92 protein-coding genes, 6 tRNA genes and 4 pseudogenes (2 of these 102 cut by a window edge) are annotated in these 115,343 nt (G+C 59.0%); 49 read left to right on the top strand and 53 right to left on the bottom strand.

The window, feature by feature from the left end:
• Positions 1-1,515, bottom strand: partial view of an acyltransferase family protein gene (locus tag B9A31_RS09215; RefSeq protein ID WP_084296897.1) — the 5' portion only. The gene continues 456 nt to the left of window position 1, outside the view; the window shows 1,515 of its 1,971 coding nt (coding positions 1-1,515); it begins with the start codon at positions 1,513-1,515; its stop codon lies beyond the left edge, outside the window.
• Between the two features lie 154 nt (positions 1,516-1,669).
• On the opposite strand from B9A31_RS09215, the pseudogene B9A31_RS27720 reads away from it, so the two are divergent.
• Positions 1,670-1,993 (top strand): annotated as a pseudogene (locus tag B9A31_RS27720) (transposase); the annotation flags it as partial.
• Between the two features lie 348 nt (positions 1,994-2,341).
• Here the strand turns inward: B9A31_RS27720 and B9A31_RS09205 are convergent.
• From B9A31_RS09205 to wecB, 10 genes are all read right to left on the bottom strand, one after another.
• Entirely contained in the window at positions 2,342-3,421 is a 1,080-nt protein-coding gene (locus tag B9A31_RS09205; RefSeq protein ID WP_080587345.1) for a DUF6270 domain-containing protein, read from the bottom strand.
• A 742-nt stretch (positions 3,422-4,163) separates the two neighbouring features.
• On the bottom strand, positions 4,164-5,369 hold the full coding sequence (locus tag B9A31_RS09200) for an acyltransferase family protein (RefSeq protein WP_019096954.1): 1,206 nt from the start codon (positions 5,367-5,369) through the stop codon (positions 4,164-4,166).
• A gap of 122 nt (positions 5,370-5,491) precedes the next feature.
• Entirely contained in the window at positions 5,492-6,733 is a 1,242-nt protein-coding gene (locus tag B9A31_RS09195; RefSeq protein ID WP_025754744.1) for a glycosyltransferase family 4 protein, read from the bottom strand.
• Positions 6,730-7,977: a glycosyltransferase family 4 protein gene (locus B9A31_RS09190; RefSeq protein WP_019096953.1), complete on the bottom strand. Its 1,248-nt coding sequence runs from the start codon at positions 7,975-7,977 to the stop codon at positions 6,730-6,732. Before B9A31_RS09190 ends, B9A31_RS09195 begins: the two co-directional genes overlap by 4 nt.
• Positions 7,974-9,713, bottom strand: a complete 1,740-nt coding sequence (locus tag B9A31_RS09185) for a hypothetical protein (protein ID WP_027609491.1) — start codon at positions 9,711-9,713, stop codon at positions 7,974-7,976. The genes B9A31_RS09190 and B9A31_RS09185 overlap by 4 nt, the downstream gene beginning before the upstream one ends.
• A 43-nt stretch (positions 9,714-9,756) precedes the next feature.
• Positions 9,757-10,203, bottom strand: a complete 447-nt coding sequence (locus B9A31_RS09180; RefSeq protein WP_141099590.1) for a hypothetical protein — start codon at positions 10,201-10,203, stop codon at positions 9,757-9,759.
• Positions 10,204-10,224: 21 nt separating this feature from the next.
• Complete coding sequence (locus B9A31_RS09175) at positions 10,225-11,922, bottom strand: DUF6270 domain-containing protein (protein ID WP_019096950.1); 1,698 nt, start codon at positions 11,920-11,922, stop codon at positions 10,225-10,227.
• 7 nt (positions 11,923-11,929) lie between these two features.
• Positions 11,930-18,088 (bottom strand): glycosyltransferase, encoded by a 6,159-nt coding sequence (locus B9A31_RS09170; RefSeq protein WP_084296896.1) that lies wholly within the window; start codon positions 18,086-18,088, stop codon positions 11,930-11,932.
• Positions 18,089-18,101: 13 nt separating this feature from the next.
• Positions 18,102-19,364 (bottom strand): UDP-N-acetyl-D-mannosamine dehydrogenase, encoded by a 1,263-nt coding sequence (wecC, locus tag B9A31_RS09165; RefSeq protein ID WP_019096948.1) that lies wholly within the window; start codon positions 19,362-19,364, stop codon positions 18,102-18,104.
• On the bottom strand, positions 19,361-20,503 hold the full coding sequence (gene wecB / locus B9A31_RS09160; protein ID WP_025754747.1) for a non-hydrolyzing UDP-N-acetylglucosamine 2-epimerase: 1,143 nt from the start codon (positions 20,501-20,503) through the stop codon (positions 19,361-19,363). The genes wecC and wecB overlap by 4 nt, the downstream gene beginning before the upstream one ends.
• Positions 20,504-21,191: 688 nt before the next feature.
• Between wecB and B9A31_RS09155 the strand changes: the two genes are divergently transcribed.
• Complete coding sequence (locus B9A31_RS09155; protein ID WP_025754748.1) at positions 21,192-21,527, top strand: ComEA family DNA-binding protein; 336 nt, start codon at positions 21,192-21,194, stop codon at positions 21,525-21,527.
• A gap of 223 nt (positions 21,528-21,750) precedes the next feature.
• Here the strand turns inward: B9A31_RS09155 and B9A31_RS09150 are convergent, their stop codons facing one another.
• Positions 21,751-21,918 (bottom strand): DUF2897 family protein, encoded by a 168-nt coding sequence (locus B9A31_RS09150; protein WP_003252762.1) that lies wholly within the window; start codon positions 21,916-21,918, stop codon positions 21,751-21,753.
• A gap of 180 nt (positions 21,919-22,098) precedes the next feature.
• On the opposite strand from B9A31_RS09150, the gene pyrF reads away from it, so the two are divergent.
• Positions 22,099-22,800 (top strand): orotidine-5'-phosphate decarboxylase, encoded by a 702-nt coding sequence (gene pyrF, locus B9A31_RS09145; RefSeq protein WP_019096946.1) that lies wholly within the window; start codon positions 22,099-22,101, stop codon positions 22,798-22,800.
• 93 nt (positions 22,801-22,893) lie between these two features.
• Here pyrF and B9A31_RS09140 read toward each other — a convergent pair whose 3' ends face one another.
• Together B9A31_RS09140 and B9A31_RS09135 are read right to left on the bottom strand one after the other, a co-directional pair.
• Positions 22,894-23,919 (bottom strand): acyltransferase, encoded by a 1,026-nt coding sequence (locus tag B9A31_RS09140; protein WP_081717269.1) that lies wholly within the window; start codon positions 23,917-23,919, stop codon positions 22,894-22,896.
• A 165-nt stretch (positions 23,920-24,084) separates the two neighbouring features.
• Positions 24,085-25,086 carry an NADP-dependent oxidoreductase gene (locus tag B9A31_RS09135; protein WP_019096945.1) on the bottom strand — a complete coding sequence of 334 codons (1,002 nt, stop codon included), beginning with the start codon at positions 25,084-25,086 and terminating at the stop codon, positions 24,085-24,087.
• Positions 25,087-25,262: 176 nt separating this feature from the next.
• Between B9A31_RS09135 and B9A31_RS09130 the strand changes: the two genes are divergently transcribed.
• The 3 genes and pseudogenes from B9A31_RS09130 (at position 25,263) to B9A31_RS27710 (ending at position 28,218) form a co-directional block, all read left to right on the top strand.
• Complete coding sequence (locus tag B9A31_RS09130) at positions 25,263-26,024, top strand: SDR family oxidoreductase (RefSeq protein ID WP_016715057.1); 762 nt, start codon at positions 25,263-25,265, stop codon at positions 26,022-26,024.
• Between the two features lie 253 nt (positions 26,025-26,277).
• A pseudogene (locus B9A31_RS27715) lies at positions 26,278-27,309 on the top strand (methyl-accepting chemotaxis protein); the annotation flags it as partial.
• A 27-nt stretch (positions 27,310-27,336) separates the two neighbouring features.
• Positions 27,337-28,218, top strand: coding sequence for a methyl-accepting chemotaxis protein (locus tag B9A31_RS27710; protein WP_371257726.1), 882 nt, complete (start codon positions 27,337-27,339; stop codon positions 28,216-28,218).
• An 83-nt stretch (positions 28,219-28,301) separates the two neighbouring features.
• On the opposite strand, the gene B9A31_RS09120 is transcribed toward B9A31_RS27710, so the two are convergent.
• Positions 28,302-29,492 carry a benzoate/H(+) symporter BenE family transporter gene (locus B9A31_RS09120; RefSeq protein WP_016715059.1) on the bottom strand — a complete coding sequence of 397 codons (1,191 nt, stop codon included), beginning with the start codon at positions 29,490-29,492 and terminating at the stop codon, positions 28,302-28,304.
• A 145-nt stretch (positions 29,493-29,637) separates the two neighbouring features.
• Between B9A31_RS09120 and B9A31_RS09115 the strand changes: the two genes are divergently transcribed.
• Positions 29,638-30,240: a glutathione S-transferase family protein gene (locus B9A31_RS09115; RefSeq protein WP_016715060.1), complete on the top strand. Its 603-nt coding sequence runs from the start codon at positions 29,638-29,640 to the stop codon at positions 30,238-30,240.
• Between the two features lie 69 nt (positions 30,241-30,309).
• Here the strand turns inward: B9A31_RS09115 and B9A31_RS09110 are convergent, their stop codons facing one another.
• The 5 genes from B9A31_RS09110 to B9A31_RS09090 all read right to left on the bottom strand — a co-directional run bounded on the left by B9A31_RS09110 (position 30,310) and on the right by B9A31_RS09090 (position 32,975).
• A complete protein-coding gene (locus B9A31_RS09110) occupies positions 30,310-30,681 on the bottom strand; it encodes a glutaredoxin family protein (protein ID WP_027615882.1) in 372 nt (123 codons plus the stop codon).
• Between the two features lie 59 nt (positions 30,682-30,740).
• A complete protein-coding gene (gene folE, locus B9A31_RS09105) occupies positions 30,741-31,286 on the bottom strand; it encodes a GTP cyclohydrolase I FolE (protein ID WP_012271077.1) in 546 nt (181 codons plus the stop codon).
• A gap of 70 nt (positions 31,287-31,356) precedes the next feature.
• The gene (locus tag B9A31_RS09100; protein WP_016715062.1) at positions 31,357-31,917 is read right to left on the bottom strand and encodes a Smr/MutS family protein; all 561 of its coding nucleotides are present in this window, start codon (positions 31,915-31,917) and stop codon (positions 31,357-31,359) included.
• A gap of 60 nt (positions 31,918-31,977) precedes the next feature.
• A complete protein-coding gene (locus tag B9A31_RS09095; RefSeq protein WP_016715063.1) occupies positions 31,978-32,298 on the bottom strand; it encodes a hypothetical protein in 321 nt (106 codons plus the stop codon).
• Positions 32,299-32,384: 86 nt separating this feature from the next.
• On the bottom strand, positions 32,385-32,975 hold the full coding sequence (locus tag B9A31_RS09090; protein WP_016715064.1) for a cysteine hydrolase family protein: 591 nt from the start codon (positions 32,973-32,975) through the stop codon (positions 32,385-32,387).
• A 180-nt stretch (positions 32,976-33,155) separates the two neighbouring features.
• On the opposite strand from B9A31_RS09090, the gene prmB reads away from it, so the two are divergent.
• Positions 33,156-34,064 carry a 50S ribosomal protein L3 N(5)-glutamine methyltransferase gene (prmB, locus tag B9A31_RS09085; RefSeq protein ID WP_016715065.1) on the top strand — a complete coding sequence of 303 codons (909 nt, stop codon included), beginning with the start codon at positions 33,156-33,158 and terminating at the stop codon, positions 34,062-34,064.
• A gap of 49 nt (positions 34,065-34,113) precedes the next feature.
• Here the strand turns inward: prmB and B9A31_RS09080 are convergent, their stop codons facing one another.
• Positions 34,114-34,896: a hypothetical protein gene (locus B9A31_RS09080; protein ID WP_019096942.1), complete on the bottom strand. Its 783-nt coding sequence runs from the start codon at positions 34,894-34,896 to the stop codon at positions 34,114-34,116.
• 65 nt (positions 34,897-34,961) lie between these two features.
• Positions 34,962-35,924, bottom strand: a complete 963-nt coding sequence (locus B9A31_RS09075; RefSeq protein WP_016715067.1) for an alpha/beta hydrolase — start codon at positions 35,922-35,924, stop codon at positions 34,962-34,964.
• A gap of 175 nt (positions 35,925-36,099) precedes the next feature.
• Here B9A31_RS09075 and aroC point away from each other — a divergent pair, with 175 nt between their 5' ends.
• From aroC to B9A31_RS09060, 3 genes are all read left to right on the top strand, one after another.
• Positions 36,100-37,191, top strand: a complete 1,092-nt coding sequence (gene aroC, locus B9A31_RS09070; RefSeq protein ID WP_016715068.1) for a chorismate synthase — start codon at positions 36,100-36,102, stop codon at positions 37,189-37,191.
• Between the two features lie 75 nt (positions 37,192-37,266).
• Positions 37,267-38,421: an MFS transporter gene (locus B9A31_RS09065; RefSeq protein WP_027609492.1), complete on the top strand. Its 1,155-nt coding sequence runs from the start codon at positions 37,267-37,269 to the stop codon at positions 38,419-38,421.
• The gene (locus B9A31_RS09060) at positions 38,421-38,957 is read left to right on the top strand and encodes an oxidase (protein WP_027609493.1); all 537 of its coding nucleotides are present in this window, start codon (positions 38,421-38,423) and stop codon (positions 38,955-38,957) included. The genes B9A31_RS09065 and B9A31_RS09060 overlap by 1 nt, the downstream gene beginning before the upstream one ends.
• 60 nt (positions 38,958-39,017) lie before the next feature.
• Here the strand turns inward: B9A31_RS09060 and B9A31_RS09055 are convergent, their stop codons facing one another.
• On the bottom strand, positions 39,018-39,290 hold the full coding sequence (locus tag B9A31_RS09055; RefSeq protein WP_016715071.1) for a DUF3509 domain-containing protein: 273 nt from the start codon (positions 39,288-39,290) through the stop codon (positions 39,018-39,020).
• A 265-nt stretch (positions 39,291-39,555) separates the two neighbouring features.
• On the opposite strand from B9A31_RS09055, the gene B9A31_RS09045 reads away from it, so the two are divergent.
• Positions 39,556-40,080 (top strand): ankyrin repeat domain-containing protein, encoded by a 525-nt coding sequence (locus tag B9A31_RS09045; protein ID WP_027609494.1) that lies wholly within the window; start codon positions 39,556-39,558, stop codon positions 40,078-40,080.
• Positions 40,081-40,140: 60 nt separating this feature from the next.
• A complete protein-coding gene (locus tag B9A31_RS09040) occupies positions 40,141-40,671 on the top strand; it encodes a hypothetical protein (RefSeq protein WP_027609495.1) in 531 nt (176 codons plus the stop codon).
• Positions 40,672-40,733: 62 nt separating this feature from the next.
• Here B9A31_RS09040 and B9A31_RS09035 read toward each other — a convergent pair whose 3' ends face one another.
• On the bottom strand, positions 40,734-41,672 hold the full coding sequence (locus B9A31_RS09035; protein ID WP_019096936.1) for a ZIP family metal transporter: 939 nt from the start codon (positions 41,670-41,672) through the stop codon (positions 40,734-40,736).
• A 126-nt stretch (positions 41,673-41,798) separates the two neighbouring features.
• Between B9A31_RS09035 and B9A31_RS09030 the strand changes: the two genes are divergently transcribed.
• From B9A31_RS09030 to B9A31_RS09015, 4 genes are all read left to right on the top strand, one after another.
• Entirely contained in the window at positions 41,799-41,990 is a 192-nt protein-coding gene (locus tag B9A31_RS09030; protein ID WP_012271091.1) for a PLDc N-terminal domain-containing protein, read from the top strand.
• A gap of 141 nt (positions 41,991-42,131) precedes the next feature.
• The gene (locus tag B9A31_RS09025; RefSeq protein ID WP_025754754.1) at positions 42,132-44,189 is read left to right on the top strand and encodes an LTA synthase family protein; all 2,058 of its coding nucleotides are present in this window, start codon (positions 42,132-42,134) and stop codon (positions 44,187-44,189) included.
• A gap of 141 nt (positions 44,190-44,330) precedes the next feature.
• Entirely contained in the window at positions 44,331-44,567 is a 237-nt protein-coding gene (locus tag B9A31_RS09020; protein WP_016715076.1) for a hypothetical protein, read from the top strand.
• Positions 44,568-44,746: 179 nt separating this feature from the next.
• Positions 44,747-45,079, top strand: a complete 333-nt coding sequence (locus tag B9A31_RS09015) for a ribonuclease E inhibitor RraB (protein WP_016715077.1) — start codon at positions 44,747-44,749, stop codon at positions 45,077-45,079.
• A gap of 54 nt (positions 45,080-45,133) precedes the next feature.
• On the opposite strand, the gene B9A31_RS09010 is transcribed toward B9A31_RS09015, so the two are convergent.
• Positions 45,134-45,934, bottom strand: coding sequence for a cytochrome c (locus tag B9A31_RS09010; RefSeq protein ID WP_084296894.1), 801 nt, complete (start codon positions 45,932-45,934; stop codon positions 45,134-45,136).
• 528 nt (positions 45,935-46,462) lie between these two features.
• Between B9A31_RS09010 and B9A31_RS09005 the strand changes: the two genes are divergently transcribed.
• Positions 46,463-47,194: an amidotransferase gene (locus B9A31_RS09005; RefSeq protein ID WP_019096934.1), complete on the top strand. Its 732-nt coding sequence runs from the start codon at positions 46,463-46,465 to the stop codon at positions 47,192-47,194.
• A gap of 33 nt (positions 47,195-47,227) precedes the next feature.
• On the opposite strand, the gene B9A31_RS09000 is transcribed toward B9A31_RS09005, so the two are convergent.
• The 3 genes from B9A31_RS09000 to B9A31_RS08990 all read right to left on the bottom strand — a co-directional run bounded on the left by B9A31_RS09000 (position 47,228) and on the right by B9A31_RS08990 (position 49,753).
• Positions 47,228-48,199 (bottom strand): magnesium and cobalt transport protein CorA, encoded by a 972-nt coding sequence (locus tag B9A31_RS09000; RefSeq protein ID WP_016715080.1) that lies wholly within the window; start codon positions 48,197-48,199, stop codon positions 47,228-47,230.
• 69 nt (positions 48,200-48,268) lie between these two features.
• Positions 48,269-48,982 (bottom strand): lysophospholipid acyltransferase family protein, encoded by a 714-nt coding sequence (locus B9A31_RS08995; protein WP_025754755.1) that lies wholly within the window; start codon positions 48,980-48,982, stop codon positions 48,269-48,271.
• An 81-nt stretch (positions 48,983-49,063) separates the two neighbouring features.
• On the bottom strand, positions 49,064-49,753 hold the full coding sequence (locus B9A31_RS08990) for a crotonase/enoyl-CoA hydratase family protein (RefSeq protein WP_019096932.1): 690 nt from the start codon (positions 49,751-49,753) through the stop codon (positions 49,064-49,066).
• Positions 49,754-49,951: 198 nt separating this feature from the next.
• On the opposite strand from B9A31_RS08990, the gene B9A31_RS08985 reads away from it, so the two are divergent.
• Positions 49,952-50,041, top strand: a tRNA-Ser gene (locus B9A31_RS08985).
• A 93-nt stretch (positions 50,042-50,134) separates the two neighbouring features.
• On the opposite strand, the gene B9A31_RS08980 is transcribed toward B9A31_RS08985, so the two are convergent.
• The 3 genes from B9A31_RS08980 to B9A31_RS08970 form a co-directional block, all read right to left on the bottom strand.
• Entirely contained in the window at positions 50,135-52,267 is a 2,133-nt protein-coding gene (locus tag B9A31_RS08980) for a TonB-dependent siderophore receptor (RefSeq protein ID WP_084296893.1), read from the bottom strand.
• Positions 52,268-52,343: 76 nt separating this feature from the next.
• The gene (locus B9A31_RS08975; protein ID WP_084296892.1) at positions 52,344-52,724 is read right to left on the bottom strand and encodes a hypothetical protein; all 381 of its coding nucleotides are present in this window, start codon (positions 52,722-52,724) and stop codon (positions 52,344-52,346) included.
• A gap of 116 nt (positions 52,725-52,840) precedes the next feature.
• Positions 52,841-54,010: an MFS transporter gene (locus tag B9A31_RS08970; RefSeq protein WP_025754758.1), complete on the bottom strand. Its 1,170-nt coding sequence runs from the start codon at positions 54,008-54,010 to the stop codon at positions 52,841-52,843.
• A gap of 106 nt (positions 54,011-54,116) precedes the next feature.
• Between B9A31_RS08970 and B9A31_RS08965 the strand changes: the two genes are divergently transcribed.
• Positions 54,117-55,001: a LysR family transcriptional regulator gene (locus tag B9A31_RS08965; protein ID WP_084296891.1), complete on the top strand. Its 885-nt coding sequence runs from the start codon at positions 54,117-54,119 to the stop codon at positions 54,999-55,001.
• A gap of 41 nt (positions 55,002-55,042) precedes the next feature.
• On the opposite strand, the gene B9A31_RS08960 is transcribed toward B9A31_RS08965, so the two are convergent.
• A complete protein-coding gene (locus B9A31_RS08960; protein ID WP_016715087.1) occupies positions 55,043-55,792 on the bottom strand; it encodes a 3-oxoacyl-ACP reductase family protein in 750 nt (249 codons plus the stop codon).
• Positions 55,793-55,910: 118 nt separating this feature from the next.
• On the opposite strand from B9A31_RS08960, the gene B9A31_RS08955 reads away from it, so the two are divergent.
• A complete protein-coding gene (locus B9A31_RS08955; RefSeq protein WP_019098183.1) occupies positions 55,911-56,849 on the top strand; it encodes a LysR family transcriptional regulator in 939 nt (312 codons plus the stop codon).
• 8 nt (positions 56,850-56,857) lie between these two features.
• On the opposite strand, the gene B9A31_RS08950 is transcribed toward B9A31_RS08955, so the two are convergent.
• Both B9A31_RS08950 and B9A31_RS08945 read right to left on the bottom strand, forming a co-directional pair.
• A complete protein-coding gene (locus B9A31_RS08950; protein ID WP_084296890.1) occupies positions 56,858-57,328 on the bottom strand; it encodes a GreA/GreB family elongation factor in 471 nt (156 codons plus the stop codon).
• Between the two features lie 2 nt (positions 57,329-57,330).
• A complete protein-coding gene (locus tag B9A31_RS08945) occupies positions 57,331-57,729 on the bottom strand; it encodes a hypothetical protein (RefSeq protein WP_025754760.1) in 399 nt (132 codons plus the stop codon).
• 130 nt (positions 57,730-57,859) lie between these two features.
• On the opposite strand from B9A31_RS08945, the gene earP reads away from it, so the two are divergent.
• Together earP and efp are read left to right on the top strand one after the other, a co-directional pair.
• Positions 57,860-58,987, top strand: a complete 1,128-nt coding sequence (gene earP, locus B9A31_RS08940) for an elongation factor P maturation arginine rhamnosyltransferase EarP (protein ID WP_019098185.1) — start codon at positions 57,860-57,862, stop codon at positions 58,985-58,987.
• 48 nt (positions 58,988-59,035) lie between these two features.
• Positions 59,036-59,605: an elongation factor P gene (gene efp / locus B9A31_RS08935; RefSeq protein ID WP_012271109.1), complete on the top strand. Its 570-nt coding sequence runs from the start codon at positions 59,036-59,038 to the stop codon at positions 59,603-59,605.
• 57 nt (positions 59,606-59,662) lie between these two features.
• Here the strand turns inward: efp and B9A31_RS08930 are convergent, their stop codons facing one another.
• From B9A31_RS08930 to B9A31_RS08920, 3 genes are all read right to left on the bottom strand, one after another.
• A complete protein-coding gene (locus B9A31_RS08930; RefSeq protein ID WP_012271110.1) occupies positions 59,663-60,091 on the bottom strand; it encodes an organic hydroperoxide resistance protein in 429 nt (142 codons plus the stop codon).
• Positions 60,092-60,232: 141 nt separating this feature from the next.
• Entirely contained in the window at positions 60,233-60,688 is a 456-nt protein-coding gene (locus B9A31_RS08925) for a MarR family winged helix-turn-helix transcriptional regulator (protein WP_016715092.1), read from the bottom strand.
• A 57-nt stretch (positions 60,689-60,745) separates the two neighbouring features.
• Positions 60,746-61,699 (bottom strand): LysR family transcriptional regulator, encoded by a 954-nt coding sequence (locus B9A31_RS08920; RefSeq protein WP_027615875.1) that lies wholly within the window; start codon positions 61,697-61,699, stop codon positions 60,746-60,748.
• Between the two features lie 113 nt (positions 61,700-61,812).
• Here B9A31_RS08920 and B9A31_RS08915 point away from each other — a divergent pair, with 113 nt between their 5' ends.
• Positions 61,813-62,562 carry a sulfite exporter TauE/SafE family protein gene (locus tag B9A31_RS08915; protein WP_025754763.1) on the top strand — a complete coding sequence of 250 codons (750 nt, stop codon included), beginning with the start codon at positions 61,813-61,815 and terminating at the stop codon, positions 62,560-62,562.
• A 28-nt stretch (positions 62,563-62,590) separates the two neighbouring features.
• On the opposite strand, the gene B9A31_RS08910 is transcribed toward B9A31_RS08915, so the two are convergent.
• Positions 62,591-63,442: a LysR substrate-binding domain-containing protein gene (locus B9A31_RS08910; RefSeq protein WP_025754764.1), complete on the bottom strand. Its 852-nt coding sequence runs from the start codon at positions 63,440-63,442 to the stop codon at positions 62,591-62,593.
• Positions 63,443-63,539: 97 nt separating this feature from the next.
• Between B9A31_RS08910 and B9A31_RS08905 the strand changes: the two genes are divergently transcribed.
• Positions 63,540-63,758 (top strand): DUF1127 domain-containing protein, encoded by a 219-nt coding sequence (locus B9A31_RS08905; RefSeq protein WP_019099444.1) that lies wholly within the window; start codon positions 63,540-63,542, stop codon positions 63,756-63,758.
• Positions 63,759-63,869: 111 nt separating this feature from the next.
• Here B9A31_RS08905 and B9A31_RS08900 read toward each other — a convergent pair whose 3' ends face one another.
• Positions 63,870-65,216, bottom strand: coding sequence for a class II 3-deoxy-7-phosphoheptulonate synthase (locus B9A31_RS08900; protein WP_016715096.1), 1,347 nt, complete (start codon positions 65,214-65,216; stop codon positions 63,870-63,872).
• A gap of 116 nt (positions 65,217-65,332) precedes the next feature.
• On the opposite strand from B9A31_RS08900, the gene B9A31_RS08895 reads away from it, so the two are divergent.
• Positions 65,333-66,088 carry a spermidine synthase gene (locus B9A31_RS08895; protein ID WP_019099443.1) on the top strand — a complete coding sequence of 252 codons (756 nt, stop codon included), beginning with the start codon at positions 65,333-65,335 and terminating at the stop codon, positions 66,086-66,088.
• A gap of 321 nt (positions 66,089-66,409) precedes the next feature.
• Positions 66,410-68,123, top strand: a pseudogene (locus B9A31_RS08890) (DEAD/DEAH box helicase).
• 90 nt (positions 68,124-68,213) lie between these two features.
• On the opposite strand, the gene B9A31_RS08885 reads toward B9A31_RS08890, so the two are convergent.
• A complete protein-coding gene (locus B9A31_RS08885; RefSeq protein WP_084296889.1) occupies positions 68,214-68,981 on the bottom strand; it encodes a DODA-type extradiol aromatic ring-opening family dioxygenase in 768 nt (255 codons plus the stop codon).
• Between the two features lie 110 nt (positions 68,982-69,091).
• Here B9A31_RS08885 and B9A31_RS08880 point away from each other — a divergent pair, with 110 nt between their 5' ends.
• Positions 69,092-69,742: a thiopurine S-methyltransferase gene (locus tag B9A31_RS08880; protein WP_019099441.1), complete on the top strand. Its 651-nt coding sequence runs from the start codon at positions 69,092-69,094 to the stop codon at positions 69,740-69,742.
• Between the two features lie 53 nt (positions 69,743-69,795).
• On the opposite strand, the gene htpX is transcribed toward B9A31_RS08880, so the two are convergent.
• Both htpX and B9A31_RS08870 read right to left on the bottom strand, forming a co-directional pair.
• Positions 69,796-70,683 (bottom strand): protease HtpX, encoded by an 888-nt coding sequence (gene htpX / locus B9A31_RS08875; RefSeq protein ID WP_016715101.1) that lies wholly within the window; start codon positions 70,681-70,683, stop codon positions 69,796-69,798.
• Between the two features lie 290 nt (positions 70,684-70,973).
• Positions 70,974-72,185: a pyridoxal phosphate-dependent aminotransferase gene (locus B9A31_RS08870; protein ID WP_084296888.1), complete on the bottom strand. Its 1,212-nt coding sequence runs from the start codon at positions 72,183-72,185 to the stop codon at positions 70,974-70,976.
• Between the two features lie 167 nt (positions 72,186-72,352).
• On the opposite strand from B9A31_RS08870, the gene msrB reads away from it, so the two are divergent.
• Together msrB and B9A31_RS08860 are read left to right on the top strand one after the other, a co-directional pair.
• Complete coding sequence (msrB, locus tag B9A31_RS08865) at positions 72,353-72,748, top strand: peptide-methionine (R)-S-oxide reductase MsrB (RefSeq protein ID WP_016715103.1); 396 nt, start codon at positions 72,353-72,355, stop codon at positions 72,746-72,748.
• Positions 72,749-72,761: 13 nt separating this feature from the next.
• A complete protein-coding gene (locus B9A31_RS08860; RefSeq protein WP_019099439.1) occupies positions 72,762-73,250 on the top strand; it encodes a glutathione peroxidase in 489 nt (162 codons plus the stop codon).
• Here B9A31_RS08860 and B9A31_RS08855 read toward each other — a convergent pair.
• Positions 73,240-75,597: a hybrid sensor histidine kinase/response regulator gene (locus tag B9A31_RS08855; protein WP_025754766.1), complete on the bottom strand. Its 2,358-nt coding sequence runs from the start codon at positions 75,595-75,597 to the stop codon at positions 73,240-73,242. The genes B9A31_RS08860 and B9A31_RS08855 overlap by 11 nt on opposite strands.
• Positions 75,598-75,673: 76 nt before the next feature.
• Here B9A31_RS08855 and B9A31_RS08850 point away from each other — a divergent pair, with 76 nt between their 5' ends.
• Positions 75,674-76,561, top strand: coding sequence for an ATP-binding protein (locus tag B9A31_RS08850; protein WP_084296887.1), 888 nt, complete (start codon positions 75,674-75,676; stop codon positions 76,559-76,561).
• Entirely contained in the window at positions 76,562-77,044 is a 483-nt protein-coding gene (locus B9A31_RS08845; protein ID WP_084296886.1) for a GAF domain-containing protein, read from the top strand.
• Positions 77,045-77,180: 136 nt separating this feature from the next.
• Here the strand turns inward: B9A31_RS08845 and B9A31_RS08840 are convergent, their stop codons facing one another.
• Positions 77,181-77,948 carry a hypothetical protein gene (locus B9A31_RS08840; protein WP_019099435.1) on the bottom strand — a complete coding sequence of 256 codons (768 nt, stop codon included), beginning with the start codon at positions 77,946-77,948 and terminating at the stop codon, positions 77,181-77,183.
• Positions 77,949-78,237: 289 nt separating this feature from the next.
• Here B9A31_RS08840 and B9A31_RS08835 point away from each other — a divergent pair.
• The 5 genes from B9A31_RS08835 (at position 78,238) to B9A31_RS08815 (ending at position 78,801) form a co-directional block, all read left to right on the top strand.
• Positions 78,238-78,313 (top strand) — tRNA-Glu (locus tag B9A31_RS08835).
• Positions 78,314-78,317: 4 nt separating this feature from the next.
• Positions 78,318-78,393: transfer RNA gene (locus B9A31_RS08830), tRNA-Gly, on the top strand.
• A 91-nt stretch (positions 78,394-78,484) separates the two neighbouring features.
• Positions 78,485-78,560, top strand: a tRNA-Glu gene (locus B9A31_RS08825).
• Positions 78,561-78,563: 3 nt separating this feature from the next.
• Positions 78,564-78,639, top strand: a tRNA-Gly gene (locus B9A31_RS08820).
• 86 nt (positions 78,640-78,725) lie between these two features.
• Positions 78,726-78,801: transfer RNA gene (locus tag B9A31_RS08815), tRNA-Gly, on the top strand.
• Positions 78,802-78,908: 107 nt separating this feature from the next.
• On the opposite strand, the gene B9A31_RS08810 is transcribed toward B9A31_RS08815, so the two are convergent.
• The 4 genes from B9A31_RS08810 to B9A31_RS08795 all read right to left on the bottom strand — a co-directional run bounded on the left by B9A31_RS08810 (position 78,909) and on the right by B9A31_RS08795 (position 88,357).
• Positions 78,909-79,982, bottom strand: a complete 1,074-nt coding sequence (locus B9A31_RS08810) for a fimbrial protein (RefSeq protein ID WP_019099434.1) — start codon at positions 79,980-79,982, stop codon at positions 78,909-78,911.
• Complete coding sequence (locus B9A31_RS08805) at positions 79,979-82,399, bottom strand: fimbria/pilus outer membrane usher protein (protein ID WP_019099433.1); 2,421 nt, start codon at positions 82,397-82,399, stop codon at positions 79,979-79,981. Before B9A31_RS08805 ends, B9A31_RS08810 begins: the two co-directional genes overlap by 4 nt.
• A 373-nt stretch (positions 82,400-82,772) precedes the next feature.
• Positions 82,773-87,899 carry an RHS repeat domain-containing protein gene (locus B9A31_RS08800; protein ID WP_084296885.1) on the bottom strand — a complete coding sequence of 1,709 codons (5,127 nt, stop codon included), beginning with the start codon at positions 87,897-87,899 and terminating at the stop codon, positions 82,773-82,775.
• 11 nt (positions 87,900-87,910) lie between these two features.
• Positions 87,911-88,357, bottom strand: coding sequence for a hypothetical protein (locus B9A31_RS08795; protein ID WP_141099588.1), 447 nt, complete (start codon positions 88,355-88,357; stop codon positions 87,911-87,913).
• Between the two features lie 260 nt (positions 88,358-88,617).
• Between B9A31_RS08795 and B9A31_RS08790 the strand changes: the two genes are divergently transcribed.
• The 7 genes from B9A31_RS08790 to B9A31_RS08755 all read left to right on the top strand — a co-directional run bounded on the left by B9A31_RS08790 (position 88,618) and on the right by B9A31_RS08755 (position 105,669).
• A complete protein-coding gene (locus tag B9A31_RS08790; protein ID WP_020424256.1) occupies positions 88,618-90,405 on the top strand; it encodes a hypothetical protein in 1,788 nt (595 codons plus the stop codon).
• 91 nt (positions 90,406-90,496) lie between these two features.
• Positions 90,497-92,953, top strand: a complete 2,457-nt coding sequence (locus tag B9A31_RS08785; RefSeq protein WP_020424255.1) for a hypothetical protein — start codon at positions 90,497-90,499, stop codon at positions 92,951-92,953.
• A gap of 2 nt (positions 92,954-92,955) precedes the next feature.
• A complete protein-coding gene (locus B9A31_RS08780; RefSeq protein ID WP_019099430.1) occupies positions 92,956-95,778 on the top strand; it encodes a hypothetical protein in 2,823 nt (940 codons plus the stop codon).
• 35 nt (positions 95,779-95,813) lie between these two features.
• Entirely contained in the window at positions 95,814-99,521 is a 3,708-nt protein-coding gene (locus B9A31_RS08775) for an RHS repeat domain-containing protein (protein WP_027615870.1), read from the top strand.
• 173 nt (positions 99,522-99,694) lie between these two features.
• Positions 99,695-101,734: a hypothetical protein gene (locus B9A31_RS08765; protein WP_141099587.1), complete on the top strand. Its 2,040-nt coding sequence runs from the start codon at positions 99,695-99,697 to the stop codon at positions 101,732-101,734.
• A 179-nt stretch (positions 101,735-101,913) separates the two neighbouring features.
• Positions 101,914-104,103, top strand: coding sequence for an autotransporter outer membrane beta-barrel domain-containing protein (locus B9A31_RS08760; protein WP_084296884.1), 2,190 nt, complete (start codon positions 101,914-101,916; stop codon positions 104,101-104,103).
• 48 nt (positions 104,104-104,151) lie between these two features.
• Positions 104,152-105,669 (top strand): hypothetical protein, encoded by a 1,518-nt coding sequence (locus B9A31_RS08755; RefSeq protein ID WP_019099424.1) that lies wholly within the window; start codon positions 104,152-104,154, stop codon positions 105,667-105,669.
• An 8-nt stretch (positions 105,670-105,677) separates the two neighbouring features.
• Here the strand turns inward: B9A31_RS08755 and B9A31_RS08750 are convergent, their stop codons facing one another.
• The 3 genes from B9A31_RS08750 to B9A31_RS08740 all read right to left on the bottom strand — a co-directional run bounded on the left by B9A31_RS08750 (position 105,678) and on the right by B9A31_RS08740 (position 107,604).
• Positions 105,678-106,406 carry a fimbrial biogenesis chaperone gene (locus B9A31_RS08750; RefSeq protein WP_019099423.1) on the bottom strand — a complete coding sequence of 243 codons (729 nt, stop codon included), beginning with the start codon at positions 106,404-106,406 and terminating at the stop codon, positions 105,678-105,680.
• A gap of 62 nt (positions 106,407-106,468) precedes the next feature.
• Positions 106,469-107,008: a fimbrial protein gene (locus tag B9A31_RS08745; RefSeq protein WP_019099422.1), complete on the bottom strand. Its 540-nt coding sequence runs from the start codon at positions 107,006-107,008 to the stop codon at positions 106,469-106,471.
• Between the two features lie 173 nt (positions 107,009-107,181).
• A complete protein-coding gene (locus tag B9A31_RS08740) occupies positions 107,182-107,604 on the bottom strand; it encodes a PA2817 family protein (protein ID WP_080587391.1) in 423 nt (140 codons plus the stop codon).
• Between the two features lie 142 nt (positions 107,605-107,746).
• Here B9A31_RS08740 and B9A31_RS08735 point away from each other — a divergent pair, with 142 nt between their 5' ends.
• A complete protein-coding gene (locus tag B9A31_RS08735) occupies positions 107,747-109,261 on the top strand; it encodes a hypothetical protein (protein ID WP_141099586.1) in 1,515 nt (504 codons plus the stop codon).
• 65 nt (positions 109,262-109,326) lie between these two features.
• Here the strand turns inward: B9A31_RS08735 and B9A31_RS08730 are convergent, their stop codons facing one another.
• The gene (locus B9A31_RS08730; RefSeq protein ID WP_084296883.1) at positions 109,327-111,774 is read right to left on the bottom strand and encodes an acyl-CoA dehydrogenase; all 2,448 of its coding nucleotides are present in this window, start codon (positions 111,772-111,774) and stop codon (positions 109,327-109,329) included.
• A 218-nt stretch (positions 111,775-111,992) separates the two neighbouring features.
• Between B9A31_RS08730 and B9A31_RS08725 the strand changes: the two genes are divergently transcribed.
• The 3 genes from B9A31_RS08725 (at position 111,993) to B9A31_RS08715 (ending at position 114,458) form a co-directional block, all read left to right on the top strand.
• Positions 111,993-112,616, top strand: a complete 624-nt coding sequence (locus B9A31_RS08725) for a glutathione S-transferase (protein ID WP_019098551.1) — start codon at positions 111,993-111,995, stop codon at positions 112,614-112,616.
• A gap of 133 nt (positions 112,617-112,749) precedes the next feature.
• The gene (locus tag B9A31_RS08720) at positions 112,750-113,682 is read left to right on the top strand and encodes an ABC transporter ATP-binding protein (RefSeq protein ID WP_016715124.1); all 933 of its coding nucleotides are present in this window, start codon (positions 112,750-112,752) and stop codon (positions 113,680-113,682) included.
• Positions 113,679-114,458, top strand: coding sequence for an ABC transporter permease (locus B9A31_RS08715; RefSeq protein WP_019098550.1), 780 nt, complete (start codon positions 113,679-113,681; stop codon positions 114,456-114,458). The genes B9A31_RS08720 and B9A31_RS08715 overlap by 4 nt, the downstream gene beginning before the upstream one ends.
• 9 nt (positions 114,459-114,467) lie before the next feature.
• Here B9A31_RS08715 and B9A31_RS08710 read toward each other — a convergent pair.
• Positions 114,468-114,974: pseudogene (locus B9A31_RS08710) on the bottom strand (DUF2062 domain-containing protein); the annotation flags it as partial.
• A gap of 142 nt (positions 114,975-115,116) precedes the next feature.
• On the opposite strand from B9A31_RS08710, the gene B9A31_RS08705 reads away from it, so the two are divergent.
• On the top strand, positions 115,117-115,343 hold the beginning of the coding sequence (locus B9A31_RS08705) for a DNA internalization-related competence protein ComEC/Rec2 (RefSeq protein WP_084296882.1). Its footprint extends 1,987 nt past the window's final position; the window shows 227 of its 2,214 coding nt (coding positions 1-227); the start codon lies at positions 115,117-115,119; the stop codon falls past the right edge of the window.

Below are 115,343 nucleotides of genomic sequence, written 5' to 3'. Positions count from 1 at the left end.
CCAAGCTGCGCCAATGATTACGGTACGATAGTTCTTCGATTCAGCGAAGGCTCTGTCATTGAATTCCTGACAGGATTGCTGCTGTGCTGGTGGTACCAGTCCTTTTAGTTCACGAACTGGTGGGCAGGAAGAGTGCGAGATATTACGCACGGTGAAGTGAGTATTCTCTGCCACCACCTTCATATAGCCCACGTAGTGAGCAGCGTTGGAATCGCCCCACAGCAACGTTTCTGCCGCCTGCGACTTATCACCGATCAGGCATCGTTCCTGGGTCCACAGCTTGGGGTCATTCTTGAACATCTGGCAGTTGAACGGGAATTTGCTCGCTGCCTTGGTATTGAAGTCGTGCTGATTCAACTGGGTGAGGTAGGCTTTCCCGGACGCGGAAGGCCAGACCCCTTTGTTCTGAACGAGTACGTAGCTAATAGCCACAACCGCCAGGCTCGTTGCGAAGATCGGGGTTGCCTTGGTAATCAGCCAGCGAGGCGAATATGAACGGAAAGGCGTTTCGATCAGGCGGTACGAGAGCTCGGTTAAAGTCCACATGAGCAGGGCACATGCGATGCCTCCTTCGAGGGTTGGCTCTCCGTAGGCATAGCGATAGAACGCCAGCACTGGCCAGTGCCAAAGGTAGAGTGAGAACGAGCGAAAGCCAATCGCCCGAGCGATGGGTTGCGCCAAAATTTTGGTAAGTCGACCAGTTTGGTTGGATCCACCAAGAATCAAAAGCGCCGCGCCTACCGATGGGATGATGGAGCGGATGCCAGGGAACCCACCTTTCTCATCGAGTACAGCGAGAGCACCGCCGATTAAGACCAAGCCTGCAACGCCTGCAGCATTCGCCGCTACAGCACTGACACGGCGAGAGTCCAGCCACAGGAACAGCAATGCGCCGATCAGCAATTCACCCGCACGGGACGGCAGCATGTAGTAGGCGAACGACGGGTCGCGGGTTACGTAGTATTCACTTACTGCGAATGAGGTAATGGCGATGATCACTGCAGTGGCCGTAAGCAGACGTTTGCCGCCCAGCTTCATGGCGATGATCATCAGGGCTGGCCAGATCATGTAGAACTGTTCTTCTACACCCAGCGACCACATGTGCAGCAGAGGCACGGTCTCAGAGGATGGCGCGAAATAGCTGGTATCCAGGAATAGCCAGAAGTATACGTTTGCAGCCGAAAGAGCCGCCGCGATCGCGGAACCCGATAGGTCTTTGACGTCTGCCGGCATGAGTAGTATCGACCCTGCCAGCAGGGTCACTGCTGTCACGAAAATCGCAGCAGGGAGGATCCGTCGGACGCGGCGACCATAGAAGTCAGCAAATGAGAAGCTGGCACCTTTGCCATAGATGATTCCAGTAATCAGGAATCCTGAGATGACAAAGAACACGTCGACACCGACAAAACCGCCGGGTAGCCACTGCTTGTTGAAGTGGAAGATTGTAACGGCCAAAACGGCCAGGGCCCTCAGTCCGTCTATGTCTGGACGATAGGCCAATTGCTTGCCATGCATTTGCTAAATCCCTAGAACCTCTCGAAAGGGGGCGATGATACCGTTTTGCCTTGTTCTTAGCCTAGAGAAACTCCGATCAAGTCGTACAGGTTGGCCGACCTGTGCTGAAATACTCCCACTCGACCACCTCCAGCTAGCCCCACCCAGAACTCAGATGAGTTTTTCCGATTCCGGGTACACTGGTATGAGCAAGAAAAGCTGCCGTGAGCGTTTCATCGCGGGGATGGAGCGGTCGTTTCGTGGAGCGGATTGGCGTTGATTGGGCTAAGGCAGGTGGCAGTCGTAAACCCTATCCATCGAAACTATGTTGCGCATCCATCGACTGCATAGCTGGTTTTCGCTGAGCAATCCGGTCATGGAGGAAGCGCCGTACGAGATCATCTCGATACGCCAGCTTGCGCGACGCTCAGCGCCACAATCCCCAAAATACACGACGATCATGAAATTCCGGCACCCGCTGGAGAAATACCAGCTGGCGTTCATGGCACTGCCGCGAACGTGGCCGATGTGATGGAAGTCTCTCAACTGTTGCATGGTTAAGAAAACACAGTGCGCTTTACAAGGCACGGCGCAAGATCGAAAAACTCAGGTACGGGCAAAGTTCGAGCACCTGCTTAGGGTGATCAAGCGTCAGTTCGATTATGTAAAACCCGCTTTCGCCCTGGTTCTCAAACCCGTCAGCGGCTGAAAGTCGAACTGTTCTGGGGCAGGAGGCTAGTCATTACCGGTTGTCGGTTCACTGGATCGGTGTTCGCATAATGTGTCGCTGGTTAGAGTTCAGTTTTGAACGCTGAAATTTTATGCCGTCCATTCGACTATTGCTCGCTTAGAAACTCAACGGCCTCACGGTACATTTGCAAGAAGCTTTTTCACCTAAAGCGTCCTGATAGAAAGCCATTACGGTCAACTCTCCAGGTGTTTCAGGAATAGGGAAGCGAGCATCTGGCAAGCCTTCATACCAACGAACGTCATGTCGTTCGCCATTGACTAGTAGGTAAAATGCGAATTCGCCACTCTCGTGTATTCTTCCATCTACTACCAATGAGCAGTGCGCAAAAATACCACTCTCAGACTTACATGCGGCGACGGTAATAGTTGCACCTTCAGAGATAAGCAGCGATTTCTTCGGTGTGGAGTCTTCGCGTAGTAAACCCTTGGTGCTGTGTCCAGGTTCTATGGAGTCCAATTGTGCGAGAGCTGCTTTATAATATTGCTCGCTATAGTGGAAAGGGGAGGCGCCCCAGCGGTGATGTTCATCTGATGTTAAGAGTTGTACTGGGAAATGTAGGAACTGATGTTTGGAGAGTTTCTTTTCCAGTTCCTTGTACATCCAGTCCAGCTCTTGGTTGGCCTTCTCAACCGTAGCTAAAGAAACTGGAAAAATCGTATCGCTTGAATTTTCAAAGCGTGAAGCCCAATAGACTTTATTGACAATCAGGCGGTCAAGTTTATTATGGAGCTCCAGGACTGAAAGAAATTTGTGCATCCCTTCAACCCACAGAGCTCGCCGCTCAGATGACCCTGGTTTGATTAATTTGAAACCATGGACGCTGCTGTCGGTCAGTAAGCCGCTCTCGGCTAATTCACTAGAATTTGTAATAATTTGCCCTGACGGTAGAGCTACAAGATCAAACCTTTCATCGATTAGATCGATCAGTATTATGTCGGCGTTCTGAAATACGTCTGGCTGTGTAAGAATTTGTTTGGAGAAATCGCATGCAACCATTCGCCGCCTGAACGCAGAAGGTATACGGTTAAGTGCGTCTTCATTTTCGTATGGGGCACTGCTTAGCGAAGCCATTGAAGATCTTGCAAAGTAATCCGTTAACTTAAATGTTCGGCTGTTCTCTAGGTTGAATATGTCTCTAGATACACAACTGCCGTAAATAGTTAAGTTCTTGGTCACTATCTTCTTCAGCCTTTTTATTCTTGCTTCACATAAATGGGTGTGGGTCCTGTTCCCTCAGGCCTTCAGTTCGCTCCGCGCCCGCTGTGGAGGAAAGCTTGGCAGTATCCAAGGTGTCGAATAGCGGCAGCGGAATCCCATTATCCATAGAAGGCATAGGAATGCAACGCAGGTCCTGCGATCAGCTACCCATTTTTCTGCGCAGACATCCAGCTGCAATGAGTATTGGATCCAATGCTGGATGATTTGAACCAATTTGTATCGAAATTGTCGCTTTTTGCAATATTGATCCGGGATCGATCGTCTGATCGAGGTGTGAGTCTGCGCAAAAATGTGAGGTTCATCACATTAAAGGCGGCTGTGGTGCGAGACCCGCTTGAAGCACTATATGGAGCAGTAAGACAAGGTAGATTGTTTCAGTGCTTTAGTGTGTTAAGTAGAAGGTTGCGACTGGTGGTGGGGCTAATTTACTGTCGTTAATTTTCGATTTTTATGGAGATAAAGGTCGGGTATTTGTTAGTTTGTGTCGATAAGTTCCCTCAAGTTTATCTGGTGCTTTCAAAGAGCCATGTGCGTGGATGCGCCACGTACTGTGCGCCTGTTCGCAGCCGTCCTCTGCGGAGGATTACGAGCGCCCCTGCCGTGGAACAGTACACTCAATTACAGATCTAAGCGCTCCGTAACCTGCTAGTCAGGTGGGGTTCATGGAGCGCTTAAAATACACTTGCCTTCACCGTCGGATTTAGGCTTGCGCTGGGTGCTGTTGATCGGCTTCCTTTTTTAGGGATTTAGATTTGCTATCCAGTAAAAGAGAGGAGAGCTTATTTGCTAAAGTAATAGCAGGTAAGTCAATTTTCAAATGGAAGAAATAGGAGGCGATAAGGGTCAGGGCTATTGTTGTGCTCAATGTCAATATCATGGCAGAAAAATTCATGCCGAAATGCTTGGTGAAAAACTGAGCGACAACAACCAGGATGAAGGTGTGCAGCAGGTAGAGAGAGAATGAGAGCTTACCGAGCCACTTCATAGGCGTGCAGTCCAAAACTGCGAATGCGCGTTGTGCGTTCAATACGCTGAGTAGAATGATCAAGCCTCCGAATGCAGGCATAATCAACAGCCATGAAGGCTGATAGCCTGTAACGCTGGACAGCGAACGAGTCATATTGCTGAGCAATGCATAAGAAGCGCTTGCAGAGTGAAAACCCGCCAAGTACAGCCCAACGAGCAGGCCGATCAAACAGGTCGCAGTTCTCATGCGGCTGGTTTTTTCCTCACTGAATCGGAATGTGATTAGCATTGAACCGAGGAAAAATAGCGACGTATACATGGCCGTTTTGTTCGTTGACGCAGAAAGTGCTAGGAACGCTGCGATGCAAAAAATACGGTATACAAAGGAGTTTCCGCCAAAGAGTGCGACTGCTGCAAAGATGGCGAAGGACCCAATGAGTTCTATCTGGATGGTCCAGAGTACATAGTTGTAGCGGCTGTCCCCTAAAGCTAATGCGCCATAAGTAGCGTCGCGAATAGCACCGTCCCATGTTGCGTTGAACAGATAGGGTGTTGAAAGTACTGGAGACGGACTGACATCCGGAGCCTCGTAAACGCCAAGCTTCATCAGGGTGCATCCGATAAGCACAGACGCGGCGACCGGTACGCCTAGGCGGATATAGCGTTTAATTGAGGCTTTGCGAATAGAGCCAAGCACATCGACGTGCCGTGAAATGCTATAGGTAAGCACCAGGCCGCTTAAAATAAAAAACATTGATACAGAGAAGCCGCCGCGGTAGAAGAAAGAGAATGGGCTGTCAAACCATTCGATTCCGTCTAGTGGGCGGCCGTTAGTCCGTAGACCCAAGTGCATCGCCGGGTAGTACCAGAACAGCGCATGAGAAAAAATCACTATCACGGCGGCAATGCCGCGAATCCCATCCAGCTTGGACAGACTCATTTTATGAAGTCCGCTTATCATTTTCTTATATCAATCCTGTGGTTATGCTCAGGTAGCGATCAGTTTGGATGCCTTGGGGACGAAATCAAAGGTGATACCCTTTTGTTGGCGTCTGCCAGAAGTCAGTGACTCTCGGGCAACGTACTCAGGCTTCGGCGTGATGAGCGGGCAAGGTATTTTGGGGAAATTTGCAGGATATCCTGCGCCATTTTCTTCTTGATAGAACGGCGTGAGAATTGTTGCACAAATTCAAGGCGGGATGTCTTCTGAATCTCCAACCGCTGGAATGCCTGAATGGCCGCCTCGATATCGCATGGCGGGAACAATGCTACGTTCTTGATTCGTTTCTGCGCGAATCGGCCAGCGTAGCCTGACAAACCACCCCAGATTGGCTTGTCAGTCGCGGCATACTCGAAAAGCTTGGAGGGTAATACCCGGCGAAATGCCTTGAGGTTGTTTAGATGTAGAAATAGAACATCAGCTTGGTAATAAATACGCAGCAACTGATCGCGCCTCATCGGTGGCGATATGCGCACGTTTTCCACCTTGGCATGCTCTAGTGATTCTTTCAAGGCTTCTAGGGCACTGCCGGCGCCTATCAGATGAAATTCAACTTTATCGGCCAAACGTTTGGCCAACTCTGGAAGAATCTGATGGAGCCCTTGCCCTGTACCTATATTTCCGGCGTAGACCACCTGCAACCGCTGTGTGCGCCTTTGAGGAACTGGCAGCTGGGGAGCCTGCGAGTGCTCTATGAATAAATCATCAACGCCATTGGTATAAAGCGTGAACTCACGTCCAGGATAGCGGGTCGTAAAGTAGGGTAAGAAGCCTGGAGAAATCAGGTTGACCTTGGTCGCTTGATTGACAGTCCATCGTTCTATTGGAGAAAAGATTGATGCCGCCAACTGGCCCCAGCGTGAAGGTAATAGTTCGCGCAAAGTGTCGACCAAGATATCGCGAATGTCGAGATAGAGCCCACAACCGTTGCGTTTTGCGATCAGCGCACCCAGAGAAGCTGTCATCAGCCTTGATGATGTAGCAAAAACAAGGTCATACTTTTTTTTGCGGGTAATCTTAAGGGCATTCAACGCGAAGCTGGCGAATGCCTGCGCTTGGTCCCTGATACCACTGCGATGTGCAGGCACATCAATCCGTCTGATTGTCAGCAATGGCAACCGCTCAATGCTTACCGCGTTTGCAGTGAAAGAGTGGTAGCGGTTCGGTTGAGTGGTAACAAGCTCAATTTCCACTTGGTCGCCAAGTTCGGAACGAAGTGCATTGACAAGCGCTTCGGCACGGAATGAACCTGCAGAAAGGTCCGGTGGATAGTAAAAACTCAGCAGGAGGATCCGCGTCGTCATGATCTTGCCTGCGATGAGTGCGGTGCAGAAGAGAGAACCTGTTGGTACAAATCTAGCAGCCGCGACTCCTGCTGCTCCCAGTTCAATGTGACAGCAGTCGAGCTTGCATTTTGCGCATAAGCCTCACGCAAGTTGGCATCCGAGACCAAAACGTTAAGGGCATGTGCAAGGCTTGTTGGGTCATCAGATGGAACAAGTAGACCTACATCATGTCTGCGCACGATCCGGCGGATTTCCGGGAAATCTGTTGCCACCACAGGCAAGCCGGCAATTATATATTCGAACAATTTATTCGAGTCTGTGGTGTAGTGGTTAAGGCACGTATTCTCGATAGGTTGTACACCGATATCTGCGGAAGCCGTATAGCTCGGGAGTTCTGACAGCGGGACCGTCGGTATGATGCGCACTCGGTCTTGTAGCTCAAGTTCTTCAATAAGTTGGTTCAGATTGTGGGCAAGGCGGCCCCCCCCGATGAGCACGAAATAGGCATCTGGTACCTTTGCAGTGGTACGAATAAGCTTCTCGAGCCCACGACCTTGTTGCAGACCTCCTTGGTAAATAACGATGGGCCATTGCTCAGTAAGCCCAAGTTCCTCACGAATCCTGTTTGTGGGGGCGCAGCGTGTTAACCGTGGCCGGTTCTGTAATACTGTCGGGCGTGTGACGTGATATGCCCTGGCAAAATACTTGGCGCGAGCATCCGTAGTAGTGATAGTGCCATCTGCCGCCGGCATCAGTCTTTTCTCAACCATACCCACCAACCGGCGGAAGCTATCGTAACCTTCTCGGCTGGTGCTGATTTCATGTGCGTCATAGACCAAGCGAGCGCGGCTGATGCGAGAAGCCAACCAAGCAGTTGGTAGTGTGTTTACGTCGTGAGAGTGCACCACACTTGCGCCATAGCGGACCATGTGCACGAGCAGGGCTGTGTGAGTCCAGGCACGTGCGATGAGACGCAACACTTGATGCTTGATACCCAGTTTGCCAATAGGTCCCTGATTTTTACCGGCTTGAGGGGGCAACGTGGAAGTAATTTTGCGTTTACGCAATCGCCATAGCGGGCTGCGCGCCACACGAAAGACTTCAACTCCGTCTTCGAGGCGCTCTTGCTGCGGTGTGATACCAGGCGTGTGCAAGGCAAAAACACGGACTTGATATCCTGCATGTTGTAATGTCTGGGCCTCTTTGAGCACTCGGGCGTCATTAAGGAACTCATTCCAGACGATCATTGCGATTTTCTTCATTGAGTGGACTCCTGCCTGAGAACTGGTGATTTTTGTGCCTCAGTTGCGGCAAGAATTTCATCCAGCAACCTAAGTGCAGCTGGATAATCCTTTCTTAGCAGGAATCTTTCAAAGGTGTACATGAGCGCGGACAGTAAGATGTCGTGGGTAGTTGTATTTAATAACGTCGGGCGGTTGCTGCGCGCGATTTCGATTGCCTTGAAAAGGCGCTCTTTCTCAATGACGGGCCAGTTACTTCCTACCGCCTCGATCCGCCAACTGCTCCAGTGACTAAGGTGGTATTGCTTTGAGGCGGAGATAAGTAACGCCTCTGAAGTGATGTCCAGCGACACGATTTGCCGAGGTAGGGCGCTGAGCCTTTTGATAATGAGTTCGAAAGAGTCGAGAAGACGCTCTACCTTTTCTGCATCCTCTGGTGTCGAGCATACGAAACGCAGAGGTTCTATCATCCCCCTCTCTAGCCGTTGCTCCAAGTAGGGACGGGAACGGCTGAAGCGCGATATCAATTCGCTGGCTGGTTCGCAGCAGAGAAGCGCCTCGTTGATTGCAACAACACCATCGCCAATCTGTCGACGGATCAGCTTCTTGTGGCCATCCAGTCGGAAGAGGTGGCAATCGATCCCCTGCAGTACGTAATGTCCTAGCCACTCAATGGATGGCAAGCGCGACTGGTGCTCAAAGAGCAAGCGCTCCTGCACGGCCAAAGTGGTGATGTTATTGCCGAACAGCTTGGCCAAATATTCTTGAGGTTCGTCGTGGTTCAGGACCGTAATGTGAAATGCGTAGACATCAACTGCATCAATTTGGTGCCAGCTGATCTCCATGCCATTGTGGGTGTCGATACCCGCTTGGTCCATTAGCTTTTCTATCCAGGCTTCTCGGCTGGATGGGCTTAGCATACATTCGAGTTGATGATTATTCTGCCGTTGTTCGAGTAATGGCTGGGATTGGAAGAACATGGCATTGATCTGACGATGTTGCATACGAAGACTAATTATGTCCTGCACCATGCTGGTCAAGCGTTGTAAGGCCTGGCGCATGACGAGTACCGCAATGACTGCATGAAATATACGTTGGTGCGGGAAATATAGAAAGTCGGCAACCAGACAGAAAAAACTCAGCAGAAAACCAGTGGCTGACAACGCATTCAGGATGTTCCCGTGATTTTGCTGGAATTGCACTCGAATGTGAGGGCTGAAGTTATAAGCCGTTACACATAGGAGCGTAGCCAGAATCGTGTATCCAAGCACGATAGCGAGCAGTTTTGGATAAATTATCAGGAGAACAACAGCGCTAATGGCGAAGAAGAGAGCGGCTGCCATGGCTCGAGTAAATTTCGAGTATGCGTAAGCCGCGATCTTCTCCTGATTTTCAATAATGTTTAATTTGGCGCTACGTAATAGGAGCGTTCGCGCACCTTGACGGCAGCAGTAGGCGATTAGCAATTCGCTGAGCAGGTAGAGCACATAGCACGCCGCTGCTGCCACACTAAGTGACACGATCAGGTGATTTTTTTTCAATGCCTGAAAGGCGCTGGGGAAGTAATTCGGTATTTTTTCGGAGCCTAATAAGATGATCACCTTAAGAGGCAGGAAAAAGGCGAGCAGAAGAAAAATCTGACTCGCCAGGGTTGTGACCTGCACAGTAATAGTCGTGAAGGGCACAACCCGAAGCAGCTTGATGCCTATCGAGAGGCACCAGCCTAGCGTCGACTTAATATGCTGCTGAAGCTTCATCGGCGGATGATTCGTTCAATGGATTTAATCGACGCTTGCTGGGTCATTTTTCTTGCCAGTAAAGAGTTGCGATGGTAACAGTGTTTTTATCGTTGTTGACGGTGGTGTAAATTCCGCCAATTACAGGAAGATCTTTCTTGTAGTACTGAACTTTGAATTGGTTGCTGTCGTTGCTGATTACCTTGCGGGTGAAACCCGCATTTTGCAACTGCATGTACACGTCGTTTTCGGCCAGCTTATCCGCGGAAGCGTAGCTGTACTCATGCATGCTCAGTTTTCCTGCGCTATTGGGCTTTGCGTAGGATTTCATGTGCTCTGCACTCAGCAGCAGGATCGAGCCGTCAGCAAGATTCAGTTCAGCTTTCGGCTGTGCAGGTTGTACTGCCTCTGCTGCCTGATTGTCAGTTTTTTGGGATTCAGCCGCTTGCTGATCACAACCGGATATTGCGATAGCGAACAGGGAGAGCAAAGCAGCGGTTTTGATTTTCATGTTTTCCATTATTCCTTTGGATCAACTCATGATTCGTGCAAGCAATTGTTTGGCAACAGTTTTGTAGTAAGTGCTGTCATAATGGTAGGGGCAGAAAGCCCACTTGTGGTCACCGCCTGCGACCAGCCCGGCTTCCAGGCCGCCGATCTGTTCGACAGCGGTTGCCGAGTCTTCAAGCGTGGCGAGCATAGGGTCGATGACAGAGTTGTTCAACTCGATCAGCTTCTCAAACTCACTACCTTTGAAACTTTCAAGGCTTGAGTCCTTTTTGTATTGCTCCGCCCATACTGCTCGGTGAACGAAGATATTCGGGCAAATATTAGAGACTCGCTCCAGGAACGCAGGCAATGCCCACTCTCGCAGTTGTTTTACCTCCGGACTCCAAGGGCGCTTGATCTCATGAGGGATGCTTTTGCGTTCCAGCGCTTTGAGCAGTGGTCCGCTGGCAGACATGAGAGAGCTCTGGTGTTGAACAATCCCAATTCGCTCATCAATGAAATCAATGATCACGATATCAGGACGGGACTGTTCGAGAAGCTGCCAATGCAGCTTGTGCTGGTCCCAGTGAGAGCGCTTGCCTTCAAATGAGCTTGCGTCTATGCCAAGCTTTGGATCGAAGCAAGGCGGGGCCATCCAGGAAACGACGGATGAACGAGCCATATAGAAACAGATTTCGAATGCTTCAAGCGTGCTCTTTTGAAACTCGAACAAATCCCGAGTTACACAGGAACCCAAGATGGCTACTCGGATTTTTTCTTTGAGTGGCCCCGCTGGATTTGGACGAACAGCCGTGCGTTCGAGTTTTGCTTTGCGCGTTATCAGGGCGTTCAGGCATTCACTGGGTTGATCAGTGCCCTTGTTGAGCTCGATTTTGATCTGGTTGCGCACATTGCCAAGCTTTTCAAGATACTTATGCGGCATACCTATCGGCGATTGTTTGAGGAGCGAGGACAGGAAGTCCAAGCGCTGCTGGCTCAAACCGAATGCGCGCAGTTGTGATTCTTTCAAACCTTTGGTTTTGCTTGTGTCGCCGAGAATTCGTGCGCGTGCACCGAAGAAATACGAGTCACTCAAAGGATGCTTGGTGTAGGTGTAAAGCGGTTGCTTTGATTTCAGCAGGATGTGTTTGGCGTTAATCTCCTGCTTTCTCAGCGTCTCCACCACCAAATGGTGGGCATACTGAGTGATGCTCCGGCTCTTGGTTCCGCGAGTCTTGTCAACGAGGGTCAACGCCAAGGCCAGCGTGTCATAGGTGACGGGACGGTAGCAGTCATCAGACGGCAGGAACTCCAGGCCGTTGTGCAGAGAAATCAGCAACATCTCTTCAGCATGCTCGTTTGATCGTGCGTGCTGCTGAATCGTGTCGATTACTTCCTCATGAATGCAATCGTCATCATCAATTCTCGACGTGAGGACGATATCCTCGCGCGTTTGTGCCAAGAGCTTGGTCACCTCTTTGCTGGTCAGCGAATAGTCGCTTACTTTCTGTGTCTTGGCGTTCAGGCCGGATGCGGTGATTGCCGCCTCCAGGCGTGCCTGGTGCAGGATAGGGAGAGCTTCGTCGATGAAGATCGTCCACTCAAAGTCTCTGTTGCGCTGGTTGGCGAGGGATGGGAAGACCGTATTGGTGAAAATTTCCAGCCGATACGACAACCACAGCTCATCCTTGATTCCGATGCCAAAGTTGGTGAAAACGTAATGTTTCAAAGACTTGCTCATATCTACTTCAAACGTCTCGGAATGTGTTCAGTTCAAGGGTGGCCATCTTCTTCCAGTCGCTTTGGCCGCGCACGCGTTCTGCAGCTTGGCGGGACAGGGTGGAGAACAGCGCTTGATCCAAGTACATGCGTTCAAGGGCCTCGGCCAGTTGTACGGCGCTTTCCGGTTCGACGACAAAACCACTTTCCTTGTCCACGAATTCCGGAATCGCCGCCACACCGGTTGTGACAGGGACAAGCCCGGAGGCCATGGCTTCGTCTCGCGATACGCCTTGGGTATCCATACGGCTCGGGCACAGGAATACTCCGTGCTCCTTGTGCAGCGCGGCGATCTCCCCGTGGTTGAGGAAGCGGCGCTCGATGTGCACGTTTGAGTAAGAACGCAGCGGTGCGAGAGTATCCTCAAACAATGGCCCGTCGCCCACGATTCGGAACGTCATGTCCTTGAACCATGGCTTTTCGGCCAAAAGTTCAATGGCTTTGACAGTCAGATCATTCGCGTATGTTCGCGAGGTGTACGGGCGGATAGATAATACCTTTTTTCGCTGTTCTGCTGCTTTCTGAACGTAGCTGAAATTTTCGGTATTGATGGGGTTGTGGATAATCTCGTACTGGCCTTCTGGCAGGCGGAAGCCAAGGTCTTCCATGACTTCTTCTGCAAAATAGCGGGAAACAAAAACCAGCTTCAGGTTCTTGTGCATCGGCTGCAGTATGGCACGCCAGAAACTCATGCGTTTGTCGCTGGCGAGCTTGCCCAACTGCAGTTGTTCGTCGGTGTTGAAATTGTACTCGCGGCGCCACCATGGTTGGATCTCTGCACCATGTACCCATACAGTGATTTGGGTGGTATTCAGGTACGAGCGCAGTACATTCCACATATTCTCGTCCAGGAAATGAACGAGAATTGACTTGTAGCGGTTTTTCTCAAGCATTTTTGCCAAGGTAGAGCGGCAACCCGTAACCACATCAATGTTCTGGAACTCGTGGTAGCTGACGGTCTCATTGTCGCGCAGGCGGAAGACATCTACTTCAACGCCTTGCTGCTTATACGCTGACACTCGGCTATGCACAAACTTGTTGCGATACAGGTCTGCATAAGCCGGGTAATGGTTGGTCAGCAGCAAATGCTCGCCGCGCCCCATCATTTCGGAAGGTTGCAAGTTGCGATGGCCAAGGACTAGCGCCCTCAACTCTGTGCTACCCGATGCATAGGCGCGAAGGCCAAAACGAACATACGCTGCTTCTGGTGGTACTTCGGCTGTCTGGTTGCGGTTGGCATGTTGCATGACATGGCTGATCCGCTGTTTTTCAGCGTCGAGGAACAGCACTACCAGTTGCAAGTTGAGGCCAGGGGTGCTGTCGAGGAACAGTTTGAGTTTACCGTCAACGCAACCGAGCTCTTCCAGGCTGGACTCCTGCTTCGAGTAGATGTACTCGTGCTTACCGTCTGCCAGCTTGGAGTACACGCGCCAGTTATCGCCATCAACCGAGAGTTCAAGGAACTTGTTGTGGGCTACGCCAAACATTTCGGCCAAGCCTCGGCCACTGATCTCAGGAGCATCGCGGCTAGCTTTCAGTGGCTCAATGGACTGCGCTCGCGCCTGCAGCTGATCGATGGTCATACCGAGGTTAAGCACGAGGTCGTTGACCTTGGCGCTGATGCTTTCATGCTGTGCAGCGCCGTTCTCGCAATAGTTGAACGGATCAATTGCCAAGCCTTGGGCATGGGGGTATTGCAGTGACGGCAGATTCTTCAGCCAGCTGCGCAGCGGCTGTTCAGCAACAATTTCGGTAGCAACCAGCGAACGGCGGGCGCTCAGAGTCTGGATCGGGCGGTAGGCCTGTTCGCTCGACAGCAGTTCGGCATTTTGGCCCTTGCAGGTGAAGTGGGCTGCTTTACCGACTACCTGGGCACGGCTGTAGCGGGTTGCCAGTGCCAGGTCGAGCAGGTAGTTCGGGCCATAGTAGTCGCCGGGCATAAAGGCGGCTACCCAAGGTGTATTGCCAACCAGTTCACCCAGCGAGGTTTTTTTCAGTTGTGCTGGTTTGAGTACCAGGATGCGTGGGTCATCGCTGACGATGCTGCTCTGGTAGGCATCGCTGATGATGACCATGCGCACCTGGCTGTAGGTCTGGCGGTTCAGGTGGGCGCGCAGCGTGTCGAACTGCTCGCGGTCCTGGGCTTCACCGATCACCACGATTTCCGGCAGGCGCTGGGCTTTCGCAGTACCGGTCACCTTGCTCAGCACGTACTCCAGACGCTGGGTGTAGGTGTGCTCTTGCATCACTTTACGCAGGGCTGCGAGCTTGAGCTTGTCACTGTTGAGCGGGTCTTCGGCTAGCAGTTGGAGGCGGCGCAGCATTTCTTCGCCATTGTCGGTGGTGACTACCAGGTCGCCGAACAACAGGCGTACACCTCGGGAGAAGTTGCTGACGGTGATGGTGTTGCAGCCCAGCAGCTCGAACACTCGACGTGCGAACATCGATTGCGACTGCTTGATCGAGTTCAGGTTGATCGCGTAGCGATAGCCTTTGTAAGCCGTGTCGATTTTTTCGAAGGGCAGAGTGCCAACGATGTACGGCTGGTATTCCTCGGGGAACTGGTAGTTGGCGTCGTTCTTACCGAAGTTGCGGTCGAAAATTTCCAGCGGACGGAACTTAGGCAGTTCGCATACGAAGTTGCCCAGGTCGCGGGTACGCTCTGGGTAGCGGGCGTAGTAGGCGCCGGCGAAGCAGAATGCGTCTTTGCGCTCGTACAGCTCGATCGGGTTGTGCAGCGCTGGCTGGCAGGCGAACGGCAGCAAGTAGACGCGGTCGTGACCGAGCGCACCTTTATAGCGGTGAATGCAGTCGATGTCAGTGGTGAACACGTGGTCGAACTGCTTTGCAGTGGTCAGGAAGGTTTCGAAGTGAACCGGGTCTTCCTTGTTCCAGAATACCGTCGGTACCTTGTTCTGACGGCACCAGGCCAGGATGTCTTGCAGCTCTTGCCCGTTGTGGCCAACTTTGCTGCCCCACAGATCGTCCTTGCCGCGCCACGCGGATTCGATGAACAGCAGTTCTGGGCCAAAACCTTCGATTTCCGCTTTCCAGTTGGTTGGAGTGAGCGGCATCAAGTCACATTCGTAGCGATAGGAGCCGAAGGTAAACTCATCCATTACGCACGCCACTTTCAGGCGGCTGACGGGTTGATCGGCCTGCCGCAGCAGGGTGGTGCGGCTCTGCTCGCTGGTCGGAAGGGCCACCGGCAGCTTCAGGTAGTTCTCGTCCTGTACGGCAGGTGCTGGCAGCAGCGCCTTGTGTGGTTCGCTGGCCAGCAGCTTCTGCTCGTTATGCTGGCGTTGCTGGCTGGCTTTTCGGTACAGGCGTAGCAGGCGCACTGGTAGCTTGACCAAGCCGCCCAGTGAAGTGGCGCTGTTCTTTATCTGGTAACCAAGTTGATAGGTCATGCTTGCACGGGTTTTGACCAAGCGCTGCTCTGCCAGGTGGCGCTGGGTATTGGCACGCCCGAGGTTTTCATTGAGCTCGTCGATCTTACGCTGCTGTGCGGCACTGCGTTCAAGCAATTGATTGAGGCTGGCCTTTAGCTGTGGGATTTGTTCGCCGGTCAGTGTGCGGTACTTCATGTTTGCCGCACCCAAGCCTGCCTTGGACGAGTTGAGCTCGGTTTCAAGTTGCTGGCGCAGACCTTGCCATTCTTTATTGGTGGCAGCGAGGCTGGCTTCGGCTGCCTGACGGCTGGCGCTTTCAAGCACCAGTTGCTCTTCCAGCATCTCTTTGGCTTGATTGAGTGACGCAATGCTTTCTTCGAGGGCCGCCCGCGCTTCTTCAGATTCAGTATTGGCAATGGTCAGCTTGTGCAGCTGGTCTTCCAATTGGCAGCGTTGTTCAACCAAGGCATTGATTGAGTTTACCTGGGCAGCATGTTCACGCTGGCTTTGAGCCTGAGCGTCATTCATCCGCTGCAATTCAGCTTCCAGTTCAGCTTGCCGATTTTGCAGCACAACGACCGTCTCGGCTTGAGCTGTATAGGCCTGCTCGCTTTGACGCTGCATCTCGTTCATGGCTTGCCGCTGCTTGGTCAACTCAGCATCCAGTTCAGCTTGACGTGCCTTCAACAGGGCAATGGTCTCTGCTTGAGCAGCGTCGGCCCGTTGGGTTTGGGCCTGCAATTCGTTCATATACTCCAACTCGCTTTCAAGTTCGGCTTCCAGTTCCGCTTGGCGCAGGCGCAGCGTGGTAATCGTGTTCTCTTTCTCAGCAATATCCTGCTTGCTTTGGGACTGTAGGCGGGTCGTTACCTCAATCTGGTCTTGCAACTTGATACCCATCGTCTCTAACTGTTCGCGCAATCCTGCGATGGTTTCGAGGTGGGTAGCGTTGGCTTGGTCAGATTGGGCCTGAAGCTTGCTCGTTACCTGCAAGTGGCGCTCAAGGTCGGATTCCAGTGCCGCTTGGCGCAGGCGCAGCGTGGTAATCGTTTGCTCTTTCTCAGCAATATCCTGCTTGCTTTGGGACTGCAGGTGGGTCGTTGCCTCAATCTGGTCTTGTAACTCGATACCCATCGTCGCCAACTGTTCGCGCAATCCTGCGATGGTTTCGAGGTGGGTAGCGTTGGCTTGGTCAGTTTGGGCCTGAAGCTTGCTCGTTACCTGCAAATGGCGCTCAAGGTCCGATTCCAGTGCCGCTTTCTGGGCCTGCAACTCCGCGAAGTTCTGCAGAGCGGTCGCTTCTGCGCGTTGAGCCTGAGCTTGATGGTCGCTCATTGCCTGCACCCTGCTCACCAGTTCGGCCTGCAATGCCGCCCGCTGTGCATGTAACGCGGTGATCGCGTCGATATGCTCGGCGTTTTTCTGCTGTGCATCGATCAGTAGTTCAGTAGCTTGTTGGTGTTGGCTTTCCTGTTCGGCTATCAGTGCGGCTTGATGGGCTCGCAAGTCGGTGATGGTGGCGATATGGCTATCGGTTACTTCCTGTGCTTGGGACAGCTGGGCGGCTAAGGTCTTGAGCTGTTCTTCCTGCGCCAGTTGTTTCTCTTTGGAGCCACGCAACTCGTCGGTTGCCTTAATCAACTGCATTTCCACTTCGGCGTGCTGGTTCTGCAGCTGATCGAGTCGTTGCTCTGAGTCTGCGAGGCTTTGTGCGTAAGCCTCCCTAGACGCCGCGAATTGCTGTTCCAGTAGGCCATATTGCTCAGTCGCTACACGCTCCTTTTCGTTGGCTTCCGTCAGCTGCTGCGTGATCTCATCCAGCTCCTGGACATGCTGCGCGTTGGCTTCAAGAAGTCCGCGGTTGGATTCTTGCAGCATCGCGATATCCGCGTCGCACGCCTGCAACCGCTTGGAAAGCGCTTCAACTTTTTGGGCTTCTGGCTTGAGCAGGGTGATTTGCTCAGTTGCACTGCGGTACTTTTTGTTCGCCTCTTCCAGGCGCTTGCCAATTGCGCCAAGATTTTCGCGCAGGGCGCGCTCAATAGCTTCAAAGGCCTTTTCCAGCTCACGCACACGCTCGACAGTCAGTGACTCGATGACCCCCGGCTTATGTGACTCGTTTTTCACAGCAACAATACCCAGCCATTTACCGAGCATCTTGATTTCGATGATCTGCAAATGCTCGGCCAGCAGCCGGAACGGTTCCATCAGGTAGAACGTGTGCTTGTGGTCAATGAAGTCATTGACCCCGAACGGTACGGTGATCACCAGCCGGCCACCCTGCTTGAGCAGGTCGTAGGCCTTTTCGACGAACAGCTCCGGGCGTACCAGGTGTTCGAGCACTTCGCTGATGACAACGGTGTCCGGTTCAACCTCGAGCGTATCCAGCGCGAGGAAGTCTGAATTGATATACGTGACGTTTTGCTGGATGTGGGCAGGCTCCGCAGACAGGTAACCCTTGGCCTCTTCGATGGCCTGCGGGCTGGTGTCCACACCGGTGACCTGGCAACCCTCACGTGCCAGTAGCAGGGGCACGATGCCCTGCGAGCAGCCCACATCCAGGATCCGACGCCCTTTGACCTGGGCGCAGATCCAGTGGATGCGGGACTGCGTTTCGCGCATGAACTGATCCCCCAGCTTGCCGTAATAGGCTTCCATCACGCGATCATGAATATCGGCCAAAGGTGAAGGCAGCTCTGTGGTCACGGTAGGTTTCTCAAGCGTGGGGTTGTTCATGCGGTTGGGTCCATCAGGCCTGGGTAACGCCAGCTGCGTCGATCACAAAGGCCGCGTCGCGTACGTTGAAGGTGCCGCGGAATTCGCGGTGCTTCACCAGCAGCACGTGGATGTCGGCGCTGTCCTGGGCAAAGTCGAATTCCACGTGCTCGTGGCGCGCCAGGCGCTGCGGCAGGGCTTCGATGTTTGGCTCGACCAGCTGCAGGGTGGCTTCCAGCTCGTTACCCAGGCGCTCGGCGATGCTCAGGGCCGGGCTTTCGCGCAGGTCGTCGATGTCGGCCTTGAAGGCCAGGCCGTAGCAGGCGATTTTCACTTGCTGGGCCGACTTGCCCGGGTTTTTGATCAGGAAGTTGGCCAGGGCCATCTTGACCTTGTCGATCACCCACTCAGGTTTGCTGTCGTTGACCACACGGGCAGTGCGGATCAGGCGAGCCTGCTCTGGGGTCTGGCTGACGATGAACCATGGGTCTACCGCGATGCAGTGGCCGCCAACACCCGGGCCAGGCTGCAGAATGTTGACGCGTGGGTGGTGGTTGGCCAGGCGAATCAACTCCCACACGTCGATGTCCAGCTTGTCGCAGATGATCGACAGCTCGTTGGCGAAGGCAATGTTCACGTCACGGAAGCTGTTTTCGGTCAGCTTGCACATTTCGGCAGTGCGGGCATTGGTGACGATGCACTCGCCTTCAACGAAGGTACGGTACAGGCGTACAGCCGCTTCCGAGCACTTCTTGGTCATGCCGCCGATGATGCGGTCGTTTTCTACCAGCTCGCGCAGCACGTGGCCTGGCAGTACGCGCTCAGGGCAGTGGGCAATGCGGATGTCGGAGGCTTCGCCGTGGGTTTGCGGGAAGCTCAGGTCCGGGCGGGCTTGTGCCAGCCAGAAGGCCATCTGCTCGGTGGCACCGACCGGGGAGGTGGACTCCAGGATGACCAGGTCGCCTTTTTTCAGCACGGGCGCGATGGCCTTGCTGGCGGACTCGATGTAGCTCAGGTCCGGCTGGTGGTCATCCATGAACGGGGTCGGCACGGCGATCAGGAAGGCGTCGGCAGCTTCTGGCACGGTGGAGGCGCGCAGGTAGCCTTCGGTTACGGCAGCGTGAACCACCATGTCCAGCTCAGGCTCGACGATGTGGATTTCGCCACGGTTGATGGTGTCGACCGCGTGCTGGTTCACATCGATACCGATCACGTGCTTTTTGCGGGCGGCGAAAACGGCGGCGGTTGGCAGGCCGATGTAGCCCAGGCCTACGACGGAAATCTTGTTGAAGCTCATGCTGCGTCCTTGGAGTTAGAGAATGCGGAAAGTGCGTCGAGGATTCGCGCGCACGCTTTTCCATCGCCGTAGGGGTTGTGGGCGAAGCTCATCTCGCGGTAGGTCGCATCGTCGGTGAGCAGTTTTGCCAGGTTCTCGGTGATCGATTCCACATCCGTACCCACCAGCTTGACGGTGCCGGCAGCCACGGCTTCCGGGCGCTCGGTGGTGTCACGCATGACCAGTACCGGCTTGCCCAGGGCAGGGGCTTCTTCCTGGATGCCGCCGGAGTCGGTGAGGATCAGGTACGAGCGGGTCATCAGGTAGACGAACGGCAGGTAGTCCAGCGGTTCGATCAGGTGGATGTTGTTGACGTCGGCCAGCAGGCGGTTCACCGGTTCGCGCACGTTCGGGTTGAGGTGCACCGGGTAGACGATATCCACGTCAGGGAATTGACGCGCGGTGTCTACCAGCGCCTGGCAGATGCGCTCGAAGCCGCCACCAAAGTTTTCGCGGCGGTGGCCCGTGACCAGCACCATGCGGCGTTCAGGGTTCAGGAAGCTGAACTGGGCTTCGAACTGGTTTTTCAGGGCCGGGCTTTCCAGCTTGCGGACGACTTCCAGCAGCGCGTCGATCACCGTGTTGCCGGTGGTGTAGATGGTCGCGGCGTCAGTGCCTTCACGCAGCAGGTTGTCCTGCGAGGTGGAGGTTGGCGCGAAGTGCAGGGCGGCCAGGGCGCCGGTCAGGCGGCGGTTGCCTTCTTCCGGCCATGGCGAGTACAGGTTGCCGGTGCGCAGGCCTGCTTCCACGTGGGCGATCGGAATCTGCTGGTAGTAGGCGGCCAGGCTGGTGGCCAGCGTTGTAGCGGTGTCGCCGTGCACCAGCACCACGTCGGGCTTGAACTCGGCCAGCACAGGCTTCAGGCCCTGCAGAATGGCAGTGGTCACGTCGGTCAGGTCTTGGCCTGGCTTCATGATGTTCAAGTCGTAGTCGGGCGTGATCTCGAACAGCTCCAGTACCTGGTCAAGCATCTGGCGGTGCTGGCCGGTTACGCAGACGCGCGACTCGAAACGGTCGTCCTGGGCGAGGGTGAGGGCCAGTGGTGCCATTTTGATGGCTTCTGGGCGAGTGCCAAATACGATGAGGGTCTTGAGGGACACGGCGACGGTCTTCTGTGTATTGAGTGAAGGCGGTTGGAACGACTGCTAAACGCGAGGATCCGGGTGTTGCTCAGGTCGGCCGAGGGGGGCCTGGCTGGCGCAGCACGACCGAAATCGGGCAGGGCCAGTGAGGGGGGGGTGAAAAAAATTTCATTTTGCTCGGATCCTTCAAGCGAAGCGGCTGTCCTATGGCCGCGAATTTATCATTTTGTCATCAATATGGCATCCCGTCTGGCACGTTTTTTTCCCCCGATCGAGCGAATTTGCCCATAAGTATCTAGAGATTGGATCCGATATTGGTTATATATATCGGATAAAACGATTGTTTGATGCCATACAGACATCATGCCAACGAAGTCAATATAACTATCGTATGCGACGAACGGGTGGGGGCCTTGTCCGGCAAGGCTTGTAGGAAAAACAACCGCTTTTGGTCTGAATGAAAGCCAGGTTAAACGGGAATTTACCTAGCGGCGATTTGCTATCGCTTTTTTTTCATGAAGTTAACTCGAAACATGGCTTAACGCCATCATTTTTGGGTGGTCGAAGTTGGTTTTTTTAATGTTTGATTCGGTAACGATTAACCTCGCCAAGAGCCTGTCTGCAAAGTGGCAGAACCGCTAGGGTTGTTTGCGCAGCCGAAGGAAAACGGCTGCTGGAAAATGACCAACCCAAGGAGTGTTCACTCATGCGTAACAACGTTCTGTCGTACCTGCTGCTGCCGCTGTTCGCCACCCTGTCGTTCTCCCTTAGCGCGGCACCTGCCAGTGCCACGGCGGTGCCAGAGCCGGTGCCGGTTGTGGCCCAGATGCAGGCGCAAGAGGCGCCACGGCTGGACCTGAACAAGGCTGATGCACTGACCTTGCAGAAGGAGCTGAACGGCATCGGGAAGGCCAAGGCCGAGGCCATCGTGGCCTACCGTGAGGCCAATGGGCCATTCGCTTCGGTGGATGAGCTGCTGGAGATAAAAGGGATCGGGAATGCGTTGCTGGAGCGCAACCGGGATAAGGTGATGGTGGAGTAAGGGGGGCGGCAAGCGCTGCTTTGCAGCCCGTGGCGGCATAAGGCCGCTCCTGCGATCACCACTTTCGTATTCGAGTGGGTGATTTATGCAGGGGCGGCTTTTTATATCGAGAGGGCAAGGCTACTGGTAATAAAAATGCAATAAAACAATGATTTAGCCATTGCTTTTGCGGGCGTCAAAAAAATGCCCGTCATCATGGTTTTTAACCCATTGCTTTAACCTTTTACCGGTCCTGCGCATCCTTCGCATCCGCTTCGGCATTGCGCTCATGCACCTTGCGCAATTGTTCTTCGGTGAGGGGCAGTTTTTTTGCCGTGTCGCGCAGCATCATCAGGCCACCGACGATGGAGCCGAGGGCTATGATGAGGATCAGCCAGGCATACCAGGGCATTGTCGTTCTCCTTAAACGGGGGGAGCATTGCTTGTACGAAATTTGAGCAGTAGCCCGTTCCATTGGTTCAATTATAGGAGCCAGCCACCGCCGGGCCAATTCCGTGACCCGTGGGCCCCAAAGCCTGCGTCACTTCGTTTACAATGCGTGCCGTTTTCGACTTGCCAAGAGACCCTGCCCATGTCCGCCTGCCAGACGCCCCTGATCGTCGCCCTGGATTTCCCTACCCGTGAGGCCGCCCTGAAGCTGGCTGACCAGCTTGACCCTGCGCTGTGCCGGGTGAAGGTTGGCAAGGAGCTGTTCACCAGCAGCGCTTCGGGCATTGTCGAAACCCTGTGCGACAAGGGCTTCGAAGTGTTCCTGGACCTCAAGTTCCACGACATTCCCAACACCACCGCCATGGCGGTCAAGGCAGCCGCCGAGATGGGTGTATGGATGGTGAACGTGCATTGCTCCGGTGGCCTGCGCATGATGGCCGCCTGCCGTGAAGAACTGGCCAAGCGCAGCGGCCCACAGCCATTGCTGATTGGCGTGACCGTGCTGACCAGCATGGAGCGTGAAGACCTGGCCGGTATCGGCCTGGATATCGACCCGCAAGAGCAGGTGCTGCGCCTGGCGGCATTGGCGCAGAAGGCTGGCATGGACGGTTTGGTGTGCTCGGCGCTGGAGGCCCCGGCGCTGAAGGCTGCGCACCCGTCGTTGCAACTGGTGACCCCGGGTATTCGCCCAGCAGGCAGTGCGCAGGATGACCAGCGCCGTATCCTCACCCCGCGTCAGGCGCTGGATGCAGGGTCTGATTACCTGGTGATCGGCCGGCCGATCAGCCAAGCGGCAGACCCGGCGCAAGCGCTGGCTGCGGTGGTGGCGGAGATTCGCGGGTAAGTAGCCTGTGTGTCACAGAAAGGCCCGCACCTGTGTGCTGGCCTTTTTTATTGGCCGCCGACAGGGTTTGCCCCCCCTCATCGGCAGCCGCGGTCAGATTACGACGCGCACTGGCTTGAACAGCCTGAGCAAGTAGATCGGTACCCATGTCAGCAGAAACACAGCCACTGCCAGCAACGGTATCAACCACGCCAGCGAATGCCCCTCGATCAGCGGACCATAAAGGAGGCTGGCCCGGTTCATGATGAACACGTGCAAGCAGTACAGCCCCAACGTGCAACCTGACAGCTCGGCCAGCAGCTTGCTGTGCTGTACCAGTTGGCCACCCAGCGCAAGCAGCAGGCGAAAAGCAAAGATGGCGGCCAGCACCACCAACGGAGATACGTAGGAATAGAAAATCTGGTTGGGCTCGCCTTGCAGCATGGACATGGCATGCGTGGCGGCGGCGGTCAGAAGGCCGCTGATGGCGAATCCGCCCAGATTTACCCAGTTGTTGCCTGGGCCGTGCTGGCGAATCTGTTCAAACACATAAGCCCCCAGAAACGCGTAGCCCGCATACCCCATGAACGAAAACAGCTCATAGGTATGCACCATGTTGGCCAGCGCCGGGCTGAACTGTGCGGCGGTGGGCAGCAGGCAACTGATCACCAGCCACAGGCTCAGGAACACCCGCTTTTCCTGCAGCCCGCAATGTTGGTAGACCTTGGCCATGAACGGCATGAACAGGTAGATGCCGATGATCGCGTACAGGTACCAGAGGTGGTAGTAGACAGGGCCGTGGAGCATGGCCACTGCCGCTTGCCACATGCTGCCGTACCCGGTGCCCAGAGTAGTCCGCCACAGCGCATAGAACACCGACCAGAAGAGCAGCGGCGGCAGTATGCGCACAAAGCGTTTCTGGTAGAACGTGATTGCACCCTCTGCCCGGTCAAGCAGCAGGGCGCCAGACAGCATCAGGAACAGGGGGACGCAAGACCTGACCAGGGAGTTGTAGATGTTGGAGGACATCCAGTTGTCATCCAGTTGCATTGCCCCGGCTGATGCGATGTGAAGCAGTATCACCATGAAACAGGCGGCGATCCTGCAAAAGTCGAGTCCGGCATTCAAGGGATGCTGCATGGGTTGCCCACCTTATCGCTGCCCTGCGTAATGGGTGTCTGTGGATGCCTGAATGTAGGGCGGGCGGGGGAAACTGCAAGCGGCGAAAGTGCCACAACCGGGGGCTGACACCCGGTTTCAGAGCCTGCGCCGCTCCTGCAGGGGGCGGCGCAGGCTTTTCCAGCGTTAGACCTTCAGCACCAACTTGCCAAAGTTCTCCCCACTGAACAGCTTCAGCAGTGTCTCGGGGAACGTCTCCAGCCCCTCCACCACATCCTCCTTGCTCTTCACCTGCCCGCTGGCCAGCCACCCGGCAATTTCCAGCGCGGCCTTGCCGTAATCCTTGCTGTAATCCATCACAACAAAGCCTTCCATGCGCGCACGGTTCACCAGCAGCGACAGGTAGTTGGCCGGGCCTTTGACGGCCTCTTTGTTGTTGTACTGGCTGATGGCGCCGCAAATCACGATACGGGCCTTGTAGTTGATGCGGGTCAGCACGGCATCGAGGATGTCGCCGCCCACGTTGTCGAAGTACACGTCCACACCTTTGGGGCATTCACGTTTCAGGCCGGCCAGCACGTCTTCGGCTTTGTAGTCGATCACCCCGTCGAAGCCCAGTTCGTCCTTCAGGTACTGGCATTTCTGGGCGCCGCCGGCAATACCGACCACACGGCAGCCTTTGACCTTGGCGATCTGCCCGACAATGCTGCCCACCGCACCGGCCGCGCCGGAAATGACCACGGTGTCGCCGGCCTTGGGCTGGCCGACGTCCAGCAGGGCGAAATAGGCGGTCATGCCGGTCATGCCCAGTGCCGACAGGTAGCGGGGCAGGGGCGCCAGGTTGGGGTCGATCTTGTGCAGGCCCTGGGGTTCGCCGGTGAAGTAGTCCTGCACGCCAAGGGCGCCGCTTACATGGTCGCCCGGCTTGAAGGCGGGGTGGTTGGAGGCGACCACCTCACCCACGCCCAGGGCACGCATCACCTGGCCCAGGGCCACCGGCGGGATGTAAGACTTGCCTTCGTTCATCCAGCCGCGCATGGCCGGGTCCAGGGAGAGGTACAGGTTGCGCACCAGCACCTGGCCTTCGCCGGGTTGTTCGGTGGGTACGCTCTCGAAGTTGAAGTCATCACGGCGCACAGCGCCGACCGGGCGTTTGGCGAGCAGGAAACGGCGGTTGGTCTGGGTCATGGCGGGTCCTTGTGGGCTGTGGAGGGAGTCAGGCGTTCAATCTACCTTGTTAATGTAGGTAGGTCCGTAACATCACTGACAAGCATGGTAGCCCAACCGTTGGTGTGATGATGCTGCCCGGTCCTGACGTGGCTGACTATGCTCTGCATCCCAGCCAACCCTCACAGGAGCACGCGATGAGCATGACCTTTTCTGGCCAGGTGGCCCTGGTTACCGGCGCCGCCGCCGGTATCGGCCGGGCAACTGCCCTGGCTTTCGCCCGTGAGGGCCTGAAAGTGGTGGTAGCCGACCTCGACCCGGTTGGCGGCGAAGCCACCGTGGCGCTGATCCACGCGGCGGGCGGCGACGGGCTGTTCATTGCCTGCGACGTTACCCGCGACGCCGAGGTGCGTCAGTTGCATGAGCGGCTGATTGCCGCTTACGGCCGGCTGGACTACGCCTACAACAATGCCGGCATCGAGATAGAGCAAAACCGCCTGGCCGAGGGTAGCGAGGCCGAGTTCGATGCCATCATGGGCGTGAATGTGAAGGGCGTGTGGTTGTGCATGAAATACCAGCTGCCCTTGTTGCTGGCCCAGGGCGGTGGGGTAATCGTCAATACCGCTTCGGTGGCGGGATTGGGGGCGGCGCCGAAGATGAGCATTTACAGTGCCAGCAAGCATGCGGTGATTGGCCTGACCAAGTCGGCGGCCATCGAGTACGCGAAGAAGGGCATCCGCGTGAACGCCGTTTGCCCGGCAGTGATCGACACCGACATGTTCCGCCGTGCCTACGAGGCTGACCCGCGCAAGGCCGAGTTCGCCGCCGCCATGCACCCGGTGGGGCGGATCGGCAAGGTCGAGGAAATTGCCAGCGCCGTGTTGTACCTGTGCAGCGACGGCGCGGCGTTTACCACCGGACATTGCCTGACAGTGGATGGTGGGGCGACGGCGATCTGAGCCGATACTGTGCCTGGCAGCGCCGTTGATTACCATGGCGAGGCCAGCAACCTGGCTGCGTATCAATGTCGCTTACGGGCAGGATTCCCGCGTTCAGGCTTTCCTCTGGCATGCAGGGCGACCTCTGCCAAGCTGAAAACGACACGCTCATAGCTATTTGACACTATTCTGACGCCAGGCCCTTGTTCATCGGTTGGCAACGTTGCCACCCTTGGCCCTCGGGATAACCTTACACGCAGAAGGGGAGTCGGCGATGGGCGCGAGCAAGCACGGTGTGCTGGCCAACCTGGGCATGGCCCGCAAACTCGGCTTGGGCTTTGCCCTGGTGCTGGTACTTACCCTGGCAGTGGCGGCCATCGGCATTGCTGCCTTGCACAGCGTTGGCCAGCGCTTCGGCAGTTTGCGCCAGTTGGCGCAGTTCAATACCGACCTGCTGCGCTTGCGCCAGCACGAGCAGGCGTTTGCCTTGCGCTCCGACATCCAGCAGGCCGAGGCTTTGCGCAACGGCCTCCAGGGCCTTGCCGAGCGCGCCCGTGGCTTGCCGTCGCTGGCGGCGGCGCAAAGCGACCTGACAGCCTACGGCCAGGCTTTCGAGGCCTTTGTGGAGGCCGTGCAGGCCAAGGAGCTGGCACTGGACATGGCCAGCTGGTCGGTGTCCAGCGTGGCCAATAACCTCGATGTGCTGCAGGCCGGCCTGGCCGATGACGGTGTCTACACCCTCAAACAGTCCCAGGGCCAGCAGGGCGGCGAGTTTCTGGAGCAGGCTGCGCAGGTGGCGCAGGTGTCGCGGTTGATGTTGCAGGCCATGGACGAAGCACGGGTACGCCTGGAAAAAAGCCGCAAAGGCGAAGAGGGCGTAAGCCAGGAGCGTATTGCCCAGACAGTGGAGGCCGCCAGCCTGGTAGGCCAGTTGCAGGGTACGGTCAGTGATGCCGGCTACCAGAGTGTATTGGGCGAGGTGGCGGGGCACATTGGCAGCTTCTCGGAAAAACTCAACGAATACACCGACCAGCTGGCCCGTGAGCAGGGGCTCAAAGCCCAGTTGCAAGCCAGCGCCGAGCAAGTCACCGGTCGGGTCGACCAGGCTTATCTGGGCCAGGAGCAGGTGCTGCAGGGTGAGCTGCAGCGCAATGCCATAGCTATTGGCCTGGCCACGGCGTTGGCGCTGGTTGTCGGCTTGCTGGCAGCCTGGCTGATTACCCGTGCGGTCGTCGGCCCGCTCAAGCATGTGATCGCCCGTGCCCAGCGCATTGCCGCTGGCGAGTTGGGGTTCGACGCCCAGGCGCCGCGTCGCGACGAAGTGGGGCAACTGATGCAGGCCATGCAGCAGATGGCGGCGGGCCTGTCGGGTATTGTCAGTGGCTTGCAGCAAGGTATCGAACAACTGGCGGGCAATGCCCAGGCGTTGTCGGCAGTGACCGAGCAGACCAACCGCGAGGTGGGCAGCCAGAAAGAGGAAACCGAACAGGTGGCCACCGCCATGCAGCAGATGACCGCCACCGTGCACGATGTGGCACGCAATGCCGAGGAAGCGGCGCAGGCGGCCCAGGCTGCGGACGACAAGGTCGAGTCGGGGCAACAAGTGGTGCGCCAGAGCATGCAGCGCATCGAGCAGCTGGCGTCTGCGGCAGAAACGGCCAGTGCCGGTATCGACAGCCTCAGTGCCGAAATCCACACCATTGGCGATGTGCTGGAAGTGATCAAGAGTGTGGCCGAGCAGACCAACCTGCTGGCGCTCAATGCTGCCATCGAGGCCGCCCGTGCGGGTGAGCAGGGGCGTGGTTTTGCCGTGGTGGCCGATGAAGTGCGCGCGTTGGCGCGGCGTACCCGGCAGTCTACCGAGCAGATCGAGACACTGGTCGCCAGCCTGCGTGGCAACGCCCAGCAGTCGGTGGCGCAGATTCGCGGCAGTACCGAACTGGTGCGCCTGGCGGTGGCAGATGCGCTACAGACCGAGAGCGCGCTGGGCAGCATTGCGTCGGCGGTTTCGTTGATTCAGCAGATGAACCAGCAGATCGCCGCAGCGGCCGAGCAGCAGAGTTCGGTGGCGGAAGAAATCAGCCGTAGCGTGACGCAGATTCGCGGTAGCGCGGACCAGGCGGCGTTGGCGATGCAGGACAATGCTAGGTCCAGTGTGGAGCTGGCGCAGTTGGGTAAGGATTTGAAAGGGATGGTGGGGCATTTCAGGTTGTAGTGTTGGTCTTGGGATTTTTGTTGGTTCTGAAATCGAGCGCCGCCCGCGCGGCGCTCGATCTCAACCCTAACGCCAATCTACCGTCATACCCGACGCGGGTTGAGGATCATCAAGGTCACCACCCCCGCTACAATCCCCCAGAACGCCGAGCCAATCGAAAACAGTGTCAGCCCCGAAGCCGTGACCATAAAGGTGATCAACGCCGCCTCCCGCTCACGCGCCTCGCTCATGGCCACGGTCAGCCCGTTCATGATCGAACCAAACAGCGCCAAGGCGGCAATCGACAGCACCAGCTCCTTCGGCAGTGCCGCAAACAACGCCGCCAGGGTTGCGCCGAACACCCCGGCAATACCGTAGAAAATCCCGCACCACACTGCTGCTGTGTAGCGCTTGGCCGGGTCTTCATGGGCATGCGGCCCCGTGCAGATCGCCGCGCTGATCGCCGCCAGGTTGACCCCATGCGAACCGAAGGGTGCCAGTAGCAGCGAGGCAAAGCCGGTGGCCGAGATCAGTGGTGAGGCCGGCACTTGGTAGCCGTCGGCGCGCAGCACAGCCACGCCGGGCATGTTTTGCGAGGTCATCGCTACCACGAACAGCGGAATGCCAATGCTGATGGTGGCTGCCAGCGAGAAGCTCGGCGTGGTCCATACCGGTTTGGCCACTTCCAGCTGGAAGCCGCTGAAGTCGAGCAGGCCCAGGGCCCCGGATAACGCAGTGCCCACCAGCAGCGCGGCCAGCACGCAGTAGCGCGGCGACAGGCGCTTGACCAGCAGGTAGCTGAAGAACATGCCCAGCACCAGCAACGTGCGGTGCTGCGCGGCAACGAAAATTTCGCTGCCGATCTTGAACAGAATACCCGCCAGCAGCGCCGAGGCCAGCGAAGCCGGGATGCGTTTGACCAGGCGCTCGAAGCTGCCGGTCAGGCCGCAGATGAGCACCAGCACGGCGCAGGTGATGTAGGCGCCAATGGCCTCGCCATAGCTCACGCCGCCCAGGCTGGTAATCAGCAAGGCGGCACCGGGGGTGGACCAGGCGACGGTGATCGGTGTGCGGTAACGCAGTGACAGGCCGATGCTGCACACCGCCATGCCGATTGAAAGCGCCCAGATCCAGGACGAAATCTGTGCAGTGGTAAGCCCGGCTGCCTGGCCAGCCTGGAACATCAGCACCAGCGAACTGGTATAGCCGGTGAGCATGGCGATAAAGCCGGCGACGACCGCCGACGGGGAGCTGTCTGCCAGGGGCCGCAGGCGTGCGGAGGTGGCATCGGTCATGAACAAAGTCCTTGTAAAGGTGTAAGCAGTTTTTTCAGACTACAGCGCGCAAGGTTGATCCTTGCCATACAGCGGCCATTGCTTTTAGCCGTACAGTCGCCAACTATTGGGCACAAATGCGAAACTGCTTGGAAGGGGAGGGGCAATGTACAAGGTCTATGGCGACTACCAGTCGGGCAACTGCTACAAGGTCAAGCTGATGTTGAGCCTGCTGGGCCGGCCGTATGAATGGCACCCGGTGGATATCCTCAAGGGCGAGACCGAAACGCCCGAGTTTCTGGCGATGAACCCTAATGGCAAGGTGCCAGTGCTGGAGCTGGAAGATGGCAGTTACTTGTGGGAGTCCAATGCCATTCTCAACTTCCTGGCCGATGGCAGCGAGTTTCTGCCCAGCGAGCCGCGTCTACGTACCCAGGTGCTGCAGTGGCAGTTCTTCGAGCAGTACAGCCATGAGCCGTACATTGCCGTGGCCCGGTTTATCCAGTTCTACCTGGGGCTGCCGGATGAGCGCCTGGAGGAGTACCGCAAGCTGCACAAGGGCGGTTACAAGGCGCTGAAGGTGATGGAGCGGCAGTTGCAGATGACGCCGTATCTGGTGGGTGAGCAGTATTCGATTGCCGATGTGGCGCTGTATGCCTATACCCATGTGGCGCATCAGGGCGGGTTCGATCTGGCCGATTACCCGGCAGTAAGGGCCTGGCTGGAACGCGTCAGCAGCCACCCGCGGCATGTGCCGATGGTGGGCTGATCTTTAGCCTGTACCGGCCTCTTCGCGGGCCAGCCCGCGAAAGGACCAGTACAGGAAAACTACAAGCCATCAGATGGAAGCAAAGCGCTCATCCAGATAAGCAATGATGGCCTTGGATTCATACATCCAGGTCACCTTGTCGCCTTCTTCGATGCGCAGGCACGGCACTTTCACCCGGCCGCCACCCTCTTGCAGGGCCTGACGGTGCACCGGGTCGTTCTTGGCATCGCGCAGTGCCACCGGCACGTTCAGCCGGTGCAGGGTGCGGCGGGTCTTGACGCAAAACGGGCAGGCGTGGAACTGGTACAGCGCCAGGCCCTTGGCCGCTTGCTCGACGCGGGCCTGGGCGGCGGCGTCGCGTTTGCGCTTGGCCGGGCGGCTGATCCAGTCGCCGAACACGATGAGCTGGCCGAGGCCAACCCGCAGGGCTTTGACGATCATGGGCAACTCCTGAAATGAAAAAGCCGACCCGGCAGGGTCGGCTTGGGGTCAGCAGCCAATCACTTGATCAGGCTGAGGAACTCGCTGCGGGTGGCGGCGTTTTCGCGGAACTCACCCAGCATCACCGAAGTGATCATGGTCGAGTTCTGCTTCTCGACACCGCGCATCATCATGCACATGTGCTTGGCTTCGACCACCACGGCCACACCGGCGGCACCGGTTACCTGCTGCACGGCCTCGGCGATCTGGCGGCTGAGGTTTTCCTGGATCTGCAGGCGGCGGGCGTACATGTCGACGATACGCGCAACCTTGGACAGGCCCAGTACCTTGCCCTTGGGCAGGTAGGCAACGTGTGCCTTGCCGATGAACGGCAGCATGTGGTGTTCGCACATCGAATACAGCTCGATGTCCCGGACCAGCACCATTTCGCTGTTGTCAGAGCTGAACAAAGCGTTGTTGGTGACTTCTTCCAGTGTTTGCTCATAACCGCGGCAAAGGTACTTCATCGCCTTTGCAGCCCGCTTGGGCGTGTCGAGCAGGCCCTCACGGGAGACGTCCTCGCCAATCTGGCTGAGGATCTCGGTGTAGTTCTGTTCCAGGGACATGGATCTACCTGTGGGAAAAAATCGCAAAAACGAAGGGTACGGCGGTGAGGGCGGCGCTGCAAGCGCGGCGTTACTCGTCGCGGCCTTCGAGCATGGTTCGCTTTAGCATCACATACACCGCGCCGGTACCGCCGTGGCGGGCGCTGCAAGAGGCAAAACCGAGCACCTGCGGGTGCTGGCGCAGCCAGGTGTTGACGTGGCTCTTGATCATCGGACGCTTGCCGTCCAGGCGGGCAGCCTTGCCGTGGGTCACCCGCACGCAGCGCACTTCCAGCTTGGTGGCTTCGGCGATGAAGTCCCACAGGGTTTCGCGGGCCTTTTCCACGGTCATGCCGTGCAGGTCGAGGCTGCCTTCGAACGGAATTTGCCCCAGTTTCAGCTTGCGCAACTGGCCTTCCTGCACGCCGTCGCGGCGCCACATCAGCTCGTCTTCAGCGCCAACGTCGATAACGAACTGATCGGACATGCCGTCGATCACCAGAGCCTTGTCACTGCGCACTGTCGCTGCCTGGCGAAGACCAGCCAGCTGCTGGCGGTCGGCCTTGGGCTTGCCGACTTCGGCACGGTCGTGGCGGATTTGCTTTACGCCGCGCACTTCGGCCTTGAACAGGGAAAAATCGTCGTCTTGCATGATGCCTCCACGTTGGCGGCGTAGTTTACGCGACTGTGGGGCGCAGGTGATACCAAGCCATCAATCATGCTTCTTCATCAGGTGTGGCGACAGGTTCAACTCCCGCCCGCGACGCAAGCGAATACGGCTACGCCGCCAAAACCGCACACCCAGCCACAACAGCAGCAAGCCAGCCCCGGTGAGGATGCTGGACAGCGGCTTGTTGGCATTGAGTTCTTGCAGGGCAGGGTAATTGCCCAGCAGGCCGGCAACACCGGCCATGGCCAGCAGTACGCCCAAGGTCGCCAGCAGGGCCGACAGGCCGGCCGCCAGGCGGGCGCCCCAGTTACGCGGTTGGCGCGGGCGCAGGCGCTTGGCGTCGAAACTGCCTTTAAGCTTCATTCCGCTCTCCTCTGTGGATATCCGGAATTCGACCTGCTGCCGCCCATCGGGTTCCGCCCGGCTGCCGGGCGGTCGTGCCCAGCCCCTTAGATCAGGCTGGCGGTGGGGGCCACGCAAGCGAAGTTGTCGGCCATTACGGCCATTTCGCACTGGTGGATCTGTGCGGCCGGGATTACCCCGTCCTTGAAGGCCAGGTCGCGGGTTGCCGAGGCGTCTTCCACCAGGGTGCACCGGTAACCATAGTCCTTGGCGCGGCGCACGGTGGTGCTGACGCTGGAGTGGCTCATGAAACCGCAGACGATCAGGTCCAGGTGGCCGAGCTCCTGCAGGGTTTCGTGCAGTTTGGTGTTCTTGAACGCGTTAGGCATGCGCTTTTCGATGACGATTTCGCCTTCCTGGGGCTCCAGCCCCGGAATGAACTGGCCGGCCGGGCCCTGTGGGTCGAAGCGGCCACCGACAGTGCCCAAGTGGCGTACATGGATGATCGGACGGCCGCTTTTGCGCGCGGCGTCGAGCAACCTGGCGATGTTGGCCACGGCCTCGTCCATGCCCGACAGCTGCAGGGGACCACTGAGGTACTCCTTTTGCGCATCGATGATGATCAGGCTGGCGTGGCTCAGCTTGGCCGGCGGGTAGTCGCGGCCAGTGAGGCGGAACATCGTGGTTGGAACGGACATCAAGGGCTCCTTGGATAGGGCTTTTGTATACCTATTGTCCCCTGCCTTGGCGCCAATGGGAATGGTTGACAACGCAAGCGGCATGGTTACTGGCCTGTGGCTAGCCTTTGGGTGAGGCAAAGGAACAAATGTGCGGGTGGGGCTGTTAGACTTTTGTCCGGTCTGAAATAGGAGTACCCCGTGATCACATCCCGTCTGCGCACGCTGCGCGACTACATCCGCTGGGCGGTCAGCCGCTTCCACGAGCACGACCTGTTCTTCGGCCACGGTGCCGACAACGCCTGGGACGAGGCCCGCCTGCTGGTGCTGGGTGCGGTGCACCTGCCATGGGAGGTGGCCGACAGCTACCTGGACTGCATGCTCGAGGACGACGAGCGGGTACGCCTGCAGCACCTGCTCAAACGCCGCATTGAAGAGCGCGTGCCTGCCGCCTACCTGCTGGGCGAGGCCTGGTTCTGCGGCATGTCGTTCATCGTCGACGAACGGGTACTGGTACCGCGTTCACCCATTGGCGAACTGATCGAAAAACGCTTCGAACCGTGGCTGGCCAGCGAGCCTGCGCGCATTCTCGACCTGTGCACCGGCTCGGGCTGCATCGGCATCGTAGCTGCCGACGTGTTCCCCGAGGCCGAGGTGGTGCTGGCCGACCTGTCGTTCCAGGCGCTTGAGGTGGCCAACCAGAATATCGAACGCCATGGCCTCGACGGCCGCGTGTACACCGTGCAGGGTGATGGCTTTGGCGGCCTGCCGGGGCAGCGTTTCGACTTGATCCTGTCCAACCCGCCGTATGTCGATGCCGAAGACTTCGACGACATGCCGGCCGAGTACCACCACGAGCCCGAGCTGGGCCTGGCCTGCGGCAACGATGGCCTGGACCTGGTGCGGCGCATGCTGGCCGAAGCGGCAGACCATCTGACTGACAAGGGCTTGCTGATTGTCGAGGTGGGCAACAGCCAGGTGCATGTCGAGGCGCTGTACCCTGAGGTGGACTTTGCCTGGCTGGAGTTCGAGCGCGGCGGGCATGGGGTGTTCATGCTGACCGCTGAGCAGTGCCGCCAGCATCAGGAGCTGTTCAAAGCCCGGGTCTGAGCCATTTGGGGCCGCAAAGCGGCCCCAATCTCCATCGGCTCACGCGGTCTCAGCGGGTGGCGATCCAGATCAACAATCCCGCCTGAAACACCGCAAACGCCACCAGACAGGTAATGGTAAAGCGCAACCCGCCGTCTTCGCGCTGGTATTTGGCCACCCGCTCATCACGCTCGCGCAGTTGCCCTTCCTTTTCCTGCAACTGCTGGTCGGCCTGCTGCAGCAGGTTGGCGGCATCCAGAATCTCCACTCGCTGCAGTCGCTCGCTGCTCCAGGCGGCTTTGAGCTGGCCCACGGTCATGTCCACGGTACGGCCCTTCAAATGCTGGCTGTCCTCGTACTCCACCTCGATACCCACCCCGCGCAAGCAGTGGTCACGGCGCAGGCGCGAGTCCTCGTTCAACGCATCCTTGCTCGGCAGCGCCATGCCCTCCACCCGATAGTGCGACCACTTGCGCTGCAGCCACTGCACGGCCTGGGCCAGCATGAAGCGGCCGATACCACGGTTCACCGGTTCAAGTTGCAGGCCATGTTCATTGCCGATACGTACCAGGCGCTCGGCATGGTCGACGCGGATGTCCAGGCGGTTCTGCTCTTTGTGCACTTTCTGCCCGGGCAGCTGGATTTCCATGCGCAACAGGCTGTGTGCCTTGTCGTGGCGTTCGGCATAGCCGAACTGCACAAAGCGCAGCGGCCGCGCGCCGGTGCTGCGGTCTGTGGGCAGGGCTGCCAGGCGCAGTAGCTGGAAATGTTCGGCGGCAAGGTCGGCCCAAGGCAGGGCGGCGCTTGGCTGGGGCTCTTCGGCCGGCTCTTCGGCGGCGGGGGCGATTGTCATCAGGGCAAGTCCTCGGCTATGCCTGCTGTATCGGCAGGCTTGCCAAGGACCTGAGCCCGATTACGTTACGCGGAAGGCAAATGCTGGATGAACGTCACAATCCGCTCACCCAGCTCGTGTGCCAGCGGTAGTTCTGGGTTGAGGTAGCTGTCGCGCTGCTGGCTCATGCTTTTGGGGCTGATGCGCAGCATGTGGTTCATGCCGTCGATCAGCACCAGCTGCGCATCCGGCTTGGCTGCCTTCAGCCGTTCGGCATCGGCCACATCCACCTGCACATCGTTGCGCCCTTGCACGATCAAGGCGGGCATGGGCAGGCGGGCAAAGGCGGCTGCCGGGTTTTGCTGAAACAGCGAAATCAGATACGGCTGCACGCTGGGGCGGAACACCTGGCGCAGCGGCGCGGGCACTTCCAGGCTGGTCTGCCCGGCTTGCAGGCGATCGAGTAGGGCGCTGCCCCCGGCCAGTTGCGCTGGTGGCAGGCGACGGGCCAGCTGTTCGCGCAGGACTTCGGCCAGCGGTCGCCCACTGCCGGCCAGGGTGATCACCGCACTGGCACCTGCCTGCTCGGCGGCCAGGCTGGCGATCAGCGCGCCTTCGCTGTGGCCTACGAGGATCAGCTGGCCGAAGCGGGGGTCGGCTTTCAGCTTGTGGCTCCAGGCGACCACATCCGCTACATAGCGCTCCACGCTGAGGTCGCGCTCGTCAGGCGTGGCCGGCTGGCTGGCGGCCACCCCGCGTTTGTCGTAGCGCACGCTGGCGATGTGCTCGTTGGCCAGCAGCAGGGCCAGGCGCTTGAGGTTGTCGACCCGGCCCGACGCCGGGTTGTTGCCATCGCGGTCGGTGGGGCCGGAGCCGGCGATGATCAGCACCACAGGCGGCGGCGTGGCCTGTTGCGGCAACAGCAGGCTGCCGTGCAGCACGCCCTGGCCGGTGTCCAGGTCGATGGGGCGTTGCAGCACGGTGGGGGCGGCGGCCTGGGCCAGGCTGGTGCACAGCAGGAAGAGCAGGGCGACGAGGCGCGACATCATGCAGTACTACATGGGGAGATGCAGCTTTGACCTAATGTTCGTGGGAAGGTTCTCTGGCAGTGCAAGGCTGGCTCGGCCTCTTCGCGGCCCAGCCAGCGAAGAGGCCAGCACAGGCGAGCAAACCATCTGTATACTGCCGCTTTCGTTCACCTCAGGCAGAACTCGCGGAGCGTCCATGTCCGGCAATACCTACGGCAAGCTGTTCACTGTCACCACCGCTGGCGAAAGCCATGGCCCGGCGTTGGTCGCCATTGTCGATGGATGCCCGCCGGGCCTGGAGATTTCCCTGGCCGATCTGCAGCACGACCTCGACCGGCGCAAGCCCGGCACCAGCCGGCACACCACGCAGCGTCAGGAAGCCGACGAGGTGGAAATCCTCTCTGGCGTGTTCGAAGGCCGTACCACGGGCTGTTCGATCGGCCTGCTGATTCGCAACACTGACCAGAAGTCCAAGGACTACTCGGCCATCAAGGACCTGTTCCGCCCGGCCCACGCCGACTACACCTACCATCACAAGTACGGCATCCGCGACTACCGTGGTGGTGGCCGCAGCTCGGCCCGCGAAACCGCCATGCGCGTGGCTGCCGGTGCCATTGCCAAGAAATACCTGGCCACCCAGGGCATTACCGTGCGTGGCTACATGAGCCAGCTGGGCCCGATCGAAATCCCGTTCAAGACCTGGGAATCGGTGGAGCAGAACGCTTTCTTCAGCCCCGACCCGGACAAGGTACCGGAGCTCGAGGCCTACATGGACCAGCTGCGCCGGGACCAGGATTCGGTGGGTGCCAAGATCACCGTGGTGGCCGAAGGCGTGATGCCGGGTCTGGGCGAACCGATCTTCGACCGTCTGGACGCAGAACTGGCCCACGCGCTGATGAGCATCAACGCGGTCAAGGGCGTGGAAATTGGTGCCGGCTTTGCCAGCGTTGCCCAGCGTGGTACCGAACACCGTGACGAGTTGACCCCGGAAGGCTTCCTCAGCAACAACGCCGGCGGCATCCTGGGTGGCATTTCCTCGGGCCAGCCGATCGTTGCTCACCTGGCGCTGAAACCGACCTCCAGCATCACCACCCCGGGCCGTTCGATCGACATCGACGGCAACCCGGTGGACGTCATCACCAAAGGCCGCCACGACCCGTGCGTGGGCATCCGCGCTACGCCGATCGCCGAGGCGATGATGGCCATCGCGCTGATGGACCACCTGCTGCGTCACCGTGCGCAGAATGCTGATGTAAAAGTGAATACCCCGGTGCTGGGCCAGCTCTGATTCACTTGCACCTGCCTCTTCGCGGGCACCCCCGCGAAGAGGCAGGTGCATGTAACAACATGATTGGCTGAACCCATGCCCCCGATCCCCTACTGGCGCCTGTCCAGCTTCTATCTCTTCTACTTCGCTCTGCTAGGCTCCACCGCCCCCTTCCTGGCGCTGTACTTCGACCACCTGGGCTTCTCCCCGGCACGCATCGGCGAGCTGGTGGCCATCCCCATGCTGATGCGCTGCGTTGCCCCCAACCTGTGGGGCTGGCTGGGCGACCGCACCGGGCAGCGCCTGCTCATCGTGCGCCTGGGGGCGTTGTGCACCCTGGCCACCTTCGCCCTGATCTTCTTCGGCAAAAGTTACGCGTGGCTGGCGCTGGTAATGGCCTTGCACGCGTTCTTCTGGCACGCGGTACTGCCCCAGTTCGAGGTCATTACCCTGGCCCACCTGCACGGGCAAACGTCCCGCTACAGCCAGGTGCGCCTGTGGGGCTCGATCGGCTTCATCCTGACCGTGGTCGGCCTGGGCCGCCTGTTCGAATGGCTGAGCCTGGACATCTACCCGGTGGCGTTGGTCACCATCATGGCCGGCATTGTCGCCGCGAGCCTGTGGGTACCCAATGCCCAGCCGGTGGAGCAAGGTGAGCGCAGCAGCGCCGGTGGCTTTTTGCAGCAGCTGCGTGCCCCCGGGGTGGTCGCGTTCTACGCTTGCGTGGCGCTGATGCAGCTCAGCCATGGGCCTTACTACACGTTTCTGACCCTTCACCTGGAGCACCTGGGCTACAGCCGTGGTGCCATCGGCTTGCTGTGGGCGCTGGGGGTGGTGGCCGAAGTGCTGATGTTCATGGTCATGAGCCGCCTGTTCGCCCGCTTCAGCGTGCAGCGGGTGTTGCTGGCCAGTTTCCTGCTGGCGGCCGTACGCTGGCTGTTGCTGGGCAACCTGGCAGGTGAGCCTGCCGTATTGATCTTTGCCCAGTTGCTGCATGCGGCCACTTTTGGCTGCTTCCATGCCGCCAGCATCGCCTTCGTGCAGGCCAGCTTCGGCGCTCGCCAACAAGGCCAGGGCCAGGCGCTGTATGCGGCACTGTCGGGTACCGGGGGCGCATTGGGGGCGTTGTATTCGGGCTACAGCTGGAAACTGCTGGGCCCCACCTTCACCTTTGGTATGGCCAGTGCCGCAGCCTTGGCCGCAGCCGTTATCATTGCCCTTTGTTCGCAACCGACCAGGACCCGCCCCTGATGAGCATTCTCAGTGTTTTCCACCCCGCCAGCCCGGAACTGCCGAACAAGGTGCTGACGCACCACGACGATATCGTCGCCACCCTGGCCGAGCAGGGCGTGCGTTTTGTGCACGCCGGGCATGGCTTGCGGGTGCGCCCTGGTACGGCTGAAGGCGAGGTGCTGGACGCATGCCGTGAGCATCTGGATCAGTTGATGACGGCGCATGGCAGCAAGGCATTCGTGCTGTTGAACCGCGACGGTGAAGACCCGGCGCAGGTCGATGTGCGCGATGAACATGTGCATGACGCCGAAGAGGTATTTGCCGTAGTCAGCGGCCGTGCGCAGGTTGGCCTGCGTTTGGGCGATCAGGTGTATTCGGTGCTGTGCGAGAAGGGTGACCAGTTGGTGGTGCCGGCGGGGACGCGGCGCTGGGTGGAGCTGGGGGGGACGCCGTTTTGCCTGGCGCTGCGGTTGTATGGCAGCGAGCGGGGTGCGCAGGCGCGGTTTACCGGGGATGTGACTGCGCGGGTGTTTCTGGGGATTGACGAGTTGTAGTTGCTTTGCCGGTCTCTTCGCGGGCTTGCCCGCGAAGAGACCGGCAAAGCAACACAAACCTCAGCGGTAGGTCGGCAGGGCAAACCGCTGCTGGCTCTGCAACATCGAAATCACCGGCAATTCGCTAGCCTGTTCAGCCAGGTCACGGCGAATGGCACTGATCGCCCATGACAGCTGCTCGGCACTGTGCAGTTGCGCATAGGTCAGCACTCGGCGGGTAACCTTGCCATCGGCTGCGCGCAGGGTCAGCAGCACGCCGCCATCGGGACGGGCCTGGGTATTGACCTGATAAGCAGAAAATACCGAGACGAACTTTTGCTGGATGAGGTCCATATCAACTCCTGGCTGTGGTGTGGCAGACATGAGTAGATATTTGCAGCGACCGTGCCAGGTCTGAGTTTCATAAAAAATCCAGTAAAATCAGGGTTTTACGGATACTCTACGAAGGTGTCGCCGTGCAGGTTGCATGGTCATGCATTTTGCACAGTGCATTTTGCACGAGTCAGGCATTGCCTATCGGCCCCATAGAAACTGAACCTTTGACCGCACTGGCGTGCCTGACAAACACTTGGGCAATCATTTATGCCAGGAGGTTCCGATGACCCGCCAGACCGCCCCCGCCACCATGACCGACGACGAAACCGCCGCATTCGCCGAGCAGGTATTCGAACGTGCCCGCCAGGGCGATGCCGAAATGCTTGAGCGCCTGCTTGCCAGCGGCCTGCCGGCCAACCTGCGCAACCATAAGGGCGATACCCTGCTGATGCTGGCCAGCTACCACGGCCACCACGAAGCAGTGCGCGTGCTGCTGGCCCACGGTGCCGACCCGTTGATTGCCAACGACAACGGCCAGCTGCCTATCGCCGGGGCCGCCTTCAAGGGGGACCTGGCGATGATCCGGTTGTTGCTTGAGCACGGCGTCCCTGTGGACGCCGCTGCGCAGGACGGGCGCACGGCGTTGATGCTGGCGGCCATGTTCAATCGCAGCGAGATCCTCGACTACCTGCTGGCCCAAGGCGCCGACCCGGCGCGCCAGGATGCCCGTGGCGCCACTGCGCTGATGGCGGCGCAAACCATGGGGGCCGTAGACGCCGCCGCCCGCCTGCAAACGCTGGCCGGCTAACCACCTGGGGACATTTGCGGCTATCCTTGGCGACTTTTCACCCGTCGCAGGCCCCCTTTCATGAAAACTCAGTTGCTCGAATTCATCAGCCTCATTGGCGCTGGCTGCATGCGCGAGGCCGACATCGAGCGCATCGCCGACGAGGCCGCCCAGGCCTATGCCGACCCGGCTGCTTTCCTGGTTGCCAACCCCGATATCAACTACGACGACACGTTCCCGATCCCGCTGGGTGAATGGGTTGTGCTGGGCAGCCTGCCGGACACCGTGGTATTCCAGGCCGACAGCTACCAGGACCTGTTCCAGCAGATCAGCGACTCCTTCGACAACAGTGTGCCGTTCACCCTCAAGTCCAAGCAGCTGGCCCGTACCGAGCCACTGACCGCGCTCAACCGCATTCAGGTGCAGATGGGGGCGTTGAACAAAGAGGCTGGGGGTTATGTGCTGCTGAACTTCAGCCAGTTGCTGGATGACGAGCTGCAGATGGTGATGGTGGGGCAGAACGACCTGGCGCGGGTGCTGGAGTTGGGGGCAGAGGTGGGTATCAAGGTCGAGCCGGCTTTGGAAGCCCTGAAGGTCGCCGTCCACATTTGAGTTCGCCTATGGCCTCTTCGCAGGCGAGCCCGCGAAGAAGCCAGTACAGGCAACGTGAAACTTCAGCCCAACGCCGTATCCAGAAACATCATCACCGCAAACCCACCCATCAACCCCAGGGTCGCCGCCGTCTGGTGCCCGTTGCGGTGGGTTTCCGGGATCACTTCGTGGCTGACCACAAAGATCATCGCCCCCGCCGCCAGCCCCATGCTGATTGGATAGGCGAGGGCAAAGCCTGTGGAAATCCCCAGCCCGATCACCGCCCCCAGTGGCTCCATCAGCCCCGAACCTACAGCCACCAGCGCCGCCTTCAGGCTCGACAACCCGGTGGCACGCAGGGCGAGGGCCACGGCCAGCCCCTCAGGGATGTCCTGAATGGCAATAGCGCTGGTCAGCGGCAAGCCGATGCTCATGTCGCCATTGGCGAAGCTCACACCAATGGCCATGCCTTCAGGCAGGTTGTGCAGGGTGATCGCCAGCACGAACAGCCACACCCGGCTGATGCGCTCGGCTTCGGGGCCGCAGGGGCCGGTGCTTTCATGCTCGTGCGGGGTGAAGCGGTCCAGGCCCAGCATCAACAGCACGCCCAACCCCATGCCCAGCACCACGGTAAAGGCCGCAGCCGGGCCGTTGCCGGTAATTTCACGCGCGGCATCCAGGCCCGGCAGAATCAGCGAAAACGAACTGGCCGCCAGCATCATGCCGGCGGCAAAGCCCAGCATTACGTCCTGGGTGCGGGCGCTGACATCGCGCAGCACCACCGCCAGCACAGCGCCCAGAGCGGTAGCCCCAAAGCCGGACAATCCGCCCAACACGGCCAGGTGCAGGTTGTCGGCGTGGTCGCCGTTTACCGCGTTCCACACGCTGGCGCCCAGCAGCACGACCACCGCCAGCAGGCTAAGACCGAGGCCGGCGCTGAGCCAGGGGGTGTTCACGGCCTGCTGGCGCCAGGCGTTCAGCAGTGAGGGTGGGGTGGCGCTTTGCGTATGGGCGGAGGGCATACGAACCTCGAATCAATGAATACAGGCAGTCTACTCAGAGACCTGCGCCAGCCGCCAAGGATTCGCTTCTATCGGCGCGATAGCTGACTATGCTGTGCAGCAAAGCCTTTTGACAGGAGTTTTAGCATGGGGTCGACATTCAATAGCCTGGTAGGGCTGATCATTCTGGCGCTGGATATCTGGGCCATCCTCAATGTGATCAAGAGTGGCAGCGAGGTGGGCATCAAAGTGTTGTGGATCTTGCTGATCGCTTTGCTGCCGGTGGTGGGCCTGGTGATTTGGGCCATCGCGGGGCCGCGGGGGAATGTGCGCATCTGAAAGGCCGGCACAGACAAAACCCGCAACACCCCAGTGACAAAATTTTCACATTGGTTTAAACAGAATCCGCACCCGCACAATGCTGCGTTGGCCTAGCGCCAGCGCCTCTTCGCAAACCGCAATCCTAGGACCTTCCCATTCATGGCTAACACGGACGCCTTGAAGCAACAGGGCGCGCGAACGTCGTTTTCGCCGACCCTGAAATCCCACCTGGCCTACACGCTGCTCAGTGGCCTGGTGATCATGCTGATGCTCAGCCTGGTGCGCCTGGCGCTGCTGGTCTACAACAGTGACATGGTCGGCGATACGCCGTATTCCACGGTAGCCGAAGGCTTCCTCAACGGTTTGCGCTTCGACCTTCGGGTGGTGGTGTACCTCAGCATCCCGCTGCTGCTGGCGATACTCAGCCCCTGGGCCATGGCCCGGCGTGGCGTGTTCCGCTTCTGGCTGACCCTCACCTCCAGCGTGGTGATGTTCCTCGGCCTGATGGAGATGGACTTCTACCGCGAGTTCCACCAGCGCCTCAACGGCCTGGTGTTCCAGTACATCAAGGAAGACCCGAAAACCGTCATGAGCATGCTCTGGTACGGCTTCCCGGTGGTGCGCTACCTGCTGGCCTGGGCCTTCGGCACCTGGCTGTTGAGCCTGCTGTTCAAGGGTATTGACCGTGCCACCCGGGGTGAGGGCGTGCAGCGCGTTGCACCGTGGTACAACCGCCTGGCGGTGTTCATGGTGATTTTGCTGGTGGCCGTGGTCGCTGCCCGTGGCACCCTGCGCCAAGGGCCGCCGATGCGCTGGGGTGATGCCTTCACCACCGACTCCAACTTCGTCAACCAGCTGGGCCTGAACGGCACCCTGACCCTGATCGATGCCGCCAAGAGCCGCTTCGGCGAAGACCGCGCCAACATCTGGAAGCCGGTGCTGGAGCAGAGCGTGGCCACGCAAAGCGTGCGCGAACAGCTGCTGACCGCCAACGACACCCTGGTCGATGCCGACGAGGCTGCCATCCGTCGCGACTTCGTGCCGCCAGCTGACCGCACCTTGCCGATCAAGAACGTGGTGGTGATCCTGATGGAGAGCTTTGCCGGCCACTCGGTGGGCGCGCTGGGCAGCCCCAACAACATTACCCCGTACTTCGACAAGCTGGCCAAAGAAGGCCTGCTGTTCGACCGCTTCTTCTCCAACGGCACCCATACCCACCAGGGCATGTTCGCCACCATGGCTTGCTTCCCCAACCTGCCAGGCTTCGAGTACCTGATGCAAACCCCGGAAGGCGGCCACAAGCTGTCTGGCCTGCCGGCCCTGCTCAGCGCCCGCGACTACGACGATGTGTACGTCTACAACGGCGACTTTGCCTGGGACAACCAGTCCGGGTTCTTCGGAAACCAGGGCATGACCACCTTCATCGGCCGTAACGACTTCGTCAACCCGGTGTTCTCCGACCCGACCTGGGGTGTGTCCGACCAGGATATGTTCGACCGCGGCAACGAGGAACTGGCCAAGCACGACGGCAAGAAGCCGATCTACGCGCTGCTGCAGACGCTGTCCAACCACACGCCTTACGCGCTGCCGAAAGACCTGCCGGTCGAGAAGGTCACCGGCCAGGGCCGCCTGGATGAGCACCTGACCGCCATGCGCTATTCGGACTGGGCGCTTGGCCAGTTCTTCGAGAAGGCGCGTAAAGAGCCCTACTTCAAGGAAACCCTGTTCGTCATCGTCGGCGACCATGGCTTCGGCAACCACCAGCAGGTCACCGAGCTGGACCTGGGCCGTTTCAACGTACCGCTGCTGCTGATTGCCCCGGGCATTCAGGAGAAATTCGGTGCGGTGAATCACACCGTGGGTACCCAGGTCGATATCGTGCCGACCATCATGGGCCGCCTGGGTGGCCAGACCCGTCACCAGTGCTGGGGCCGCGACCTGCTCAACCTGCCTGAAGGCGACCAGGGTGTGGGCATGATCAAGCCGTCGGGCAGCGAGCAGATCGTTGGCCTGGTACAGGGCGACCGCATCCTGATCGAGTCCAAGGACATGAGCCCGCGCATGTACCGCTACCAGCTGGGCAGCGAGTTCAAGGCTGAGCTGATCGAAAGCCCGGACCAGCCAGAAATGCTCAAGAAGCTCGAAGCGTACATTCAGACCGCGACCAAGAGCTTGCTGGATAACACCGCTGGCGTGGTGCACGGCACACCGAAGTAACGCTGCTATATGGGCCGCATTGCGGCCCATTCGCGGCTAAAGCCGCGAAGAGACCAGCGCAGACTGAACATTCTCCCAGCCCCAAGGTCAGTTATTCAGGCATCACCCAACTGGTGTTCTTGAATTGAGAGGGCTCGTTCAATGAAAGCGTGGGAAGTCATCTTTGCCGATCAGAAAGGCGAACCGTCCACCATGACCCTGCGGGCCGAGCACTGTCCCAGCGAAGAGGACGCCGCGCGGGCCATCCGTTCGCACCTGTTCCCGGTGATGGACGAGCTGGACCTCAACGACTTCCAGGACCGCACCATTTCCCCCACCGCCCGCTGGCTGAAAGAACATAGCGGCGTGACTATCACCAGCATTCACGAAGCACCCTGATACACACGTTTGCGTGGCGCCTTTGCAGGCACTACGCTACTGGAAGGTGCCGCCTATTCTGCGGGTTGGCACCGCTTCAATTCGCGTCTTGCATCAGCTCGAACTGCCTGGCCAATGACTGCCGGCAGGTGCGTAGTGCACGGAAAGTCTATCCATAGCATTATTCAGGAGGACGATTCATGAGCAGCCAGAACGACGATATCAGCAGCAACGTCCTGCGCCAGATGAAAGCAGGCGGGTTCGACTTCACCCAGATCCACCCCATCGAGTTTTACGCCGTATTCCCCGACGAAGCAGGGGCCCGCCGTGCGGCCGGGCAGTTTCGTGGCGAATCGCTCAATGCCCAGGTGAAGGAGCTGGGCGACGGTGCCTGGCACCTGGAACTGAGCAAGGTCATGTATGCCACCTATGGCGGGATTGGCGACTTTGAAGAGGCCTTTGAACAGTTGGTGACACCTTATGGGGGAGAGGTGGAAGGGTGGGGCGTCAAGCATGAGCGGCCGATTGCCTAAGCGTGTTGTGTTGCCTTTTTCGCGGGTTCGCCCGCGAAAAAGCACACGCGGGCGTCAAGGTCTGCGCTTGGCCATATGCCCCAGATAGGCCAGCAACGCGTCCAGCTCCTGTTCACTCAACACACGCTCGTCAAACCCCGGCATCTTCGCTTGCGGCCATTGCCGCAGGCTTTGCGGGGCCCGAATCAGCTTGCGCAGGTATTCTGGCCGAAAATACTCGGTAGGGTTGTGCGGCACATTCAAATCCGGCCCCACCTGCGCATCCCCTGCACCGTTCAGTCGATGGCACGCCAGGCAATTCTGCTGGAACAATGCAAAACCCTGCAGCACCGGGCTGTCGGCGGGCAGCTTGAGGTCGGGCAGCAGCGCGGGAAAACGCTGCGCCACCGGCGCGAGCATGCGAATGGTGGAAATCTGGAACGGCCACTGCTCCGGGCGGATGCCACTGGCCTGCGGCGCGGTCCACACCAGGTAGAACGGCCCCGCACTCGGCTTGCCCTGGCCCAGTGCCGGCCACGGCTGGCCTGGGTCTTCCACCGCCAGCCAGGCCTGTGCCGGCCCCTGCTGCAACAGTGGCGCAGCGGGCATTTCAGCGGCAAAGCCATCCAGCGCCACGGCCTGCAGGTGATCACCGGCGCTCACGCCTTTTAGCAGCGTGGCCAACGGCACCGCCCGATAGTGCATGGGGCGCTTGTAGGAAACGTCTTGTTCGATGCTGATATCCCGAGCCTGCGGGTGGTCAAGCAGTTCGGTGCTGCTCCACTGGCGCGTATTGGCGCCCAGTTCAAGGTGCAGCTGCGCCGCCGACAGCGGCAGGCTCAGGAGCAACGCTAACAAGGCAAGGCAGTGGCGCATGGGCAATCTCCGACCATCAAGGCCAGCAGGTTACCTGTGTATTGCCCGGTGGCGCCATCGCCACTGTCAGCCGAACAAGCGTGTCAGGTTCGGCAAAATCAGCAGTAAAGTGGTGGCGAAGAGAATGAGCCCAGCTTGGCGAATTTTCGATTGTCTGAACATGGCGGACCGCCTTCTTTTTGTTATTCCTGAATACCCGTTGGCTTCCTTGTCGCACTTCGGGTCGATCGCAGCAACGACGCGTGGCGCCTGAACTGCCTGCCTCTTGAAAGTGGATATACAACCAACAGTAGGGTGTGTGGCATCCATGTTTGAGAACCCTTTCTTCTAACAGTGTTGGTCGATGATTTCTTTTTGCTATGAGGCCATGTGCCAGTCGGCTGGCATGCTCTGGCTAGACAGTGGCGCAAGTACCTGGCGGGCGCCGACGAAATGTGACCGTTCGTCAGTGCAACCTACTTGCTTGTACGTGTCTTTCGCGTCAGTCTCTACAGCAGATTCCCACCCATGTCGTTCAGGACTACCCCTATGTCGTTACGCGTCTGCATCCTTGAAACCGATGTCCTGCGACCGGAGTTGACCGCGCAGTACCAAGGCTACGGCAGGATGTTCGAGCAGCTCTTTTCGCGTCAGCCGATCGCCGCCGAATTCCGTGTGTACAACGTGATGAACGGCGATTACCCCGCCGACAGTGAAGTGTTCGATGCCTACCTGGTGACCGGTAGCAAGGCTGACTCGTTTGGTTCCGACCCGTGGATCCAGACCCTCAAGGCGTACCTGCTGAAATTGTACGAACGGGGCGAGAAGCTGTTGGGGGTGTGTTTTGGCCACCAGTTGCTGGCATTGACCCTGGGTGGCAAGGCCGAGCGGGCCGACAAGGGCTGGGGCGTGGGCATCCATCGCTACTCGCTGGCGGCCCATGCGCCGTGGATGGACCCGGAGGTGTCGGAGCTGACCTTGCTGATCAGCCACCAGGACCAGGTGACCGAATTGCCGGAAGGCGCCACGGTGATTGCTTCCAGCGACTTCTGCCCGAATGCGGCGTACCACATTCGTGACCAGGTGCTGTGCTTCCAGGGCCACCCGGAGTTCGTGCATGACTATTCCCGCGCATTGCTGGATGCGCGTCAGGAATTCCTGGGAGATGAGGTGTACCACAAGGCCGTGGCCAGCCTGGCCACCGAGCACCAGGGCGACCTGGTGGGGGAGTGGATGTTGCGCTTTATCCAGCAGCCGGTGAGCAAGCACGACGCGGCGTAAGAGGCTGGGGGCCTCAAGCCGGCCCCCACAATCTCAAAGCCAGCCCGACTTCTTGAAGCTGGCATACAACCCCGCACACCCCAGCCCGATTACACCCAGCACCCCGAAATACCCATAGTGCCAAGCCAGTTCCGGCATGTTCTGGAAGTTCATCCCGTAAACCCCGGCAATGGCCGTGGGGAACGCCAAAATCGCCGCCCAGGCCGCGAACTTGCGCTGAACGATGCTTTGCCGTGACGACTCCAGCAGCATGCCGATCTCGATGGTCTGGCTGGCGATGTCGCGGATGCCGGCCAGGTCTTCCATTTGCCGCGTCACATGAATCTGCACATCACGGAAGTAGGGCCGCATGTTCTTGTCGATGAACGGGAAGCTCAGGCGCTGCAGCTCTTCGCTCACTTCCACCATCGGCGCCACATAACGGCGCAGGCGCAGGATGTCGCGGCGCAGGCTGTGCAGGCGGCGGATGTCGTCCTCCTGCAGCGAGCCCCCCAGCACGCTTTGTTCCAGCTCTTCGATCTCGCCATGAATGGCTTCGCTGACCGGCTGGTAGTTTTCCGTCACGAAGTCGAGCAGGGCGTACAGTACGAAGTCTTCGCCATGCTCCAGCAGCAATGGCCGTGCCTCGCAGCGCTGGCGCACCATGGCGTAGGACTTGGAGTGCCCGTTGCGGCAGGTGATGATGTAGCCGTTGCCTGCGAAGATATGGGTTTCGATGAACTCCAGCTTGCCTTCGTGGCGAACCGGCGAATAGGTGACGATGAACAGCGCGTCACCGAAGGTTTCCAGCTTGGGCCGGCTGTGCTTTTCAAGGGCATCTTCAATGGCCAGTTCGTGCAGGTTGAACTGGCACTGCAGGTTGGCCAGCTCCTCGGCGTTGGGCTCTTCCAGGCCGATCCACACGAAGTGCCCCGGCTTGCGCGCCCACTCGCTGCCTTCGTCGATGCTGATGTTAGTGACCTTTCTGCCGGCGCTGTACACCGCCGATGCCACGACACGACCCATGGTTGCCCGCTTATTCCGGTTGAACACGGGTTACAGCTTGGGCCGTACCCGGCCCAAGAGCAACCCGCTTCAGGCCAGCTCGTGTTCCATGCCGTCGATGCACTGCTGCATCTGCCTCCGGCACTGCTCGATCAGCACCGGAATGTCCCGTTGGGTCATGCCCGCCGTGACGATGGGTGGCAACGAGCGCACGATCACCGTGCGCTGGCGCCAGCTGTTCAGGCTCATGCGCCTGGCATAGCGGCTGACGCATACCGGCACGATCGGCACGCCGGCCTCGATGGCCATGTGAAACGCACCTTTCTTGAAGGCCATCAGCTGCTCGCCGGCGTTACGCGTGCCTTCAGGGAAAATCCAGATGGAGGTGTCGTCCTGCAGCACCCGCGTGGTCTTTTGCAGCGCCTTGCGCGCCTGGTAGGCGTTCTTGCGGTCGATCAGCACGTTGCCGCCCAGCCAGAACAGCTGGCCGAACAGCGGGATCCAGCCCAGGCTTTTCTTGCCGATGGCCACGGTGCGTTGGGGTACCACCTGGCCCAATACGAACAGGTCGAAGTTGGACTGGTGGTTGGCGACGATCACGCAACCGGGTGGGTGGTCCCACAGTGGCCCGACCTCGGCCTTGACCTTGATGCGCATCAGCCAGGTGGCTGGCCGGCTGTACAGGTGGGCAAACACCCGGCTGTTGTCGGGGTTGAAGGGGCGGCACAGGCCAATGATCAGGCCCACGGCGCCAACGGCAAGAAAATGCAGCGCCAGCAGGAGCATGCGCAACGAATAAAGCATGGTACGACTCACACCAGACAGTCGCCGGACAGTGTACGGGTGTGCACTGATTGCGGCAAACCTTGGTGTGAGCCTGTCCGGTCAACCCATGTGGTGCTGGTCCAGCTCGATCGCCTTGTCCAGCGCCTCCAGTAGCCCTTTGCGCACCTTCAGCTTGGTGTTCTTGTGCGCCAGCATGTTCAGCTTCTTCAGCTCCCGCGCCGCCGCCAGCGCTGCGTCCTGCAACTGTTCAGCCGGCACCACCTTGTCGAGGAAGCCGGCATCCACTGCCGCGACCGGGTCGAACACCTCGGCATTGATCACCGAACGATGGAAAGCCGAACGACGCAGGCGGTCGCGGGCCAATTCGATGCCGGCATGGTGCATGGTCATGCCGATCTGCACTTCGTTCAGGCACACCTTGTACGGCCCTTCGACGCCAATGCGGTAATCGGCCGACAGCAGCAGGAAGGCGCCCTTGGCCACGGCATTGCCCGGGCAGGCGACCACTACCGGGAACGGGTGCGACAGCAGGCGGCGGGCGAGGGTGGAGCCCGCAGTGACCAGGCTGATGGCCTCTTTCGGGCCGCTGGTCATCACCTTGAGGTCGTAACCGCCCGACAGAATGCCTGGCTGCCCGGTAATGATCACCACGGCACGCTCTTCAGTAGCGCGGTCAAGCGCGGCATTGAAGGCGGTGATGACATCCGGCGAGATGGCGTTGACCTTGCCGTTGTTCAGGGTCAGGGTGGCGATGCCGTCTTCGGCGTGGTAGGTAATCAGCTCGCTCATGGCAGAGTCCTTTTGTTGGCGTGGCGACGACGTTACCCAGCGCCAGAGGCCAGGTAAAGCAGCAAGGCTGACTGGTCGGTCAGCGTTCACCGGGGCTCAAATGCAAATACATGAAAAAACTGAAAAAAATGCTTGCCAAAGGGAAGCTCTTTCACTAAATTAGCGCACCTCGACGGGCCGCACGGCTTGAAGAGAAACGGTGAAGTGTCCGAGTGGTCGAAGGAGCACGCCTGGAAAGTGTGTATACGAGAAATCGTATCAAGGGTTCAAATCCCTTCTTCACCGCCACATTCTGCGAAGAGCCCCCGAGCTGAAAAGTTCGGGGGCTTTTTGCATTCTGGGCCTTGTGCGACGAAAGGGCCGCAAAGCGGCCCTGGCAATCTAGAAGCTGACCGAGGCCGACAGCCGAGCCGTACGCGGTGCCCCCTGGAACAGGTAGTTGTCCCCCAGGTAATCCCCCACATCGCGCCAGTAGCGTTTGTCGAATACGTTATCCACGGTCAGCCGCAGCACGGTGTCATACCCGGCAATACGCGTGCGGTAGCGGCTGCCAAGGTCGAATACGGTGTACCCGCCAACCTCCACATTCCCCGCCTGGCTTGCATACTTGCTGGCGCTGTACCGTGCCCCGCCCAGCAGCGCCAGCCCCGGCACCGGCAACGTGTATTCCGCGTGCAGCGCTGCCCGGAACCTGGGCACATTGATTGCCTGATGGCCTTCATAAGCATCGGTACCGCTGTTCTGCACCCGCGCCCGAATGGCCGCAGCGCTGGCTTGCACCTGCAGGTTGTGGGTCACCCAGCCGCTGGCGCCCAGTTCCAGGCCAGTGTTTTTCTGCTGGCCTTGTTGCACGTAGGTGAAGGTGCCGGTGCCGTCCGGGCGTGCATACTGGTAGGCCTGGCGGATCTGGAACAGCGCGGCGCTGAGGCTCAGGCCTTGCCAGTCGTGCTTCAGGCCAAGTTCCAGCTGGTGCGAGGTAGTGGGTGCGAGGATTTCGAATTTGTTTTCAGCGAACCACGGTGCGGTACCGCCTGCGGACAGACCCTTGGAGTAGCTGGCGTACACCGTGGTATCCGGTTGCGGTTTGTAGATAAGCGCTGCGTTAGGCAGCAACTCGTACTGCCGGGTGTGGCGGCCAGTTGCGCCGTCTTCATTCCAGGTTTTCTCGTCCAGGCGTACTTCACGTGCACCCAGCACGGTCTGCCATTGCTCGTTGAAGCTGATTCGGTCGCTGATAAACAGCCCATACTGGCGGCTGTCCAGGCGACGTTCGCTTGACCTGATGGACTTATCGGATGGATCGAAAGCCGGTGCACCGGTATGCAGGTTGCCTGTACCGACCCATTCCATGTAGCTGGGTCGCTGATCCAGCGTACGCCGTTGCGCACTGGTCCCCACGGTCAGCTCATGATCCACGCCCAATGCATCGAACCGTCCATTGAGCATGGCCTGCGCCTCATCGGTGCGGCGGGTGTCGTCGGGGCTGCGGAAGTCGTAGATGTCGTAGTCGCCATTGCTGGCAAAAAATGCGCCTTCGCTCGAACCCCAGGCAAACGAACTGTAGTCGTCGATCACCACCTTGCTGCGCGAGGCACTCAAGGTGCCGGTCCAGGCCTCGTTGAAGCGATACTCGAAGCGCCCGCCCAGGTTCAGCGAGTCGTTCTGCACCGGCTTGGCCCAGCTCTGGTACGCCAGACGGTCATCCGGATCGATGCCGTGGGGCACTTCTGTGCCGCCCAGTAATTGGTAACCCGGCACCGAGCGTTGTTCGCGGTGCTGGTATTCGGCATCCAGCTGCAGGGTGGCATCCGGGTTGATCTGCCAGTCGAACGCCAGCGAGGCGAAGTCGCGCTTGCCGTCGGCGTGGTCGACGTAGGAGCGGATGTCTTCATGGGCCAGGTTGGCGCGCAGGCCAAACTGCTTTTCGCTGCCGAACCAGCCGCCCAGGTCGGTGGCCAGGTAGCGTTCGCCTTGCTCGTTGGTCGATACCGTGACGCTGCGCACGTCTTCGGCACGCTTGGTCACGTAGTTGATCAGGCCGCCCGGCTCAGAAACGCCGCTCTGCAGCCCTGACAGGCCCTTGAGCAATTCCACCTGCTGCTTGTTCTCCAGGGCCACGTTCTGCTCGCCGGCGATGGTCTGGCCATTGATGCGGTAGCTGCTGGCGGCATTCAGCTCGAAGCCGCGCACATTGAAGTTCTCGTAGTAGCCGATGGGGGCATAGCTTTCGCCAACCGAGGCGTCACTTTGCAGCACTTCGCTGAGCTTGCGCACCTGGCGGTCTTCCAGCAGTTGCTGGCTGAACACGCTGACCGAGGCGGGCGTATCGAGCAAGGGCGCGGGCTGAAAGCCACCCACCGCTGCCTGGCGTGCCTGGTAGCCATCGTTGGCATAGGTGTCGGACACCTGCAGCGGCGCCAGCACCACGCTGTCTTCGGCGAGCACATGGGGGCAATGCAGGGCCAGGCCCAGGCTGAGCAGGCTCAGGGGCAGGCGGGGGTGACGCGGTGGCATGCGGGGGCTCCGACCATGAAAAAGGCGGCATCTTAACAGCCGCCTTCTGCATAAAACGATCCGGGCCCCGCGATATTCAGTCCTGGTTGGCGGGCGGCTTGTGCTGCCGCCAACTGTCATCGATCTTTGACCAGGTTTTGCCGTCGGTTATCGCCATGAGCTTGCGCCCATCCTTGAAGGTGGCCAGGAAGGTGGCTTCTTCCTCCTTGCCACCTAGCCACAGCCCGGCCAGCAACCCTACCGGGCCCGCCACCAGCGCGCCGGCCACCCCCCAGCCCAGGGCGCTGCTTAGGCTGCGGCTTGATTCCAGGCTGGCCAGCCTGAGGTCGCTGATGCGCGCGAGTGAAATCCGCTCGCCCGGGGAGGGGCTGCGCGAGGTCTTGAGTGTGAGCGATCCGTTGCGATACTCGCCTTCACCTTGCAAGAAATCGCCGGATTGTACCGTGAGTCTTGTCATAAAGTCGTCCTGTCAGGGAAAGGGCAGTGACCAGCGACTACTGAGCGCTGCCCGGGCAGCCAAGTCAACGGCAATACGACGGAGGGTAGTGCGGTGCGATGTCGCCCTTGTGTCAATCAAGCGGCCTTTCGATTGGCCAGCCCCCACGCCAGCAACGCCAGCCCGCCTATCACCAGGCCTGCTACCACAATGCCCATCCAGCCCTGGTGCTGGAACAACTGTGTGCCCAGCAGCGACCCCAGCGCCCCGCCAATGAAGTAGCAGGTGATGTACCCGGCATTCAGCCGTGTGCGTGCCTCGGGCCGCAGGGCAATCACTGCGTTCTGGTTGCTCACGTGCACCAGTTGCACTGCCAGGTCGAGCATCAACACACCCAGCAGCAAGGCCAGCAGCGACTGCTGGGCAAACCCCAGCGGCACCCACGACAGCAGCAATACGACCAGGCCCACAGTGGTACCCAGCGAGCCTTTGCCACGGTCTGCCAGCCGCCCGGCCCAGTTGGCCGACAGCGCACCCGCCGCACCGGCCAGGCCGAACAGGCCGATCACGGCATCCGAATAGTGGTAGGGGCCTTGTGCGAGCAGAAACGCCAGCGGTGTCCAGAACAGTGCGAACAGGCTGAACGCCAGCAGCCCAAGCAGCGAGCGCAGGCGCAGCACGGGCTCTTCGAAGAACAGGCGGAACACCGAAGCGATCAGCGCCGGGTACTTCAGCCCGGCATGGCTGTGGTGCTGTGGCAAGCTGCGGTACAGCGCCAAGGCGGTAATCGCCATCAACACGGCGGCCAGCACATAGATGCTACGCCAGCCGCCCAGTTCGGCCATGAAGCCGGCTGCGGTCCGCGCCAGCAGGATGCCCAGCAGCAGGCCGCTCATCAGCGTGCCGACCGCACGGCCGCGCTGATGTGGCTCGCTCAGGGTCGCGGCCATAGGGACCAAAATCTGCGCCACCACCGAGAACAGCCCGGTCAGCGCCGTGCCCAGGATCAGCCAGGGCAGGCTCGGCGCACAGGCACTGATGACAAGGCCCAGCGTGGAAATAGCGGTCATTACGGTGATCAGCCGGCGCTGCTCGAACAGGTCACCCAGCGGCGCGAGCAGCAACAGGCCGGCGCCATAGCTGAGTTGGGCGGCGATGACGATGCTGCCGGCGCTGGCGGTGCTCAGGCCGAACTGCTCGGCGATGCTGTGCAGCAGTGGTTGGGCGTAGTAATTGCTGGCCACGGCCAGGCCGGTGGCGGTGGCCATCAGCAGGATCAGGGCGCGGCTGAGAGTGAAGGCGTTCATGCGGTTCTCGTGGCGGGCAGTAGTAAGTGGGAGGATTATCAGGAAGTGTCTGGCATGACACCAATGTATAGTTTTCAACTAATCCATCTTGAAAGCAGATAGATGCATGAACCTCAAGCAGCTCGAATATGCCCTTGCCGTTGCCGACACGGGCAGCTTTACCCGCGCGGCCGAGCGCTGCCATGTGGTGCAGTCGGCGCTTAGCCACCAGGTGGCGCGGCTGGAGGCACAGTTGGGCGTCAGCCTGTTCGAGCGTAGTTCGCGACGGGTGCGCCTGACCCCTGCCGGCGAGGCTTTTGTGCTTAGCGCCCGGCCGGCGGTGGAAGCGGCCCGGCGAATTCCCGATGACGTGGCGGCGGCTTGCGGGCAGGTGCGCGGGCGACTGGCGATTGGTGAAATCAGCTCGCTCACGGCGTTGGACCTGGTCGACCTGCTGGCACTGTTCCATGGTCGTTTCCCGGATGTGGATGTGCGCTGGATCACGGCCAAGAGCGAATTGCTGATCGCCGACGTGGTCGAGCGGCGCCTGGATGTGGGCTTTATTGGCCTGTGGCAGGGCGAGGTCGTGCAGGGCGTGGAGCATCGCTTGCTGGCCAGGGAGGAACTGGTGGCGTTGTTGCCGGTTGATCATCGACTTGCCGGCCGTACGCCGTTGGCGTTGGCCGACCTGGCGGACGAAGTGCTGGTGGACTTCCCCGAAGGCACCGGGGCACGGCGGCAGACGGATGAGGCGTTTCACGCCGCAGGGTTGCAGCGCCGGGTGCAGTTTGAAATCGGGCATGTGCGTCTGGTGGAAAAGTTTGTGCAGCGGGGCATGGCGGTGGGCCTTGTGCCGGAGCGGGTGGCCCAGGGCTTCGAAGGTGTGACGGTGGCGCGGTTGGTGGATGCGCCGGTGCGGCACTTGTATGCCGTGTGGTCCTCCAGCCCGACGCCCGCTGCCCGGGCTTTTCTGGAGGTGATGGAACAGCGGCTGGGGTCTGGGAGTGGATAAGCCTGTACCGGCCCTGTCGCCGGCACAGGCAGCCCATCAACTCAAGCGGCAAACCCGCCATCAATCGTCAAGCTTGCCCCAGTGATGTACCCGGCCTCTGGGCCCGCGAGGTAAGCCACAAAGCTGGCAATTTCATCCGCCTCGCCATACCGCCCAATCGCCATCAGCGGGATCAGGCTCTCGGCAAACTCGCCACTGGCCGGGTTCATGTCGGTGTCCACCGGCCCTGGCTGCACGTTGTTCACGGTAATGCCTTGCGGCCCCAGGTCACGGGCCATGCCGCGGGTCAGGCCAACCAGCGCCGACTTGCTCATGGCATAGGGTGCGCCACCGGCAAACGGCATGCGCTCGGCGTTGGTGCTACCGATGTTGATGATGCGCCCGCCCTGGCCCATGTAGCGTGCGGCAGCCTGGCTGGCGACGAACACGCTGCGCACATTCACCGCCAGCATGCGGTCGAAGTCGGCCAGGTCGAATTCGGTGACCGGTGCTACCGCCAGTACCCCGGCGTTGTTGACCAGGATATCCAGACGGCCGAACGCCTTCACGGCGTCATCCACCGCCAGCTGCACGGCTGCTGCATCGGCACTGTCGGCCCGCAGGGCCAGGGCCTTGCCGCCGTTTTCGGTAATTTCCCGGGCCAGTGCTTCTGCCGGGCCGGCAGAGCTGACATAGGTAAAGGCTACGTGTGCGCCTTCGCGGGCCAGGCGCCGCACGATAGCCGCACCAATGCCACGGGAACCGCCCTGTACCAGGGCCACTTTGCCTTCGAGTGTAAGTTGCTTGGACATGCTGATCTCCTGCTGGAAGCCAGGCCGGAATGCCTTGGATGGGCGCAGTATCGGCGCTCGATTACCTGCTGATAAGATGGCAATCACTATCAGCAGAGTAAACCTTTGGTTGCCAATCATGGCCATGGAATCGTTCAACGCGTTGGAGTGCTTCATCCGCAGTGCCGAGGTCGGCAGCTTTGCCGAGGCTGCCAGGCGCCTGAGCATTACCCCGGCCGCTGTGGGCAAGCATGTGGCCCAGCTGGAGGCGCGCCTGGGGGTGCGGTTGTTCCAGCGTAGTACCCGCAAGCTGACTTTGACCGAAGCGGGGCAGCGTTTTCTTGGTGAGGTCAGTGACAGCTTCCGCACTATCCAGTACGCCGTGGCCAACCTGGCCAGTGCCGAAGGCCAGCCGGCCGGGCTTTTGCGGGTAAGTATGGGGACGGTGTTCGGGCGCTTGTACGTGTTGCCGTTGCTGAGTGAGTTTTTGCGCCGTTACCCGGCCATTACCCCGGACTGGCATTTCGACAACCGCCAGGTCGACTTGATTGGCCAAGGGTTCGATGCAGCGATTGGCGGTGGTTTTGAACTGCCGCCGGGGGTGGTGGCGCGCAAGCTGACCCCTGCGCACCGGGTGTTGGTGGCGGCGCCGGTGTACCTTGAGCGGCATGCGCCGATTGCAGACCCAGAGGTGCTGCAACGCCACGACGGCATCTTGATCCGCTCACCGCAGACCGGGCGGGTGCGTTCGTGGCCGTTGACCAGCCGCTGGCAGGCGCAACAGCCGTTGCAGCTGCGTCAGGCGATGACCATGAGCGATTCGGATGCGGCGTGCGCGGTGGCCGAGCAGGGGCTGGGGATTGCCCTGGTGAGCCTGCCGTTTGCCGTGCCCTACCTGCAGGGCGGGCGGTTGCGGCGGGTGTTGCCGGACTGGTATGTGGACGACGGGCACATCAGCCTGTATTTCGCCGAGCACAAGCTGTTGCCGGGCAAGACCCGGGCGTTTATCGATTTTGTGGTGGAGAAGTTTGCCGAGCAGGGGTTGGCGGGGCGGTTTGATGCCTTGCAGACGTTGTAAAGGCCCTTTCAGGTAATATCAACGATGAACAGAACCTGTGCCCCAAGGCACACCTCGTCATCAATCTTTTTGCCCATCAGTTGCTGCCCCAGCGGCGAACGCGGGGTAATCACTGTTATCAACTCATCTCCTTCGCCAATCTTCAGTCCCGCCGCTTCAGGCCCAAGGAACAGCTGGCGTTGGCTACCTTCCTCATCCTCCAGTTTCACCAGGTTGCTCACCTGCACCCCGCGTGCGGGGTCATAGTCGCGCAGCAGCAACTGCTGGTAGATCAGCAGCGCCTGGCGAATCTCTGCACTGCGCCGGGCCTGGCCGGTGGCCAGGTATGAGGCTTCCAGGCCCAGGGTGTCGTACTTGTTCTCGGCGATGTTCTCTTCGGCGGTGGCGGCCTCGTAGGCGGTTTGCGCCGCACGGGTCAGCACGTCCAGATCATGCGTAAGGATGGCGACGATCTGCGCCAGCAGGTGGGGCTTGTCCATGGTCAGTAACAGAACTCCAGCACATTGGCCTGGCTTTTGTCGGTGGGGGCGGTGCGGTTCTGCTGCAGCCAGAACTGGCATTTGGGGCTGTTGAGATTGCGCGGGTTGCCTTGGGCTGCTTCGGCGGCCTGTTGCTGTTCCTGCTTGTGCAGGATGTCCTTGTAACGGTCGAACATCTCGGCCTGGGCATCCGCTGGCGGGGCTGCTGCCGGCGCCGGTGCTGGCGGGTAGACGCTAGGGGGCAGGGCCTGGGCCAACGGCTGCACTTGCTGCGGCCACACCAACAGGGCCAGCCAGGCGCTCGCCACGATGGCCACCGCGCCCAGCCAAAGGCCAAAGGCAACGCACAGGATCAACGGCAACGGCTTGAGGGTGATTTTCAGTTCACGCTGGCGGGGCATGGCAGCCTCCTGGCAAGGTCGGTCGGGGTGCATTGTCGCATGCACTTGGGCATTTTTCCGCGCAGGTGCTTTTGTCGGCGACAATTTATGCGCAGAATTCGCGGTTTTTGCACCGGTACGGGAGGGGCGCATGAAAGCCACCTGGGACATCTTCTGCAGTGTCGTCGACAACTACGGCGATATTGGCGTGACCTGGCGCCTGGCCCGGCAGCTGGTGGCTGAGCACGGCCTGGCGGTGCGCCTGTGGGTGGATGACCTCAACGCTTTCACGCCCATGTGCCCCGGCGCCGATGCCACTGCTACGCAACAGTGGCAGCAGGGTGTGGAAGTGCGCCAATGGCCGGCGGCCTGGTTGCTGGTGGATCCGGCTGATGTGGTGATCGGTGCATTCGCCTGCCAGTTGCCGGCGCCTTATGTGGAGGCCATGCGTGCCTGCGCCACGCCGCCGCTGTGGCTGAACCTGGAATACCTCAGTGCCGAGGACTGGGTGGAAGGCTGCCATGGCTTGCCGTCGCCGCAGCCCAACGGCCTGCGCAAGGTGTTTTTCTTCCCCGGCTTTACCGAGAAGACCGGTGGCCTGCTGCGCGAAGGCTCGCTGCTGGCGCGGCGTGACGCGTTTCAGCAGGGGGCAAGGCAGGCCTTCTTGCAGGGGCTTGGCGTAAACCCCGAAGCGGGGGCGTTGCTGGTTTCGCTGTTCGCCTACGAAAACCCGCAGCTGGGCAATTGGCTCGATGCCCTGGCCACAAGCGAGCAGCCTTGTCACCTGCTGGTGCCGCAGGGGCGCGTTGTCGCGGGGCTCAGCCAGTGGCTTGGTGAGCCGACGTTACCCGTGGGCAGCCTGCGCAAACGAGGGGCACTGACGGTGCAGGTGCTGCCTTTCGTCAGCCAGGACGACTACGACCGGCTGCTGTGGAGCTGTGATTTCAACGCGGTGCGCGGCGAAGACTCGTTCGTGCGTGCGCAGTGGGCCGGGCAACCGATGCTGTGGCACATCTACGTACAGGACGAGAATGCCCACTGGGAAAAGCTCGAAGCGTTTCTCGGGCATTATCGACGCGGCCTGTCAGAAGCAGCCGATGCCGCCCTGCTGGGCCTATGGCGTGCCTGGAACATGGATCTCGACATGCGCCAGGCCTGGCGGGCGGCCCGTCAGCATTGGCCAGAACTGCAGCAGCATGCCCGCCTTTGGGCTGGGCAACAGGCCGCTCAGCCGGACCTTGCCACAGCGCTAGTACACTTTTGCCGAAATTCGCTATGATACGCGGCCTCGATTTTTATAAATCCATCCAGATTCGGATACTTCGTAATGAAAACTGGTAAAGAACTGAAACCCGGTACCGTCCTGCGGATCGACAACGACCCGTGGCTGGTTCAAAAAGCTGAGTTCACCAAGTCGGGCCGTAACAGCGCGATCATGAAGACCAAGCTGAAGAACCTGCTGACCGGCTACAAGACCGAAACCGTATACGGTGCGGACGACAAGCTGGACGACGTGATCCTGGATCGCAAAGAAGCGACCCTGTCGTTCATCAGCGGTGACTCGTACACCTTCATGGACACCACCGACTACACCATGTACGAACTGAACGCCGAAGACATCGACGCCGTTCTGCCGTACATCGAAGAAGGCATGGAAGACATCTGCGAAGCCGTGTTCTTCGAAGGCCGCCTGGTATCGGTTGAACTGCCGACCACCATCAGCCGTCAGGTTGTCTACACCGAGAACGCTGCTCGCGGCGACACCTCGGGCAAGGTCATGAAGCCTGCCAAACTGAAGAACGGTACCGAGATTCAGGTTGCCGACTTCATCCAGATCGACGAGTGGATCGACATCGACACTCGCGACAACAGCTTCAAAGGCCGCTCCAAGAAGTAATTCTTCTTGTGAAACGCAAAAAACCCGGCCTCGGCCGGGTTTTTTTGTGCCTGTGATTTACACGGTCACGTGCAGGCGTACATCCACATTGCCGCGGGTAGCGTTGGAGTACGGGCACACCTTGTGCGCTTTTTCCACCAGCCCTTCGGCATCGGCCTGGGCCAGGCCCGGCAGGTTGATGTGCAGGTCGATGTCCAGGCCGAAACCGCCCGGGATCTGGCCGATGCCCACCTTGGCGGTGATCGAGGCATCGGCCGGCAGGGCTTTTTTCTCTTGACCGGCTACAAATTTGAGGGCGCCGATGAAGCAGGCCGAGTAACCGGCGGCGAACATCTGCTCTGGGTTGGTGCCGTCACCGCCGGCGCCGCCCAGTTCCTTGGGGGTGCTCAGGCTGACGACCAGCTTGCCGTCGCTGGACTTGGATTTGCCGTCGCGCCCACCGGTGGAGGTAGCTTCTGCGATGTACAGCGGAGTGACCTTTTGCATCTTGAGCCTCGCTAATGTGCTGTGCGCTTCCTGTTCGGGGGAGGGCGCGGGTTGGTGTGGGATTTAATTTAGCGTGCAATTAGTTAGCGCGCAAGATAAATCGTCACCGCTCATCCGAACGGCCATTGCACAGCATAGCTTTCAGAGGTTTTTCTGCAGGTTCTCGCGCAGGTTCAGCAGGTCGGCCTGCAGTTGTTGCAGCTGCGCCAGGCTGTACCCACTGGCCTTGAGGATGCACTGAGGCACCTCTTTGGCCTGCTGCTGCAAGGCGCGGCCCTTGTCGGTCAGTTGCACCATTACTACCCGTTCATCTTCGCGGCTGCGGTTGCGTTGCAACAGGCCTTCGCTTTCAAGGCGCTTTAGCAGCGGGGTCAGTGAGCCCGGGTCGGTGAGCAGGTGCTGGCTGATCTCGCCCACGGTCAGGCCGTCGCGCTCCCACAGCACGAGCATGGCCAGGTACTGTGGGTAGGTCAGGCCCAAGGCCTGCAGCAGCGGTTTGTAGACCTTGGTCATCAGCAACGAGGTGGAGTGCAGGGCAAAGCAGACCTGGTTGTCCAGCAGCAGCTCGTCACAGGAGGCTTGGGTGTCGGCGTTCATGCAGGTCCTTGAAGGCAATAATGGGGAATTCTGGCTCGCTGATCGTTAGTGCGCGCATTACTCGTGCAGTTCACTGCGCAAGGCCAGGTCCCAGGGTGGAACCGGGCTGAAGCGGCTCTTGAGGAATTCGAGCAGCAAACGGCTGCGAGAGTTCGTTTTGTGTTCCAGGCGTAGCGCGTAAATACCGCTGGTTTCGGCTTCGGGCAGGCCGCCATCGCAAAACAACGGGACCAGTTCGCCGCGCAAAAGGTACTCGCTGATCAGCCAGGTGGGCAGGTGGGCAACACCCAGGCCGGCGAGGGCGCCGAACAGCAGGGTTTCGGCATTGTTGGCGGCCATGCGCATGCGCGCGGGGCGATACAGGCGGGTTTGCCCGGCTACGTTGAAGCGCCAGGCGAACGGCGGTGCCAGGCCGTCCCAGTCCAGGCCGTCGTGCCCGGGCAGTTCGCTGGGGCAGGTAGGGATGCCTCGGTTGGCCAGATAAGCCGGGCTGGCGCACGCGATGCGTACCATGTAGGCCAGCGGCGTAGCGACCAGGCGGGTGTCGGCCAGGGGGCCGGCGCGCAGTACCAGGTCGACCTCGCCCAGGTGGCTGCCATGCAGGTCGACGAAGCTGTCGATCAGGCGCAACTGCACGTCCAGGCCAGGGTAAGCCACCAGGAAATCGGCGATGGCCGGGGCCAGGTGGCGGCGGCCGAACGCGGCGGGGGCATCGATGCGGATCAGCCCTTCCGGGGCGTTGCTCAGCGATACCGCCTCGGCCCGGGCCAGGCGCAGTTCCTCGATGATGCGCCTGGCCCGTTCGGCAAACGCATTGCCCGCAGGGGTGGCACGCACGGCGTGGGTGCTGCGGGTGAACAGGCGGCTGCCCACGGCGGTTTCCAGGTTGTCGATGCGCCGGGCCACAGCAGACGGGGTCAGCGGATGGCGGCGGGCGGCGGCTGAAAAGCTGCCGGTCTCCAGCACATCGAGGAACAGGCTCAGTTGGTCGGTGAGGGCATCGGGGCTCATGGTTGCCTTGCTTTTGCGAAATGCGCACAGCCATTGTGCGCTGCTGTGCGTTTCCCTGCCAGCCCGCAATCGTTAGCATGCTCGCAATATCTGTACAGGCGGACGAGGCCCTGATGATCGAGTGGTTGTTGTATATCGTGCTGGGCGCTGCCCTGGGCACCATGGGCGGGCTGTTCGGCATTGGCGGCGGGCTGATCGCGATTCCGGCGCTGGGCGTGCTGTTCGGCCTGGACCAGCAACTGGCGCAGGGTACGGCGCTGGTGATGGTGGTGCCGAACGTGTTGCTGGCGCTGTGGCGGTACCACCAGCGCAACCGCATCGAACTGCGCCATGCCGTGCCGCTGTCGGCGTGCAGCTTCCTGTTTGCCTGGCTGGGGTCGATCTGGGCAGTGGGGCTGGATGCGCATTCCATGCGCCTGGGTTTTGTCGGCTTTCTGGTAGCGCTGGCGGTGTGGAACGTGGCCCGGATGTTCATGAAAGTGTCACCGCCGAGTGCCGAACTGCGCTATGCCTGGCCGTGGCTGGGCGTGCTGGGCAGTTTTGCCGGCACCATGGGCGGGTTGTTCGGGGTGGGGGGGGCCGTGGTGGCTACGCCAATCCTGACCAGTGTGTTTGGCACCACCCAGGTGGTGGCGCAGGGGTTGTCGCTGGCGTTGGCGGCGCCGAGCACCTTGGTGACGTTGGTTACGTATGGCGTGCACCATAGCGTTGACTGGGGCGTGGGGCTTCCACTGGCGGTGGGCGGTTTGCTCAGCATCAGCTGGGGGGTGAAGTTGGCCCATGCGCTGCCCGAGAAGGTATTGCGGGCGATGTTCTGTGTGTTTTTGGTGGTGTGTGCGGTGATGCTCGGGTTTGAACTTTGAGATTGTGGGGCCGCAAAACGGCCCCCAATTACTTGAACCCTTCAACGATGTAGTCGGCCATGCAGTCGGTGATGGGTGACTGGGTCTGGGTGTTGCGCAACAGCATCACATTGGCCATGGGCAACTGCGGCAGCCCGTCCTGTTCGCCCAGGATGCGGATGTTTCCGCCAATCAGACTCTGTAATTGCGCCGTCACCGCCAAGCCTGCCGTGACAATGGCAAAGATCGCCGCCAGGCTGGGGCTGGTATAGGCAATGCGGTAGTCGATGCCCTGTGCTTCCAGTGCATTGCACGTCCAGGCCCGGCAGAAACAGTCGGTATTGAACAGCGCCACTGGCATCGGCCGCTGCTCTTGCGGGCAAAAGCCTTCGGCGGCGGCCCACACCAGGCGTTCCTGGCGCAACAACTGGCCAACCTCGTTGCCCGGCTCGCGCGTGACGATGGTAAGGTCCAGGTCCTGGCGCAGCATCAGCTGTTTGGACGAGTCGCAATGCACTTCTACCTGTACCAGAGGGTAGGCCTGGGCAAAGCTCGACAGAATGGTCGGCAAAAAGCGCATGGCGTAGTCGTCTGGCGTGCCGATACGCACCAGCCCGACCATGTGCGGCATGCGCAAGGTATTGAACACCTCGCCATGCAGCTTGAGGATGCGCCGGGCATAGCCCAGCAACACCTGGCCTTCAGCGGTGAGCCTGACCTGGCGGCCGTCACGCTCGAACAGCTGGCGCTGCAGAATGTCTTCTTCCAGGCGTTTCATCTGCATGCTCACCGCCGACTGGGTGCGGTTGACCACTTCGCCAGCGCGCGTGAAACCGCCTTGCTCGGCAATGGCGACGAAGGTGCGCAGCACGTCCGCATCGAGGCTCTGGTACTGGGACATTGCATCAATCTCCGAGATGCATGGCATCAGAAACATTCGTTGGATTGATCTTAAGCCCGGCGCGAGACTGAGGCCATCCAACACGGAGGGCTTCACGATGAAAGGTCATGTCAGCAGCATCCAGCAACCTGCTTTCTCCCTGAACCATCTGTGGCATGCGGCCCTGCAGCGGCCGGTGCGCTGGCTGGAGTTGTACCGCCAGCGGCGAGAACTGGCCGCCCTCAGCGATGCTACCTTGCATGACCTGGGGCTGAGCCGGGCGGATGTCCAGCAAGAGGCCGAGCGGCCTTTCTGGGATGATCCGTTGAGAAAGTGAGTTTGGGCTGGGGTGCTTGTCTTTAGCTTTTCAGCGCCTGTGAGATCGAGCGCCGCGCGGGCGGCGCTCGATCTCACAGGCGGCACAAACCCCAAGGCATGCGCCCCAGCCTCACCGCCGTACTTGCTTCAACGTCTCGGCAATCAAAAATGCCAGCTCCAGCGACTGATCGGCATTCATCCGTGGGTCGCAATGGGTGTGATAGCGGTCAGACAACGCATCTTCAGTGATCGGCCGGGCGCCGCCGATGCATTCGGTGACGTTCTGCCCGGTCATCTCGATATGGATGCCGCCGGCATGGCTGCCCTCGGCCTGGTGTACCTGGAAGAACTGCTTCACTTCATCCAGGATCTGCGCAAAGTCGCGGGTCTTGTAGCCGGTGCTGGCCTTGATGGTATTGCCGTGCATCGGGTCCGAGCTCCACAGCACCTTTCGCCCCTCGCGTTCGACGGTGCGGATCAGCCCCGGCAGGTGGTCGCCAACCTTGCTCGCACCCATGCGCACGATCAGGTTCAGGCGCCCGGGGTCATTGGCCGGGTTGAGCGTGTCGATCAGGCGTATCAGCTCTTCAGGGTTCATGCTGGGGCCGACCTTGACCCCGATCGGGTTGTGCACCCCACGCAGGAACTCCACATGGGCACCGTCCAGTTGGCGGGTGCGGTCGCCGATCCACAGCATGTGCGCCGAGCAGTCGTAGTAGTCGCCGGTCAGGCTGTCCTGGCGCACGAAGGCTTCTTCATAGTTCAGCAGCAGTGCTTCGTGGGCAGTGAAGAAGCTGGTTTCACGCAGTTGCGGCGCGCTGTCCAGGCCACAGGCGCGCATGAACGCCAGGGTTTCGTCAATACGGTTGGCCAGCTGGTGGTACTTGTCGGCCAGCGCTGAGTTGGCAATGAAGTCCAGGTTCCACTTGTGCACCTGGTGCAGGTCGGCAAAGCCGCCCTGGGCAAAGGCGCGCAGCAGGTTGAGGCTGGCGGTGGCCTGGTGGTAGGCCTGCAGCAGGCGATCCGGGTCGGGGATGCGGCTCTTGGCATCGAAACCGATGCCGTTGACGATGTCGCCACGGTAGGCGGGCAGGGTGATGTCGCCGATGGTTTCATCGCCCGAGGAGCGTGGCTTGGCAAACTGGCCGGCCATGCGGCCTACCTTGACCACCGGGCAGCCGGCGGCAAAGGTCATCACGATTGCCATTTGCAGCAGCACCTTGAAGGTGTCGCGGATTTTCGCCGCCGAGAACTCGGCGAAGCTCTCGGCGCAGTCGCCCCCCTGCAGCAAGAAGGCGCGCCCTTCGGTCACCTCGGCAAACTGGCGGCGCAGCTCGCGGGCCTCGCCCGCGAACACCAGCGGCGGGTAGCTGGCCAGGGTTTGTTCAACCTTCAGCAAGTGCGCGGCGTCGGGGTAGGTCGGTTGCTGCTGGATCGGCAGGGCGCGCCAGCTGTCAGGGCTCCACGGTTGGTTCATCTCGGGCTCGGTCTTGTCGGTTGTAGGCTATGGGCCATGGTAACAGTTGGCGCTGCGCTTGTTGCATCGAGGGTGTTGACGGACAATGCGCGTTTTTGCGCGGGCGGGTGGTAAGCATGACGGCGGAACGGGAAGAGCGGCTACTGGCACGGGTAGAGGACGCGTTTGGCGTCATCAGCGTGTACGAAGTAGACGACTACCGCTTTCTGGAATTCGGCGATGCCATCGAGCAAAGCTGTGTGTTCACGGCCGACCCGAGTTGGCTGGAGTACGACTACACACGCGCCATGCTGGTGGGGGCGCTGTGCCACGAGCAGCCCGAGAGTGCGCTGTTTCTTGGCCTGGGGGCCGGCACGCTGACCCAGGCCTGCATGAAGTTCCTGCCGCTGGAAGATATCGAAGCCATCGAACTGCGCCCGGACGTGCCACGTCTGGCCATGGAGTACCTGGGGCTGGATGACGACCCTCGGCTGTATGTGCGTATCGGCGATGCCCTGGAGTTGCTGCACACGGCGGAGAAGGCCGACCTGCTGTTCGTCGACCTGTACACCGACCACGGGCCGGGCGTGGGGCACCTGGCGTGGAACTTCCTGGAGAACTGCCAGCAGCAGTTGAACCCGGGCGGTTGGCTGGTGATCAACCAGTGGGCCACCGATGACGGCAAGCCGCTGGGTGCGGCGTTGCTGCGTGGGTTGTACCACCGGCATTACTGGGAGCTGCCGGTGAAGGAAGGCAATGTGATCTTGCTGGTGCCGGCTGATCTGGAACAATCGCTGGACCTGGAAGGCTTGCGGGCGCGTGCCGAAGCGCTGGCACCGCGGTTGGGGTATAGCCTTGAGGGGTTGATCCGCGAGATTCGGCCGGCTACCTGAATGCCTGGCACGGTCAGTGTAGGAGCGGCCGCGTCAGCCTTGAAAGAATTATCGATTCAGCTTGATGCAATTGATGGCCCGACAATGGCCTTTCACCGCGAAAATATTCCTCACGTCCCCGCACGATTTCGGGTATAGTACGCGCCGGTCTTTTAGCGGACCTCAAAATCAGGTGGTGCAAATCCTCCGAGTCCAGCTTCGGCTGCACGTCCGCTAGGCGGACCTTCCCACGTTTTCTTTTTCAATCGTTTTCGCAAATCCCCGCCGCCAAAGCTGCCTGGGTGACCTGACGGTCTTTCAAGGCATGTGCAGCTTTGGAGCATGGGTCTTTGCGGATGCACCTAGAGGCAGACCCATGACCCAGGAAACCGGCGGCTTCGCCGCTCTCGATCTTAATCCGAATATTGTTGCTGCCGTTCTGGCGACCGGCTACGAAGAGCCGTCCGCCATTCAGCAACAATCGATCCCGATCATCCTCGCCGGTCACGACATGATCGGCCAGGCGCAGACGGGCACCGGCAAGACCGCTGCCTTCGCCCTGCCGATCCTCAACAAGATCGATGTAAGCAAGCGCGAACCGCAAGCCCTGATCCTGGCGCCAACCCGTGAGTTGGCGCTGCAAGTTGCTACCGCTTTCGAAACCTACGCCAAGCAGATGCCAGGCGTGAACGTGGTTGCCGTGTACGGTGGTGCCCCGATGGGCCCACAGCTGCGTGCAATCCGCAACGGCGCGCAAATCGTGGTGGCCACCCCGGGCCGCCTGTGCGACCACCTGCGTCGTGACGAAAAAGTCCTGTCGACCGTGCAGTACCTGGTGCTGGACGAAGCCGACGAGATGCTGAAGCTGGGCTTCATGGACGACCTCGAAGTGATCTTCGACGCAATCCCGGCTACCCGTCAGACCGTGCTGTTCTCCGCAACCCTGCCTTCGTCGATCCGTTCGATCGCCGAGCGCCACCTGCGTGAGCCCAAGCACGTCAAGATCCAGAGCAAGACCCAGACCGTTACCGCGATCGAGCAGGCTCACCTGATGGTCCACGCCGACCAGAAGATCCCGGCTGTGCTGCGTCTGCTGGAAGTGGAAGAGTTCGACGCGCTGATCGCCTTCGTGCGCACCAAGCAAGCCACCCTGGACCTGGCCGCCGCGCTGGAAGCCAAGGGCTACAAGGCTGCCGCGCTGAACGGCGACATCGCCCAGAACCAGCGTGAGCGCGTGATCGACTCGCTCAAGGATGGCCGCCTGGACATCGTCGTCGCCACCGACGTCGCCGCCCGTGGCCTGGACGTACCGCGCATCACTCACGTATTCAACGTTGACATGCCGTACGACCCGGAGTCCTACGTACACCGTATCGGCCGTACCGGCCGTGCCGGTCGCGATGGCCGTGCGCTGCTGCTGGTCACCCCGCGTGAGCGCCGCATGCTGCAGGTGATCGAGCGTGTGACCGGTCAGAAGGTAGCTGAAGCCCGCCTGCCGAATGCCCAGGCCGTGCTGGATGCCCGCATCAAGAAGCTGACTTCGAGCCTGGCGCCGCTGGTAGCCGAAGCCGAAGCCACCCACGGCGACCTGTTCGACCGCCTGACCACCGACCTGGGTTGCAGTGCCCGTGCCTTGGCTTCGGCCCTGCTGCGCAAGGCCACCAATGGCCAGGCGCTGGACCTGGCGGCGGTAGAGCGTGAGCAGCCGCTGGTGCCTAGCTTTGCCCCGCGTGGCGAGCGTACCGAGCGTGGTGAGCGTGGCGAGCGCCCAGACCGTGGCGACCGTGAGCGCCGTGCGCCAATGCCGCTGGCCGAAGGCCGTGTGCGTTGCCGTACTGCCCTGGGTGCCCGTGACGGCATCGCTGCCAAGAACCTGCTGGGTGCGATCCTCAACGAAGGTGGCCTGGCCCGTGACGCCATCGGTCGCATCCAGGTGCGCGACAGCTTCAGCCTGGTCGAGCTGCCGGAAGATGGCCTGGAGAAGCTGCTGTCCAAGCTCAAGGACACCCGCGTGGCTGGTAAGCAGCTGAAGCTGCGTCGCTACCGCGAGGATTGATCCAGGCGCAATGAAAAAATCCCCGGCCTTGGCTGGGGATTTTTTTTGCCTGTACCGGCCCTTTCGCGGGTGAACCCGCGAAGAGGCCCGTCAGTCGAACCGATAAATGTCCATCCCCAGCGCCCCCAAGGTGAACCCTTGGTGCACCACCCCGAACTTGCTCCCAGCCCCAAGGGTAAAGAACAGCGGCAGCAAATGCTCATCACTGGGATGGTTGCGCACCGCATACGGCGCCTGCTGCCGGTAATCCAGCAGCGCCGCCTGGTCATCCGCCTGCAACCGCTCCACCACCCAATCCCTGAACGCCAGCGCCCAGGGTTTGATCACATCCGGCCCGGCGTGCCAGTCCAGCTCTCCAAGGTTATGGGTGATGCTGCCCGAGCCAATCAGCAGAATACCTTCACGGCGCAGCCCTGCCAGCGCCTGGCCTACCTTCACCTGCAGCGCCGGCCCCATGCGGCTGGGCAGCGATACCTGCACCACCGGAATGCTCGCATCCGGGTACATCAGCGACAGCGGCACCCAGGCGCCGTGGTCGAACGGCCGCTGCGCATCCAGCCGGGCCGGCAGGCCGGCGTTCGTGAGCCGTTCGCTTACCTTGGCAGCCAGCGCAGGCTCGCCCGGCGCCGGGTACTGCACGGCGTACAACGCCGGCGGGAAGCCGTAGAAGTCATGCCAGGTTTCGGGTTGCGCGCTGCTGGTCACGAGCAGTTCACGGCTTTCCCAGTGCGCCGACACCACCACGATGGCCTTCGGCCTTGGCAGGCTGTTGGCCAGCCCGGCCAGGGCCGGCCCGCTGGCACCGGGGTGCAGGGCGAGCATGGGGGAACCATGGGAGATGAACAGGCTGGGCAGCATGGCGAGGTCCTGAGGGTTAAGATGCACTCATCTTCGATCAGAAACTGATCGATATCCATCGCAAGTTTTACGCGTTTTCTATCGGTTTACTCGATAAACAAGGAGCAACCATGGAGCCAGCGTTCTGGCAAAAACGGTGGGCCGACAACCAGATCGGCTTCCACCAGGGGCAGGTCAATCCGTACCTGCAAGCGCACTGGCCAGCACTGGGCCTGGCGCCAGGCAGCCGCGTGCTGGTGCCGCTATGCGGCAAAAGCCTGGACCTGGCCTGGCTGGCGGGGCAGGGGTACCACGTGCTGGGCGTGGAACTGTCGCGGCGGGCGGTGGAGGGCTTCTTCCATGAGCATGGGCTTGAACCCGAGGTGCGTCAGCAAGGCGCATTCGAGGTATGGCGCCAGGGTGACATCGAACTGTGGTGTGGCGATTTCTTCGCGTTGCGCGCGCAGGACATTGTCGAGTGCGTGGGGTTTTATGATCGGGCGGCGTTGATTGCGCTGCCGCCGCAGATGCGTGCGAAGTACATGGAGGCTTTGTCTGCATCGTTGCCGGTGAGCTGTCGGGGGCTGCTGGTGACGCTGGATTATGACCAGGCGCTGCTGGACGGGCCGCCGTTTTCGGTGGGGGATGAAGAGGTGCGGCAGGGGTTGGTCGGGTGGCAGGTGGATGAGCTGGAAGTTGTGGAGCTTATTCAGGAAAGCCCGAAGTTTTCGCAGGCCGGGGCTTCCAGTCTGTTGGAGCGGGTGTATCGGGTCCGCCGATGACGCACGCATGAAAAAGGGCGACCAAAGTCGCCCTTTTTGCATTGCCAAGTGGATCAACCGCGACGGCGCAGGGCCTCGATACGGTCTTCCAGCGGCGGGTGGCTCATCAGTAGCCCGGCCAGGCCGTGCTTCAGGCCGCCATTGATGCCGAAGGCCTTCATGGTGTCAGGCATGTGCACCGGCAGACCTTGCTCTACGCGCAGGCGCTGCAGGGCGCCGATCATCGCTGCGGTACCGGCCAGCTGCGCACCGGCCTCGTCGGCGCGGTACTCGCGGCGGCGCGAGAACCACATCACGATCATGCTGGCCAGGATGCCCAGGATCAGCTCAGCAACGATGGTTGCCACGTAGTAGGCAATGCCTTGGCCTTCTTCGTTCTTGAAAATGACCTTGTCGACGAAGTTGCCGATGATGCGTGCGAAGAACATCACGAAGGTGTTCACCACGCCCTGCACCAGCGCCAGGGTGACCATGTCGCCGTTGGCCACGTGGCCGATTTCGTGGGCCAACACCGCACGCACTTCATCGGGCGAGAAACGCTCCAGCAGGCCCTGGGACACGGCCACCAGCGCGTCGTTGCGGTTCCAGCCGGTGGCGAAGGCGTTGGCCTCGTACGCCGGGAAAATACCCACCTCGGGCATTTTGATGCCCGCTTCACGGGACAACTCTTCGACCGTTTGCAGCAGCCACTGCTCGTGGCGGGTGCGCGGCTGGCTGATGATCTGGGTGCCGGTGCTCATCTTCGCCATCCACTTGGAGATGAAGAGCGAGACCAGGGAGCCGGCAAAGCCGAACACGGCGCAGAACACCAGCAGGCTGCTGAGGTTCAGGTCGACCCCGTTGGCGGCCATGAACCCGTTGAATCCGAACAGGCTCAGGGTAATGCTTGCAACCAGCACCACCGCGAGGTTGGTGGCCACAAACAACAGAATGCGCATCATGGTTGTTACGTTCTCCTGACGGATGAATTGTCGCTTACTGCGGGGTATATAAGGGGCCTGCCGCGCCGATTCAATCGGGCGACTATTTCAAACTGTGTACGGCGGAGTATGGCAGAGGATGGCGCGGGGGCTGTGGGATAGAGCGTTGCAGGATGTAAGAAACATCCTGTGAGATTGCAAGGGGCTGCTGTGCAGCCCATCGCCGGCAAGCCAGCTCCCACAGGATTGGCGCAGATTTCAAACCTTGTGTGTACCTGTGGGAGCGGGCTTGCCCGCGAAGAGGCCATCACTTATTGCGAATAAGTCCGCAGGAAATTCCCGATCCGGCCAATCGCCGCTTCCAGGTCATCCACGCGCGGCAAGGTCACCACGCGGAAGTGGTCCGGCCACGGCCAGTTGAACGCCGTACCCTGCACGATCAGCAGCTTTTCCGACAGCAGCAGGTCAAGCGCGAACTTCTCGTCGTTGAGAATCGGGCACACTTTCGGGTCGATACGCGGGAACGCATACAGCGCACCCATCGGCTTCACGCAGCTCACGCCCGGGATGTCGTTGAGCAGTTCATAGGTGCGGTTGCGCTGCTCCAGCAAACGGCCTGGCGGCAGCACCAGGTCGTTGATGCTCTGGTAACCGCCCAGCGCGGTCTGGATGGCATGCTGGGCCGGCACGTTGGCGCACAGGCGCATGTTGGCCAGCATGTCGATGCCTTCGATGTAGCTTTGTGCGTGGTGCTTGGGCCCGGAGATGATCAGCCAGCCGGAACGGAAGCCCGCCACCCGGTACGACTTGGACAGGCCGTTGAAGGTCAGGCACAGCAGGTCGGGGGCCAGCGAGGCGGTGCTGATGTGCACGGCTTCGTCGTACAGGATCTTGTCGTAGATCTCGTCGGAGAACACCACCAGGTTGTGCTGGCGGGCCAGCTCCAGCATGCCCTGCAGCAGCGCTTTGGAGTACACCGCGCCGGTCGGGTTGTTCGGGTTGATGATCACCAGGGCCTTGGTGTTCGGGGTGATCTTGGCCTTGATGTCTTCAAGTTCGGGGAACCAGTCGGCCTGCTCGTCGCACAGGTAGTGCACCGGCTTGCCGCCGGCCAGGCTCACGGCGGCGGTCCACAGCGGGTAGTCGGGGGCCGGGATCAGCACTTCGTCGCCGTTGTTCAGCAGCGCCTGCATCGACATGACGATCAGCTCGGACACGCCGTTACCGAGGTAGATGTCCTCGATGGTGACGCCTTCGATTTCCTTTTGCTGGCAGTACTGCATCACCGCCTTGCGCGCGCTGAACAGGCCTTTGGAGTCGCTGTAGCCTTGCGCGGTGGGCAGGTTGCGGATGACATCCTGAAGGATTTCATCGGGCGCCTCGAAGCCAAACGGCGCTGGGTTGCCGATGTTCAGCTTGAGGATGCGGTGGCCTTCCTCTTCCAGGCGTTTGGCGTGCTTGAGCACTGGGCCGCGAATGTCGTAGCAGACATTGGCGAGCTTGTTCGATTTGCTGAACTGCATGATGGGATCCCGATATGAGAAAACACGCCACCCACGCCGAAAGGTTTGAAACGGCAGGAAGCGGGTGCCAGACTGAACGCCTGGCACACGAAGCCAACTAATATACGTGCCACCCGCGCCCCGGAAAAGACGGTGCGGGGTGAAATTAAGCCTGCCGAGGTTCCTGCATGAAAAAGATCGAAAAAACCCTGGATGAATGGCGCTCGATGCTCGACCCCGAGCAGTACCAGGTATGCCGTCTCAAGGGCACCGAGCGGCCGTTCAGCGGCAAGTACAACAGCGAGCGCCGCGATGGCATCTACCATTGCATCTGCTGCGGCCTGGCGTTGTTCGATGCGCAGACCAAGTTCGATTCCGGCTGCGGTTGGCCAAGCTTCTACGCGCCGATCGAGGACAGCGCGATGATCGAGATCCGTGACACCTCCCACGGCATGATCCGCACCGAAGTTACCTGTGCCCGCTGCGACGCGCACCTGGGCCATGTGTTCCCCGATGGCCCGCCACCGACCGGCCTGCGCTACTGCATCAACTCGGTGTGTATCGACTTGCGCCCACGCGACTGACCGGAGCCCGACCATGGCTGGATCGATGCTGGACATCCCCTGCGTAACCCTGGGCGGCGAGCACAAGAAGCTTGGCGACTTCCCGGGCAAGGCGCTGCTGGTGGTCAATACCGCCAGCCAGTGCGGCTTTACCCCGCAGTACAAAGGCCTTGAGCAACTGTGGCAAGCCTACCGCGCGCGTGGCCTGGTGGTGCTGGGCTTTCCCTGCAACCAGTTCGGCAAGCAGGAACCAGGCGATGCACGGGACATTGCGCAGTTTTGCGAGCGCAACTTCGGCGTAAGCTTTCCGCTGTTTCGCAAGATCGAGGTCAACGGCCCGGGCGCTCACGCGCTGTTCGTCGAGCTCAAACAACGCGCCCCGGGCATTCTGGGTAGCCAGAAGATCAAGTGGAATTTCACCAAGTTTCTGGTCGACCCGGCCAGCGGCCAGGTCACGCGTTACGCGCCCACCACCAAACCGCAGGCCCTGGAAGCGGACATCGAGCGTTTGCTCAGCCGTTGAAGGGCACCCAGTGGTCGACCAGGGCCAGTAGCTCTTCGCGGCGGAACGGCTTGGCCAGGTAGTCGCTCATGCCCGCCGCCCGGCAGCGTTCGCGCTCTTCGGGCATGGCGTTGGCGGTGAGCGCAACGATAGGCAGGTGTGGCCAGCGACCGCTCTGGCGGATGCGCCGGCTGGCTTCATAGCCGTCCATGACCGGCATGTTGCAGTCCATCAGTATCAGGTCGAATTCATCCTGCTCCAGCAACTCCAGAGCCTCGGCGCCCTGGGTGGCCAGCTGCACCTGGCAGCCGAGCTTGGCCAGCATGCCTTTGGCCACGAGCTGGTTCACCGGGTTGTCTTCTACCAGCAAAATCCGCGCTCGCCCTTGCTCCAGGCTAATGGCCGGGGTGGCCAGAGGGTGCTCGGGCTCATGGCCTTGCAAGGTGCGGCGCAGCGTCTGGTACAGGGCGTTACGTGCCAATGGCCGGGCCAGTTGATGCAAGGGTGCCAAGGCCAGCGACTGCTCGTTGGGCAGGAAGTTGCCGTAGGCGGTTACCAGCAGAATCGGCGTTTTCAGTGCCGGGCGCAGTTCGAACAGGTGGTCCACGTCGTCGGTGATCAGCAGGTCGATCGCTGTGGTGTCCAGCGTGGCGCTGCTGTCATGGCGCTGGTAGGCCAGGCCCCAGGCGGGCAGCAGGTTCTGCAGCAGTTCATTAAGCCCGCTACCGGCCGCGCTTAGCGCGGCCACGCGGCCATGTAGCGGTGTCGGCGGGATGGCTTCGGTGTGCACCGGCAGTGGCAGCTCGGCCGTGAAGCAGCTGCCGAAGCCCGGTTCGGAGCGAATGTGCAGGTGGCCTTGCATGGCCTTGCACAGGTTGCGAGTCAGCGCCAGGCCCAGGCCGGTGCCACCGTACTGGCGGGTGATGCCGGCACCGGCCTGGGTGAACGGCTGGAAGATCCGCGCCTGGGCTTCTTCGGGGATGCCAATGCCGGTATCACGTACCTCCAGGCGCACGCCGCCGACGATCGTCACCAGGCGTATGTCGACACGGCCGAAGCGGGTGAACTTGAGCGCGTTGGACAGCAGGTTGCTGACGATCTGCCGTACCCGCGTGGGGTCGCCAAGCACGGTGCTGGGGAAGTCGCGGGCGATCAGGCAGGTCAGCTCCACACTTTGCGCGGTGTTCTGCGACAGCAGGTTGGCGGTGTCTTCCACCATCGAGCCCATGTCGAACGCAATGCGCTCCAGTTCCAGCTGGCCGGCATCGAACTTGGACAGGTCGAGGATATCGTTCAGCAGTTCCACCAGCACCTTGCCCGAGTCGTGGGCAATCGCCAGTTGCTGGCGTTGCTCGCTGGGCAACGGGTTGTCCAGCGCCAGGGCGATCATGCCGAGCATGCCATTGAGCGGGGTGCGGATTTCGTGGCTCATGTTGGCCAGGAAGGCGGCGCGCGCCTGGGCCATGTCCAGCGCGCGGCTGCGGGCCTGTTCCAGCTCCTGGTTGGACAGGCTCAGGCTGCTGTTGCTGGCTTTCAGCTCGTTGGTGCGTGCCGAGACGATGTCTTCCAGCTCGTTCAGGTACTGGGTCAGGCGGTTTTCCGCGGTGCGCCGTTGTTCGATCTCGGTGGCCATGCTGACGAACTGCTGGTTGGCGACCTTCACCAGCACGCCGATTTCGTCGTGTTCGTGCCCGTGTGGGCATTCAAGGCGGGTTTGCCGGGGTTTGCGCGGGTCGCTGCCGCTGAGTGCGCCGATCACTGTCACCAGTGGCTTGGTCAGCATCATGTAGAACAACGCCAGCAGGATGCCGGTCAGCACCAGGCTGCGGGCAAAGCCGTTGAGCAGGGTGATGCCGGCGCGGTCGAGGAAGCGGCTGCCGAAGGCGTAGGTGTCGACGTCCAGGTACAGGGTGCCGAGGTATTCCTCGGGCATGTGGGTGAGGTACAGGCGTTCCTTGAACTGGCGTTGTTCGCCGAACAGAAAGTCGCTCAGTGGCCGGTAGCGGTCCTCCAGCCTGGGCCGCTCGACGTCGGCCAGTACCGTTTCGTTGTTGTCGATCAGCCGCGCGCGGACGACGGCGGGCGACTGCAGCAGGCCACGGGTCAGCTCCAGCGCCAGTTCCGCGTCGATGTTGTAGGCGATGCGCGAGGCCGGGTTGTGGCTGATTTGCAGCAACGCGCGCACTTCGCGGTTGATGGACGCGTCTTCGCTGGCATAATCGATGCCGATCTGGATGAGACTGAGCAATGTTCCCAGGATGAAGCCGACCAGGACTGTCAACCGGGCTTGCTTGTATGACAGGCGATTGGTGAACTTGATATCCATGAGTCCCGAGCCGGTTTCACGTCCCTTGCGCTGCGCAAGCATAGCCGAATAGCCCCGGCAGCTGGCGGGCCTGTCACACATTCAGCTGGAAATCTCACCTGTCTTGTTAGGAGTCGTCATGGACGCTCGCTTGATTGCTTTCCTGGACCGCGCCGAATCGGTACTGGCGCGCCTCGAACCCCTGTTGCCGGCACAGCGCCCGAACATCGACTGGGGCGTCACTCTGGCCGCCCGCTGGCAGCGCGATGGCCGCAGTGGTTACCTGCTGCCGCTGGACGTCAGCCTGGATATCCGCCTGACCGACCTGATCGGTGTCGACAAACAGCGCGACCAGCTGGGCCGCAACACCCACCAGTTCATCAACGGCCTGCCGGCCAACCACGCATTGCTGTGGGGCTCGCGCGGTACTGGCAAGTCGTCGCTGGTACGTGCCTTGCTGGCCGAACATGCCGGCGCCGGCCTGCGCCTGATCGAAATCGAACGCGACCACCTGGCCGACCTGCCGCGGGTGGTCGAGCAGCTGCAGAAGCTGCCGCAACGCTTCATCCTGTTCTGCGACGACCTGTCGTTCGAAGCGGGGGAGGGCGACTACCGGGTGCTTAAAAGCGTGCTTGACGGCTCGCTGGAACAGGCCCCGGACAACGTGCTGCTGTACGCCACTTCCAACCGTCGCCACCTGGTGCCGGAGAAAGAGAGCGACAACGAGAACTGGAAGCGCGTGGACGGCGAGCTGCACCCCAGCGAAGACGTGGAAGACAAAATCGCCTTGTCTGACCGCTTTGGCCTGTGGCTGTCGTTCTACCCGTTTACCCAAGACCACTTCCTGAATGTGGTCGAACACTGGATCGGCCAGCTGGCACGCTCTGCGGGCCTGGCCTGGCAGCGTACCGAAGAACTCGACATCCTCGCCGTGCGCTGGGCCACCGGCCGCGGTAACCGTAATGGCCGTTGTGCCTATCAGTTCGCCCGCTACTGGGTCGGGCTGCAATTGCTGGAGCAAAAGTAAATGATCGACCTCAATGCCAGTGGCGCCGGCCTCGACGGCTACAACCTGCTGGCGGCGCAAGTGCAGGCGCTGTTTGCCGACGAGCGTGACTTTATCGCCAATGCCGCGCAGTTTTCGGCGTTTCTGTACAACCAGGTGGACGACCTGAACTGGGCGGGGTTCTACCTCAACCGCAACGAAGAGCTGGTGCTGGGCCCGTTCCAGGGCCAGGTGGCGTGCGTGCGCATTCCGTTCAGCAAGGGCGTGTGCGGGGCGGCGGCGGCCACCCGGAAAACCCAGCGTGTGGAGGATGTGCATGCGTTCCCCGGGCACATTGCCTGTGACAGCGCGTCCAACAGCGAACTGGTGATCCCGTTGGTGAAGGAAGGCAGGTTGATCGGGGTGCTGGACCTGGACAGCCCGAAGGTTGGGCGGTTCAGTGAAGCGGATCAGGCGGGGCTGGAGCGGTTGGCGGCGATCTTTCTGGCGCTGACTGACTGCTGATTGTTGTGGCCTGTACCGGCCCTATCGCCGGCAAGCCAGCTCCCACAGGTTTGTCTCAGGTCTGAAGGCTTGTGCAGTACCTGTGGGAGCTGGCTTGCCGGCGATAGGGCCATCAAACCCAACGCATGATTCAGGCTTAGTCGTACATCACCTTCTTCTTCCAGGTCTCTTCCTCATCGGTCTTGAGCCCGTCTGTCAGTGCGTTGTGCTCATCCTCCGCCGGTGCCATGCGGTCCAGCACCTGGGCGTTGGCCCGGGCCAGCAGTTTCTCCAGGTACGTCAGCTGCTCTTCATACACCTTCGGCTCCGGCTGCTTGCGCAGGTATTGCACGCCACGCTCGAACGCCAGGCGCGCCTGGCCCGGCTGGTTCTTTTGCAGGGCCTGCTGGCCAAGGTTGTTGAAGAACTCGATATGCAACAGCACCAGGATATGGCGGATTTCCTTGACCCAGTGCTTGGCCTCGGGTGCTGGCAGGAAGCCTTCCTGGGCGGCGCGGGTTACCTGGTTGTGCATCGCCTCCAGCAAAAAGCGTACATCCTTGGCCTTGACCTCGGTGTGGATCGGGTTGGGCGGGTTGTTCACCGGTATCTTGTCGCCCTGGGCAATCAACCCCTCCAGCTCGGCGATGCGCGCCTTCAGCTCGGGGTTGTGCTTGTCCACCGCCAGCTGGCGCTGGTTGAGGTTCAGCTCCAGGCGGGTCAGCAGCAATTTGAGGGCCGGGGTCATGAACTGGCCGGGGAAGGTCTCGGTGATTTCGCCACAGCGGCGCAGGCGGTCGGCCAGCTCTATCCTCGTCCGGACGCGTTCGATCTTGCCGTTCTCGACCACATTGTTGAGGTAGCCGATCACGATCAGCAACGCGATGCCCGCCACGATGAGCAGGGTGATCAGAAGTGGTGTCACCGTTAATGCCTCATTGAAGAAGAATTACAGCTTTGAGTGTAGTGAGTTCGCGTTGGGACGAACAGCGGCTATATACCTGTGCTGGCCTCTTCGCGGCTTTCCCTCTCTCTATATCGACAACCAGGCCCGCATCTGCACCCCAACCCACCCGGAAGTCATTGATTTAAATAAATTTCTACAAAGGGGTTGACGCATCTTCGAACCATCCCTAGAATGCGCGCCACTTGCAGCGTAAAGCACACAGCGAAACGCGGCAGGGAGTGAAAGCAGGCAGTAATGCCAGCAGCGTGTCCCCTTCGTCTAGTGGCCTAGGACACCGCCCTTTCACGGCGGTAACAGGGGTTCGAGTCCCCTAGGGGACGCCAGATTGCGGGAATAGCTCAGTTGGTAGAGCACGACCTTGCCAAGGTCGGGGTCGCGAGTTCGAGTCTCGTTTCCCGCTCCAGTTTCTCCGGCAACGCTTAACGGCGGGGCAGGAAAAGAAAATCCAGGCTGAATCGTGAGGTTCTGTTCTGGTGCACTGAAAAGTGTTGTGTGTCCCCTTCGTCTAGTGGCCTAGGACACCGCCCTTTCACGGCGGTAACAGGGGTTCGAGTCCCCTAGGGGACGCCATTTGCGGGAATAGCTCAGTTGGTAGAGCACGACCTTGCCAAGGTCGGGGTCGCGAGTTCGAGTCTCGTTTCCCGCTCCAGTTTAAATACTGTGGCGTTCGCACGGTGCAGTGGTGGTGAGGGTCCTCGTGGCGCTTCACGCCGATTAGCGGTAAAGCTTCAAATTGCGGGAATAGCTCAGTTGGTAGAGCACGACCTTGCCAAGGTCGGGGTCGCGAGTTCGAGTCTCGTTTCCCGCTCCAAACATAGAAACGAAGAAAGGGACGAAAGTCCCTTTCTTCGTTTTTGCATGTCTGAATTTTTTCCCCGTCCATGCGCCCTATGCTGGGTAGGGCGCGATGGGGCGTGCTCAGCGGTAGCTGATGGTGAAGTGCAGAGCACCTTGGGCTAACCCAGGTGTTACCTTGGGGTCGAGTTGGTAAAAGCGCGCCCTGAAGTCCAGCTGAGTAATCCCCACTTGCAAGGGTTTGACCGATACCACTTCCTGTAGGGGTAGTTGCCTGCCATCGCCATGCAGGATCTGAATGCCAAAGCCCGCTGCAGTAGAGCCGGAGCCAAGGCTGAAGATACCGTTCTTGGCATCCACGACAGTGGAGCCTTTTGTACCATCCAGTTCGATGTGGGCAAAAGCTGTACCCGCTGCGCTGTCATCCTCGCAATCACTAAGCCGAATACTGAATGGCGTTTCCGTGCCGACCGGGCCGGGGCCTGTGAAGTCGGCCAAGGTGTAGTCGCCGAGCTTTACCGGGTCGGCGCTAACGGGGTTGCCCAACAGCGTGCATTGCGCTTGCTTGACTCTCGCCTTCAGGGTGTAGTCCAGAACCCGGCCTCGGTCATTGGTGACACCGTGGAACATCTGCTTGTCGACAATGTGTTCTCCAGGGGCAATTGGCCCGGTCTTGACCAAGGTCACGCGCCCCCTCAGAACGCCGAGTGGCGCAGCGAAACCCGTAGGGGTAAGCATGGTGCCACTGTAGGGCACGCTCTGCGTGCCATCGTCGGAGGTGAACGCATTGGGAGCAGATCCATCATAGGGGAACCCCAGGGTCAGGATGGCACCGATGCCATCGACGTTGGTGCGTAGCACGCTATCGGCAGAACGTTGAGCGCGGACGGGTATTCCCGGCACCAGGGCGGTGCTGGGTATCATGCTCGCCGTGGTGGGAGGGGTTGCGTCGTAGAAGCACTGCAGGTTGCTGCCCTCACGGTTACGCACCGCCAATGGCAAGTCGGCAATGACTCGTCCTATTTCAGCATCACGAGGTACCCAAAGGCTGCCCAGATCGTGCTCGAACGTCATGTAGGTGGGCAGCCCGCTATCCCATTCGCACCGAGCGTACGCCGGGTTGCTCGACAGCCAGATGGCCAGGCTGCAAGTCACTACGGCAAGAGGCCGCAAGGCTGTGGGGGCGAATATGCTCATGATGCTGCTTCCTGATTCGTGCTTGTTTCAGAAGGTGTGCCGGCCTCGCGGGGGTGGCACGCCAGCGTTTGAATGCGATAGCCGTTGACTGCGGTGATGTTCTCGGGGGTCAGCATTACCTGGCACTCGCGGGTACCTTGGTCCAGCCATCGCGCCTGCAGTCGCTGCTCACCTTGATGTTCGGTGGCCACCAGTGCCTGACCGGCTTGCCCGACCACGGCCACCGCCTGCCCTTGCGCATCCGTCAGTTGTGTACCGAACGGCAGCGGGCGGCCGTCGGGCAACTGAAGGGTGAGGACCAGGCGCATGACCTGTCGGCTTGGGAACGTAGCCATGACGATGGCCCCTCGGCGCGGTGCTACTCGCTGCACGGCGTTGTCGATGATTAACTCGGGGGGCAAATCGTCGGTTCGCAGTATCAGCGGGTTCAGGCGGTAGGGCCGCAGGTTCGGTGCCAACAGATAGCCGCCCTTGTTGGCCTGGCTTGCGGGTGCATTCTCCAGTGTGATACCGGCAGCATCCGGCACGTGGACCAATGCACTGGTATCGCTCAGGTAAGGGCCCAGCACTATGCCGGAACTGTGGGCCAGCAGTGCGCCGCTGGTGTTGAGCGATACGCTGCGGTAATCGGCGCCTTCGGTGTAGCCGGCACCGTAACTGGCATTGGTACCTTGGTAAGCGAGTGACAGTGCGCCGCTGCTGCGCTGTTGCTCGTCATGGCTGAGCGAGACCTGATAGCCCAGCCGGTTGTTCATCAGCCCGCCGTTCAGGCTGGCCCGCTGGCTATTGCGCCCGTCCTGGTGCTGCAGGTCGAAGGTGGTGTTGTGCCGGTGGCCGAAGTCCAGTGGCAGTGACAGGCTCAGTCCAATCAAACGGCTGTCCCCGCCACGTTCTGCCAATGCCTGGGAGGCGAACAGGTTGATACCCAGGTCACCCCAGCGCGTGTTGTACTGCACCTGATAATTACGACGCTGGCCGCTTCTGTTCCAATAATCATCCTGTGAAAGCGTCAGGCTCACCGAGCTGTTACCGACGTTCTGGTAAATCGAAGCTTCCAGGCGGCTGCGGCGGTTACCCACGTAACGGTCCGACTGGTTGCGATCCTTCACTGCTTCATCGAAATCACGGTAGCCCTCGGTCGAGTAGCGGTAACCGGCAAAACGCAGGTTGGTGCCGGTCTGGAAGCTTTTGCCATAGCGCATGGCAAAACTGTGGCCTTGTACCTGGCCGGCCAGGCCGCCCAGATCGGTGCGTGCCTGTGTTGCATCGAGTGACAGCGCGCCCAGGCCGGCAAAGTCGCGGGCCACGCCAAGGGCGCCGGCGTGGTAGTAGTCGCTGGCGAACGCGCCACCGTACAGCGTACTGTCCCAGATCCCCCCACGGGCCAGGGTCGCTTGCCAGAACACGGGCCGCTCAAGATCTTCGGCGCCGTTGTAGCGGCCGACCGTGGCGCTGTATCGCCATACGCCTTCGCGCAGCAGGTTGGCCAATGACGAGTAGGGTTGGGTGAAGCGCCGCACCTGGCCATCGGCCTCGGTCAGGATCACCTCCAGTTCGCCGTGGCCAGCGCCGACATTGAGGTCGTCGATGACATAGGGGCCGGGGGCGACGTAGGTGGAATAGATGGGGTAGCCATTGTGCAGCACTTCGAGCTTGGCGCGCGTCTGGGCTACGCCGCGTATGACCGGGGCATATTGCTGCTCGGTATCGGAGTGCATGTCCAGGTCGGATGCCACCTGTGCGCCGATGAACGGGACGCTGCGAAACACCTCGCCACCGGTGAAGGTTTCACCCAGTGTGAGGTTGGCGCGCAACCCGGGGATATCACGCTGCGCATAGGTGTCGCTGCGGCTCCAGTCGGTCTGGCCATCGGCATTGTCGCGCAGCGCCTGGTTGCTGCGCAGTCGCCAGCCTGCGATGTTGATGCCACTGTTGAGGTACAGGTCGTGGCTGTTGCGGTTGCGGCCGTTGTGGCTTTGGTAATGTTGTGTGGACGCCTGGTAGTTGATGAAGGCGGCATTGATGCCGGCGTCCCATCGCGATTCGGCGATCGTGTCGGACGGTTGTCGGTGCAACGCTATCTGTGGGATGGACACCGACAAGCGCAAGTTCGACGGGTCGAAGTCGGCGTAGGCGTGGGGTAACAGGGCGGCCAGGTCCAGGCAGCGATCGTCGCTGGGCAGGGGGGCTTCCAGCGCTTGCTCACGCAGGCCCAAGTCGCGCAGCAGGTTACCCGTCAGGCAGGCTTGCAAGCCTTGGCCGTCGTTGTTGCGAATGTCCACTTCGCGTGCGTCCAGCGGTGTGTGGTTGACCAGTAGCTGAACGCGGTAACGCCCGGCCGCCAACGGTTCCTGTTCCGCCAGGGCCTGCAATGCCAGCGCGCCGGCGTCGCTGGCCAGGCCGGGTGCCTGACGCATGAACTCGGCCTGGAAACGAGGCGCAGAGGGGGTGGCGAGCGCGGGTGTGACTAAGAGCAGGATCAGCGGGCTGCCAAGCAGCGCGAATCGGGCAGGGCGCGGGCGTGACGATACGGGCCTGCGCCAGTGGAGCTTAGGCATGGAAGGAGTCCTGGGGCGTTAGCGCTTGCAGTTGGGGGCGCAAGGGAGGCTTGGTTGCGAGCTTAGGGTGGCGTGCGCCAGGCGTGTGGCTGACGGGCCGTGTTGCGAGGAGTAGGTTAGGGGCGGGGGGATAGAGAGGCTGTAGGAAGAGTCTTGATAATGAGGCGGTGGTTTCGATAAGGGCGATTGAGCTGGGGTGTCTAGCGACACCCCAGCGCAGGATCAACTCAGATTACACTCCTCCTGGTTGAAGCGCATGCCATTCCCAGTTGAGGGGTCTTCCATCTCCGGAGTACTTCGTAGGTGTAGGAGCTTTTGGCGGATCCAGCTTTACACCATGTTGAACAATTGTTACTTGGGGTTCGCTGACTATCCTTGGCCCCCTGCCGCTGCTGAAAACAGTGGCCTCTAGATTTACTTGCCTCAGGGGTGGATTGGCGCTAGAAGCGCTACTCGAACTTGAAGGCGTTGTTTGCGTAGCACTATTAACAACACTGCGGGAGGGGTTTGACTGTAGGCCCATGCCGCCTGTGGAGGTTATCTGCATGTCGTCCAAGCTTGCCTGAGTCGTCGCCGACATCAGCCGATTAAGCCCTTGCAGATGCGCGCCTCCCTTCGTCGCGGCAGCAACGCTCGCTTTAGCTACCGCTTTAGCTGCCGTGGCTGCTTTGCCTGCTGCCTTGAGCGTAAACATTGCTGGCCCACCCACGATAGACGTCACTACCTGAACCCCGAACGCCCCATAATTGAGAGCTTGTGAAAGTTCTGGGTCATCATTGGTGGTAAGTACCGCACCAACCTGCATGCCCAGTGCAACACCTTGCCCGATAACCATAATCGAGGCTTTCGCGAGGACGCCGGTCGACACCAACGCGCCCGCACCCGCTAGCAGAGGCCCTGCCATCGCGCCGGCCGATAGCACCAGCATAAGCGCCGCAACGCCTACGCCTATCCATGCAGACCAGGGAATCGAGGGTTTTTCTGGCGGGTCCACGTAATCCGGTGGTACATCTCCACCGGCCACCGAACTAACCCTATGGCCGGTAGGGTCCCGCCATTTCACCGGGTTGCCCAGTGCATACACATAAGGATTGGGGCCTGATACTTCTGGCGGCAGCGAATCCGGGCTGTGGAAGCGCATCAGGTTGGGGTTGTAGGCACGGTAGCCGCTGCCAAGCAGGTACCAGCCCAACCCCGCTTCACGCAGTTCACCATTGAACGCCAGCAGGTTGCGCAAGCCATTGTCTTCGGGCTGTTCACCGTACGCGCTGTAGCTGGCATGGCGGGTGCCATCACTGTCTACTTCTGCAACCACGCTGCCGGCAGTGTCGGTCAGCAGCAGCTGGTTGTCGTTCTGGTTCGCGCGTTGCACACCCACTGCCTGGCCATCACCGTACAGGTACTGGGTGAGCAGGTCATTTTCTTGTGTGCTGTCCAGGCTATTGCCCAGATAGCGCCTTTGCACCTGGGCCTTGCCAGCCTGCGTGGCGGCGAGCAACTGGTCGTGGCCATCGTACAAGTACTTCATCAACTCGGTGTCGTTGGCATCCAGCACACACTGCAAGCGGCCATGGCTGTCATATTCCAGCTTGCGCCCTTGTTCGTCGTTGAGCATGTTGCCCCGCGCATCGTAATGGAACGTCTGCTCTGCGCGGTAATCTGCGAGTAAGGTATGGGTCACCTTGGTCAACTGGAAGCTGTAGTCCTCAGCGTAGGTGAAGCGTGCGGTATCACGTTCGCCATCGGCAAAATCAGTTCGGCAGCGGCTCAGGTTATCCAGTGCATCGAAGTCGAACGTTTGTGCAATGATCGAGCGGCCCGCTGCATTGCGCGGCAGTGCCTGCCAGCGTTCGCCGTCTTCCTCTTCAATGTCCCAGTCGCCTTCGTAGTCGTGAGTGGTCAGGCGATCGAGTTCGTCGTAACCGAACACTTCCTTGCGGATGAAAGCGTCTTCATCGTCATCGTTGTCACGGTACAGGGTGCGCGACTCAAGGTTCTTGCCATCACGCCATTTCAGCACCAGCACCCTGATTTCGCCGTTGGCATCGAGCGTACGCCGATGTTGTCGGCCCAGCGGGTCGTAGGTCTGGGTGGTGCGCACATAACGCTCGGCATCTCGGGTGGTCGTGTGTTCCAGCAGCCCTTCGCTGTTGTACTCGAGTGTGCATTCCAGTTGGCCCTGGGAAATGGTCTGAAGCCGCCCAAGTGTGTCGTAGCCATAGTGGCAGGCAATACCGTCGCTGTGCTTGCGGAAAATAAGGCGGCCTTCCAGCGAGTGCGCATTGTGGATGTCGTACTGCGCTTGATCGTTCACCTTCCAGTACTCATGGGCCAGGTAGCCTTGGTCGGTGTAACTGTAAGTACGGTTGCCGTTGCTGTTGGCAGCCGAGGAAATTTGCGCATCGCTTGGGAAGTAGTCGAAGCTGGACGCATCGGGCACATGAGGCTGCGATACATCCTCGAACGTCGCTGCCACCTGGGAAGGTTGGGTGGTGAGGTTTGGCTTGTACTCGTAATGGGTGACGTGCGTGCGTTTGTCGGTGCCCTTGCTGTTACTGATGGAGCGCTTCTCGACCAGTTGTGTCAGCCCACGGTACTGGTATTTTTCCACGCGCGGTCCTACGGCCATGCGGGTCAGGCGATCAAGCCCGTCATACTCGCGCGAGCACACGGGCTGCGCCGGATCACCGCGGGTATCAAGCACTTCCAGCAGGGTTGTCAACTCGCTGACGCTGTGCGCCGCGAAGGTACGCAGGAGTTTGCTGCCGTCTGCCCGAACGGTTTCGCACATGCGCCCCCAGTTATCGTAGGTGTACTCGGTGACCAAGGGTTTCTGCTTGCGAGTCTGCGCGGGGCTGAAGGTTTCTTTGATGCAGCGGCTTAGCCCATCGTAGGTGTAATCGGTGCGGTCGATCTCAACCCACGAGATGCCTTTTGTTGCTTCGTCTTCCACCGGCAGCAGCAGGTACTCATACACGGGTTTTTCGGATGTGTTGTATTCCACGACGCGCAGCTGCTGTTTGTCGTCGGGCTTGTCGGGGCTCACGCTCCACATCGTGGTTTTGTTGCCCTTTTCACCGAAAGGCGAGAACTCGGTGATTTCTTTCACAAGGTCCGGGCGGGTGACCGCGCAGCGCTGCCCCCAGGCATCGTAAGCGTAGCTGGACGTCAGCTCGACCACGGTTTCTGCGGGGGTGTCGCTGTCGGGAGGCGCGGGGAGGTAATCGAACTGTGTTTCGCTTGCCACGCGCCCGATGGAGTCATACTGGGTTTTGGACGTTATGCGGGTAATTGTCTTGCCTGGGTCATTCAGGTCTTTCAGTGTGCGCTCCACACGTACCGAGCGTTCGAGCCCGTCATGATAGGCGCGGGTGATGACCTTGTTGGGGTCGGTGATCTGGGCATACCAGAGCGAGCGCTTGTCCTCAATGACCTGGCCATAGTCATAAGCAACTGTGGCAGCATGATCCGGGTCATCTGGCGCCACGGTCTGTTCAAGCAGCCGGTTGAGTGAATCATAGCGGTAACGGGTGACCACGCCGTTGGCATCTTCCTCTTCGATGGCGCGGTTACGCAGCGACGAGTGTACAGAGGCCGACGTTTTCTCGATCGTACCGCCGTGGGGCGAGAACGTGGTTGTGGTCTTCAGGTAAGTTGGTTTTCCCTGCTCGTCGTTTATTTTTTCATAATGCCAGCGGGTTTTCGACGTGCAGGCGCCCAGCGTGGCAGTCTTCAGATCGGAGCGCCCGTGCAGCAAGACATTGTCTGGCATGTTCAGGTGGCTCATCTCGACCCGGCGCAACCGTTGTTCGGTTTCTTTGCCATCATCTTCCAGGGTAACTTCGAGGGTCTCCTCGCTGTCAGCAACCAACCAATAACTTGCCTGCTGCAGCGAGGCTGTTGCGCTCAACACGTCCATCGCTTTGTAGGTGTACCGGGTGCGAGTGATCGTAGCGGGCTTCCCGGTTGCTGCATCGTCAGCCGGGTAAACGGTAATACTTTCAAGGTTGCGCTTGAACCCTTCCTGGTCCGCCGGGCAGCCGTCACTTTGGGTGGCGGGATAATAGGTGCGGACCATGCGTATGCCACTGGCAGTCCGCTCCTCCTCCAGGTTGCCTGCCTTGTCGTAAATGAAGGTGACGAACTCGTCACGGCGGTCGACGGGATTACCAGAAACCGTCCAGGTCTTGGTCATTTTGCTCGGTAGTTGCAGGCGTTCATCCTGTTCTGCAAAACCGCCACTGCGCTCGTGGTACTCGTTTTTCATCGTCTCGGTACAGCCGGACTCTTCGGTGACTTGCTCGACCAACAAATGGAAGCGGTTGAAGGTGCGCGTGACGGTGCGGAGTACCTTGCCTTCGTAGTGGTGCTTGACGGTTGATGTGTAGTTGAATGTACTGCCGGTAAATTTGTACAAGTGATCCTGGTTGTAGTTGTCATCCCAGACTACACCCGACGCGCCATAACCCAGGAAGTTATTTTTGCTAAAGTCGTATTCGGTCTTTATAAAGGTTGTTTCATCAAGCCGATCGGGCTTCACAACAAGGCTGGTTGCATAGGGGACATACAGCTCCAGGCCGGGTAGTTGGTGCCCCTGTTCTTTGTAAACCAGCTCCTCTTCACCCCCCAGTGGGTTTACCAGTTTCTGCAGGCAACGCAAGGAACCGTAGGAAGTATAGTCAAACGTCCAGCTGTGCTGGTCGGTGGTGGGCATGACTAACGTGCGCAGTTCTTCACCCTCGAGCGCCAGGGTGAAAGACACATGCGCTTCAGTGCCAGGATGAAGGTCCAGCACGGCTTCATGGTCACCGTTGAACGTTACCGTAAGCAGTGTTAGCCCACTGTCGTCATGGATAGAAGCCAGCCGGCCTTTGCTGTCGTCGTAGGCCAATGTGATGCCGTGGCCCGATGGCGTCATGACCCGGGTTGGCAGGCAAACCCGGGGGGCGGCTTTCAGTGGCTCAAGTAGCTCTACCAGGCCCGCTTTATGGGCAATCCGGTAACGTTTGCCTTTATCGTTGCTAATATTCGCCACATGAAAGCTGTCAAATTTGCGCTCATGAACCACAACAGGTTCGTTCGGGCCGTTGTCAGCGATCGCAAAACTATCCCCCGTGTGCAGGTCCAGTACGCCACTGTCCAGGTCGTATCGGCTTAGTTTCAAAGACCAGCCAATACCGAAGCCTGCGTTCGATTCGTTCAAGGGGTTGAAATTCAGGCTCAAAGGCAGTTCCGGGCCCTGAAGGTCATTGGCGTTCAGGGGGGGGATTTCAATAGAAAATGTGTAAAGCCCCGTGCGGGGGTCGACACTACCCTGGGTGTAACTCATGAAGTTACAGGCATTGGACTGTATAGTCATGAATAGCGTCCTTATTCAGTGGTAGGTCGGCGGCCGGCCGATGTCTGCACGATGATTTTCCCCAGCGAGTCGCGTGTTGCCGGGTTTTCGGATTTGTCGACAACGAGGATGCCAAGTGCTGTAGGTATGAAGCTACCCTTGCCGTTGCGGTTTACATATTGGTCGATATCGTGCTGGTCGAGGTCAGAGGGTGCATGCGTTGTCTTCAGCTTAATCCACCACTTAGGTGTACCTCCTTCCATGGCCTTTGATTGCAGTTCAATGGTGGTGGCCGATGGGATATTGATCATGTGTATTTTGCGTGCTGAAAAGTCACCCATTTCAAGCACTTGCCTTTTGTCGCTTCCCGCGCCTTCGACGATCAATGCTTTGGAGTCGCCGCCTCCCTCGTTGCCCACTTTTTCATAAACAGTAATGGTGCCAGTTGCTGATGGTGAATGTTGGCGTGACATAGTCATTGGCTTCCACTTAATTGATTGTTGATTGAGGTATGCACGCGTCAGCGTATAGCGTGTCCAGGCAGGGTATGACGATATGGGGTGCCAGGCACCTAGCAGAAATGCCAGGTCCCCAGGTGATGGGGTGCGGTGCTTAGGGGGGGCGTCGGGGACCTAGTATTTTTGCTAGTTGTTTGGGTTCGGTACCCACTCTATAACGGTATGCAGCCGTTGCCCGCTGAGCGCAGCGATGCAATCAATAGAGTAGAGGCCGACATTGCATGAAGACTAATGAAGTGGAGCTGGAGCAGCCGTTAATTTCAGGGCTGACTTCCAGTAACGAAATCGACCTGGATGAATTGGGTGCAAGTGATCTGCTTACGTATATAAAGTATACGGGTATGCAGCCTGACCATGAGGTGGTCATTAGCTGGTTAGGCGCCGACGCGGAAGGGACGGCGTTTGACGATGCAGGGTCAAAGTATTATGTCAGGCCGGAAGATCTTGAGAAAGGCGTGGAAGTAAAAATAGAAAATGCTGTTGTTCGAAGCGCCGAAGGTGGACAAGCTTTTTATTCATACGTGGTAACCACAGTTGGCCAGTCACAGCGCAGATTCTGCCTCGTGGGTATCAGGGAAAAGGGTGATGGTGAAGGTTTAGCGGTCATTCAAGCTGTTCAGTCGCATGACCTGGTCATTAAGCCCGATGAGCTGGACAGTGCTGGCGTCATGTTCATCGTTATGCCCTATCAGGCGATGCAAGTCGGGGACGTGATTAACTTCACGTTCCAGGGCTTTGATGAGGATGGTTATGAAGAGGACCCGGAAACCGAAAAGTTGACGGTTAAAAAAGAGCATTTCGATAATCTACCCTTAATGTTCACCGTGGGTAAGAATATTTTTCGCTTCATTGATCCGGGCACTGCTAAAGTTTCTTACAGTGTCGACTTTGCTGACAGCGGGTCCCTGGATTCTCCCGTTCAGGACTTTGTCATCGATTCTGAGGCCTCGCTGCCAACACCTCTCCCGGCTCCGCGTATTGTGGGGTATACCCCGGGAAAACCGTTGGATCCTGGTAACTTCCGGGATGGATTGACAATCCATATAGACGGTTACCCCGGGATGTCGATTTCTGATCACGTCACCCTGTACTGGCGTAGCCCGGTACGTGAGCTGTTTACACACGTTCGTGTCGATGCCAGCACGCAATCCGTCGGCACCATCGTACTGCATGTGCCTGTCGATTTCGTGCTGGAGAATCAAGGATTAAACGTCAGCCTGTCCTACCTCTTCAGCCGTGAAGGGGCAGGTTTGCAATCGCAGCCGCTGAACGTGGCCATCGCTACCACGCGGGTGTTGTCCGTCCCCCTGATCGACCGCGCGACACCAGACGAAGGCAAGGATCATGGCACCCTGCCTGGCGCGAACGGCGTTGGCGGTGTTCGTGTTCGTGTACCCGATGTGCTGTTGCCGGGCGAACGTGCTGAAGTGCTTTGGCGTGGGTGGCCGGTATTTGGTGAGTACGTTGCCAATACCCCCGAAGGGGCTGATCCGCTGGTTTTTCTTATACCAGAAGAATTCGTACCGGCAAACATCGGGCGCGGCTCGCGGGACCAGAGCAGGCGCTTTGAAGTGGCGTATCGCGTGATTGGCAGTGGTTCTCCGCTGGACTCGGCGCCTTACCATTTAAGGATTACCCCGCCCGTTCCCAGTGGAGATCCGCAAATCCAATGTGAAGGTGTAGTTGGGCAAGCCTTGTCGCTATCGAGGGTGCCAAGTGGGGGGGCCAAATTGACGCTGGGCACCTGGAGATTTGGCCGGGCTGGTCAACTTCTTCATATTTGGGTAAGCGGCGTAGGGCAAGAGGGAGATCTTTCTGAAGACCTGCGGACTGCATCTATACCCGTGACTGAAGGGGAAGCGGATATGGGCGTTGAGGCTAAGTTGCCAAAACTGTTTTTGGAACAATTAAAGCTGAACGAGCAGTTTACGTTGCATGTCGCGTTGAGCTTCGATGGCGGGACGCTATATAGAGTGTTTCCGGAAATGAGTATCACGCTGGAATCTTGAGTGAAGTGCTAGTTAGCGTATTGTCAATGCAGTGTGAGTGCTATTTGTGTTGAGGCTGCGTATTGTTAATTAATTTTGGAGTGTGATAGTGATGGCCAGGCCTACGTTTGAAAAATACATGAGATACCTCCGGGCAGAACCGCGTACTTTGGGGTGGGGGGCGCTACTGGTTTACGATCGATTCAGGGCTAACAGGCTGTTGGCGCAGGAGCATATTCAGCGTTTTGATGACAGTGAATGGCTGCCGCCTGTCAATTTCAGGGCAAGTACGGAAAGTGGTAGTTGGACCGAGGTTCGCGACCTCGTGATGGACAAGCCTCGGTTGTCGTTCGTGAATTCCAGTATCGCCAGTTCCAAGGCGCGCTTGAGCATGAACGTCGTCAGTGGCGTCATCACCCAGTTGCGCCAGTTGCCTGGAAGTGACCAGATGGAATTGGTGAGCTATACGGTGCTGAACCCTTTAGGTGGGCCGACGGTCCGGATGGACATAACCCTGAATGAAACCAACAGCGGCAGTATTGATGACGAAGGCCGCGTGACATTGGATCTTTCAACGGGGCAGGGGTACACCTTTGAAGTTTCCAGTTGGAAGGAAATGAACGAAAAGCTCGGTGAGGCAGTTAAAGCTGAGTTTGAAAAATGGCCGAAGGAGGCCAGGGTATGGGAGCTCAATATCATCAAGCCATTAGCGGGGGCGCTCAATCCTCAAGAATTTGCTGTTCGTACACATTCGCTGGCACGTTCACAACAGATTACCAATGCCACTCAAGAGGAGCAGGAGGAGGGCGCTGTTATCGTGGGGGTGTCGTTTGTTGAGGACAAGACAGGAACCTTTCCACCGAATGATAAGGATATGCCCTATCTGTTGCCGTCGCCGGTGGATGGAAACGATGGTCCGTTTACAATGAATGTTCTTTTTGCTAATGAAGTCTGGCTCAAGGATCAATTGTGGCAGTTGGTGCGTGACATCCCTGGGTTGACAAATGTTAATATGGATCGTGATCAAAGTGGCTTTTTTTCTACTGTGAAGGCTGATGTCGGATTTACGGTGCAAGGGCGCAGGGACACTACGATTCGTGATTATGAGCGTTATACGTTCACCACATACACATGGCCGAATCTTGATTTTTCGGGTTCTTTTAAAATTGTACATACTGATGATGTTCTGGTCGTTGAGTGGGCTGTGGAATGTCCCACTAAGGAGTTGGTTGTTATCTTTCACGACTCGCTTAGGGATTATCGTCATGATCCGGATTTCAATGTTTCTGTTTCGGTGCAAACAGAACTTCGAATTAAAATGGTGGGTGAGGGGGACAAGCGTGGTGATATAGAAATTGTGCCGGGCAAGGTGGAGGTCAACTATAATGCCCGGTTTTGGGGCGGCGATCACAGCTATATTAACGACTATGTTAAGGAATCTTTTGATGATTACATTAAGCCCCATATTGATCCCCTGGTGAATCAAATGGCCGACAAGGTTGCTGTCATGGCGTCAGGGATCAAACCATTTAATGCTCTACGCCTTAACAGCCTTTTGTTCCGCAGTGATGATGTTGCCACGCCACGGTTATTGGTAACGCCTGGGGAACTTTCGCTGTTAGGGGATCTGGCCCCCAAATTGACAACCTTCGCTGTAGAGCCGCTTGAAGAAAAAGTGAGCGCGGCCCCAGGTAACACGGTTAAGTTTCATCTCGACCCTGCCATTGGCGGGACGGTTAGCTGGAGTGTCAAAGGTTTGCCAGATGGCTCAACTGACCCCGAAAAAGTAGGCGCTGTTGTGGATGGGGTCTATACGCCTCCTGAAGTCGGGGCGCTAACCGACAGCTATAGGCGTGTCATCGTGACAGCCACGGCAAATGGTAACTCGAGCAGCGCATTGGTAACGGTCGTGGCGGACAGCGTTGCTATCTATCCCTATTTCCAAATTGCAAATTTCAAATCCGGCGATAACCGCCCACGCTACGTTTTGACAGGTGGCGATATAAAGGGTGACTTGAAATGGGCCATGACCAGTTCAAGCAAAGGCACCGTACGTGAAGTGGAAGCCGGTGATTCCGATCTGGATATTCCGGTAGACAAAAATGTGCGGATCTATGAATCCCCGGAAAAAGCTGTCGGTGAAGCCGGCACGGTGGACGCGCTTGTTCATCTGGACGGCGTGGAGGTATCGGCGGGCGGGCAGACGGAAGTGATCGATATTGTCATCCCCTGGAGAACAACTACGGCGGGGCTCAGAACTACCGCGCAAGCAGGAGGTGGCTTAAAGCTGGCGCTGTACTTCGATAATGAAGAGACAGGAGAGGAGGACGAACTGACACCCGCAGAAACTCTTTGGAAAGTTTTCAAAGGCGCCGGTCAGATCAACCCCACTACTGGCATCTACACGCCAGGGCCGAACGAAGGCCCTTACATCATCGTTGCCGGTAGAGAAACACCAGCAGAGCGTACGCCCATCTGGAACTACGCGGTTATTCCGCTTTCGCACGTCGAAGAATATGAAGCGTTCTGTGCGCATGTTCGTACCCATAATAAGCAAGGGGAGATTTGATCATGGCCACTTCTTCCAAGCGCGAGTTGCTGGATGTTCTGAGCAAAGGCGATGCAATGTATGGTTGGGGGGCGATGCTTGCGCTCGGCCGTGATTCGGTCAACCAACTGCTTGAGGCGCGTTTCATTGAGCGTTTCAGGAACCAGGATTTTATCACACCCATCAGTGGCGAATATTACGGCGATACGCAATCCACCGAGCTTGTGGTGCTGGATGGGCTGATGCTCGGCCCGCCCGCGCTGTCGTTCGAAAAGGCTTCGGGCCGCACCAGCACGGTGACCGTGGTCATGGAGCTGATTGCCGGCCGTTGCAGCGCGCAGGAGAAATCACCCGGAAGTGCCAGCCGCTTGCGCAGAAGCCATGAACTGACCCAGGGCATGGGCTACACGCTGCAGATGACAGCGAAGCTTGTGGTGGTACCTGTGCCAGGGAGCAATCAACAGCAACTGGCTATCGATCTTGGCCAGGCCACCGATCCGATCTGCAACCTTGCAGTTACCGATCAGGCAGCGCGCAAAATGGGCCAATTCATCTTGGGGCAGTTGCAGCAGCAACCGGCCTTCGAACCACTGTTCGGTTTTATCAATTTTTCCCCTATTGGCAACGATGTACTGACGATTGACAGGGTCGACCCTATTGCACAAAAGGCCCCCGAAGGCGCCGGGCAGGGCAGTCAGCCGCAAACAGACGGGGCAGTGCTGCTGCTGATGCAACTACGGGGTGACAGCGATGCGGGTGGCATTCCGGATGCGTTTACGTATTTGCTGCCGCGAAAGGAAGCACCAGAGGTGAGCAACTACGGTGCCACGTTGTTGCTGGGCAAGCTAAGGGCAAAGTACAGCACATACCTTGCCTCCGGCCTGCTGGCGCAAGTGATCATGCCGGAAGGCTATGTCGTCCGCTTCCTCGAACATGAAGAGTTCGACCCGCATGACAAGGTCCTGTTTGGCGACATTCGGCCCGGTACAGGCACCTGCCGGCTTTTGCCCGCACTCAGCCATATCGGTGCTGGACAAGCCTTATCCTACGAGGTGAGTTGTGACACTGGCCTCTACGGCTGGCAGGCCCATGACATTATTAGCCCACGAGCAGCGGGTGCGATCAATAACGGTACCTACACTGCCAGGCCAAGGGGCCAGCTGCCGAGCGCTCAGCGTGTAGTGGTAGTGTCAGCGAAGGTTTCAGAGGAGGCTGATGCGGCTACCCGTTCAGCGTTGTTGATCGAATCTTCGGAGCCGCTGTCAATCTCGCCGCGGGTTGTTGTCTGGTATTCGGGCCAGGGCGCTATCACCTTTACCAGCAACGCTGCCGGTAATGTCGAGTGGAAACTGCTAGACGAGAAAATGGGAGAGTTGGTCAAGGATGCCGACGACTCCCGGCGGGCGGTGTTTACGCCAGACGAGGGTTCTGTGCCGCTGGTGCGTTTGCAGCGTGTGGAAGTCAGTGTTGGCGAGGCCAAGGGCCATGCAACGGTCGTGATGCTGCGCACGGAACCCAGATTGCAGGTCACGCCCCATTATGTACCCCGCCTTGCACCCGGCGCGGGCCGGCTATTTGCGCTTGATGACGACCCGGCAGATCGCTGGGAAGTGTTTGGGCCTGGAAACATCGACAAAGAGACCGGGGAGTATAAAGCGCCTGATCAGCCCGATGCTGAGGTCAGTGTAATCGCCGCGTTTTCCGGCCCCTTTGCGGGCGTTGCCATTGTTGAACATTACGCAGGCCTGGCTGCGCAGGCCATGGCATTGCAGGACCGTTGGAAAACACTCAAAGAATTTAGCCTCAGCTTGAACAATAAAAATCGAAATATGGTGTTTGCAAATGGTTACCAGCAAGTAGGCATTGATATTGTCATTGGTACTCACAGTTTTACTGACTCAAACGGTGAAGACGTTTGGGACCCGGTCAGTAATGCTGAGCTGGCTACATTGGTGCTGCTTGACGAAATTGGCAATGAAATTCCTTATTTGACTGACGATCAGCATGGTATTCCAGGCGATAGTTTGGAAGTGTGGGCGGCGAAAAAGAAGCGTAACCATTTTGATTATTACCCCGTGGGCAGTTCGGATAGGGCGAGCGGGGTGCGAGGGGAAGAAGAGGGCAAGCGTTACGTCACTGTGTATGTGCATTCGAAGGTGGCGGAAGTGGCCAGGTTCACGGCCAAGTTTCAGGCTTATGATAGAGCGTGGAAAAATTCGTACAGCGATGATAATCCAGACAAAGAGAAAGGTAAGATCGAATTGGAGGGGGTCAAGCTTCCCTTGCCTAACCTTGCCGCGTTCGTATGGCCAAAGTCGGGCGGCAAACGGGTTTTTGAAGAGGATGGATCAAGTACGCCTACTGATACGTTCAATTACTGGCATCGCACCACAGACTATTGGTCACTGTCTGGAAACGGCATTCAATTGGTGGAGATGAATTTCGAATCCGCCTCGATGATTAAGTGGGAGTCGGAGCAGTTAGCGGAAAGTTTCGCCACTTATACCGGCATCGCCTTCAAGCCACGACGCCCTGAGGAGGCTCCCCTCATGCCAGAAGGCGTGCAGTATCAGGCCGAGCTGCAATTACTTTCTCAAGAGCCAGGTATTCAGGTGGCGCTTGATCCCAAATTCAAAGGGCAGGATAGGCCGTCTGAGGGGGCGATGTTGATCACACTGGACCGGGTTTCGAATTTCAATTACTGGTCTCCGGTAAAGTATCGAAATAAGCTCGATGGGGCAATGAACTTTACCGTAACCGATAATTACGGTACGAAGCACAAGCTTAAAATTTTGTTTGGGGGCGGTACGGATGGTCGAAACTATCTGGAGCTGGGGCTTCAGTAATTTCCAATCGACTTTTTGATGGCGAAGATTCGAAAATGACAACACAATCATTCATTCATTCCAACGCATTCAATTTCATGAGCTTTGTGCAGGGCGGCGTTGATGAGCGTACAGGGCAATACACGCTCAGTATCGAACTGCCTGAGCTTCCGAGTAATGCCTTGGTTGGCCCGAACCTGCCATTGCGCTTGAGCTTCAGCCCACTGAACAACGTCAATAGCGGCTTCGGTAAAGGCTGGACGCTTCAGCTCAGCCAGTACAACCTGAACGACAACAAACTTGATCTGCATACAGGGCAGAGTTTCAAAATTTCCGATAACGGCCCCGGTGAGCCTGCTCCTGTACCCGAACGCAAGCTTGAACTCTTTCACTTTGAAAACAGGAGTGAAGGCAACACCCATCGCTACCGGATCGCCCATAAATCCGGCATCGTCGAATGGCTGCAACCGCAGCCATCGGACCTGCGACTGGCATTGCCTGTACGTGTAGAAGCCCTCTCGGGCCATGGCATCACACTGGCTTATCACCCCACAAAAAAAGGGTGCCTGCAGTCAATCGTCGACGATGCCGACCGTACGTTGTTGAAAATCGAATATGTGGGTGATAGCAAGGTGGAACTCACATTCTTGCCAAACTCAGCCGCTTCCGCGTTGTATTCATTGCTGATTTCCGGCGATCGATTGACAGGGGTGACACTGCCTACGTCGAACGGCGCGGGGTGGACCATCGATTATGCGCAAAAGGGTGAGTCACTGTGCATCACGCAATTGGATACGCCGCTTGGGGCTACCGAACTGATCGAGTATCAAGAGCGTGGGCATCTTTTCCCGGGTAGCACGGAAGAGAAGGGCCGGGCGCTCTCCTACGTGAATCGCCATGTCATCAAGCCCGGCGCCGGGCAGGCAGACATCGAAACGACCTACACGTATTCTGCAAGCAATTTCCTGGGATATGGCTCGCTGACCAGTTGGGCGGATAATGGCGAAGACAATCTCTACCGGGTGGCTGACCGCGCATTCAAGTATGGCGCCACTGCCACATCGCGTCGCGATGGCGAGCCAGTGCGTACGGTGGAGAAAATTTACAATCGCTTTCACTTGATGATTGAGGAAATCACGGTTGAGCAAGCCTGCACCCGGCGTATCAACACGAAGTACCATGAGCGCAACGTCGATTTTGTGGACCAGCCCAAGTACTTCCAGATGCCGGAGACGGTGACCACCTCATGGGAGTTCGACTGCCCGGAAGCGCCTGTGCATCCGCGTAGCGAAACGGTGACTACCGAATACGATGATTTTGCCAATCAGACGCTGGAAGTTCAGCCCAGCGGTCTGCGCATCGAGCGCACGTTTTATCCCCAAGATGATGACCCGGAGAAATTCGTACGCCATCTTGAACAGGAAATCGTAAGGCCTGCCGAAGGTTACGAAGCTGGCGCACAAACGCTTCGCACACATTATCGCTACGCGCTGCATCCCTCTGTAATGGTTGACGGGCCGGGTTGGCTGGTTAACCGAAATGAGGACAAGTACCAATTGCATGGCGATGGTTCGCAGACGGTGCTGCAGGAAATCGAACGCACTTATGTCAACGATGAGCCAATCGACCCCCTCACCCACGGTCGGCTGGAGCAAGAGATAACGACAAGGAATGGGCGGCAGACGACGATCGACTATAGCTACTCGGATACCCCCGAAAAACCGACGACTCATCCGGTTCTGGTAACCCAACAAGTCATCACCGGTTTCGACCATGGGGCCAAACACCATGCCCGCAAGGAAATTACCTTGCAGCATTCGTTGCTGATTGGCGAGCCGTTGCTCAACCGTGATGACAACGATGTAGAGATCGAATACGAATATGATCTGTTGCGCAGAGTGATACGCGAAACCGTCGCACCGGGAACGGCTTACACCGCATCGCGCCATTATCATTACGCGTTGGTTTCCAGCTCGGGTGGCAAGGCCACTCAAGAGCAGATAGACGTCAAAGGGGTTTCAACCTTGAGTACTGTCGATGGCCTTAACCGGGTTGTCGAGGCCAAGCGCATCGATCGTGATTTTGTGCAAAAAGGCCAGGAGCCGAACTATCGTCCAACCTACAAGGCCATGTATGACGGGCTGGGCGATTTGATCGAGGAAGTTGAGTTCGACTGGCACAGGGACGAAGATGTACCGTTGAAGACCACTTTCAGTTATGACAACTGGGGGCAGCGCTGTAAAACGGTGGGCCCTGATAAGGTTGTGCATCATGACCGGGTCGACCCCATCGGCACACCGGAACGGCTGGGGCCGGTGCGGCGTACATGGAGTGAGTCCGAGAACGCAGTGCTTGGCAGCGGCCAAACCATCACGTTCATGAATCTGTTCGAAAAACCAGTCAGAGTCGAGCGTTTGACAGCAAGCAGAAAGCCTTACAGCGTTCATCAGTACTTCTACGATGGCCTTGGGCGTTCAGTCAGGGAAAAAGATGCCGAGCAGAATGAAACGTGGTTTAGCTACGATGCGTTCAATCGGTTGGTAGATCACACGCTTGCCGACCGTGCGCTGGTTCATCGCGACTATGCTTTGCACAGTACTGGAGACCTGCCGGAACTGATTCAAGTCACTCGGCGGGGCGGTAGCGAACCGAGCGTGCTGGGCTTGCAGCGGTTCGACGGGCTGGATCGTCTGGTCGAGTCGACAACGGGTGGCCGTCTGCGAAGCCTGGAGTATGAGCCAGGCCAGCGTAAGCCCAAGGCGGTGATTACGCCCAAGAAAAAGCGTATCGAATATAAATACGTGCCGCAGTTGGGTGAAGAGGCTGTTGAGCGCAAGCAGGTCGACGCGGGCATTACAGGGCATTTTGATTATGACCCACAGAATGCACGCTTGCTGTCGTGTTCAGAGCACGGGGTTGCCATGACACGTGACTATTTCAGCACGGGTGAGCTGAAATCAGAGACATGTTCATTTGACGGTGGCAAGCCTTACGAAATGAAGTACGTGCATAGCCTGCAGGGTAAGATGCTGTCTTACATAGATGTGCTGGGTGCTGAGCAATCCTACAGCTACGACGGGGCTGCTCGCTTGAAATCGACGAGCCTTGGCACACTGCACAGTAACTTTGAATACGATGACCTGGGGCGCAACGATTTCTTCGAGACGATTGACAATACGCCGGGCGAGCCAGCTCGGCGGCTTGGCACCCAATTGAAATTTGACGATTTTGATAGAGAAATCTCGCGTACATTCGATTTTGGGGATGCGAAGCAAACCTTGAGTCAGCGATATGACAAGGCGGATCGAATTATCGGCAAGGTGTTGCGTCGGGGGAAAGAGCTGCTGCGCAGGGAAGTGTTCGATTACGATGAGCGGGGCCGTTTGGTCGAGTATACATGCAGTGGAATCGATGAATATATGCCTGTGGATCCTTATGGTAACCGTATACGTCGGCAGACGTTCAGGTTCGATGCGATCGATAATATCACACGTGTGCTCACCGCACATGCTCAAGGCGAAGTAGACGTTGTCTACCATTTCGCGAATCTTGCCGATCCTGCACAACTCACTGGTTTCACGGTCAGGGGCATGTCCGAGCAACCTATCGAGGTGCCGCTGGAGTATGACGATGACGGAAATATGGTGGTTGATGAACAGGGGCGTCAACTAGCCTATGACGCCTTGGGGCGCCTGGAAAGTGTCAATGGCTTTGCCTATGGATATGACCCGCTGGATCGATTGGTCTCTCAAGAGCAGCCTTAAGTCATCCTGGTAGAGTACCTTTAAAACAGGGCCGCATTGCGGCCCTTTTTTCATGGCTGGAAACTCATGAGTTTGTCACCTGGTAATAGTGCTAGTTGTGCAGAATGCCGGGATGGCTTTGAATGCTTTCAGCAGCGCAGCTACCCGTCAACCTGATAAACCAGAGGCGCATCATGAGTGACTCCAAGGCGTACAGTGCTTCCGAACGCGTGCGTAAGGCATACCTGCGTTCGCTTGCAGACCATAAGCCCCATCTTGATCCCCGAATTCATTCGGGTATGGAAGACTTGGTAATTGATGGGAGTATGCTGGCCGATCCACCCAGTGGATTGGTCTACAGAAAATTTACAATTGAAGAAAGCGGCGGTCCCGCTGACCCTGCATTGCCCTTTGTATTGAGCGTGCCACTCTGGGTGAGGACACGTGAAGACACGCTTCGCATTGAACACTCCAGGGATGGTGCCACGTGGACGACGGTTTACGAAAAGGTTGGCGATTTTCGCGAACCCGGTACGCCTGATCCATATCCCGTAGTAATCCCTAAAGATCAAGACGCGCTGCGAGTGGACGGCACCCACCATTTCAGAAGTTGGGTCATGAATATCAATGGGGATGCTTCCTGGTCGGGGCCCCTGACGCTTATTTTCGACCGAAACCCGCCCTATTCGCATGCGGCGCCGCCCAAGTTCCCTGATATCCCGGTTGTGACCGATGAATCGTTGAAAGTGGGTGCCAAGTTGAAACTACCCGCCTATTCCAGCTGGGCAGAAGGCGATCAGGTCTTGGTGTACTGGATGAGTCGCCTTCCAGACAAGGTTGAAGACCTTGATCCACCGATCGTGGCGCTACCTACGACAGGTGCCGATCAGGAGCTATCGATTCCTGAAGATAAAATCCGCGCCGTTGGGGATGGCGGGGTGTATGCCCTCTACCTGCTGGTCGACAAGGCCCTCAACATCAGTGCGTTGTCTGTCTGGACCAGTATTCCTGTAGCGTTGGGCGAACTGCCTGCTACCTTTGATGACCCTCTGGTGCCGTTGGCCACAGCGGCTGACGGTTTTTTGATTGACCAGGCTGACGCTCATTTGGGTGTGGAAGTATGGGTTCCTTGGCAGGAACATATGAAAGCCACCGATACTGTGGTGGTGACTTGGGGTGGCATAGCGTTACCGGCTGAAACGGTTGGGTCTGCTACTAAAGAGAATATCCCGGTAAAAGTATCCGATGAGGTATTGCTGCGCGCTTACGGTAATAACAAGGGGCCCCTGCCCACCACTGTCAGCTATGTCCTGATGCGTGGTACCCATCCGGTGGGCGGCGCTGATACTGATATTAACGTAGACTTCGAAACCATGGACCCAGGTGGCCCCGATCCAGAATGGCCACTGCCCATTCATCCCGGTTTAAAAGAAGTTGTAGTCAAGGGCAGGGGAGGCACGAGTGACGATAATGAATTGAATGCTGATGATGCGGGTTTAATTGCCGATCTGGAAATTGAGCTCTACAGCTTCGCCGAGGAAGATGATGAACTTGAATTCTATTGGGCAGGTGAGCCAGCGGCGACTTACACCGTGTCAGGCACCGACAGCCCAGGTGACACGGTATCGGTAGAGGTGCCTTGGGCTGTTATCGAAAAGGGTGGCAATGGCCCGGCTATACTTGTCGATTATTTGGCTTCACGCCCAGGCGTGCATAACCCTGTGCGCTCGAAAGTTACGCCTGTCTCCGTTGATGCAATCACTATTACACCTGTTGCCGCAACATTCGAACATCTGGTAAATGGCAGGGTTACTTGTACTTCGATACAACGCAGTAACGATCATGCTGACGGGCCCGCTGTCGAGGTGTTGATTCCGGACCTCACCGAGTATTATCAGTTCTCTCCATTTGCGCAGATTCAAGCAAAGTGGTGGGTGTACAGAGGCGAGAGTGATGATTTAGGTTTCGATGAAATTGACGCTGTCACATTAGACATTCCGATCGCTATAGATAGTGAGCATCCGATCACGGGCTTTACCTGGCGGATCCCCTACGAGACCAATGTGCTTCCCACACATGAAGGGAACCCGGACCCAAGGTTCAATAGTTCTCGCGCAAATGTGCAATATACACTAAAGACGGCCAAGGGAGACATTCCTTCGATTGAAGCCAAGGTGGAGCTTTCCTTTATGCCACCCTCTGGTGTTTGTAATCCTGAAGGTGGTGGCATCTGAATTAACTTATGCTGCGCGAAAAGGATGTCGCGCAGCGTAGGGCTATTCGCGCTAGGTTGTAAGGCTTTTCCTATAGTGGCTTGATTTATTTCCTGTAGCTTGATCGCGATCGGCACCGACTCATGTGTTTCATTCACTCATTAACGTGCCTGCTTCTAGATCTGCATGAGATTTTGGAAATGAAAAGTAACTTCAAGAAATTTAAAGTTCGCAATGGGCTGGTGTGTTGCATGGCGGCGCTGCCGTTAAGCTTGTATGTAGGGGATGTGGCGGTGGCGCAGGTCATCGTCGACCGTGACACGGTCATCGATGGCAGTAATTTGCCTGATAGTTATCAGGTTCAGGGCGGTGCAAAGCTGACGGGCAACGGCGCCAGCACGGACCAGATCTTCCTGCGTGAAAGTGGGGCGCTGGAACTCAACGGTAGCACGGTGACATCGGCCAGGGACGGTGTGTTGATGGAGGGGAGCGCGCGCGCTGACATCAATGGCAGTACCATCACCAGCGATGAGCGTGGTGTTGTCTTGGGCCGCAGTAATGGCGTCGGCTCGCAGGCGTGGGTTACGGGCAGTAACATCAGCGGCAGGAAGGGTGGTGCGCTCATTGCCAGTGACTCAGAACTGCACCTCAATGGCAGTACGGTACAGGGCACAGGGCAGGGCAGTGCCGGCGTGCGCATGCTCAATGGCTGGCTCCAGGCGCAGGGCAGCACGATCGTCGGCGCACAGGAAGGTATTTTGGTAAATACCGATGGCCGTGCCGGCGAGGCCCGTATCGATCTGGATGGTTCGCAAGTCGTCGGGAAAGACGGTTCGGCCATACTGGTGGATGGGGAGACCGAAGGGGGTGCCACAGCCAAAATCACGGTCAGCAATGGCGCACAGCTTAGCGCTAGCAATGGCAACCTCCTCGAAGTGCGCAACCAGTCGAGTGCCGACCTGGCTGTAGTGAACGCCAACCTAGTGGGCAACGTAAAAGTGGAGGAGGGGTCCAGTGCAGCCATATCACTGGATCGGCAAGCTACGCTCACGGGCCAGTTGGAAAATGTCGGCAAACTGTCTATTGGCGATCAGTCACGCTGGACGATGGTCGACGACGCCAAGGTCGGCGATCTGGTGCTCGCTGGCGGGACCGTGCAGTTTGGCCAGCCCGATGCATACCATCGGTTGACGCTGGACAACCTGTCAGGTGAAGGCACGTTTGAAATGGATGCCAACTTCGCCACCGGGGAGACCGATTTCCTTGATATCACTGGCACAGCCACGGGCAGCCATAGCTTGCTGATCGGCAGCAGTGGTGCAGAGCCGCAAGCAGAAAACCAGCTTCAGGTGGTGCATACGGGCGGGGGTGATGCTTCGTTCTCGTTGGTTAACGGGCCTGTGGATCTGGGGGCGTTTTCCTACGAATTGGTACAGCGTGGTGACGACTGGTTCCTCGACGGTTCGAGCAAGATCATCAGCCCTGGCACCCGCTCGGTATTGGCGCTGTTCAATACTGCGCCAACCGTATGGTACGGCGAGTTGACCTCTTTGCGCAGCCGCATGGGCGAGTTGCGTCTGGATGATGGCAAGGCCGGTGGCTGGGTTCGGACCTATGGCAACAAGTTTGATGTTGCCGCAAGTTCCGGTGTTGCTTACAAACAAACCCAACACGGGTTTTCCCTCGGTGCAGATGCGCCGCTGCCGGTTGGTGATGGTCAATGGTTACTGGGTGTATTGGCTGGTTACGGCCGTTCGGACCTGAACCTGGAGGGCGGCACCAGTGGTGAGGTGGACAGCTACTACCTCGGGATGTACACCACCTGGCTTGACCGCGTCAGCGGGTACTACTTCGACGGCGTAGTGAAGTTGAACCGCTTTGACAACGATTCCACGGTTGCCTTGAGCGACGGCGCACAAACCAAAGGCCACTACGGCAACAACGGTGTTGGTGTATCGGCCGAGTTCGGTCGTCACATCGAGCTCGATCAAGGGTATTTCGTTGAGCCTTTTACCCAGTGGTCCACCGCTTATATTCAAGGAAAAGACTATCACCTGGACAATGACCTGCAGGCCCAAGGCGACGCTGTCCGGTCCGTGCTGGGCAAGGCTGGTGCGACAGTCGGGCGCAACTTCGAGATGTCAGCGGGTGGCATTGTTCAACCCTACCTGCGTGCTGCCTACGCTCACGAGTTCATCAACAACAATGATGTAAAGGTCAACGAAAACCGCTTCTCCAACGATCTCTCAGGCTCCCGCCTGGAGGTGGGCGCCGGTGTGGCTGTTACCGTAGCGCAAAGCCTGCAGCTGCATGCCGATATCGATCACAGCCGCGGCGAACATATCGACCAGCCCTGGGGTGTGAACCTTGGCGTGCGGTATAGCTGGTAAGTACTCATCAGGAGGCCCTAGGGCCTCCTTTTTAGTGGGAGTCACTAAATGAGCCAAATGTCAGACAATGAGTCGTTACTGAACAAGTTGTTAAAGTGGTTACTAAAGCCGTGGTCGAAGCTGTTGTTCAAGGAGCTACTAGAGGCTGTCACGGTGACTGACTTGCTTGACGACATCCCGGGTGGCGACATCAACCTGCTCCCCATCAGCGCTACCGAGAAGGATCTGGAGGTGATCGTACCCATGTGGCCGGTCAGTGATCCACGCCCTGGCAGGCCGGAACTGCTGAAATTGCTCTGGGATGAGGTAGAAGTGGATCAAGGGTCCTGGGAGGCCCCTGTGCAGCCTGGGGATCTGATCCTGAGTGTTCCCAAGGACAAGCTGACTGACGGCCCCCATGTGCTGCGTTACGAAGTAACCAATGCCAACCTTGACACGAGCCTTTCCAAGACGCTGGAGGTATTGATCGACTTGCAGGCGCCTGTTTTGGGCGCAGGCCAGGGCCTTCTGACGGTCGTTGAAGACCCGGAAGAAATCGAACGTGACGGGCTTACGGAGCGCTACCTGAGGAACCACGATCAACGCCTGCGAACCCAGGTGCCTGGATATATCACGCCCAAAGCAGGTGACACGGTTATCTATTATTGGGATACCGAGCCCTTTGCGGAAATGGAGGCTGGTGAACATGAACTGACATTTGAAGACACTATCAGGCCGGTCTACATCGATTTCCCTGGCGCATTGGTGCTTGAACGAGGAGACGGAGACCGCTATGTGTACTATGCCATCAAGGATCGAGCCGGCAATATCAGTGTGTTCCCCAGGCCTCTTAAACTGAGTGTGTCGGCTGGCTTGCGAGCGCTGCCATTGTTGAGCATCGAGCAAACCACGGGGGATCAGGAAAACCTGCATCTGGCACTCAATGATCTGGCTCCACCCCTTCTCATAAAGGTACCGGCTGAAGCAGTTGTTTACCCCGATGAAACATTACGGGTGGAATGGGGCCAGCCCGGAGACCCAGGGTATTACTCGACCTCTACCGAATACCAGGGACGTTCGCGTCAATTCGAAATTCCTGAAGACAAGGTGGCTGCACAGGGCGCAACGACCATCCAGGTCAACTATGTCGTCTCGGGCGACAAGCGTCACGATTACCCTTCGCCGCCAGTAGGCCTTACTGTTGGTTCGTTGAGCCGGGGCCTACCGGTCGTTCAACTGGCTGGCGTGAGGAACGGGATATTCAAGTTGTCCGATGCGGATGAGCGTAACCGGGTGACATTGGGAACCTGGAAGTTCATGGCGGAAGGGCAATGGGTCGATATCTGGGTGACCGGGACCCTGAGCAATGGCCAAGAGGCGGAGCCGCACCAAGTTTTGAAAAACTATGCGATTGAGGCGGACGATGTTGAAAACGGCATTGGCGCACGTAACGATGTGGTGGTGCTGAAGTCGTACCTGTCAACACTGTTGCTTAATAACCCGTTCACGGTACATGTCAATGTAAGTTTCAATCAGGGGTACAGTTGGGTAAAATTCCCTGAAATGAGACCTCAGTTGCAGTCTTGACGTGGTTATCATGGGCCGGAAACAGGAGCTCTCATTTCGGCAGTGGTGCCCCCAAAGTCGTTGATGGTTGTGAAAGTCACGTGCATTTTGGGGGTTATTGCAAACGTTTCTACGGGGTATGCCTGAGTGCCACCTGGGGCAACCATTTTATGGGCTTCAATGCGCTTGCGTGTGCTGCCGTTTTCCAGGTGCGCCTGCCTGAAGGTGTAATGATAGGGTGAGGGATTATGCACAACCAGTTGAGTTTTGCCGTCAAGTCGCTGTAAGGACCATTGCAGTTTTTTCAGGCCGTCCTCAAGGGGTTCTTGCAGTTCGGCGGGGCGGTAAAGTAGTTTGATCCGGGTGCGCAGGGCAATGGTCAGTGTGTTTGACGGGTCACCATCGGTTTGCGGAATTTCCTGTACATTGAAGTAAAACAAGGATTCCTTGTCCTTGGGCAGATTATTCGGGATTTGATTGATCTGAACAGTCTGCTCACTGCCCGGCGCAAGGCGGAATAGCGCGGGGGTGGCAATGAGTGGAACGGCGGTAATATTGTCGTCAGCTTCGGTGTTGACCCAACTCTGTGCGGCAAAGGTTTGAGTGCTGGGATTGGCAACGATGATTGAACTGCTTTGCTTGTCACTTGCTTGAATGATGCGTGTAGTGCTGATGGTAAGCGCTGCTTGGGCTGAGGCAATCATGCCGCTTGACAGGCCAGTGAGTAGAAGTAAACGGAAAATGAGTGAATTAGGCATTGAGGCAAGTCATGAATGAGTAAGAGAGCAAGCGCAGCAGGCTGCGCTTGTGCCATGGCGAGTTATCGAATATCGACCAGGAAGTTGACGCTGGTGGCAATGTGCCCTTCAGTTACCGACGCTGCAGTTGTGTGCAACTGGGCGGTAAAGTTCATATCGGTAACTTGAGTGTCGCTCAGTGCATATTCTACCGACTCTGCATCAGGGGCGAGCTGAGCGTTGCTCTTGTCAAAGATCGCCAAGGCCATACCGGAAGCATAACCGATGCCACTCTGCAGTTGATACAGTTTGCCGGATGGGTCAGCACCATAGTTGGCACTGTATGTGACTGCTGCAACGTCGCCAGCGGTGACGGGGCACTTCGCAGGGTCTACGCGAAGGGCAAACTTTTCGAGCCGGGTTTTTTGCCCGACTGCTGTGAAGTCTGAAGTTCTGAAGTCGCCCAAATAGACTTTCGGCAGGCCAGGGCCGCCAGGCGTGACGACGTCGATCTGGCAAGTGCCGCCGGCACTTACAGTACCTTCGAAGTTGATGATACCCGTGTTGGCCATGGCTGAGCTGCAGCCAAGGCCGAAAGCCAGCAGTGCAAAAATACGTTTCATTGAGCGCTCCAGATTGAAGGTTAGTTGTTAGTTTTGTGCGCTTCAGCCGAGGCCATGGGGAGCGCCGGCTGATCGCGGAGAAGAGACTAACTGCGATGCGGAAACCAAATCTGTAGGTCAATTCGCTATAGGGCAGGGTGGAATTCGATTTTACGGGGCTGCCACTCCCAGGATCACTCAGCCTGCCGCGAGGCGAGCAGTTGCTGTTTTTCCACGTTCCAGTCGAACGGTGCTCCGCGCTGCTCTGCTTCGTAGCGAAGCTCCTCCAGTTGCTGATACAGATCAAGCTCTGCGTCAGGCATGAAGTGCAGGCAGTCACCGCCAAAGAACCAGAGCAGATCACGAGGCACCAGATGAGCGAACTGGGGGTAACGCTGGATAACCTGGCACATCAGGTCTTGGCCAAGGTACTGGCTCTGTAACGGTTCTAAGGGCAGCAGGGCAAGCAGTTCATCGAAGCGCTCCAAAAACAGCGCATGGCTTTCTTCAGGCACCTGCTCGGCGTTTTCAAGGGCTACGAGGATGCTGCGCACGTGCTCGAGCAGTTGCAGGTGATAGTTTTGGAAGGCGTTTGTCACGGATGTGTCCTTAGGCATGAGGCAATGCCGCCATTGTACCGCGTTGTGATCCATCGAGCAGTCGCGGGGGCTGACCTGACATTTTTGCCAGTATTCGAGGCGGGCAATGCCGGTCATGCTGGCATCGGGAATCTGATAGGGATTACAGAGGAGACACGCAATGAGTACTGAATCGCAATCACCAAACTATCTTGGGGTAATGGATATTGGGACGCGCACGCTCAATACGCTTTGGCATGATCGTTACCCTGCATTGTCCGATGCCCCAGGGGAAATGATCAATCTGGGCAGGCAAACCGGCCCCGGCACCAAGAAATTCAAACAGTTACAGATGGGGCTGCCTAAGTTGGCATACAGAAGCTCTGGCGCTACCTTGTTCCTTGACCTGGAGCAGCGGGCGCTGAGAGAAATGGAAGTCACGCTCACTACAGACGCGGGCGCGAGCGCCCCCTGGATGAGCTATGTTCGGAGAATGGAACTACCCGGTCACAGGACATTGATAATCAGCATCGCTTTTGCAGCTTCCGATGAGCGCTTTAGAATCGTCTACTCGACACTGGCAGGTAGAGCGGTGAGTCTGGTGTGGAATGGTGCAGTGGACTATACCTACAGCGGAAACGATAGCGAACAGCGGCTATTGGCCGAGCACTATAATGAGCAAAAAAAGGTAGTGCTTTATCACTTGCTTGCAGCTCCGGAAAACCCCTGGCTGCAAGATGTGGCATTAGTGCCCGCTGCAGACTTGGAGGGTATAGTTTATGACCTTGTGTCGCCCTCAACCGCAGAGTTGGAGAGGGGCAGTGACATGTTGTCCACTGACCTTACATGGGGCTCCTCTCATGAGTTTGTTGCTGCCGTCTTTGCTACGGCCTTTCCGGAAATCCCGATTCCGCAGCGCCCCCTTGACAGTGAGTGGATGGCGTCCTTGATGGTGCCGGAAGGAACGGCCCTGGTAGACCCATCCCAGGATCTACCGGCAACAGTATTCTTTAAAGTTGGATACAAGCGTAAGCGCAGCGCTGCCATGGAAGATGCTGATATAGGCGTTGCGGGCGATCCGTTATCAGTAAGCCCGTTGATGTGCATAGTCGGCGCGGGGTTTGAAAAAGAGCTGATGGAAATATCCGATTTGAAAAACGCCACGATAGTATTTGTTGGCGATCAGCATGGAGCGCTGGAGAAAAGCGATAGCGCTTGCTATTATGTGCCGCCGCCTTCTCAGGCACCATCTGTAATATACGAAGATGTTCGGAAGACGTTGGAGAAGCCAGCGCAGGTGGAGACGGTCAGGGAACGAGCAGTGTTCGATGTCATCAAAGTAACGGTGAATGGTAATTCTGCCCTTTCTACATTTGTCACGTTATACGCCAGGCAAACGCACTATATTAAATACTCTGTTGTTAACGGTAGTTTGACCCTCCAGTTGTGGTACTACGATGTGGACGAAGGCAAGGATATGCCCGTGCCTGCTGGTGAAACGGAGTGGTCTACCCTCCATGGCGGCGGTTCGGTTTCCAACGCCGGGGTTTTCACCCCGGGAAACTCGGCCCCTTCGACCGTAAGCGTCATTGCAGGGCGCGATCTGGGCAGTAGCCGATTGTTGTACTGGGCGGTCACGGTCATTCCTGTCCCTCTATATTCAGCGACCCAAGCCGTTAAATTCTTCAATGACTGAAGCAGGCGTGCGAGCGCTGGCGCCAAGCGGGCACAGGGCCCGATTGGCGCCAAGTCAATTGATGTTTAGCGGATTCTACCCTGTGTCAGCCTCAGCATTTCTTTGTCGAATGCATCCACATCGATCACCGCCCGTCGTGCCTGTTCCGCCGCATGCAACCGGTACCCCTCCTCAGCTTGCAGTGCCCCGCTCGCGACGGCGGCATCGATGGCTGACTGCCCGGGAGCAGGATAAGCGTTACCCTCCTTAATCGCCTGATGCAGCACTTTGTGCAGTGGCGCAGCTTCGTCCAGAAGATCGCAGGCCCGCTGCAGTGCTGCTACCGGGTCGCCCTCGGCTTGTGGTCTAAAGCATCCGGCAAGCAATTCCTCCAGCGCCGGGTCGCCCTTGCTGCGGCCGATCAGTGCTGCCACCTCGGCATCCAGTTCATCGCTCGGCCCGGTATGACGGCGGCCGAAGGGGAACACAAGCACTCGCAATGCACAGCCGACGAAGCGGTTGGGGAAATTGTCGAGCAGCTTGTCCAGCGCCTTTTCCGCCTGGCCCAGGCTTTCTTCCATGGCCCAGCGCAGCAGTGGCTGCATGTGCTCGGGGGAGCCTAGGTCGTGATAGCGCTTGAGCGCGGCACTGGACAGGTAAAGGTAGCTGAGCACATCGCCCAGGCGTGCGCTCAGGCGTTCGCGGCGCTTGAGCGCACCGCCCAGCAGCATCATCGACAGGTCGGCCAGCAAGGCGAAGGCAGCGGCCTGGCGATTGAGGGCGCGGAAGTAACCTTGGCTCAAGGCATCACCGGGTACGGGTTCGAACCGCCCCAGCCCCAGGTTGAACACTAGCGTGCTGGCCGCGTTGCCGGCGGCGAACATGACGTGTTTCATCAGCAGGTCGTCGAATTCTCTCAGTGCCTGGTCGCGGTCCTCACGGCCGGCCAAGGCCATCTCATTGAGTACGAACGGGTGGCAACGGATGGCGCCCTGGCCGAAGATCATCAGGTTGCGCGATAGGATGTTGGCACCTTCGACCGTGATGAAGATCGGCGCCCCTTGCCAGTTGCGCCCCAGGTAGTTGTTCGGCCCCATGATGATGGCCTTGCCGCCGTGGACGTCCATGGCGTGCTGGATGCACTCGCGGCCGCGTTCGGTCAGGTGATACTTGAGGATTGCGGACAGCACAGAAGGCTTTTCGCCAAGGTCCACCGCCTTGGCGGTCAGCAGGCGGGCGCTGTCCATCAGCCAAGCATTGCCGCCGATGCGTGCCAGCGATTCCTGGATGCCTTCGAAGGCGGCAAGCGGCACGTTGAACTGCTCGCGAATGTTCGCGTACTGGCCGGTCACCAGGCTGGTGTACTTGGCGGCGCCGGTGCCGACTGCCGGGAGGGAAATCGAACGGCCCACCGACAGGCAGTTCATCAGCATCATCCAGCCTTTGCCGAGCATGGCCTGGCCGCCGATCAGGAAGCTCAGTGGTACGAACACGTCCTTGCCGCTGTTGGGGCCGTTCATGAACGCGGCGCCCAGCGGTAGGTGGCGCTTGCCAATGTCAACGCCGGGGGTGTCGGTAGGGATCAGCGCCAGGCTGATGCCCAACTGCTCTTCATCGCCCAGCAGGTGGTCGGGGTCGTAGGCCTTGAACGCCAGGCCCAGCAGGGTGGCGACAGGCCCGAGGGTGATGTAGCGCTTTTCCCAATTCAGGCGCAGGCCCAGTACTTCTTCGCCGTTCCACTGGCCTTTGCAGATGATGCCGGTGTCGGGCATGGCACCTGCGTCGGAGCCAGCCAGCGGGCCCGTGAGGGCAAAGCAGGGTATTTCGTCGCCGCGCGCCAGCCGTGGCAAGTAGTGGTTGCGCTGTTCGTCGGTACCGTAATGCAGCAGCAGTTCAGCCGGGCCAAGGGAGTTGGGCACCATCACCGTGGAGGCCAGGTCGCCGCTGCGGGTAGCCAGCTTCATCGCTACCTGGGAGTGGGCGTAGGCGGAGAAACCTTTGCCGCCGTATTCCTTGGGGATGATCAGGGCGAAGAAGCCATGCTGCTTGATGTGGTCCCAGGCTTCGGGCGGCAGGTCCAGGTCCTGGCCGATCTGCCAGTCGCTGACCATGGCGCACAGGGCTTCTGTCGGGCCGTCAATGAAGGCTTGTTCTTCTTCAGTCAGTTTCGGTGCCGGGTAGGCCAGCAAGGTGCGCCAGTCGGGGCGGCCGCTGAACAGTTCGCCGTCCCACCACACCGTACCGGCGTCGATTGCCTCGCGCTCGGTTTGCGACATGGGCGGCAGGGTACGCTGGAACCAGCTGAATACCGGGCCGGTGAACACCTTGCGGCGCCATTCCGGCAGTGCCACCAGGGCGATTTTCAGTGCCAGCACCACCCAGATCAGGGCCAATAGCCAGCCGGGCGCACTGCTGAAAATGCCCATCAGCAGCACATAGGCCGCCATGATGCCCAGTATTTGCAAAGGCGCGAGGCGCCGGTGCGTGAGATATGCCGCGCCGATTACCAGCACCACCAACCACAACAGCAACATAATCGGTCCTCCTTGGAACCAGGGGGCTTTAGCCGTCCCAGACAGCTTAGACGCAACGCTGTGAACGGCAGGTTCAGAACAGTGACAGGGTGTGGCTGCCGGAGTTTCAGTTCTTGCCTGTACCGGGCTCTTCGCGGGCAAGCCCGCGAAGAGCCCGGTACAGGCGGCGAATGTCTGGAGTAGACTGCACCACCTCCGCATTCATTAAGGACGTTGCCATGCTGAAGATCTGGGGCCGCAAGAATTCAAGCAATGTGCGCAAGGCGCTGTGGATCGCCCACGAGCTGGGTCTGGACTTCGAATCCATCGACGCCGGCGGCGCCTTCGGCGTGGTCAACGAGCCGCACTACCGCGCCCGCAACCCCAACGGCCTGGTGCCCATGCTGGAAGATGGCGACCTGACCCTGTGGGAGTCCAACACCATCGTCCGCTACCTGTGCGCCGAATACGGCGCCGAGCAGGGCTGGTACCTCGAAGACCCGCGCCAACGTGCCCTGGCCGACAAGTGGATGGACTGGACCACCTCATCCTTCGCCACACCGTTCCGCCCGTTGTTCTGGGGCCTGCTGCGCACCCCGGAAGACCAGCGCGACTGGGTGGCGATCAACGCCGCGCACAAGCAATGCGCCCAGCTGCTGGCCATCGCCGACGAAACCCTGGCCCAACAGCCTTACCTGTCCGGTGACCAGATCGGCATGGGCGACATCCCACTGGGCAGCTTCATCTATGCCTGGTTCGAAATGCCCATCGAGCGCCCGGCCATGTACCACCTGGAAGCCTGGTATGAGCGCCTGAAACAGCGCCCGGCCTATCAGGCCGCGGTGATGACCGCGCTCACCTGACCCTGCTTCGATAGTCATTATCAATAGATGTGACTGTACTTGTGCGGCCTGGCCTTGCACCATGGCCGCACTCACTGCGCCAGTGACTTTGCCTGGCGTGTCCTGCACCTTTTTCTTCGGTAAGTGACCCGCTATGAGTTCCGCCCTGTCCATCCGACAGCTCACCAAGACCTACGGCAACGGCTTTCAGGCCCTCAAAGGCATCGACCTCGATGTTGCCGAAGGCGACTTCTTCGCCTTGCTCGGCCCTAACGGCGCCGGCAAATCCACCACCATCGGCATCCTGTCCACCCTGGTGAACAAAACCAGCGGCACGGTCAATGTGTTCGGCCATGACCTGGACCGCGAGCCCTCGGCACTCAAGCGCTGCCTGGGCGTGGTGCCGCAGGAATTCAACTTCAACCAGTTCGAGAAAACCTTCGACATCGTCGTGACCCAGGCTGGCTACTACGGTATCCCACCCAAGGTGGCCAAGGAGCGCGCCGAGCAGTACCTGACCCAGCTGGGCCTGTGGGACAAGCGGGATGTGCAGTCGCGTTCGTTGTCGGGTGGCATGAAGCGCCGTTTGATGATCGCCCGCGCGTTGATCCACGAGCCGCGCCTGCTGATCCTCGACGAGCCGACTGCAGGTGTGGACATCGAGCTGCGCCGCTCGATGTGGAGCTTCCTCACCGAGCTGAACCAGAAGGGCATCACCATCATCCTCACCACCCACTACCTGGAAGAGGCTGAGCAGCTGTGCCGTAACATCGGCATCATCGACCACGGCACCATCGTCGAGAACACCAGCATGCGCCAGTTGCTGGGCAAGCTGCATGTCGAAACCTTCGTGCTCGACCTCAAGCAGGACCTGGCCAGCGCGCCGGTGCTGCAAGGCTACCCGTGCCGGCTGCTGACCCCGCACACCCTTGAGGTGCAAGTGGAAAAGGACATTGGCATCACCGCACTGTTCGGCCAGCTGGCGCTGCAGAACATCGAGGTGCAAAGTCTGCGCAACAAAACCAACCGGCTTGAGGAGCTGTTCGTGTCCCTGGTGGAAAAAAACCTGTCGAAGGTGGCCGTATGAGTGTGGAACTGCGCACCAACTGGGTCGCCCTGAACACCATCGTCTACCGCGAAGTGCGGCGTTTCCTGCGCATCTGGCCGCAAACGTTGCTGCCCCCGGCGATCACCATGGTCTTGTACTTCGTCATCTTCGGCAACCTGATCGGTCGGCAGATCGGTGATATGGGCGGCTTCACCTACATGCAGTACATCGTGCCGGGGCTGATCATGATGTCGGTGATCACCAACTCCTACGGCAACGTGGTGTCGAGCTTCTTCGGCAGCAAGTTCCAGCGCTCGATCGAAGAGCTGATGGTGTCGCCGGTATCGCCGCACACCATCCTCGTGGGTTATGTGCTGGGTGGCGTGCTGCGCGGGCTGGCGGTGGGGGTGATCGTGACCATCCTGTCGATGTTCTTCACCGACCTGCAGGTGCATCACCTGGGTGTGACCGTGGTCGTGGTGTTGCTGACGGCTACCATCTTTTCGCTGCTGGGCTTCGTCAACGCAGTGTTTGCGCGCAATTTCGACGATATCTCGATCATCCCGACCTTTGTGCTGACGCCGCTGACTTACCTGGGCGGGGTGTTCTACTCGATCAACCTGCTGCCGCCGTTCTGGCAGACCGTGTCGCTGGCCAACCCGGTGCTGCACATGGTCAACTCGTTCCGCTACGGCATCCTAGGGGTGTCGGATATCAGCATTGGCACGGCGATCACCTTCATGCTGGTCGCCACCGCAGTGCTCTATGGGGTGTGCGTTCGCTTGCTGGTCAGCGGCCGCGGCATGCGGGCCTGAGGCCTTGCACCGGCATTGGCGACGGCGCCATTGCCGGCCCACCCACCAGCGCCAGTACAGCATGGTGGCGAAGTAGCCGGCGATGCCCAGCACCACGCCGCACACCACCGAGCCGAGCAGGAAGGGTTGCCACAGCGTCGACAGCTGGTCGGTGATCCACTGGAAGGTCAGCTCGTCGGGCAGGGTGCGCGGCGGCACCTGCATCAGCCAGGCGCCGGTCATGTAAGTAACGAAGAACACCGGCGGCATGGTCAGCGGGTTGGTCAGCCACACCAGGCTGACGGCGATCGGCAGGTTGCCGCGCACCGGAATGGCCAGCGCGGCGGCCAGCAGCATTTGCGCCGGCATCGGGATCAACGCTGCGAACAGGCCTACACCCATGGCCCGTGCCACCGAATGGCGGTTCAGGTGCCAAAGGTTCGGGTCGTGCAGCAGTTTGCCGAAAAAGCGTAAGGACTTGTGTTCCCGAATGCTGGTCGGGTCCGGCATGTAGCGTTTGAAAAGTCGGCGCGGCATGTAGGCTCCCGGAGCGTTGATCCGGGCAGTATGCCCTGATTCGGATTCAGCCTCGTTTAGAGTTTGTGACAATTGTTGAGCAAGGGTTTCCGGCAATTGGGCTATGCCTCAGAGGGTGATTTGCTTTCTGGAGCTCTACCTCATGCGCACAGGGATGTTTGCGCTCGCGCTCGGGCTGTTGTGCCTGGGCTTTCTCCCCGTACTGCCATCGGTCGGATGGTTGATCGCGCTGGCTGCCTGCGCTGTCGCCAGCCTGTTCACCCGCGTGTGGCCGTTGGGTTGTTTTCTGCTGGGTTTGTGTTGGGCTTGCGGGTCTGCTCAGCTGGCCCTTGATGATCGCCTGGCTGCCGGCCTGGATGGCCGCACCTT

Source organism: Pseudomonas sp. URIL14HWK12:I5, from assembly GCF_900176445.1.
Lineage (GTDB): Bacteria > Pseudomonadota > Gammaproteobacteria > Pseudomonadales > Pseudomonadaceae > Aquipseudomonas > Aquipseudomonas monteilii.
The sequence above is the reverse complement of the archived record's forward strand: the minus strand, read 5'-3'. Positions and strand labels throughout refer to the sequence as shown.

Coding starts and splice junctions, on each gene's coding strand:
- B9A31_RS08905 (WP_019099444.1), top strand. CDS start 63,540: ATGAAAGGTCATGTCAGCAGCATCCAGCAACCTGCTTTCTCCCTGAAC.
- B9A31_RS08850 (WP_084296887.1), top strand. CDS start 75,674: ATGGACGCTCGCTTGATTGCTTTCCTGGACCGCGCCGAATCGGTACTG.
- B9A31_RS08845 (WP_084296886.1), top strand. CDS start 76,562: ATGATCGACCTCAATGCCAGTGGCGCCGGCCTCGACGGCTACAACCTG.
- B9A31_RS08775 (WP_027615870.1), top strand. CDS start 95,814: ATGACAACACAATCATTCATTCATTCCAACGCATTCAATTTCATGAGC.
- B9A31_RS08995 (WP_025754755.1), bottom strand. CDS start 48,982: ATGCTTTATTCGTTGCGCATGCTCCTGCTGGCGCTGCATTTTCTTGCC.
- B9A31_RS09185 (WP_027609491.1), bottom strand. CDS start 9,713: ATGAAGCTTCAGCAGCATATTAAGTCGACGCTAGGCTGGTGCCTCTCG.
- B9A31_RS09040 (WP_027609495.1), top strand. CDS start 40,141: ATGAAAACTCAGTTGCTCGAATTCATCAGCCTCATTGGCGCTGGCTGC.
- B9A31_RS09090 (WP_016715064.1), bottom strand. CDS start 32,975: ATGTCCGTTCCAACCACGATGTTCCGCCTCACTGGCCGCGACTACCCG.
- B9A31_RS09065 (WP_027609492.1), top strand. CDS start 37,267: ATGCCCCCGATCCCCTACTGGCGCCTGTCCAGCTTCTATCTCTTCTAC.
- aroC (WP_016715068.1), top strand. CDS start 36,100: ATGTCCGGCAATACCTACGGCAAGCTGTTCACTGTCACCACCGCTGGC.
- B9A31_RS08750 (WP_019099423.1), bottom strand. CDS start 106,406: ATGCCTAATTCACTCATTTTCCGTTTACTTCTACTCACTGGCCTGTCA.
- B9A31_RS09180 (WP_141099590.1), bottom strand. CDS start 10,203: ATGAAAATCAAAACCGCTGCTTTGCTCTCCCTGTTCGCTATCGCAATA.
- B9A31_RS08745 (WP_019099422.1), bottom strand. CDS start 107,008: ATGAAACGTATTTTTGCACTGCTGGCTTTCGGCCTTGGCTGCAGCTCA.
- B9A31_RS09030 (WP_012271091.1), top strand. CDS start 41,799: ATGGGGTCGACATTCAATAGCCTGGTAGGGCTGATCATTCTGGCGCTG.
- B9A31_RS09120 (WP_016715059.1), bottom strand. CDS start 29,492: ATGACCGATGCCACCTCCGCACGCCTGCGGCCCCTGGCAGACAGCTCC.
- B9A31_RS08720 (WP_016715124.1), top strand. CDS start 112,750: ATGAGTTCCGCCCTGTCCATCCGACAGCTCACCAAGACCTACGGCAAC.
- B9A31_RS08800 (WP_084296885.1), bottom strand. CDS start 87,899: ATGACTATACAGTCCAATGCCTGTAACTTCATGAGTTACACCCAGGGT.
- B9A31_RS08920 (WP_027615875.1), bottom strand. CDS start 61,699: ATGAGCCCCGATGCCCTCACCGACCAACTGAGCCTGTTCCTCGATGTG.
- B9A31_RS09130 (WP_016715057.1), top strand. CDS start 25,263: ATGAGCATGACCTTTTCTGGCCAGGTGGCCCTGGTTACCGGCGCCGCC.
- B9A31_RS09135 (WP_019096945.1), bottom strand. CDS start 25,086: ATGACCCAGACCAACCGCCGTTTCCTGCTCGCCAAACGCCCGGTCGGC.
- B9A31_RS09010 (WP_084296894.1), bottom strand. CDS start 45,934: ATGCGCCACTGCCTTGCCTTGTTAGCGTTGCTCCTGAGCCTGCCGCTG.
- B9A31_RS27710 (WP_371257726.1), top strand. CDS start 27,337: ATGCAGGCCATGCAGCAGATGGCGGCGGGCCTGTCGGGTATTGTCAGT.
- B9A31_RS08945 (WP_025754760.1), bottom strand. CDS start 57,729: ATGCCCCGCCAGCGTGAACTGAAAATCACCCTCAAGCCGTTGCCGTTG.
- B9A31_RS09025 (WP_025754754.1), top strand. CDS start 42,132: ATGGCTAACACGGACGCCTTGAAGCAACAGGGCGCGCGAACGTCGTTT.
- B9A31_RS08735 (WP_141099586.1), top strand. CDS start 107,747: ATGAGTACTGAATCGCAATCACCAAACTATCTTGGGGTAATGGATATT.
- B9A31_RS08795 (WP_141099588.1), bottom strand. CDS start 88,357: ATGACTATGTCACGCCAACATTCACCATCAGCAACTGGCACCATTACT.
- B9A31_RS08990 (WP_019096932.1), bottom strand. CDS start 49,753: ATGAGCGAGCTGATTACCTACCACGCCGAAGACGGCATCGCCACCCTG.
- B9A31_RS09020 (WP_016715076.1), top strand. CDS start 44,331: ATGAAAGCGTGGGAAGTCATCTTTGCCGATCAGAAAGGCGAACCGTCC.
- B9A31_RS08970 (WP_025754758.1), bottom strand. CDS start 54,010: ATGAACGCCTTCACTCTCAGCCGCGCCCTGATCCTGCTGATGGCCACC.
- B9A31_RS08715 (WP_019098550.1), top strand. CDS start 113,679: ATGAGTGTGGAACTGCGCACCAACTGGGTCGCCCTGAACACCATCGTC.
- B9A31_RS08895 (WP_019099443.1), top strand. CDS start 65,333: ATGACGGCGGAACGGGAAGAGCGGCTACTGGCACGGGTAGAGGACGCG.
- B9A31_RS09190 (WP_019096953.1), bottom strand. CDS start 7,977: ATGAAGAAAATCGCAATGATCGTCTGGAATGAGTTCCTTAATGACGCC.
- earP (WP_019098185.1), top strand. CDS start 57,860: ATGAAAGCCACCTGGGACATCTTCTGCAGTGTCGTCGACAACTACGGC.
- B9A31_RS09100 (WP_016715062.1), bottom strand. CDS start 31,917: ATGCAAGACGACGATTTTTCCCTGTTCAAGGCCGAAGTGCGCGGCGTA.
- B9A31_RS09080 (WP_019096942.1), bottom strand. CDS start 34,896: ATGACAATCGCCCCCGCCGCCGAAGAGCCGGCCGAAGAGCCCCAGCCA.
- B9A31_RS08925 (WP_016715092.1), bottom strand. CDS start 60,688: ATGAACGCCGACACCCAAGCCTCCTGTGACGAGCTGCTGCTGGACAAC.
- B9A31_RS08860 (WP_019099439.1), top strand. CDS start 72,762: ATGGCTGGATCGATGCTGGACATCCCCTGCGTAACCCTGGGCGGCGAG.
- B9A31_RS09035 (WP_019096936.1), bottom strand. CDS start 41,672: ATGCCCTCCGCCCATACGCAAAGCGCCACCCCACCCTCACTGCTGAAC.
- B9A31_RS08955 (WP_019098183.1), top strand. CDS start 55,911: ATGGCCATGGAATCGTTCAACGCGTTGGAGTGCTTCATCCGCAGTGCC.
- B9A31_RS09000 (WP_016715080.1), bottom strand. CDS start 48,199: ATGGGTCGTGTCGTGGCATCGGCGGTGTACAGCGCCGGCAGAAAGGTC.
- B9A31_RS08810 (WP_019099434.1), bottom strand. CDS start 79,982: ATGAGCATATTCGCCCCCACAGCCTTGCGGCCTCTTGCCGTAGTGACT.
- B9A31_RS09150 (WP_003252762.1), bottom strand. CDS start 21,918: ATGCCCTGGTATGCCTGGCTGATCCTCATCATAGCCCTCGGCTCCATC.
- msrB (WP_016715103.1), top strand. CDS start 72,353: ATGAAAAAGATCGAAAAAACCCTGGATGAATGGCGCTCGATGCTCGAC.
- B9A31_RS08915 (WP_025754763.1), top strand. CDS start 61,813: ATGATCGAGTGGTTGTTGTATATCGTGCTGGGCGCTGCCCTGGGCACC.
- B9A31_RS08975 (WP_084296892.1), bottom strand. CDS start 52,724: ATGACAAGACTCACGGTACAATCCGGCGATTTCTTGCAAGGTGAAGGC.
- B9A31_RS09075 (WP_016715067.1), bottom strand. CDS start 35,924: ATGATGTCGCGCCTCGTCGCCCTGCTCTTCCTGCTGTGCACCAGCCTG.
- B9A31_RS08730 (WP_084296883.1), bottom strand. CDS start 111,774: ATGTTGCTGTTGTGGTTGGTGGTGCTGGTAATCGGCGCGGCATATCTC.
- B9A31_RS09155 (WP_025754748.1), top strand. CDS start 21,192: ATGCGTAACAACGTTCTGTCGTACCTGCTGCTGCCGCTGTTCGCCACC.
- B9A31_RS09095 (WP_016715063.1), bottom strand. CDS start 32,298: ATGAAGCTTAAAGGCAGTTTCGACGCCAAGCGCCTGCGCCCGCGCCAA.
- pyrF (WP_019096946.1), top strand. CDS start 22,099: ATGTCCGCCTGCCAGACGCCCCTGATCGTCGCCCTGGATTTCCCTACC.
- B9A31_RS09170 (WP_084296896.1), bottom strand. CDS start 18,088: ATGAACAACCCCACGCTTGAGAAACCTACCGTGACCACAGAGCTGCCT.
- B9A31_RS08765 (WP_141099587.1), top strand. CDS start 99,695: ATGAGTGACTCCAAGGCGTACAGTGCTTCCGAACGCGTGCGTAAGGCA.
- B9A31_RS08900 (WP_016715096.1), bottom strand. CDS start 65,216: ATGAACCAACCGTGGAGCCCTGACAGCTGGCGCGCCCTGCCGATCCAG.
- B9A31_RS08930 (WP_012271110.1), bottom strand. CDS start 60,091: ATGCAAAAGGTCACTCCGCTGTACATCGCAGAAGCTACCTCCACCGGT.
- B9A31_RS09005 (WP_019096934.1), top strand. CDS start 46,463: ATGTCGTTACGCGTCTGCATCCTTGAAACCGATGTCCTGCGACCGGAG.
- B9A31_RS09015 (WP_016715077.1), top strand. CDS start 44,747: ATGAGCAGCCAGAACGACGATATCAGCAGCAACGTCCTGCGCCAGATG.
- B9A31_RS09195 (WP_025754744.1), bottom strand. CDS start 6,733: ATGACGACGCGGATCCTCCTGCTGAGTTTTTACTATCCACCGGACCTT.
- B9A31_RS08870 (WP_084296888.1), bottom strand. CDS start 72,185: ATGCAGTTCAGCAAATCGAACAAGCTCGCCAATGTCTGCTACGACATT.
- wecC (WP_019096948.1), bottom strand. CDS start 19,364: ATGAGCTTCAACAAGATTTCCGTCGTAGGCCTGGGCTACATCGGCCTG.
- B9A31_RS09175 (WP_019096950.1), bottom strand. CDS start 11,922: ATGAGCAAGTCTTTGAAACATTACGTTTTCACCAACTTTGGCATCGGA.
- htpX (WP_016715101.1), bottom strand. CDS start 70,683: ATGATGCGCATTCTGTTGTTTGTGGCCACCAACCTCGCGGTGGTGCTG.
- B9A31_RS09045 (WP_027609494.1), top strand. CDS start 39,556: ATGACCCGCCAGACCGCCCCCGCCACCATGACCGACGACGAAACCGCC.
- B9A31_RS09115 (WP_016715060.1), top strand. CDS start 29,638: ATGTACAAGGTCTATGGCGACTACCAGTCGGGCAACTGCTACAAGGTC.
- B9A31_RS09200 (WP_019096954.1), bottom strand. CDS start 5,369: ATGAGTCTGTCCAAGCTGGATGGGATTCGCGGCATTGCCGCCGTGATA.
- B9A31_RS08965 (WP_084296891.1), top strand. CDS start 54,117: ATGAACCTCAAGCAGCTCGAATATGCCCTTGCCGTTGCCGACACGGGC.
- B9A31_RS08790 (WP_020424256.1), top strand. CDS start 88,618: ATGAAGACTAATGAAGTGGAGCTGGAGCAGCCGTTAATTTCAGGGCTG.
- B9A31_RS08910 (WP_025754764.1), bottom strand. CDS start 63,442: ATGTCCCAGTACCAGAGCCTCGATGCGGACGTGCTGCGCACCTTCGTC.
- B9A31_RS08780 (WP_019099430.1), top strand. CDS start 92,956: ATGGCCACTTCTTCCAAGCGCGAGTTGCTGGATGTTCTGAGCAAAGGC.
- B9A31_RS09110 (WP_027615882.1), bottom strand. CDS start 30,681: ATGATCGTCAAAGCCCTGCGGGTTGGCCTCGGCCAGCTCATCGTGTTC.
- B9A31_RS08740 (WP_080587391.1), bottom strand. CDS start 107,604: ATGCCTAAGGACACATCCGTGACAAACGCCTTCCAAAACTATCACCTG.
- B9A31_RS08950 (WP_084296890.1), bottom strand. CDS start 57,328: ATGGACAAGCCCCACCTGCTGGCGCAGATCGTCGCCATCCTTACGCAT.
- B9A31_RS08855 (WP_025754766.1), bottom strand. CDS start 75,597: ATGCTTGCGCAGCGCAAGGGACGTGAAACCGGCTCGGGACTCATGGAT.
- B9A31_RS08785 (WP_020424255.1), top strand. CDS start 90,497: ATGGCCAGGCCTACGTTTGAAAAATACATGAGATACCTCCGGGCAGAA.
- folE (WP_012271077.1), bottom strand. CDS start 31,286: ATGTCCCTGGAACAGAACTACACCGAGATCCTCAGCCAGATTGGCGAG.
- B9A31_RS08760 (WP_084296884.1), top strand. CDS start 101,914: ATGAAAAGTAACTTCAAGAAATTTAAAGTTCGCAATGGGCTGGTGTGT.
- B9A31_RS08960 (WP_016715087.1), bottom strand. CDS start 55,792: ATGTCCAAGCAACTTACACTCGAAGGCAAAGTGGCCCTGGTACAGGGC.
- B9A31_RS09055 (WP_016715071.1), bottom strand. CDS start 39,290: ATGGACCTCATCCAGCAAAAGTTCGTCTCGGTATTTTCTGCTTATCAG.
- B9A31_RS08725 (WP_019098551.1), top strand. CDS start 111,993: ATGCTGAAGATCTGGGGCCGCAAGAATTCAAGCAATGTGCGCAAGGCG.
- efp (WP_012271109.1), top strand. CDS start 59,036: ATGAAAACTGGTAAAGAACTGAAACCCGGTACCGTCCTGCGGATCGAC.
- B9A31_RS09140 (WP_081717269.1), bottom strand. CDS start 23,919: ATGCAGCATCCCTTGAATGCCGGACTCGACTTTTGCAGGATCGCCGCC.
- B9A31_RS08880 (WP_019099441.1), top strand. CDS start 69,092: ATGGAGCCAGCGTTCTGGCAAAAACGGTGGGCCGACAACCAGATCGGC.
- B9A31_RS09060 (WP_027609493.1), top strand. CDS start 38,421: ATGAGCATTCTCAGTGTTTTCCACCCCGCCAGCCCGGAACTGCCGAAC.
- B9A31_RS08755 (WP_019099424.1), top strand. CDS start 104,152: ATGAGCCAAATGTCAGACAATGAGTCGTTACTGAACAAGTTGTTAAAG.
- B9A31_RS08885 (WP_084296889.1), bottom strand. CDS start 68,981: ATGCTGCCCAGCCTGTTCATCTCCCATGGTTCCCCCATGCTCGCCCTG.
- B9A31_RS08805 (WP_019099433.1), bottom strand. CDS start 82,399: ATGCGTCAGGCACCCGGCCTGGCCAGCGACGCCGGCGCGCTGGCATTG.
- B9A31_RS08980 (WP_084296893.1), bottom strand. CDS start 52,267: ATGCCACCGCGTCACCCCCGCCTGCCCCTGAGCCTGCTCAGCCTGGGC.